The 115343-nt window shown below is 62.0% G+C and carries 96 protein-coding genes, 2 tRNA genes and 1 riboswitch (2 of these 99 running past the window's edge); of the genes, 67 read left to right on the top strand and 31 right to left on the bottom strand.

Annotation, left to right across the window (positions count from 1 at the left end; all coding sequences use genetic code 11):
• On the bottom strand, positions 1-639 hold the 5' portion of the coding sequence (locus tag ADJ95_RS04745) for an SNF2-related protein (protein WP_049333080.1). 3579 nt of this gene lie to the left of the window's left edge; 639 of the gene's 4218 nt are visible here — the first part of the coding sequence; it begins with the start codon at positions 637-639; its stop codon lies beyond the left edge, outside the window.
• Positions 640-896: 257 nt separating this feature from the next.
• Positions 897-1028: riboswitch (SAM riboswitch) on the top strand.
• A gap of 35 nt (positions 1029-1063) precedes the next feature.
• Between ADJ95_RS04745 and ADJ95_RS04740 the strand changes: the two genes are divergently transcribed.
• From ADJ95_RS04740 to ADJ95_RS04730, 3 genes are all read left to right on the top strand, one after another.
• The gene (locus ADJ95_RS04740; protein WP_049333079.1) at positions 1064-1291 is read left to right on the top strand and encodes a hypothetical protein; all 228 of its coding nucleotides are present in this window, start codon (positions 1064-1066) and stop codon (positions 1289-1291) included.
• 10 nt (positions 1292-1301) lie between these two features.
• Positions 1302-1736 (top strand): plasmid stabilization protein, encoded by a 435-nt coding sequence (locus ADJ95_RS04735; protein WP_049333077.1) that lies wholly within the window; start codon positions 1302-1304, stop codon positions 1734-1736.
• Positions 1737-1868: 132 nt separating this feature from the next.
• On the top strand, positions 1869-4208 hold the full coding sequence (locus ADJ95_RS04730; RefSeq protein ID WP_049333076.1) for a DUF6350 family protein: 2340 nt from the start codon (positions 1869-1871) through the stop codon (positions 4206-4208).
• Between the two features lie 72 nt (positions 4209-4280).
• On the opposite strand, the gene ADJ95_RS09120 is transcribed toward ADJ95_RS04730, so the two are convergent.
• Complete coding sequence (locus ADJ95_RS09120; protein WP_053088808.1) at positions 4281-4904, bottom strand: hypothetical protein; 624 nt, start codon at positions 4902-4904, stop codon at positions 4281-4283.
• Between the two features lie 215 nt (positions 4905-5119).
• On the opposite strand from ADJ95_RS09120, the gene purN reads away from it, so the two are divergent.
• From purN to ADJ95_RS04700, 5 genes are all read left to right on the top strand, one after another.
• Positions 5120-5677 (top strand): phosphoribosylglycinamide formyltransferase, encoded by a 558-nt coding sequence (gene purN, locus ADJ95_RS04720; protein WP_049333074.1) that lies wholly within the window; start codon positions 5120-5122, stop codon positions 5675-5677.
• Positions 5678-5889: 212 nt separating this feature from the next.
• The gene (gene purH / locus ADJ95_RS04715) at positions 5890-7500 is read left to right on the top strand and encodes a bifunctional phosphoribosylaminoimidazolecarboxamide formyltransferase/IMP cyclohydrolase (protein ID WP_049333072.1); all 1611 of its coding nucleotides are present in this window, start codon (positions 5890-5892) and stop codon (positions 7498-7500) included.
• 203 nt (positions 7501-7703) lie between these two features.
• Positions 7704-8285: a TetR/AcrR family transcriptional regulator gene (locus ADJ95_RS04710; RefSeq protein ID WP_049333070.1), complete on the top strand. Its 582-nt coding sequence runs from the start codon at positions 7704-7706 to the stop codon at positions 8283-8285.
• 255 nt (positions 8286-8540) lie between these two features.
• Positions 8541-9815 carry a serine hydroxymethyltransferase gene (gene glyA / locus ADJ95_RS04705; protein ID WP_049333068.1) on the top strand — a complete coding sequence of 425 codons (1275 nt, stop codon included), beginning with the start codon at positions 8541-8543 and terminating at the stop codon, positions 9813-9815.
• 178 nt (positions 9816-9993) lie between these two features.
• Positions 9994-10872, top strand: coding sequence for a bifunctional methylenetetrahydrofolate dehydrogenase/methenyltetrahydrofolate cyclohydrolase (locus ADJ95_RS04700; protein WP_049333066.1), 879 nt, complete (start codon positions 9994-9996; stop codon positions 10870-10872).
• Positions 10873-11003: 131 nt separating this feature from the next.
• Here the strand turns inward: ADJ95_RS04700 and ADJ95_RS04695 are convergent, their stop codons facing one another.
• Positions 11004-11846, bottom strand: a complete 843-nt coding sequence (locus ADJ95_RS04695) for a GntR family transcriptional regulator (RefSeq protein WP_239662789.1) — start codon at positions 11844-11846, stop codon at positions 11004-11006.
• Between the two features lie 82 nt (positions 11847-11928).
• Between ADJ95_RS04695 and ADJ95_RS04690 the strand changes: the two genes are divergently transcribed.
• The 3 genes from ADJ95_RS04690 to ADJ95_RS04680 all read left to right on the top strand — a co-directional run bounded on the left by ADJ95_RS04690 (position 11929) and on the right by ADJ95_RS04680 (position 14596).
• Entirely contained in the window at positions 11929-12804 is an 876-nt protein-coding gene (locus tag ADJ95_RS04690; protein WP_049333063.1) for an exodeoxyribonuclease III, read from the top strand.
• 93 nt (positions 12805-12897) lie between these two features.
• Positions 12898-13962, top strand: coding sequence for a tryptophan--tRNA ligase (gene trpS, locus ADJ95_RS04685; RefSeq protein WP_049333061.1), 1065 nt, complete (start codon positions 12898-12900; stop codon positions 13960-13962).
• A gap of 55 nt (positions 13963-14017) precedes the next feature.
• The gene (locus ADJ95_RS04680) at positions 14018-14596 is read left to right on the top strand and encodes a 2'-5' RNA ligase family protein (protein ID WP_049333060.1); all 579 of its coding nucleotides are present in this window, start codon (positions 14018-14020) and stop codon (positions 14594-14596) included.
• A 94-nt stretch (positions 14597-14690) separates the two neighbouring features.
• Here ADJ95_RS04680 and ADJ95_RS04675 read toward each other — a convergent pair whose 3' ends face one another.
• Entirely contained in the window at positions 14691-16112 is a 1422-nt protein-coding gene (locus ADJ95_RS04675; protein WP_239662777.1) for a hypothetical protein, read from the bottom strand.
• Between the two features lie 288 nt (positions 16113-16400).
• The gene (locus ADJ95_RS04670; RefSeq protein ID WP_080974952.1) at positions 16401-17510 is read right to left on the bottom strand and encodes a mannose-1-phosphate guanylyltransferase; all 1110 of its coding nucleotides are present in this window, start codon (positions 17508-17510) and stop codon (positions 16401-16403) included.
• A 347-nt stretch (positions 17511-17857) separates the two neighbouring features.
• On the opposite strand from ADJ95_RS04670, the gene sdhC reads away from it, so the two are divergent.
• The 14 genes from sdhC to ADJ95_RS04600 all read left to right on the top strand — a co-directional run bounded on the left by sdhC (position 17858) and on the right by ADJ95_RS04600 (position 35414).
• Positions 17858-18316, top strand: coding sequence for a succinate dehydrogenase, cytochrome b556 subunit (gene sdhC, locus ADJ95_RS04665; RefSeq protein ID WP_080974944.1), 459 nt, complete (start codon positions 17858-17860; stop codon positions 18314-18316).
• Between the two features lie 3 nt (positions 18317-18319).
• Positions 18320-18805: a succinate dehydrogenase hydrophobic membrane anchor subunit gene (locus ADJ95_RS04660; RefSeq protein WP_049333054.1), complete on the top strand. Its 486-nt coding sequence runs from the start codon at positions 18320-18322 to the stop codon at positions 18803-18805.
• A 53-nt stretch (positions 18806-18858) separates the two neighbouring features.
• Positions 18859-20622, top strand: coding sequence for a succinate dehydrogenase flavoprotein subunit (gene sdhA, locus ADJ95_RS04655; protein WP_049333051.1), 1764 nt, complete (start codon positions 18859-18861; stop codon positions 20620-20622).
• 1 nt (position 20623) lies between these two features.
• The gene (locus ADJ95_RS04650; protein WP_152691702.1) at positions 20624-21412 is read left to right on the top strand and encodes a succinate dehydrogenase iron-sulfur subunit; all 789 of its coding nucleotides are present in this window, start codon (positions 20624-20626) and stop codon (positions 21410-21412) included.
• A gap of 284 nt (positions 21413-21696) precedes the next feature.
• A complete protein-coding gene (locus tag ADJ95_RS04645) occupies positions 21697-22947 on the top strand; it encodes an amidohydrolase (protein WP_049333049.1) in 1251 nt (416 codons plus the stop codon).
• 239 nt (positions 22948-23186) lie between these two features.
• The gene (locus tag ADJ95_RS04640; RefSeq protein ID WP_049333047.1) at positions 23187-26369 is read left to right on the top strand and encodes a hypothetical protein; all 3183 of its coding nucleotides are present in this window, start codon (positions 23187-23189) and stop codon (positions 26367-26369) included.
• 80 nt (positions 26370-26449) lie between these two features.
• Positions 26450-27196 carry a MazG family protein gene (locus tag ADJ95_RS04635; protein ID WP_049333046.1) on the top strand — a complete coding sequence of 249 codons (747 nt, stop codon included), beginning with the start codon at positions 26450-26452 and terminating at the stop codon, positions 27194-27196.
• 268 nt (positions 27197-27464) lie between these two features.
• On the top strand, positions 27465-28745 hold the full coding sequence (eno, locus tag ADJ95_RS04630) for a phosphopyruvate hydratase (RefSeq protein ID WP_049333044.1): 1281 nt from the start codon (positions 27465-27467) through the stop codon (positions 28743-28745).
• A gap of 245 nt (positions 28746-28990) precedes the next feature.
• Entirely contained in the window at positions 28991-29644 is a 654-nt protein-coding gene (locus tag ADJ95_RS04625) for a septum formation initiator family protein (RefSeq protein ID WP_049333042.1), read from the top strand.
• Positions 29645-29758: 114 nt separating this feature from the next.
• Positions 29759-30358, top strand: coding sequence for a DUF501 domain-containing protein (locus tag ADJ95_RS04620; protein ID WP_049333041.1), 600 nt, complete (start codon positions 29759-29761; stop codon positions 30356-30358).
• Positions 30359-30512: 154 nt separating this feature from the next.
• Positions 30513-31466 (top strand): exopolyphosphatase, encoded by a 954-nt coding sequence (locus tag ADJ95_RS04615; protein WP_049333039.1) that lies wholly within the window; start codon positions 30513-30515, stop codon positions 31464-31466.
• 144 nt (positions 31467-31610) lie between these two features.
• On the top strand, positions 31611-33206 hold the full coding sequence (locus ADJ95_RS04610; protein ID WP_080974943.1) for a S8 family peptidase: 1596 nt from the start codon (positions 31611-31613) through the stop codon (positions 33204-33206).
• 502 nt (positions 33207-33708) lie between these two features.
• Positions 33709-35094, top strand: a complete 1386-nt coding sequence (locus ADJ95_RS04605) for an NAD(P)/FAD-dependent oxidoreductase (RefSeq protein WP_049333036.1) — start codon at positions 33709-33711, stop codon at positions 35092-35094.
• Between the two features lie 246 nt (positions 35095-35340).
• Positions 35341-35414, top strand: a tRNA-Leu gene (locus ADJ95_RS04600).
• A 321-nt stretch (positions 35415-35735) separates the two neighbouring features.
• Here ADJ95_RS04600 and ADJ95_RS04595 read toward each other — a convergent pair.
• Positions 35736-36146 carry a DoxX family protein gene (locus tag ADJ95_RS04595; protein WP_049333034.1) on the bottom strand — a complete coding sequence of 137 codons (411 nt, stop codon included), beginning with the start codon at positions 36144-36146 and terminating at the stop codon, positions 35736-35738.
• 264 nt (positions 36147-36410) lie between these two features.
• Between ADJ95_RS04595 and ADJ95_RS04590 the strand changes: the two genes are divergently transcribed.
• The 4 genes from ADJ95_RS04590 (at position 36411) to ilvA (ending at position 41274) form a co-directional block, all read left to right on the top strand.
• A complete protein-coding gene (locus ADJ95_RS04590) occupies positions 36411-37301 on the top strand; it encodes a Cof-type HAD-IIB family hydrolase (protein WP_049333032.1) in 891 nt (296 codons plus the stop codon).
• 154 nt (positions 37302-37455) lie between these two features.
• Positions 37456-38391 (top strand): Bax inhibitor-1/YccA family protein, encoded by a 936-nt coding sequence (locus tag ADJ95_RS04585; protein WP_049333031.1) that lies wholly within the window; start codon positions 37456-37458, stop codon positions 38389-38391.
• A gap of 121 nt (positions 38392-38512) precedes the next feature.
• Positions 38513-39787, top strand: coding sequence for an AI-2E family transporter (locus ADJ95_RS04580; protein ID WP_049333029.1), 1275 nt, complete (start codon positions 38513-38515; stop codon positions 39785-39787).
• A gap of 233 nt (positions 39788-40020) precedes the next feature.
• Positions 40021-41274, top strand: coding sequence for a threonine ammonia-lyase (gene ilvA, locus ADJ95_RS04575; RefSeq protein ID WP_049333027.1), 1254 nt, complete (start codon positions 40021-40023; stop codon positions 41272-41274).
• Between the two features lie 168 nt (positions 41275-41442).
• Here the strand turns inward: ilvA and greA are convergent, their stop codons facing one another.
• On the bottom strand, positions 41443-41940 hold the full coding sequence (gene greA, locus ADJ95_RS04570; RefSeq protein WP_049333025.1) for a transcription elongation factor GreA: 498 nt from the start codon (positions 41938-41940) through the stop codon (positions 41443-41445).
• Positions 41941-42359: 419 nt separating this feature from the next.
• On the opposite strand from greA, the gene mca reads away from it, so the two are divergent.
• The 5 genes from mca (at position 42360) to ADJ95_RS04545 (ending at position 47629) form a co-directional block, all read left to right on the top strand.
• A complete protein-coding gene (gene mca, locus ADJ95_RS04565; protein WP_012904060.1) occupies positions 42360-43331 on the top strand; it encodes a mycothiol conjugate amidase Mca in 972 nt (323 codons plus the stop codon).
• A 280-nt stretch (positions 43332-43611) separates the two neighbouring features.
• Positions 43612-44421 (top strand): polyprenyl diphosphate synthase, encoded by an 810-nt coding sequence (gene uppS / locus ADJ95_RS04560; RefSeq protein ID WP_049333023.1) that lies wholly within the window; start codon positions 43612-43614, stop codon positions 44419-44421.
• Between the two features lie 112 nt (positions 44422-44533).
• On the top strand, positions 44534-45061 hold the full coding sequence (locus ADJ95_RS04555; protein WP_049333021.1) for a prepilin peptidase: 528 nt from the start codon (positions 44534-44536) through the stop codon (positions 45059-45061).
• 127 nt (positions 45062-45188) lie between these two features.
• Entirely contained in the window at positions 45189-45695 is a 507-nt protein-coding gene (locus tag ADJ95_RS04550) for an NUDIX hydrolase (protein ID WP_049333019.1), read from the top strand.
• Positions 45696-45877: 182 nt separating this feature from the next.
• Positions 45878-47629: a pyruvate dehydrogenase gene (locus tag ADJ95_RS04545; RefSeq protein WP_049333017.1), complete on the top strand. Its 1752-nt coding sequence runs from the start codon at positions 45878-45880 to the stop codon at positions 47627-47629.
• 178 nt (positions 47630-47807) lie between these two features.
• On the opposite strand, the gene ADJ95_RS04540 is transcribed toward ADJ95_RS04545, so the two are convergent.
• Both ADJ95_RS04540 and ADJ95_RS04535 read right to left on the bottom strand, forming a co-directional pair.
• The gene (locus ADJ95_RS04540) at positions 47808-49214 is read right to left on the bottom strand and encodes a class II fumarate hydratase (RefSeq protein ID WP_049333016.1); all 1407 of its coding nucleotides are present in this window, start codon (positions 49212-49214) and stop codon (positions 47808-47810) included.
• 234 nt (positions 49215-49448) lie between these two features.
• The gene (locus tag ADJ95_RS04535) at positions 49449-50180 is read right to left on the bottom strand and encodes a carbonic anhydrase (RefSeq protein ID WP_049333013.1); all 732 of its coding nucleotides are present in this window, start codon (positions 50178-50180) and stop codon (positions 49449-49451) included.
• A 322-nt stretch (positions 50181-50502) separates the two neighbouring features.
• Between ADJ95_RS04535 and glpX the strand changes: the two genes are divergently transcribed.
• Positions 50503-51510, top strand: coding sequence for a class II fructose-bisphosphatase (glpX, locus tag ADJ95_RS04530; protein ID WP_049333011.1), 1008 nt, complete (start codon positions 50503-50505; stop codon positions 51508-51510).
• Between the two features lie 95 nt (positions 51511-51605).
• On the opposite strand, the gene ADJ95_RS04525 is transcribed toward glpX, so the two are convergent.
• The 3 genes from ADJ95_RS04525 to ADJ95_RS04515 all read right to left on the bottom strand — a co-directional run bounded on the left by ADJ95_RS04525 (position 51606) and on the right by ADJ95_RS04515 (position 54508).
• Complete coding sequence (locus ADJ95_RS04525; protein WP_049333010.1) at positions 51606-52607, bottom strand: lipid II:glycine glycyltransferase FemX; 1002 nt, start codon at positions 52605-52607, stop codon at positions 51606-51608.
• A gap of 19 nt (positions 52608-52626) precedes the next feature.
• The gene (purE, locus tag ADJ95_RS04520) at positions 52627-53265 is read right to left on the bottom strand and encodes a 5-(carboxyamino)imidazole ribonucleotide mutase (RefSeq protein ID WP_049333008.1); all 639 of its coding nucleotides are present in this window, start codon (positions 53263-53265) and stop codon (positions 52627-52629) included.
• Positions 53266-53377: 112 nt separating this feature from the next.
• Complete coding sequence (locus ADJ95_RS04515; protein WP_239662788.1) at positions 53378-54508, bottom strand: 5-(carboxyamino)imidazole ribonucleotide synthase; 1131 nt, start codon at positions 54506-54508, stop codon at positions 53378-53380.
• Between the two features lie 327 nt (positions 54509-54835).
• Between ADJ95_RS04515 and ADJ95_RS04510 the strand changes: the two genes are divergently transcribed.
• On the top strand, positions 54836-55441 hold the full coding sequence (locus ADJ95_RS04510; protein ID WP_049333005.1) for a GtrA family protein: 606 nt from the start codon (positions 54836-54838) through the stop codon (positions 55439-55441).
• A gap of 108 nt (positions 55442-55549) precedes the next feature.
• Here the strand turns inward: ADJ95_RS04510 and ADJ95_RS04505 are convergent, their stop codons facing one another.
• Positions 55550-56344 (bottom strand): TIGR03089 family protein, encoded by a 795-nt coding sequence (locus tag ADJ95_RS04505; protein WP_049333003.1) that lies wholly within the window; start codon positions 56342-56344, stop codon positions 55550-55552.
• A 685-nt stretch (positions 56345-57029) separates the two neighbouring features.
• Between ADJ95_RS04505 and ADJ95_RS09115 the strand changes: the two genes are divergently transcribed.
• From ADJ95_RS09115 to ADJ95_RS04490, 3 genes are all read left to right on the top strand, one after another.
• Positions 57030-57443 carry a WhiB family transcriptional regulator gene (locus tag ADJ95_RS09115; RefSeq protein WP_080974942.1) on the top strand — a complete coding sequence of 138 codons (414 nt, stop codon included), beginning with the start codon at positions 57030-57032 and terminating at the stop codon, positions 57441-57443.
• Positions 57444-57463: 20 nt separating this feature from the next.
• Positions 57464-57688: a DUF3499 family protein gene (locus ADJ95_RS04495; protein ID WP_049333002.1), complete on the top strand. Its 225-nt coding sequence runs from the start codon at positions 57464-57466 to the stop codon at positions 57686-57688.
• 135 nt (positions 57689-57823) lie between these two features.
• Positions 57824-59194, top strand: a complete 1371-nt coding sequence (locus ADJ95_RS04490; protein ID WP_049333000.1) for a TIGR01906 family membrane protein — start codon at positions 57824-57826, stop codon at positions 59192-59194.
• A gap of 120 nt (positions 59195-59314) precedes the next feature.
• Here ADJ95_RS04490 and ADJ95_RS04485 read toward each other — a convergent pair whose 3' ends face one another.
• On the bottom strand, positions 59315-60946 hold the full coding sequence (locus tag ADJ95_RS04485) for a dolichyl-phosphate-mannose--protein mannosyltransferase (RefSeq protein ID WP_049332997.1): 1632 nt from the start codon (positions 60944-60946) through the stop codon (positions 59315-59317).
• Between the two features lie 172 nt (positions 60947-61118).
• Between ADJ95_RS04485 and rsmI the strand changes: the two genes are divergently transcribed.
• From rsmI to ADJ95_RS04455, 6 genes are all read left to right on the top strand, one after another.
• A complete protein-coding gene (gene rsmI, locus ADJ95_RS04480) occupies positions 61119-62057 on the top strand; it encodes a 16S rRNA (cytidine(1402)-2'-O)-methyltransferase (protein ID WP_049332995.1) in 939 nt (312 codons plus the stop codon).
• A gap of 112 nt (positions 62058-62169) precedes the next feature.
• Positions 62170-63243: a TatD family hydrolase gene (locus ADJ95_RS04475; protein WP_049332993.1), complete on the top strand. Its 1074-nt coding sequence runs from the start codon at positions 62170-62172 to the stop codon at positions 63241-63243.
• A 303-nt stretch (positions 63244-63546) separates the two neighbouring features.
• Complete coding sequence (locus ADJ95_RS04470; RefSeq protein WP_049332992.1) at positions 63547-64368, top strand: glycosyltransferase family 25 protein; 822 nt, start codon at positions 63547-63549, stop codon at positions 64366-64368.
• Between the two features lie 402 nt (positions 64369-64770).
• The gene (locus ADJ95_RS04465) at positions 64771-65592 is read left to right on the top strand and encodes a glycosyltransferase family 25 protein (protein WP_049332990.1); all 822 of its coding nucleotides are present in this window, start codon (positions 64771-64773) and stop codon (positions 65590-65592) included.
• A 45-nt stretch (positions 65593-65637) separates the two neighbouring features.
• A complete protein-coding gene (gene rsmA / locus ADJ95_RS04460) occupies positions 65638-66510 on the top strand; it encodes a 16S rRNA (adenine(1518)-N(6)/adenine(1519)-N(6))-dimethyltransferase RsmA (protein ID WP_049332986.1) in 873 nt (290 codons plus the stop codon).
• A 68-nt stretch (positions 66511-66578) separates the two neighbouring features.
• Entirely contained in the window at positions 66579-67586 is a 1008-nt protein-coding gene (locus ADJ95_RS04455) for a 4-diphosphocytidyl-2C-methyl-D-erythritol kinase (protein ID WP_049332984.1), read from the top strand.
• A 67-nt stretch (positions 67587-67653) separates the two neighbouring features.
• On the opposite strand, the gene ADJ95_RS04450 is transcribed toward ADJ95_RS04455, so the two are convergent.
• Positions 67654-69498, bottom strand: a complete 1845-nt coding sequence (locus tag ADJ95_RS04450; protein ID WP_049332981.1) for an ABC-F family ATP-binding cassette domain-containing protein — start codon at positions 69496-69498, stop codon at positions 67654-67656.
• A gap of 253 nt (positions 69499-69751) precedes the next feature.
• Here ADJ95_RS04450 and ADJ95_RS04445 point away from each other — a divergent pair.
• The 3 genes from ADJ95_RS04445 (at position 69752) to ADJ95_RS04435 (ending at position 72366) form a co-directional block, all read left to right on the top strand.
• Positions 69752-69822, top strand: a tRNA-Gln gene (locus ADJ95_RS04445).
• Positions 69823-69910: 88 nt separating this feature from the next.
• Positions 69911-71365, top strand: coding sequence for a bifunctional UDP-N-acetylglucosamine diphosphorylase/glucosamine-1-phosphate N-acetyltransferase GlmU (glmU, locus tag ADJ95_RS04440; protein WP_049332980.1), 1455 nt, complete (start codon positions 69911-69913; stop codon positions 71363-71365).
• Between the two features lie 20 nt (positions 71366-71385).
• Positions 71386-72366 (top strand): ribose-phosphate diphosphokinase, encoded by a 981-nt coding sequence (locus ADJ95_RS04435; protein WP_012904032.1) that lies wholly within the window; start codon positions 71386-71388, stop codon positions 72364-72366.
• A gap of 106 nt (positions 72367-72472) precedes the next feature.
• Here the strand turns inward: ADJ95_RS04435 and ADJ95_RS04430 are convergent, their stop codons facing one another.
• Positions 72473-73639, bottom strand: a complete 1167-nt coding sequence (locus ADJ95_RS04430) for a low molecular weight phosphatase family protein (RefSeq protein ID WP_049332977.1) — start codon at positions 73637-73639, stop codon at positions 72473-72475.
• Between the two features lie 424 nt (positions 73640-74063).
• On the opposite strand from ADJ95_RS04430, the gene ADJ95_RS04425 reads away from it, so the two are divergent.
• The 12 genes from ADJ95_RS04425 (at position 74064) to ADJ95_RS04370 (ending at position 89109) form a co-directional block, all read left to right on the top strand.
• The gene (locus tag ADJ95_RS04425; RefSeq protein WP_239662776.1) at positions 74064-75779 is read left to right on the top strand and encodes an ABC transporter ATP-binding protein; all 1716 of its coding nucleotides are present in this window, start codon (positions 74064-74066) and stop codon (positions 75777-75779) included.
• A gap of 103 nt (positions 75780-75882) precedes the next feature.
• A complete protein-coding gene (locus tag ADJ95_RS04420) occupies positions 75883-76803 on the top strand; it encodes a glycosyltransferase family 2 protein (protein WP_049332975.1) in 921 nt (306 codons plus the stop codon).
• A 224-nt stretch (positions 76804-77027) separates the two neighbouring features.
• Positions 77028-78026 carry a CgeB family protein gene (locus ADJ95_RS04415; RefSeq protein ID WP_049332973.1) on the top strand — a complete coding sequence of 333 codons (999 nt, stop codon included), beginning with the start codon at positions 77028-77030 and terminating at the stop codon, positions 78024-78026.
• Complete coding sequence (locus tag ADJ95_RS04410; RefSeq protein ID WP_049332971.1) at positions 78017-79117, top strand: hypothetical protein; 1101 nt, start codon at positions 78017-78019, stop codon at positions 79115-79117. Before ADJ95_RS04415 ends, ADJ95_RS04410 begins: the two co-directional genes overlap by 10 nt.
• Positions 79117-79845 carry a cytidylyltransferase domain-containing protein gene (locus tag ADJ95_RS04405; RefSeq protein ID WP_049332969.1) on the top strand — a complete coding sequence of 243 codons (729 nt, stop codon included), beginning with the start codon at positions 79117-79119 and terminating at the stop codon, positions 79843-79845. Before ADJ95_RS04410 ends, ADJ95_RS04405 begins: the two co-directional genes overlap by 1 nt.
• Positions 79846-79932: 87 nt before the next feature.
• Positions 79933-82176, top strand: a complete 2244-nt coding sequence (locus ADJ95_RS04400; RefSeq protein ID WP_049332966.1) for an N-acetylneuraminate synthase family protein — start codon at positions 79933-79935, stop codon at positions 82174-82176.
• An 11-nt stretch (positions 82177-82187) separates the two neighbouring features.
• Positions 82188-83273, top strand: a complete 1086-nt coding sequence (locus ADJ95_RS04395; protein ID WP_049332964.1) for an acyltransferase family protein — start codon at positions 82188-82190, stop codon at positions 83271-83273.
• A complete protein-coding gene (locus tag ADJ95_RS04390) occupies positions 83270-84385 on the top strand; it encodes a glycosyltransferase family 4 protein (protein WP_049332962.1) in 1116 nt (371 codons plus the stop codon). The genes ADJ95_RS04395 and ADJ95_RS04390 overlap by 4 nt, the downstream gene beginning before the upstream one ends.
• Positions 84382-85785 (top strand): O-antigen ligase family protein, encoded by a 1404-nt coding sequence (locus ADJ95_RS04385; protein ID WP_049332960.1) that lies wholly within the window; start codon positions 84382-84384, stop codon positions 85783-85785. Before ADJ95_RS04390 ends, ADJ95_RS04385 begins: the two co-directional genes overlap by 4 nt.
• A gap of 2 nt (positions 85786-85787) precedes the next feature.
• Positions 85788-86828, top strand: a complete 1041-nt coding sequence (locus tag ADJ95_RS04380; protein ID WP_049332958.1) for a glycosyltransferase family 4 protein — start codon at positions 85788-85790, stop codon at positions 86826-86828.
• 72 nt (positions 86829-86900) lie between these two features.
• Complete coding sequence (locus tag ADJ95_RS04375; RefSeq protein ID WP_049332956.1) at positions 86901-87845, top strand: glycosyltransferase family 2 protein; 945 nt, start codon at positions 86901-86903, stop codon at positions 87843-87845.
• A 13-nt stretch (positions 87846-87858) separates the two neighbouring features.
• Positions 87859-89109: a glycosyltransferase gene (locus ADJ95_RS04370; protein WP_049332954.1), complete on the top strand. Its 1251-nt coding sequence runs from the start codon at positions 87859-87861 to the stop codon at positions 89107-89109.
• Positions 89110-89238: 129 nt separating this feature from the next.
• Here the strand turns inward: ADJ95_RS04370 and ADJ95_RS04365 are convergent, their stop codons facing one another.
• The 4 genes from ADJ95_RS04365 to rfbA form a co-directional block, all read right to left on the bottom strand.
• Positions 89239-89541, bottom strand: a complete 303-nt coding sequence (locus ADJ95_RS04365; RefSeq protein WP_049332953.1) for a PqqD family protein — start codon at positions 89539-89541, stop codon at positions 89239-89241.
• Positions 89538-90395: a nucleotidyltransferase family protein gene (locus tag ADJ95_RS04360; RefSeq protein ID WP_080974951.1), complete on the bottom strand. Its 858-nt coding sequence runs from the start codon at positions 90393-90395 to the stop codon at positions 89538-89540. Before ADJ95_RS04360 ends, ADJ95_RS04365 begins: the two co-directional genes overlap by 4 nt.
• Positions 90396-90503: 108 nt before the next feature.
• A complete protein-coding gene (locus ADJ95_RS04355; protein ID WP_049332950.1) occupies positions 90504-91988 on the bottom strand; it encodes a polysaccharide biosynthesis tyrosine autokinase in 1485 nt (494 codons plus the stop codon).
• Positions 91989-92096: 108 nt separating this feature from the next.
• A complete protein-coding gene (gene rfbA, locus ADJ95_RS04350; RefSeq protein WP_049332948.1) occupies positions 92097-92957 on the bottom strand; it encodes a glucose-1-phosphate thymidylyltransferase RfbA in 861 nt (286 codons plus the stop codon).
• Positions 92958-93031: 74 nt separating this feature from the next.
• Here rfbA and rfbB point away from each other — a divergent pair, with 74 nt between their 5' ends.
• From rfbB to ADJ95_RS04315, 7 genes are all read left to right on the top strand, one after another.
• Positions 93032-94030, top strand: a complete 999-nt coding sequence (gene rfbB, locus ADJ95_RS04345) for a dTDP-glucose 4,6-dehydratase (RefSeq protein ID WP_049332946.1) — start codon at positions 93032-93034, stop codon at positions 94028-94030.
• Complete coding sequence (gene rfbD, locus ADJ95_RS04340; protein ID WP_049332944.1) at positions 94030-95454, top strand: dTDP-4-dehydrorhamnose reductase; 1425 nt, start codon at positions 94030-94032, stop codon at positions 95452-95454. Before rfbB ends, rfbD begins: the two co-directional genes overlap by 1 nt.
• 244 nt (positions 95455-95698) lie before the next feature.
• Positions 95699-96358: a 50S ribosomal protein L25/general stress protein Ctc gene (locus ADJ95_RS04335; protein WP_012904012.1), complete on the top strand. Its 660-nt coding sequence runs from the start codon at positions 95699-95701 to the stop codon at positions 96356-96358.
• A gap of 146 nt (positions 96359-96504) precedes the next feature.
• Complete coding sequence (gene pth / locus ADJ95_RS04330; RefSeq protein WP_049332940.1) at positions 96505-97092, top strand: aminoacyl-tRNA hydrolase; 588 nt, start codon at positions 96505-96507, stop codon at positions 97090-97092.
• A 155-nt stretch (positions 97093-97247) separates the two neighbouring features.
• Entirely contained in the window at positions 97248-98546 is a 1299-nt protein-coding gene (locus ADJ95_RS04325; RefSeq protein ID WP_049332938.1) for a cysteine desulfurase, read from the top strand.
• Between the two features lie 91 nt (positions 98547-98637).
• Positions 98638-99108 carry a Fe-S cluster assembly sulfur transfer protein SufU gene (gene sufU / locus ADJ95_RS04320; protein WP_049332936.1) on the top strand — a complete coding sequence of 157 codons (471 nt, stop codon included), beginning with the start codon at positions 98638-98640 and terminating at the stop codon, positions 99106-99108.
• Positions 99109-99395: 287 nt separating this feature from the next.
• Positions 99396-99893 carry an adenylyltransferase/cytidyltransferase family protein gene (locus ADJ95_RS04315; protein ID WP_049332934.1) on the top strand — a complete coding sequence of 166 codons (498 nt, stop codon included), beginning with the start codon at positions 99396-99398 and terminating at the stop codon, positions 99891-99893.
• A 132-nt stretch (positions 99894-100025) separates the two neighbouring features.
• Here ADJ95_RS04315 and ADJ95_RS04310 read toward each other — a convergent pair whose 3' ends face one another.
• The 11 genes from ADJ95_RS04310 to ADJ95_RS04260 form a co-directional block, all read right to left on the bottom strand.
• Positions 100026-100523 carry a DUF2505 domain-containing protein gene (locus tag ADJ95_RS04310; protein WP_049332932.1) on the bottom strand — a complete coding sequence of 166 codons (498 nt, stop codon included), beginning with the start codon at positions 100521-100523 and terminating at the stop codon, positions 100026-100028.
• A 275-nt stretch (positions 100524-100798) separates the two neighbouring features.
• A complete protein-coding gene (locus ADJ95_RS04305) occupies positions 100799-101509 on the bottom strand; it encodes a glycosyltransferase (RefSeq protein WP_049332929.1) in 711 nt (236 codons plus the stop codon).
• 278 nt (positions 101510-101787) lie between these two features.
• The gene (pssD, locus tag ADJ95_RS04300) at positions 101788-102267 is read right to left on the bottom strand and encodes a PssD/Cps14F family polysaccharide biosynthesis glycosyltransferase (protein WP_049332927.1); all 480 of its coding nucleotides are present in this window, start codon (positions 102265-102267) and stop codon (positions 101788-101790) included.
• Positions 102268-102390: 123 nt separating this feature from the next.
• A complete protein-coding gene (locus ADJ95_RS04295) occupies positions 102391-103623 on the bottom strand; it encodes a chain-length determining protein (RefSeq protein ID WP_049332924.1) in 1233 nt (410 codons plus the stop codon).
• A gap of 54 nt (positions 103624-103677) precedes the next feature.
• The gene (locus ADJ95_RS04290; protein WP_049332922.1) at positions 103678-105552 is read right to left on the bottom strand and encodes an oligosaccharide flippase family protein; all 1875 of its coding nucleotides are present in this window, start codon (positions 105550-105552) and stop codon (positions 103678-103680) included.
• A complete protein-coding gene (locus ADJ95_RS04285) occupies positions 105549-106895 on the bottom strand; it encodes an O-antigen ligase family protein (RefSeq protein ID WP_049332919.1) in 1347 nt (448 codons plus the stop codon). The genes ADJ95_RS04290 and ADJ95_RS04285 overlap by 4 nt, the downstream gene beginning before the upstream one ends.
• Positions 106896-106913: 18 nt before the next feature.
• A complete protein-coding gene (locus ADJ95_RS04280) occupies positions 106914-107864 on the bottom strand; it encodes a glycosyltransferase family 2 protein (protein WP_049332917.1) in 951 nt (316 codons plus the stop codon).
• Between the two features lie 12 nt (positions 107865-107876).
• Positions 107877-108665 carry a CDP-alcohol phosphatidyltransferase family protein gene (locus ADJ95_RS04275; protein WP_049332915.1) on the bottom strand — a complete coding sequence of 263 codons (789 nt, stop codon included), beginning with the start codon at positions 108663-108665 and terminating at the stop codon, positions 107877-107879.
• Positions 108666-109146: 481 nt separating this feature from the next.
• Positions 109147-112611 carry a fibrinogen-like YCDxxxxGGGW domain-containing protein gene (locus ADJ95_RS04270; RefSeq protein ID WP_049332914.1) on the bottom strand — a complete coding sequence of 1155 codons (3465 nt, stop codon included), beginning with the start codon at positions 112609-112611 and terminating at the stop codon, positions 109147-109149.
• A 110-nt stretch (positions 112612-112721) separates the two neighbouring features.
• Positions 112722-113579, bottom strand: a complete 858-nt coding sequence (locus ADJ95_RS04265; RefSeq protein WP_049332912.1) for an IMS domain-containing protein — start codon at positions 113577-113579, stop codon at positions 112722-112724.
• 347 nt (positions 113580-113926) lie between these two features.
• On the bottom strand, positions 113927-115343 hold the 3' portion of the coding sequence (locus ADJ95_RS04260; RefSeq protein WP_049332910.1) for a fibrinogen-like YCDxxxxGGGW domain-containing protein. 1061 nt of this gene lie beyond the right edge of the window; the window shows 1417 of its 2478 coding nt (coding positions 1062-2478); its start codon lies off the right edge, out of view; the stop codon is at positions 113927-113929.

Here is a 115343-nt window from a genome sequence, read left to right as displayed (position 1 = left end):
CGGGGAGGCGCCTAGCTCGTTGAGCGCAAAGCTTCCCTGGCGGTTTTCGGGCTCGACAGCCGCTGCATCGGGTGCGGGCAGTTTCGCCGCGGTGGTGAGTGCACCGGAGGCGCGCAGTGCTGCGAGCGGGTCGGCGGATTTCTTCGCCTCCGCAACGTCCGCGCTCTTTGAACCTGCGAATCCCTTTGCATCTGTCGCCACCTTCGCAGCGGTAGCCTTCGTTACGGCACCGGGTGCGCCGACCGGTCCGGGGTGTTCGCTGAGTGCCTTTTTCGCTACGGAGGCGCGGTCCAGCGCGGTGAGCATGAGCGCCACGGCGTGCTTGCAATTGCTGACGACCGGGCAGGTGCATCGGGCCGCGAAGGCAGCCGAGCCGGCGCGCGGGGGGAAGAACCGAATCGTCACCTCGTAGGGCACGAGGGTGCTTCCGTTAACGAGTCCGGTGAGGGTGCGGTTGTCCTCGTCGTAGCTGTAGCGCACGACCTCGCGGTTGCGCTGGTAGGCGGCCCCGCGCTGGTAGGTGCGGTGGCCGACCTGTCGAATGATTTGGGGTACGGTGACGGGGATTTCGGGGAAAGGATTGTTGGGCACCTGCCCATTATCTCGCATTGGGTGAGGTACCGCCCGGCGGGCGGTCATTGCCTCTCGAGCGTGCGCGCTCCGAGGGTTTAACGAGGCGAATTGAACACGCTGAAAGCGGCCGCCGCGCCCCGCGCGGGATTGGTCTGCGTGCTCGCGGAGGGGTGAAAGCGAGGGGCTACCGAGGGTCAAATATTACGTGTCGAGACAGCCATGGAACGTTTATAAACGCTTTGATTAGTGAAAATACATGTGACATGAATCTTTTGTGAAGAACGCTTTACTTAAGGTGAGAACGTGCTGTAAGCTGGAGCCAGCTTCAAGAGTTTCGACTGATAAGCTCCGACTATGGTCGAACGCCAACCCCATGTTCACGGGTGGCTCGGATGACGAAGCGGTTTGTATTCACCACCCTCAGGGGTGGTAACCGGTACAGACAAGAGCAACGCGAAAGGATCGCGCCACTCACGGCGCAGGTTGTCACATGTACAACGGCTCTGCAACCGAAGCAGCAATCTCTCTGAACCCCTCCCGCTCCTACCAGGACAGCCTGCGTGCCGCAGCAGTTCCCGCTCGAGGCGGTTTCACCGCGGTCAGCATTGACGACTACTCCCGCATTTCTTCTAAGCGCGACGAGTTCCTGAACTTCCTTCTTCTGCCCAACCCCGAGGGTATTCCCGCCATCGAAATCGCCGGTCTGCGCGTAGCGTAGCATTAGGGGTATGAACTTTTCCGGTATGCTCCTGGACTCCGACGTTCTCGCGGAGATTCGTAAGGCGGATCCAGACCCCGCCGTGGTGGCGTTTCTGCGCCGCCGCTCGTTTCGCCACATGTACATTTCGGTGTTGAGCATTGGTGAGCTCAAAGGCCTCTACCCCTACCCCGAGACCGACCGTTGGATTACCGAGCTGCTCGAACGCTTCGGTGACCACGTCATTAACGTGGATGCGCGCGTGAGCCTCGAGTGGGCGGGCCGCCAGGCCCCGCGCGGTCAGCACGCGGTGGGGCGCGACGGCGCCGGACCCCTCCCCACGGCCGCCCTGGAGGGGCTGATGGCCGCGAGTGCAAGCGCCTACGATCTGGAGCTGGTCTCCTCGAAGGCGCAGGTGTACCGTTCCTGGGGCGTGAATGCATCCAACCCCTGGACCGATCACTAGGGGTGCCGTAAATATTCCCGCTGAGGGACTAACCCAAAACTGACGCGACGTGCAAAAACCTGTCTTCGAGGGCCATCACCGGCCCTTCCGGAGGCGGGTTTCGTCGTTAAAACGTGGCATCATGGAAGGACGATGAAAAGCACCTCACCTATCTCCCGCTATTCCATGCCCATGCCCCTGTGGCTTCAGGGCGTCGTTGAGCTGATTCTAACCGCCCTGATGTCCGGCGTCCTGGTGGTGGCCGCCATGGCTGCCGTGTGGGCGACGAACGGTTTTGGCGGCACGGAGTTCTCGTCGGTGGCCGCGATGTCGGCCCACCTGTGGCTCCTGATTCACGGCGTTCCCCTGGACCTCTCGGCTGTCTTTGGCGCCTCCGCGGGCACCATGACCCTGGTGCCGCTGGGCCTGAGTATTCTGCCGTTGCTATTTTGCTACCGTTCCGGTCGCAGGCTGGCGCGCGCCTCGTACGAGGGGGAGTTCCTCATTCCGGTACTCTCGGGCTCGGTGACCTACGCGCTGATTTGTTCGGCGGTGTACGGTTGGGCGAGCCCGAGCCCGAAGCCGCTGCAGGTGTTGAACGCTGCGCTGGTGCCGCTGGGTATCGTGGTGGTCGGCCTGATGTGGGGCGGCTACCGCGAGGCGCGTTCGCTTTCGCGCATGGTGGGTGTTGATACGGCGGAGCAGATTTCGCAGATGAGCCAGTACTCGCGCTGGGCCGGGTCCTACGCGTGGGCTGTGGTGCGCGCGGCGGTGGTTGCCGCGGTGGCCTTCGTGGGCCTGGGCGCGCTGCTACTGGCCCTGGGTATTCTGGGCGGTTGGTCGCAGGTGGTGGCCACCTACCAGGAGCTGCACGCGGGCCCGGTGGGTGATACCGCTGTGACGCTGCTGCAGCTGGGCTTCCTGCCCAACCTGGTGATTTACGCGATGGCCTGGTCGACCGGTGCCGGTTTCGCCTTTGGCGCGGGTACCTCGATCGGCCTGACGAGTAGCAATGCCGGGTCCCTGCCGATGCTGCCGATCCTGGGCGGGGTTCCTGAGTCCCTGGGAAGCGCCGGCCTGCTGGGTCTGCTGGTTCCGGTGGCCGCCGGCGCGATTGCCGGTTGGTGGTTCCTGCGTGAGGGTGAGGATCACCTGGACGAGTGGGTCGCCCTGAAGGTGCCGTTCCGTCCGCTTTCGGCCCTGCTGTCCTCGCTTGCGCTGGGCGTGCTGACCGGTTTGCTGACTTCTCTGGCCGCCCTGTGGCTGGGTTGGATTTCCTACGGCTCGTTGGGCGTCGGCCGCTTCACCGAGGTGGGTGCCGAGCCGCTGAGCTTTGCGGGCCACACGGCTCTGTGGGTGGGGCTCGGCGTGGCTCTGGGTAACCTGCTCAGCCGCGCCCTGGTGCCCGATAGCAGCCGCGATCTGCCGCGATTTGCCGATGAGCGCCCGAACCTGGGCGAGCGCCTGATGAGCCTTGGTGCTTCCGCGAAGGAGCGCCTGGCTCGGCGTCGCGCGGAGCGTGCGGCCGAGCGTGAGGAACGCCGAGCTGCCGAGGAAGCCGAGGCTGAGCGTCGCGAGGCGGAGGAAGCTGAGGAAGCCAAGCGCCGGGAGGAGGAAGCTCGCAAGGCAGAAGCCGAGCGCAAGGCCGCCGAAGATTCCCGAAAGAGCGAGCCGAGCTCCGAGGACTCTGAGAACGAGGACTCCGAGCACGAGGATTCGCAGGAGCCCTCCGAGGCGCACACGATTGTGGACGAGGTAGCCACCGGCCACGTGCCGGTGCACCCGCAGGAGCCCGTGCACGCCTACCCCCTGGAGGCTTCCGACCCCGTGGCCGAGCGCGCCCTGGCGGATGCGCTCGCCGAGGTCGTTCCCGACGAGGACCTGCCCGAGCCGGTGGAATCCGACCTCTCCATCCCCGAGTTTATGAACCCCGAGCCCGAGAACCCCGAGCCCGCTTCCGCCGCGTCCGAGGCCGGTTCGAAGAGCGAGAAGAAGGCGGCCCCGAAGTCCGCGGAAATCTCGAAGTCTTCCGCGAAGACCGCGGGGGAAGGCCCCGCCGAACCCGAGGACGCCTCCGAAAGCGCCGAGCCCGCTCGCCCGCGAGGCCGTGCCGGGCGCATCATGGCGTACTTCGGTTTCGGCGTTCAGCCCGCCGAAGGCTCCGAGGATGCCGCTCCCGACCGTTCGGAGCGCGAAGCCTCCGAGACCCCGGAGGCCGAGCCCTCCGCGGCGGAACAGCGCGCCCGCAAGCGCCGTGAGAAGAAGGCGGCCAAGAGCGAGCGCAAGGCGAAGAAGAAGGCCGGGGGAGAGCGTGACTTCATGGAACGCGAGCTGGAGGTGCTCTCCGCCGACCAGGCCATGAACCGTATCTTTGGCGTGCGCGCCCAGACCGGCATCCTGCCGCTTCTGACCGACGAGGCCTCCACCGTGGAGCTGCCCCCGCTGCCGACCGGGGAAGAGGTTACCGGATCGCAGGCCCCGAAGAAGAAATAGCTCGAAAAATAGCACGAAACCCGCGCGAGGATGACTCGCGCGGGTTTCGTGCTGTGTGCGCTCCGGCCGCCGCTAACGGGAGGAGGCCCCTGCCGTGCTGCCGGTGCCCGCGAAGCTGTCCATGCTGTTCTGGAGCATCTGGTCGCAGGTGTACATATCGGTGCCGGTCAGCGCGGCCGTGCGGCACTCGCGGTACTCCTGCATCCCCGGCATGACGGCCAGACCGATTCCGCCAATCACGGTCATGAGGCTGTAGAGGATGCTGAGGGAGGCGGCAACGTAGAAGATCCAGGGGCCGCGCGCGCTCGCGGTGCGCACGATGGCCCAGACGTTCAGCCCCATGCCCACCAGCGCAAAGAGGAAAAGGCCCAGGAAGTAGGGCATGGGGGAGAGCACGAAGGAAGACGCCCCGAAGATGAGTAGCACGGAGACCACGAGAACCATGGCCGCGCGGAGCAGGATGCGCTGGCGCTGTAGCGGGTCCATCGGTGGCTTGCCGGGGTTTCCGCCGCCGGGCTGATGCGCGCCCGGCGCGCTGGGGTACTGTGCGCCGGGGTGCTGTCCGCTGTACCTGCCGGGGGCCGGCGGCCCCTGGTGCTGTCCCTGCTGCGGGTTGGAGGCGGGGCTCTGCGGCTGAGCCTGCTGCTGAGGGTTGCGGGGCTGGTCGTTCGGGGTGTTCGGCGGGGGAGTAGACATAGCTTTAAGGGTACCGTCCCTTCGGGCGTGAGGCCCGCCGCGCCTCCGTTCGTTCGCCTTCCGCGTCCGGACTGCTGGAGCCCTCCGCTCTTCCGACCGTCCCGGCCTACCGAGCGCTGCCGCAATACCTTCTCCCGTTAACGCGGGCGACCCTCTCTCCGAGCTCCCGCAACGCATGTGAGATGGGCTATACTGGTTGGGTGCGAATTGTGGTTATGGTATCCGGATCCGGAACGAATCTTCAGTCCATTCTCGACGCCGTAGCGGCGGGCGAGCTTCCCCTCGACATTGCGGCTGTTGGCGCCGACAAGCCCTGCCTGGGTATCGAACGCGCCCAGGCCGCCGGCGTGCCCACTTTCCTGGTGCAGCCCGGCGACTACGCAGACCGCCCGGCGTGGAACCGCGCCCTCGAAGAGAAGATTGCCTCCTACGAGCCCGATTACATCGTGTTCGCCGGCTTCATGCGCATCGTGGATGCGCAGCTGGTCGAGCGCTTCAGCAACCGCATTATCAACACCCACCCCGCCCTGCTGCCATCCTTCCCGGGCGCACACGGCGTGCGTGACGCCCTGGCCCACGGCGTGAAGATTACCGGCCTGACCGTGCACTTCGTCGACGCCGGCGTTGATACCGGCCCCATCCTGGCGCAGGCCGCCGTGCCCGTGCTCGACGGCGATACCGAAGAAACTCTGCACGAACGCATCAAGGTGCAGGAGCGCCGCCTGCTCGTGCAGACCATCGCCGACCTCGCGCAGAAGCACTCTGCCGCATAAGTTTTTCATACGGCGGGTGGAGCGCACGCTCCGATTCCCCGCCCGTACAGACGTACCGTCGCGCCCCACTGCCCGAGTGGGGGCACCCCGTGCCCGGCGCGACGGCGGGGGTAAACCCCACCCGCACATCCCGCCCGCCGGGGCGGACTCACATCCATCCACCAGCCGTGCCGCCGCATGTGCCGGGCACGGTGCAAAGTATCGGAGTATTTGTGTCTCTTATTGAGCTCGATCGCGTGCCCCTGCGCCGCGCCCTCATTTCTGTCTACGACAAGACCGGCCTGGAGGATTTCGCCCGCGGTCTGCACGAGGCCGGCGTGGCCCTGGTGTCCACCGGTTCGACCGCGGCGACCATTGCGGCCGCAGGCGTTCCCGTCACCGAGGTGACCGAGGTGACCGGCTTCCCCGAGTGCCTCGAGGGCCGTGTGAAGACCCTGCACCCGCGCATTCACGCCGGTATTCTGGCTGACCGCCGCAAGCAGGAGCACATCGACACCCTCGGCGAGCTGGACGTTGAGCCCTTCGATCTGGTCGTCGTGAACCTGTACCCCTTCGTCGAGACCGTTGCTTCCGGTGCCGATCAGGACGCCATCATCGAGAAGATCGACATTGGTGGCCCCTCCATGGTTCGCGCTGCCGCGAAGAACCACGACGCCGTCGCAATTGTGGTGGACCCGGCCGACTACGAGCGCACGGTTGAGGCCGCTAAGAACGGTGGCTTCTCGCTGGAGGAGCGCCGCCGCCTGGCCGCTGGCGCATTCGCCCACACCGCCGCCTACGACACCGCCGTGGCTACCTGGACCGCATCCCAGTTCCTGCAGGACGAGGACGCCAACTTCTGGCCCCCGTACGCCGGCCTGGGCTTCGAGCGCAGCGAGACCCTGCGCTACGGCGAGAACCCGCACCAGCGCGCCGCCCTGTACGTTAACCCGGCGGCCGCCCCCGGCATTGCACAGGCCGAGCAGCTGCACGGCAAGGCCATGAGCTACAACAACTACGTTGACGCCGACGCCGCTCTGCGCGCCGCCTACGACTTCGACGAGCCGGCCGTTGCCGTCATCAAGCACAACAACCCCTGTGGTATCGCCGTGGCAACCCCCGGTGCCGCCGATCCGATTGCGGACGCTCACGCGAAGGCTCACGCCTGCGACCCGCTGTCCGCATACGGTGGCGTGATTGCCGCTAACCGCCCGGTGACCGCCGCTATGGCCCGTACCGTCAAGGGCATCTTCACCGAGGTTGTCGTGGCCCCCGGCTACGAGCCCGAGGCCCTGGAGATTCTGCGCGAGAAGAAGAACCTGCGCCTGCTGGTTCTGCCCGAGGGCTTTAGCCGCGATGCCATCGAGTACCGTCCCATCTCCGGCGGCGCGCTCTTCCAGGAGGCCGACCGCCTGCAGGCCGAGGGCGACGACCCGAAGAACTGGACCCTGGTTGCCGGCGAGCCCGCCGACGAGGCTACCCTGCGCGACCTCGAGTTCGCGTGGCGCGCACTGCGCTCGCCCAAGTCGAACGCCATTCTGTTGGCCGATAACGGCGCCGCAGTGGGCATCGGCATGGGCCAGGTGAACCGCGTGGACTCCTGCAAGCTGTCCGTTGAGCGTGCGAACACCCTCGGTGGCGAGGGTAACGAGCGTGCCCGCGGTGCGGTTGCCGCATCCGATGCGTTCTTCCCCTTCGCTGACGGCCTGCAGGTTCTGCTGGACGCCGGCGTGCGTGCCGTCGTGCACCCGGGCGGTTCGATCCGTGATGAGGAAGTTATCGAGGCCGCTAAGGCTGCCGGCGTGACCATGTACCTGACCGGTACCCGCCACTTCTTCCACTAAGATTTTGCGGCTACGCGTACCGCCGCGGCCGGTTACGGCCGGGCGGGCGTGAGCGCGTGAGTGAGGCGGGATGCCCCGGATTTTCGGGGCACCCCGCCTTTTTATGGAATTTTTATTCTATTTTTTGCGTTTTGGGGCTCCATGGCTCGGAAGGTGCGCCCGAAAGGCGCGCGGAGCGCCAAAAAATTCGCTAGGATTAGGTTGTGCCTAAAGTCAGCGAAGAATACAAAAAGAACAGGCGTTCTCAGATTGTAGAGACCGCCCGCGAGTGTTTCATCAAGCACGGCTATCAGAAGGCCTCGATGAGCGAGATTATCGCCGCCACCGGCCTGTCTGCTGGAGCCATCTACAATCACTTCTCCTCCAAGGATGAGATTATCCTCGCCGCCGCGCGCATGGACCTGGCTCCCTTCGACCGCATCCGCGCCGAGCAGCCCTGGGACTACGTGTTCGGGTGCCTGAAGGTGCTGGACACCCCCAAGGTGCGCCGTCACCTGCTTGTGACCTGGGGTGAGGCGGTCTCCATGCCGCAGCTGGGTGCCGTGGTTTCCGAGCAGCTAACCTACCTGCGCGATCAGGCCCTGGAGCGCTACCGCGCCTGGGGCGCCGCTGAACTGGACTTCACCGATGAGGAGCTCGAGGAATGGCTGACCGTCATCGGCGCGGCCGTGCTCTCTGTGCTGACCGGTTACGTGGTGCAGACCCAGCTGGTGGCCGGCGGTAAGAAGGATAGCGCCCGCGAGGCCTACCTGGAGTACGCCTCCGCCATCCTGCGCCAGGCTTAGGACTCACCGACCTGCGCCGCCTTGCCGATAGGCCCACCGGGGCGTGTCAAGCGTCCCGCACCGGTACCATACCGGCGCCGTAAAACTTCATCATGATGCATCCCAAAGCCCGTTTTCCTTCTCGAAGGAGAACGGGCTTTACGGTATTATGAGGTGTAGCTCATATTTTTTCATTCAGGGTTTTCAGCCGCAGACAGTGCCGCAACCCCGATGACGAGCCACCGAAGATACCGTAAAAACACTCCCAGGAGCGTAATGACCGAGCAGAAGATCCTCGAGATGCCCCTCGCCGACCTCGACCCCGAGGTAGCAGAAGCCATTGAGCTGGAGCGCAAGCGCCAGCAGAACACCCTCGAGATGATTGCATCCGAGAACTTTGTCCCCCGCGCTGTGATGCAGAGCCAGGGCTCGGTGCTGACCAACAAGTACGCTGAGGGATACCCCGGCCGCCGCTACTACGGCGGCTGCGAGTACGTCGATATCGTTGAGGACCTCGCCATTGCCCGTGTGAAGGAGCTCTTCGGCGCGGAGCACGCGAACGTACAGCCCCACTCCGGCGCGCAGGCGAACAATGCCGTCATGCACGCGCTGCTGAACCCCGGCGACACCATCATGGGTCTGTCCCTGGCGCACGGTGGCCACCTGACCCACGGTATGAAGCTGAACGTCTCCGGCAAGCTGTACAACGTTGTCGCCTACAGCGTGGACGAGAACGGCTACGTTGACATGGAGCAGGTGCGCGAGCTGGCCCTGGCCGAGCGCCCCAAGCTGATTATCGCCGGCTGGTCCGCGTACCCCCGCCAGCTGGACTTCGCCGCATTCCGCGCGATTGCCGACGAAATCGGCGCGTACCTGTGGGTGGACATGGCGCACTTCGCGGGCCTGGTGGCTGCGGGTCTGCACCCGAACCCCGTCCCGCACGCACACGTGGTGTCCTCCACCGTACACAAGACCCTGGGCGGCCCCCGCTCGGGCTTCATCCTCTGCACCGAGGAGCTGAAGAAGAAGATTGACTCGGCCGTGTTCCCCGGCCAGCAGGGCGGCCCGCTCATGCACGTGATCGCCGCGAAAGCTACCGCGTTCAAGATTGCCGCATCCGAGGGCTTCAAGGAGCGTCAGAAGCGCACCATTGAGGGCGCGCAGATCCTGGCGAAGCGCCTGCTGGAGCAGGACGTGAAGGACGCCGGCGTTTCGATTGCCTCCGGCGGCACCGACGTTCACCTGGTGCTTGTCGACCTGCGCCACCACGCGCTCAACGGCAAGGAAGCAGAAGACCTGCTGCACGACGCCGGCATCACCGTCAACCGTAATGCCGTTCCGAACGACCCGCGCCCGCCGATGGTGACCTCCGGTCTGCGCATCGGCACCTCCGCGCTGGCAACCCGCGGCTTCGACGCCGAGGGCTTCACCGAGGTGGCTGACATCATCGCCTCCGTGCTGCTGCCGAACCCGGACATCGCGGCCCTGCGCGCTCGCGTGGATGCGCTCTGCGCCAAGTACCCCCTCTACCAGGGCAGCGAGAACTGGTAGAACCGTGAATGACCCCGTTCGCTCATCCGCCCGTGTGGCCGATGCGCGGACGGGGTTATTTCGCCCTCCGCCCGCCGTCCCGGACCCGCTCTATCGGTGAGGCGCGGCGGGGCCCCAAGAACCCAACACATAGACCGTCCGTTTCGGCGAACCCGCCGTAATCTATGGAAGGAAAACAATGCCCCAGATTCTAGACGGTAACGCAACCGCTGCCGCCATCAAGGCGGAGCTGAAGGAGCGCGTCGAGGCGCTGAAGGCTAAGGGCATCACCCCCGGCCTGGGCACCGTCCTGGTCGGTGACGACCCGGCATCCCGCTCCTACGTGGGCGCTAAGCACCGCGACTGCGCGGAGATCGGTATTAACTCCATCCGCGTGGACCTGCCCGGCGATATCACCCAGGAGGAGCTCGACGCTGAGATTGACAAGCTGAACAACGATCCGGCCTGCACCAGCTACATTGTGCAGCTGCCCCTGCCCAAGCACCTGGACACCAACCGCGTGCTCGAGCGCATCGCCCCCGAGAAGGACGCCGACGGCCTGCACCCGACCAACCTCGGCAAGCTCGTGCTGAACGTTTCGGAGCCGCTGGATTCCCCGCTGCCCTGCACCCCGAACGGCGTGATTGAGCTCGTTAAGCGCCACGGCATCGACTGGAACGGCAAGAACGTGGTGGTGCTCGGCCGCGGCATTACCGTGGGCCGCCCGCTGGGTCTGCTGCTGACCCGCCGCGAGGTGAACGCCACCGCAACCCTGGCTCACACCGGCACCCAGAACCTCGATGAGGTGCTGCGCGAGGCCGACGTCATCGTCGCCGCTGTGGGCGTGCCCCACGTGCTGAAGGCTCACCAGGTCAAGGAGGGCGCAATCCTGCTGGACGTGGGTGTTTCCCGCGCCGAGGATCCCGAGACCGGCAAGAAGAAGCTCTTCGGTGACGTCTCGCCCGAGGCCGCCGAGAAGGCCTCGTGGGTGTCCCCGAACCCCGGTGGCGTGGGCCCGATGACCCGCGCCGAGCTGCTGGTGAACGTGGTGGAGACCGCGGAGCGTCAGGCCGCGTAGGTCCCCGCGACGTTCGCATAGACCCGTAACGAAAGACCCGTAGCGAAAGGGCGGTGCCCCGGTAGAGCAAATCTACCGGGGCACCGCCCTTTCGCGCGTCTCGTGCGGCCTCCTGTCTCAGGGGAGAGACGCTAGAGAAGCAGCTCGTAAAAGTAGTGGTCCGAGAGGTATAGGGTCTCAGCGTATTCGACCGGCGTTCCCTCCTTGGTGTAGCCGGTGACGCACACCTTGAAGGCGGCCTCGCCCACGGGAACCTGCTGGTTGAAGGCCTCGGTATCGGCGTCGGTGAAGAGGGCCGCGCTCGTGCGTACGCGGGCGTGCTTAATGGCGTTGGGGGTGTCGGCCAGCTGATCCAGGGAACTGGAGGAACCCGAGAGGCCGGCCATCATGGAGTCCAGGATGCTGCTGGCGGCTTCCTTGACAAAGTAGGAACGCTCGAAGCCGATGACCTCGTGGTTGGCCAGGCGCAGACGGCGTACGAAGAGGACCGACTCGCCCACGGGAACGGATAGTCGGGTCGAAATCTCCTCGGTGGCATCCACCCAGCGGGTCGCGATCATGCGGGTCGAGCCTTCGAACCCGCGGCGGCGCATATCGTCGGCGAAGGTGTCCACGCGCGGGATGTACGTGGCTTCGCTGCGTTCGGCCACGTAGGTGCCGGACCCCTGCACGTTGTAGAGCAGGCCGCGCTCGATGAGGACCTTCAGGGCGCTGCGTACCGTCTGGCGGCTCACGCCGAAGTTCTGCTGAATCGTGCGCTCGGTCGGGAGCTTATCGCCGGGCTTACCCGGAATGATGTAGCGCTGCTCGAGGTAGTGAATCACCTGCTCGTACTTGGGTCCCGGAATCGGCGGCAGCTCATAGGTCTGGCTACCGTTGGGGGAAGTACTCGGGGAGGCCTGATCTGCGGCCTGAGCATCGGTGGAGAGCGAGTGGGCGGTGGGTTCGGGGGTATGTGAGGAGTGTGAATTCATCACCCAACATTTTAACCATCTGTGAAAGAAAAATGAATCACGGTGAATTTTTACTTCCGCGCATGCTGGCATAATTAAGACTATGCATTCTTCGATTCCTCCCGTTCCGCGTGAGCCCGGTCTGCTCCGCGTGGCGAGCGTCAACGTCAACGGCATCCGCGCCGCCTACCGCAAGAACATGGCCGACTGGCTGGCCGAGCGAGACATCGACATCCTCTGCCTGCAGGAGGTTCGCGCGCCCGACGCCATCGTGCGTGAGCTCCTCGACGAGTCGCAGTGGAATATTCTGCACGCTGAGGCCGCCGCTAAGGGCCGCGCGGGCGTGCTGGTGGCTACCCGCCGCACCCCGAACTCGGCTGGTGAGGTGCTGAAGGATCAGCCCGTGGCAACCCGCTCCACCATCGGCGAGGAGTACTTCGACGACTCGGGACGCTGGGTTGAGGCCGACTACGTTCTGCCGAACGGTCAGACCCTGACCGTGGTGAGCGCGTACGTGCACTCCGGCGAGGTCGGCACCCAGAAGCAGGAGGATAAGTACCGCTTCCTGGAGCGTATGCTGGTGCGTATGCCCGAGCTGGCCGAGCACTCCGATCACGTGCTCATCGTGGGTGACCTGAACGTGGGCCACACCGAACTGGATATCAAGAATTGGAAGGCCAACCAGAAGCGTGCGGGTTTCCTGCCCGAGGAACGCGCCTATTTCGACTGCTTCTTTGGCGATATCGGTTACCGCGACGTGGCGCGCGATCTGGCCGGTCAGGTGCCCGGCCCCTACACCTGGTGGTCCTACCGCGGCAAGGCCTTCGATAACGACGCCGGCTGGCGCATCGACTACCAGATGGCGACCCCGGCCTGGGCCGAGCGCGCCGTGCAGGCGCAGGTTGATCGCGCCGCCACCTACGAGGAACGCTTTAGCGACCACGCGCCGCTGGTGGTGGACTACCGCATCGATGGCTAGAGCCTAGCGCCACCGCGCCCCGAACATAAGTTTTGAGATACACGCTGCACCGTTCGCAGCACCGCACAGGAAGTAACTGCACAGGAAATAACTATGGCAGACGAAAAGAAGCAGGATAAGTCCCTCATCCCGAACGCCTCCCAGCAGAAGACGCGTATCTTCTCTGGTGCCCAGCCCTCGGCCGATTCGATGCACCTGGGTAACTACATTGGCGCCGTGAACAACTGGGTGGCCCTGCAGAACGACCCGAATAACGAATGTCTGTTCTTTATTCCGGATATGCACGCCATCACCGTTCCGCAGGATCCCGAGGAGCTGCGCGAACGCACTCGCCTGACCGCGGCGCAGTACATCGCCTCCGGCATCGACCCGTCCCGTGCGCCCCTGTTCGTGCAGTCGCACGTGCCCGAGCACGCCCAGCTGGCCTGGGTTCTGAACTGCTTCACCGGCTTCGGCGAGGCCTCCCGCATGACCCAGTTCAAGGACAAGTCGCAGAAGCAGGGCGCCGATAAGGCCTCGGTTGGTCTGTTCACCTACCCGATTCTGATGGCTGCCGACATTCTGCTCTACCAGGCGGACGGCGTGCCCGTGGGCGAGGACCAGCGCCAGCACCTCGAACTGACCCGCAACCTGGCCCAGCGCTTCAACTCCCGCTTCGGCGAAACCTTCGTGGTGCCCGAGCCGGTCATCCTGAAGGAAACCGCGAAGATTTACGACCTGCAGGAACCTACCTCGAAGATGTCCAAGTCGGCGGCATCCGACAAGGGCCTCATCAAGCTGCTGGATACCCCCAAGGTTACCCAGAAGAAGATTAAGTCCGCCGTGACCGACGACGGCTCCGTCATCGCCTACGACCGCGAGGCCAAGCCCGGCGTGTCCAACCTGCTCTCCATCTACTCCGCCATGACCGGCGAGAGCATTGACGAGATTGTGGCACGCTACGAGGGCAAGATGTACGGCCACCTGAAGGTCGACCTGGCCGATATTGTGGTGGACCGCCTGGCTCCGGTGCGCGAGCGCACCCTCGAGCTAATGGACGACCCCGCCGAGCTGGACCGCCTGCTGGCCGTGGGCGCCTCCGCCGCCCGCGAGATCGCCACCGCCACGATCGAAAACGTCTACAAGAAGGTCGGCTTCCTGCCCTCGGTGAGCATCTAGCTACCGGGCGCTTATCAATTCCTCATCTTCAACGAACGCAAAGCGCACGACACCCATGACAGAACCCCGCGAGCAATCGAGTCCCTCTGAGGCCTCCGTATCACCCACCCTCAAGCCCGGTCGCCGCTACCTGAGCATTATTGCTCACGTGAGCGGTGAGAATGCTCAGCGCCTGGAGGAGTGGAAGCGGGAGACAACGGGGGTCCCGGCCGCGTCAATGAGCACCCACGTGACCGTGTACGTGGCGGAGCTGGATGACTCCCTGCTGGATACCGTGCGTTCCCCGCGGTTTTCCGAAGACCTGGGCGCCTCGCGTTTCGAGGCGCGCTGGGGGTCGGTGCACTCCTTCCGCCCGGTGACCGAGGTGGAGTACCTGAACCTGGAGGCGGGCAAGGCCGAATTCGAGCGGATTCACCGGGATCTTGTTCGGATGCTCGGTACGGGGGCGGCCCCCTTCCCGTACGTGCCGCACGTGACCCTGGGCCACGGTTTGAGCAAGGAACAGGTGGCCAGCGCCCGCGAGGCGTTTGACTCCCTGCCCGCGGAGCGGCGCACCTTCACGGTGGACCGCCTGCACTGCTACTCCTACGACGGGCAGAACTGGGAGGAAATCGGGGTTCTGCCGCTGCGGTAGTAGCCAGCCTAAAACGCTAAGAGAGATGCGACCGATAGACTATCGGTCGCATCTCTCTTTATGCTTTCACATGGTTTATCTCAGCGTGAGATCCCTAGTGGGAGTGGGACTCGCCAGACTCGTGTGCATCAGCGGAAGCCGAGGAAGAGGCAGAGCCGTGAGCTTCAGAACCGTGAGCCTCAGCCTCAACCGGCGCGGCGTTCGAGGAGGAGACGCCCAGGATCTCGTTGGGGGTCTTGGGCAGTTCCACGCTCATGAGCTCCTTCGGAGCCGCCGGGTTCGATAGGGACACTGCGATGAGCTTTTTGGTGGCCGGGTCGGTCACGTAGGCGGTCTTACCGTCCACCCACAGGGCCGGACGCTCGTCCTGCCAGGTCTCGGACTCGGTCCACGCCTCCATGAGCTGTACGGAGCCCAGCTCGGCGCCGGTTGCCGGGTCGAAGACGCGCAGCTTGCCGTCGGTGGTCAGCAGCAGTGCCTCACCCTGGGGGCCGCGAGCCAGCGATCGGAAGGTGTAGCTCACGCCAGAAGGCAGGGAGTAGACGGTGCGGGTTGCCGCGACGGTGTCGATGATGGAGAACTTCTCGGGGCGCTCCAGCTTGGCATCCTTGTCGGTCTTGTAGTCCGCCAGAACGTACTGGGAGTCAGCCTTGCCCGCCTGGTTACCGGAACGCGAGTACGGGTCCTCGGGGTTGGTGACCTTGGTGAACTTGCCGTCCTTGTAGATCAGCGCGCCGTCGGTGCAACCGATGGTGAACGCGCCGTCCTTGGCGATAGCTTCACCGTGCACGCCGGGGCATGCAGGGCTCTCGGTTACGGTCTTGCCCTGCGCGTCCACAACGGCGGCACCGGTGCGGGTCTTGGAGTCGCCGACCGCCACCAGGTACTGGTTATCGGGCAGGGGGATGGCGAAGCCGTGGTGCGGCTTCGGCAGGGTGACGGTGGTGGTCTCCAGGGAGGAGGCGGTGCGCTTATCGTGGGTCAGCTTCGCCGGGTCGTACACGGCGAAGGAGCCGGTGCCGTCAGCGAAGGCCGCAACCCTGCCGTTGTCCTTGATGACGTGGCCGGTGTGGTCGGCGGCGAGGCTCAGGGAGCTCAGGGAAGGCGCGGTGGTGTAGTAGTGCGAGTGATCGCCGTGCGCTGCGGACCACACGCCGGTGTCCAGGAAGGTGTAGCTGTTGCCGTCGGCCACGACGAGATGGCGGTTATCGCCGGCATCGGAGAGGCGCAGGAATCCTTCCTTGGGAATATCGGCCAGCAGTTTCATGTCCTTGGCGTCGTAGACGAGCACGCCGCCGTCGTAGGTGATGGCCACGCGGCTGGCAGCGCCCTTGCCTTCGGTGATGGGGGCGGGGGTTGCGCTCGCGGAAGTGGAAGCGCTGGGGTTGGTCTGTGTATTCTGGCCGTTCTGGCCGTTCTGGGCGTTCTGGGTGGCCTGGGAGCCACATGCGGTCAGGGTGAGGGCAGCCACGGCGCCGAGTGCGCCGACGCGGGTGAGGAAAAACTTACGGGTCATGTGCATGCACCAAGACTAACATGAGAATGATTCTCTATAGTGGTTGATCCTTGGCTCGTATCAGACTCTGGAAGTGCAACCTGCACGGGGTGCATAAGACATTCAGACCCCTGCCCAGCCGCAGGGAGCATCCTTCCACGCTCAACTAGGCAAAAGCCTTGAATCCACCCGCAAAATGACCCATTAGGGTAAAAGAAAACCGGTTCCCTTCTGACCAGAAGGGGACCGGTTTTCTTAGAGGTATCTTTTGCTCGAGTAGGGTTCATGCGCCTACTCAGGGCCAAAATTTTAGAGGAGGTTGTTCAGGCCTCGTGCCTTGATCTCACCCACGGCATCCTTGACAGCCTGTGCCTTGGAACGCGGTGCGACCAGCAGAGCATCGGGGGTGTCAACCACGACGATGTCGTTCAGGCCAATAATCGAAATCTTGCGATCGGTATTAGCCACAACAATGCCGGAGCAACCGTGGTTAATGACGTTATCCTTCTCGCCAAGGATGGTCAGCTGCTCGCCGCTCTTCTCGGAGTTGAGGCGTGCCACGGCGTCGAAGTCTCCAACATCATCCCAGCTGAAGGAGCCGGGGACCATGGCGACGTCGCCGGCGGCGGCGGCGGGCTCTGCCACCGCGTAGTCGATTGCGGTCTTGGGGAGGGTTTCCCACACCCGCTCCATGACGGCCTCGCGCTCGGGGGTGTCCCAGGCGTTGGCAATCTCCATGATGCCCGCGTACAGCTCGGGCTCGTTAGCCTCGAGGTGCTTGAGCATCAGGGCTGCCGGGGCCACGAACATACCGGCGTTCCAGGTGTATTCGCCTGAATCCAGGTACTTCTGTGCGGTGGCGGTGTCCGGCTTCTCCACGAAGGTGTCCACAGCGTGCGCGTTGGGCGCGTCCTCGATGCCCAGGGAAGCGCCGGCGTGAATGTAGCCGAAGGCGCTGGAGGGTTCGGTGGGGGTAATGCCGATGGTGACAATCTTGCCGGTAGCCGCGGTGATGACAGCCTCGGTCACCACGCGGTGGAACTCGTCCACGGGGCTGATGACGTGGTCGGCTGCGAAGGAGCCGATGATGGCGTCCGGTTCGCGGCGGTGGATGATGGCGCAAGCCAGGCCGATAGCTGCAGCCGAGTCCTTGGGGGAGGGCTCCAGCACCAGGTCAGCGGCACGCAGCTCAGGAATCTGCTGGGTGACCGCATTGGCGTGCGAGGTGCCGGTGACGACCATGACGGAACCGTTGCTGAGGTCGATGAGACGGTCGTAGGTGTCACGCAATAGGGAATTGCCCGACGAGGTGAGGTCGAGCAGGAACTTCGGGGCGTGCGCGCGGGACAGGGGCCACAAACGCGAGCCAACACCGCCGGCGGGAATCAGCGGGCGGAATCGAGTGAGTGCAGTATTCATCGCTTCAAGAATAACGGGTGAATTTGTCATATATCGAATTCTTTTAGGATTTGGCAGAAAATGTCAGGCGGCTCTCATTGGGGGGAGGGGTGCATTGTTAGGTTAAGGTTACTTCCGCATCAACCCGGGGTAAATCGTAATATCGCAAAAAAAATATAACCTAATTCACGTTTATAGGTTGGGAAAAATCTATAAACAGTGTGTCAATAAGCTGTGAATTTACCTGATATCTTGGAAGTAACAGACGAACAAAGCAGTCGGCGAGTACATAGTCGTGACCGGCTCGCAGGGAGGCGCCCGGTGCCCCTTTGCGCCCCGAGCCCGCCGTCTCAGCAGGAGGTTATTCAGTGTTGAATGGTTCTAAGGGAACCCTCTACCGCGGCCGTTGGGGCATGTGGTCCTGGGTTGCTCACCGCATTACCGGTATCGCGATTTTCTTCTTCCTTCTTGTCCACATCCTCGATACCGCCGTCGTGCGCATCTCTCCGGAGGCCTACAACGGTGTGCTGGGCCTGTACAAGAACCCCATCATGGGCCTGGGTGAGACCGCCCTGGTAGCAGCCATCGTCTACCACGCCTTCAACGGTATCCGCATTATCCTCATCGACTTCTGGGGTAAGGCAACCAACGCACACGTGGAGCACATCCAAGCGAAGAACAAGGACGGCAACGTCGAAATCAGCCAGAAGGCAACCTACGTTCACATCAAGATTCTGTGGGTTGTGCTGATTCTCTGGGCACTCACCGTTGCCGGCTTCGCCGCCCGCCACCTGCCCATCGTTTTCTCGCACATTGGAGGTCACTAAACCATGGCTACTCCGCTTAAGCCCCGCACCTACGTACCCCGCCTGCGTGATAACCGCATCGACGGTGTGAAGTACAACCGCTCCTCCTCCAAGCGCAACAACTTTGAGATGTTCGCCTGGTTGGGCATGCGCCTGTCCGGCGTCGTGCTTGTGATTCTTATCTTTGGCCACCTCTTCTCGAACCTGATGGTCGGCGACGGCATCCACGCCATCGACTTCGGCTTCGTGGGTGGCAAGTGGGCCAACCCCTTCTGGCAGGTCTGGGACCTGCTGCTGCTGTGGCTGGCCATGCTGCACGGCACCAACGGCATCCGCGTCATCATCGACGATTACGCCGAGAAGGACCGCCTGCGCGTGTGGCTGAAGGTTATCCTCTTCGCTGCCTCCGCATTTGTCCTGCTGGTTGGTACCCTCACCATCTTCGCGTTTGACCCCTGCCCCTCGGGCGCAGCGGCCAACCTGCTCCCCAGCTTCTGCGCGGCACACTAACGACGACGTAACCGGCAGACAAATTCAAACATCGAAAACACAGAAAGAACATCATGCAGGTACATAAGTACGATGTAGTGATCGTCGGCGCCGGCGGTGCCGGTATGCGTGCCGCTATTGAGGCAGGCCAGCGAGTCCGCACCGCGGTTTTGACCAAGCTTTACCCGACCCGTTCCCACACCGGTGCGGCGCAGGGCGGTATGTGTGCCGCTCTGGCCAACGTCGAGGAGGACAACTGGGAGTGGCACACCTTTGACACCGTCAAGGGTGGCGATTACCTGGTCGATCAGGACGCGGCAGAAATTATGGCTAAGGAAGCCATCGACGCCGTGCTCGACCTGGAGAAGATGGGTCTTCCCTTCAACCGAACCCCCGAGGGCCGCATCGACCAGCGCCGCTTCGGTGGCCACACCCGCGACCACGGTAAGGCTGCCGTGCGCCGCGCATGCTACGCAGCTGACCGTACCGGCCACATGATTCTGCAGACCCTGTACCAGAACTGCGTGCGTCACAACGTTGAGTTCTACAACGAGTTCTACGTGCTCGACCTGATTCTGGTCAAGGACGAAGAGGGTAAGCCCCGTCCCGCCGGCGTTGTCTCCTATGACCTGGCAACCGGCGAGGTACACGTCTTCCAGGCCAAGTCCGTAATCTTCGCATCCGGCGGTTGCGGCAAGATCTTCAAGACCACTTCCAACGCCCACACCCTCACCGGTGACGGCATGGCCATCGCACTGCGCGCCGGCCTGCCCCTGGAGGACATGGAGTTCGTTCAGTTCCACCCGACCGGCCTGGCAGGCCTGGGCATCCTCGTGACCGAGGGTGCTCGCGGTGAGGGCGGTATTCTCCGTAACGCTGACGGTGAGCGCTTCATGGAGCGCTACGCACCGACCATTAAGGACCTCGCACCCCGCGATATCGTGGCACGAGCCATGGCAAACGAGGTGCGCGAGGGCCGCGGCTGTGGCCCCCACAAGGACTACGTGCTGCTGGACCTGACCCACCTGGAGCCCTCGCACATCGACGAGAAGCTGCCGGATATCACCGAGTTCGCTCGTACCTACCTGGCCGTGGAACCGCACCACCAGCCCATCCCGGTGTTCCCCACCGCGCACTACGCAATGGGTGGTATTCCCACCAACAACGAGACCGAGGTGTACCGCAACAGCGAAGAGACCGTCCCCGGCCTCTACGCAGCCGGTGAGGTTGCCTGCGTGTCCGTGCACGGTGCAAACCGCCTGGGCACCAACTCCCTGCTCGACATCAACGTCTTCGGTAAGCGTGCCGGCCGTAAGGCCGCCGAGTACGCCGCATCCGCCGACTTCGTTCCCGTTCCGGACGACGCAGCAGATCGCGTTCTCAACATGCTCAACGGCATCCTCGAAGGCAAGGGCACCGAGAAGGTCGGCGCTATCCGCGCAGACCTGCAGAAGGCCATGGAGGCCGACATGCAGGTGTTCCGCACCGAGGAGACCATCCGCGCCGCGCTGGCCACCATCGAGAAGCTCGAAGAGCGTTACAAGAACATCTCGATTCAGGACAAGGGCAAGCGCTTCAACCTCGACCTGCTCGAGGCCGTCGAGCTGGGCTTCCTGCTCCAGCTGGCCAAGGTCATGTCCGTCGGTGCGCTGCACCGCAAGGAGTCCCGCGGCGGTCACTACCGCGAGGACTACCCCAAGCGCGATGACGTGAACTTCATGAAGCACTCTATGGTCTACCTCGACCCCGAATCCGAGTTTGAGGGTGTGAAGGGCCTGCGATTCGACACCAAGCCCGTCGTCTACACCCGTTACGAGCCGAAGGAGCGTAAGTACTAAAATGGCTGAAAACGAACTTCCCGAACCGGAATCCGTCAAGCTATTTGAGGGCATGACCGGCGGCGACTCCGACTCCATCCCCACGTACGATGTGGTCATTAAGATTCGCCGCTACAACCCGGAGTTTTCCTCCGAGGCGTACTGGGACGAGTTCCCGCTGACCATGTACCGTACCGACCGCGTGCTCGACGCCCTGCACAAGATTAAGTGGGAGCTGGACGGTTCCGTCTCCTTCCGCCGTTCTTGTGCACACGGCATCTGCGGCTCGGACGCGATGCGCATCAACGGCCGTAACCGCCTGGCCTGCAAGACCCTGCTCAAGGACCTTGACCTGTCCAAGCCCATTACCGTGGAGCCCCTGAAGGGTCTGCCCTGCGAGAAGGACCTCATCGTTGACATGGAGCCCTTCTTCCAGGCATACCGCGAAATCATGCCGTTCTTCATTAACGATTCGAACGAGCCTGAGCGTGAGCGCCTGCAGACCATTGAGGACCGTGCACGTTTCGATGACACCACCAAGTGCATCCTCTGTGCAGCATGTACCTCGTCCTGCCCGGTCTTCTGGACCGACGGTCAGTACTTCGGCCCCTCCGCTATCGTGAACGCTCACCGCTTCATCTTCGACTCGCGCGATGATGCAGGCGACCTGCGTCTGGAAATCCTGAACGACAAGGAAGGCGTGTGGCGCTGCCGCACCACCTTCAACTGCACCGAGGCATGCCCCCGTGGCATCCAGATCACCAAGGCTATTGCCGAGGTGAAGCAGGCCATCCTGAGCCGTTCGCTCTAGAACGTTCCTTCTCGGATTCTTGAAGGCCAAACGCCTTCTGCGACAAGCCGTCGCCCCTCACCGGGCGGCGGCTTGTCGCGTGTCCGGGGTAGGGGAGAGAAACCGGGGGAAGCCGGAGTGAGGGAGAGGCACGCCCCGGAACCCCGCAGCCCTCGCCGCCTGCACCTCCGACGAACCTCCGAGCGGTCTTCAAAATCCGTCACAAAGTCACAGACATTCTTAAAGGGCCGGTAACGGTCGGGATGGATAGGTAAACCGTCACCGGGAGGGTTATTCTACTGTGTATGGTTTTTGCTAATTCTCGCTACGATTTGTCCACCCCCGTCTTCGACGATTGGGTGGAGCGCATGATGGGCACCCTCGTGCAATTCCGCCGCGAAGTGCACGCCAACCCCGAGCTTTCCTTCCGCGAGGTCGTCACGACCGAGCGCCTCATGAACCGACTGCGAGAAGCCGGCATGAACCCCATCGCCTGCGAAGGCACCGGTTGCTATGTCGACATCGGAGACGGCCCCTTCGCCGCGGCTCTGCGCGCCGATATCGACGCACTGCCCATCGTCGAGCAGACCGAGCTGCCCTACTCCTCCACGGTTCCCGGCGTGATGCACGCCTGCGGCCACGATATTCATCAGACCGTCATGTTGGGCGTGGCGCTGGCGCTACACGAGCTCAACGAGAAGACCCCGTTGGGCCGTAGCATCCGTATCCTCTTCCAGCCCGCCGAGGAACAGCTACCCGGTGGTGCCGTACAGATGATTTCCCAGGGCCTGCTCAAGGACGTTCCGCGTGCTTTCGCCTTGCACTGTGACCCAAAGGTGGACCTCGGTCAAATCGGTACGCGCATCGGTGCGATTACCAGCGCCTCCGACACCGTGAAGATTCACCTGAGCGGCCACGGCGGCCATACCTCCCGACCCCACCTGACCGAGGACCTCATCTACGCGATGAGCCAGATTGCGGTGCAGGTTCCCGCCGTGCTGACCCGCCGTACCGACGTTCGTTCGGGCGTGCTGGTTGCTTGGGGCCAGGTCAGCGCCGGCGTCGCCCCCAACGCGATTCCCGCCGAGGGCTACCTGGCCGGCACTATGCGCTGCCTGGACGTTGAGGTGTGGCGCCAGGCGGGCAACCTGCTGGACGAGGTCATCGAACAGGTCGCCGTTCCCTTCGGCGTGGACGCCCGCGTGGAGCACATCCGCGGCGTGCCCCCGGTCGTGAACACCGACCTGGAAACCACCATGCTCGAGAACGCCGCCCGCGCCGAACTGGGCGAGGATTCCATCGTGCTCGTCGAGCAGTCCATGGGTGGCGAGGACTTCGCGTGGATGCTGCAGGAGGTGCCCGGCTCCATGTTCCGACTGGGTACCCGCGCCCCCGGCGACCCCACCTACGACCTGCACCAGGGCGACTACGCCCCGAGCGAGCAGGCCATCGGCATTGGCGTGCGCGTCATGGCCGCGACCGCCCTGCGCGCGGTGCGCTTCGAGCTGGCGAAGGCCGCGAAGGCCGCCAACCCGGTGCGCGACGAGGCCCGCTAGGCCCCGGGGTACCGAGCCGCTCATCCCGCGTTCTACCGGCGTGCGGGTGGCAAGTTGTGTCGTTTCATAGAGTTTCGCCTCGCTATCGGTCGGATAGCGAGGCGAAACTCTATGCACACGATAGAATTAAAGAGATTATGAGGACATCAGCGTTGTGCCCGTGAACCCGCGCGTGGTCGCGAGGGAGGTTCGGCGGGCACCGCGCGTATTCACGGCGCACGCCGAAGGAGGACGCCCAAATGAGCTTCTTTGGGATCGGTAAGAAGAAGTGGGATGAACAGGCGCGCGAGGCGGAGAGCACCGCGGCACAGGACGGGCACGAGGAAAGCAAGCCGTCCCGCGGCTCGGGGCTGAGCGACAAAATTATGGAGCAGCAGCAGTGGGAGGATTCCCTGCGCCGTTTCGTGAAGTCGGAGGGCACCCGCCAGAACCACGACGAGGAACGTTCCGAAGAGCATCGCGCCGTGGAAGATCTGAAGCGCGCGCTCCTGCACGATGACGAGGAGACCCCCTCGTTCACCGAGGGCTCCCTTTCGGATACCGGCAAGACCACCGACGAAGAGGAGCGTCGTAGCATCCTGGAAGCTCTGAACTCCTACCCGCACGAGGACTCCGAGGCCGCCGCGGCTCCCGAAGCCCACGAGGAGAGCAACGACTCCGAGGCCGTCGAGGACGCCCCGGCTGCTCCTGAAACCCCCGCTTTCCTGCGCGACGATGAGGATGAAACCTCCGAGAAGGCCGAGGGCGACTCCTCCGCGAAGGCAGAGCCCTCAACCGACACCGCCGAGGATGCTCGCTCCCAGTTTGAAGAGCACCTGCGCGCCGTCCGCGCGGAGAGCTCCGCGGAGGAAAGCCCGGCTACCTCCGACGTCGACGACACCGACCGTAACGCTGCCGCCGAGGAATACCTCTCGGCTGAGCAGATTCGCGAGGCGCGTACCCGCGCCGCCATCATTGAGGCAAAGAACGCCGGCCTGGACGACCTGGCCGCCGTCTACGCGGCTCGCCTGGGCCTGAATCCGGAGAACGAAGAGGACAGCTTCGAGAAGGTCGAGCAGGCCGAGGATTCCGAGGCCGTTGCCGCTAAGCAGCCTGCCGCAGAGCACTCCGCTTCCGAGCGTTCTACCGAGCCCGAACCCCTCAGCGCCGAGCCCACCCGCTCAGGCGAAAAGACCGAATCTGCGGCGGAGGTACTTGTGAGCGAGACGGTTGCGGTAGAGGAGCTTTCCGAGCCTGCCTCCGAGTCTGCATCCGAGTCTGCCGAGCCTTCTAGCGAGTCCGAGGAGAAGCCCGAGGTTGCCAAGGACGAGGTGAAGAAGGACGCCGAGGACCCCGCATCCGGGCCGGGATCCGACGAAGCCGCCTCCGGCGAGCAGAAGCTGAGCGCCGATGACGCCGAGCTTGTGGCCGAATCCATTGTGCTCACCGCCCCTGCAGAGGGTGCCGCGGACCTCCCCGTCCTCGGCGAGCAGCGCGCCCTCCACTCGCTGACCGAGCTCATGCGCACCCGCGGTTCGGGAACCCTGAGCCTGGAGCTGCGCCAGGTGGATGAGGACATGCACTACCGCCTGCTGCACCGCGGTCGCGAGGTCGAGAACGGCATCGTGCTGCCCGGCGTTGACTGGTTTGCGCCCGTCGCAGCCCTGTACACCGAGGCCCAGGAAGCCGGCGCGACCTGGAACCGCGCGGCTGTGACCCTGAACCCGCGCCTGGGCGAGGGCCTGGAGGTGCACGCCTCCTACCTGGGTGCCGTAGATGGGCAGACCACCCACGAGAGCTTCCTGCTCGAAACCCCCGCCCGCGAGGAGACCTCGGTTGTGGCTACCGCTGAGGCGGCTGAGGCAGCCGAAGCTCACCAGGCTGAAGCACCCGAGGCTGAGGCATCGGAGGCTGAGGCATCCGAGTCCGGCGATTCCCAGAAGGTTGAGCCCGAGACCCCCGTCGCTGAGGCACAGCCCTCCGAGGAAGTTCGCGAGGAGCAGGCTCCCGAGCAGGTCGAGCGCCAGAGCACTCCTGCGGGCCTCGCCGTTGCCGGCGCTACCGTTGCCGGCGCCGCCGCACTCGCCGCCTCGGCCTCCGAATCGGGCGAAGCCTCGACGGCTGAGGTTGCCGAGTACGAGCACGACTACGATAACGACCCGATTTTCGGTACCGCCAACTCGCAGGACGCCGAGGCTACTTCCGCACAGCCGGAGCAGCCCGAGGTTTCCGAGGCTGACGAGGACACCGAGCCTGCGCACGCCCAGCCCGATGCTGCTGAGGCTGAGGACGCTGAGGCCGAGGCCGTCGACCACGGCGAAGAGATGGAAGCCGCCCTGGCCGCTATCGTCGCCAACGCCCAGAAGAAGCTGGACGAGCCGCAGGAGCCCGAGGAAACCTCCACCGAGGCCGCCGCGTTCGTCTCCGTCGAGGAGCCCGCGGCACCGGTCGAGGCTCCTGCCGCTGAGGCCTCCGGCGCTGAGGCTTCCAACGCTGAGTCTTCCGCCGCGGAATCCTCCGCTCACGAGGCTCCCGCCGAGAAGGGTGAAAAGACCGCTGAGGAGGTAGCATCCACCGAGGCTGAGCCCGAACTGCCCACCTTCCTGAACGACCGCGAGTTGGTGCCCGCCGACGAAGCAGAGGAACCCTCGAAGACCGCGAAGGCAGAGGAACCCGAACCCGCCCAGGCCCGTTCCGAGGAACCTGCAAAGGCGGAGGCACCGGCGCCGGCCGTCACCGGTGCGCTCGCCGCGGCAGCAGCCGTGGCCGCCGGTGGCGCCGCAGCATCCGCTGCTCCCGTTGCTTCTTCGGCAGCATCCGCTGCTCCCGTTGCTTCTTCGGCAGCATCCTCGGCGGTGCCCTCGGCACCCTCGACCCCGGTCCTGAGCGAGTTCAACGAGCTGCCCACCGTCGCCGACGAGCCGGATACCCCCGCATCCCAGCCGGTGAGCCCGCTGGTTCCTTCCGAAACTCAGCTGGCCGAGGGCAACCTCGTGCTGACCGAGGCCCAGGTCGCCCAGCGTCTGGCCCCGGTCGTCGAGCACCTCTTCGGCGAGAATGGCACCGCGAAGGACGCCACGACCGTGCTGATTCGCGTGCGTGCGCTCGGTTCGTACTACGACGCCCTGACCCACGTGCGCCGCAACGGCTTCTGGGAGCAGGCACGCACCTTCGAGCTGATTCCCGAAACCCTGCTCGATATTCCCGCCCTGAAGACCGACTCGTACAGCGAGGGTGAGGGCTCGCCGCTGGCCATGAGCCTCACCTTCACCCCCGGCGTGCCGGTACAGGCTGCGTTTGACTATGCGAACGAGCAGGCCTTCGTCAGCTACCCGCGCCCGCTGGATGCTGAGCGTTACGTTGAGGAGCTGCGCATGTTCCCGCGTCTGGGTTCGAAGATCCCGGCGCACATGACGAGCGCCCTGTCGCACTGGAACCTCTAAAACCATTTGAGCCGCGCCGGCTCCCCGTGTGGGGGTCGGCGCGGCGCGCTGTATTCACACTTTCGATGAGAAAGACCGCTATGACTGATACCCCCATCACTCCCGATTTGCCCGCCACCCGGAGCAGCGAAGACACCGCCCGTCGAGCCGGAGGGGCCTTCGAGACGCTCGTTGAGACGATGGCCCGCCTGCGCGCTCCCGGAGGCTGCCCCTGGGACGCCGAGCAGACCCACGCCTCCCTGATTCGCTACCTGGTGGAGGAAGCTTACGAGGTTGTCGAGGCGGTAGAAACCGGCGGCGAGCCGAATATGCCGCTGCTGCGTGAGGAGCTGGGCGACGTGCTGCTGCAGGTCGTGTTCCATTCCGATATTGCTGCGGCGAACCCGCAGGGCTTCGACATCGTGCAGGTGGTTGAGGGTCTTGTGCAGAAGCTTCGTGCGCGCCACCCCGACGTGTTCGCGGCTGAGTCTGAGGGCTCTTCGGAGGCACCCCGCACCGCCGCCGAACAGCAGGCGGCGTGGGACGAGCTGAAGAAGAAGGAAAAGAGCGACCGTGGCGCGCTGGACGGTATTCCGCCGCATCTGCCGGCGCTCGCCATGGCTGAAAAGGCCGCTTCGAAGGCTCGGAAGGCCGGCATCATTCTGCCCCCGGAGCCCACGAGCATGGACGACGACCTGCGTTATATGCACAACGAGGAGGATTTCGGCGAGCTTTTGTTCGCGCTGGTCTGCCGCGCTCAGCGCAACGGCCTGGACGCCGAACGCGCCCTGCGTTCGTACATCCGTCGCTATGTTGCGCAGCATACGAATGACGAGCCGCGCTATTAACCGTGGGTGACGCCCCGCCGGTTGGGGTCGTGTTGTGCTTTGGGATACATCCCACACGCGCGGTCGGCGGGGGAGTGGGGGCTCTCTGCGCGTCGATTGCCGCGTCCTGTAGGGCTACTAAGGGTTCCATACACCTTCACTAAGGGGTCTAAAAAAGCGGTGGCTACTAGTGTGTTTGTGTGGGAATTTTGCTAGAATTTAGGGGACGCGACGCGCCACGATCGGGTGCGTCGTTCACATCCTTGACGTCTCATAAGGAGAACAATCCATGGCTGTTATTACCGCAGTTCACGCACGCCAGATCCTGGATTCCCGCGGCAACCCGACCGTTGAGGTCGAGGTTCTGCTCGAAGACGGTGCATTCGCTCGCGCAGCTGTGCCCTCGGGCGCATCCACCGGTGAGTGGGAGGCTGTTGAGCGCCGCGATGGCGACAAGTCCGTATACCTGGGCAAGGGTGTTCTGGGCGCAGTGAAGTCTGTTATCGAAGAAATCGCTGAAGAGGTCATCGGCATCGAGGCTTCCGACCAGCGCGCTGTTGACGCAGCCATGATTGCTCTGGACGGCACCAACAACAAGGGCAAGCTGGGCGCCAACGCTATCCTGGGCGTCTCCCTGGCCGTGGCCAAGGCTGCTGCTGAGTCTGCAGACCTGCCCCTGTACAAGTACCTCGGCGGCCCGAACGCCCACGTTCTGCCCGTCCCCATGATGAACATCCTCAACGGTGGTTCTCACGCAGACTCCAACGTTGACATCCAGGAGTTCATGATTGCTCCCATCGGCTTCGAGACCTACTCCGAGGCTCTGCGCGCAGGTGTTGAGGTTTACCACTCCCTGAAGTCCGTGCTGCACGACCGTGGCCTGGCAACCGGCCTGGGCGACGAGGGCGGCTTCGCACCCAACCTGGAGTCCAACGCAGCTGCACTGGACCTGATTGTTGAGGCAATCGAGAAGGCCGGCTACAAGCCGGGCGAGCAGGTTGCACTGGCTCTGGACGTTGCATCCTCTGAGTTCTACAACGACGGCGCATACGACTTCGAGGGTCAGAAGAAGTCCGCAGCCGAGATGAGCGCATACTACGCTGACCTGGTTGCTAAGTACCCGCTGGTTTCCATCGAGGACCCGCTGGACGAGAACGACTGGGAGGGCTACAAGACCCTGACCGAGCAGATCGGTGACAAGGTCCAGATCGTCGGTGACGACCTGTTCGTGACCAACCCCGAGCGCCTGGCTCGCGGCATCAAGGAGGGCGCTGCTAACGCTCTGCTGGTGAAGGTGAACCAGATCGGTTCGCTGACCGAGACCCTGGACGCAATGGAGCTGGCTCAGCGCCACGAGTACCGTTGCATGGTTTCTCACCGTTCCGGTGAGACCGAGGACGTCACCATCGCCGACCTGGCTGTTGCAACCAACGCAGGCCAGATTAAGACCGGTGCTCCCGCACGTTCCGAGCGCGTTGCTAAGTACAACCAGCTGCTGCGCATCGAGGAAGAGCTGGGCGAGGCAGCTGTCTACGCTGGCAAGTCCGCATTCCCCCGCTTCAAGGCATAAGTTGCTGAAGCATATGACCGCGTAAGCGGTTAGACCTCAAGGAGGCGGCGCTACCCCAATCGGGGTGGCGCCGCCTCCGGCTGTACCCGGGAGAGCACCCGTTACCCGGGTAGCGCAGAAAGCCCTGGAGCCCCTCGAAATAGGCCAGGAAACAGTCCCGGAAGGAACGCTCAGGCAGGTACACAAACCCGGGTAGAATAGGTAGAAGCGCACCGCTGTAGGAACAACGATGGGGGAGAGAACTAATGAGCCAGCGAGCAGACGAGCAGACCCGGCGTAACGCAACGGGTCGCACCTCGGCTGAGGACCGCGGCACCGCTCAAACCTCCACCGATTCCCAGAAGCCCTCGGCGGCCCGCCAGGCCGGCACCTCCCTGTTGAAGAAGGCCAGCGCGCTCTTCTTTGGCGTGGGCCTCAACCGCCGTCACCCCGAACGCGAACGCGCGGAGCAGGCCCGCCGGCAGGAACGCGCGCGGCGCCGTGCCCGTCGGCAGAACGGTGAAGATGAAGGCTACGCCACGCCCGTGGCCGCCCACATGTTTTCCGGGCGAAGCTTCCTGATGACCGTTATGGTTGGCGTGATTGCCCTTGGCACCGCATACCCGGTGCTGACCTACATGGATCAGGACCGGGAAATGAACCGAATCCACACCCACATCTCGCAGCTGCAGCAGGAGAACGCCCAGCTGAAGGCCGAACAGACCTGGTGGAACGACGATAACTACGTGCGCCAGCAGGCCCGCAGCCGCCTCTACTATGTAAACCCCGGCGACACTCCCTACGTGGTCACCGGCATTACCGAGGACTCCACGAAGGCGGACGGTACTTCTGCGAACGCGAAGAACGCCCCCGAGGAAGCCTGGACCACCAAGATCTGGGACTCCCTCGAAAAGAACTAAAACCGCGCCGAGCGGCTGACCGAGAGGCTCGCCGCGCAGACCGGCGACCCGCCACGAACCCACGACCCTAACGTTCCCGGACCGCACGAGCGGACGGGACAGGAATAAAGGACTATGAGCACCGAAAACACCATTGAGGACCTGAAGAACCGTACCCCCGGCGGTTTCGGCGTGACCGTTGAAACCCTGAAGCCCACCGAGCAGGACATCCGTGTTCTCTCCGCACAGCTGGGCCGCAAGGTGCGCGACGTGGTCGAGATTCCCGCCCGCTGCGTGTGCGGCAACCCGCTGGTCGCCGCCACCGCACCCCGCCTGAGCAACGGCACCCCCTTCCCGACCGTGTTCTACCTGGCGCACCCGGTCATCACCGCCGCCGCATCCCGCCTGGAGGCTGGCGGCCTCATGTACGAGATGACCGACGCCCTCGCCGAGGATGCCGAACTGGCCGCTGCCTACGCCGCAGCCCACGAGAATTACCTGGCCGAGCGTGAGCGCATCCGCCTGATCAGCGGTACCGACGAGGTTCCCGAGATTGACGGCATCTCGGCCGGCGGCATGCCCACCCGCGTGAAGTGCCTGCACGCCGTCATCGGCCACACCCTCTCGGTGGGACGCGGCGTGAACCCCATGGGTGACCGCGGCCTGGACGCTATCGCAGAATGGTGGACCCCCGAGGCATGCTCCTGCGACCCCACCTGGCGCGAGGAAGCCTAAATACTGATTTCGATGCGCCCGCACCGTCGCCCGTGACGGCGCGGGCGCATAATAGATAGAAAGAGCGCCGAGAAGCGAAAACAGCTTCGCCTGCGGCGCTCGCGTTGCCTTGGGCAGCGAACGATGATGACGATAGTCCTGAAAGGAACCCACCGTGCGCGTTGGAGCGATTGACTGCGGTACGAACTCTATCCGTCTGCTGATTGCCGATTCCACCACTGAGGTGGTGGACGGGGTCGAGAAGACCGTCCTGAAGGACGTTGTGCGCGAGATGCGCATCGTGCGTCTGGGCCAGGGCGTGGATGCGACCGGCTGGCTGGCACAGGAGGCCCTGGACCGCACCTTCGCGGCGGCTCGCGAGTACGCCGTACTGCTGCGTGACCACGACGTGGACTCGGTGCGTTTCGTGGCGACCAGCGCAACCCGCGATGCGGGCAACCGCAACGTCTTCGTGAACGGCATCCGCGACATCCTGGGCATTGAGCCCGAGGTGATTAGCGGCGACGAGGAAGCCGCGCTCTCCTTCGCGGGTGCCGTGCGCGCCGTGGGTGCGGGCGACGGCGACACCCTGGTGTTCGACCTGGGCGGTGGCTCCACCGAATTCGTGCTGGGGGATGAGTCGGGCGTGAAGGCTTCCCGCAGCGTCAACATCGGTTGCGTGCGCCTGACCGAGCGTCACATGGTGAACGCGCCGGCGACCGAATCGCAGATTGCCCGCGTTGAGGCAGACACCGACGAAGCTCTTGACGTGGCCCGCAAGACCGTCCGCCTGCAGAACGCCCGCCGCGTGGTGGCCGTGGCCGGTACCGCGACGACGATTGCGGCGGCCGCCCTGGGCCTGGACCGCTACGATTCCGAGGCCATTAACGCGCAGACCTTCTCCATCGAGACCGTTCAGAAGACTTCCCGCTGGCTGGCTTCCCTGAACCGTGCCGAGCGCGAGGCCCTGGGCTACATGCATCCGGGCCGGGTGGACGTGATTGGTGCCGGTGCAACGATTTACGCCCGCATCCTGACTCGCCTGAACGAGCTGACTGACGGCGCGGTGGATTCGGTGACGGTGAGCGAGCACGACATCCTGGACGGCATCGCGCTGTCCCAGCTGTAGCCCGTTACCTTGGCAAAAATCCGTCCCGATGTCGGGCCGGAAATCCTAACGGCCGACCCGCGCGGTGCGGGTCGGCCGGCCTGTATTGTCTAGTTGAGCTTGCCTCACCATGTGAGTTTGCGTCGTTCAGTTGAGGAGAAACGAATGGATCGGTTTGCGCGTGCCGCGCGGTGCATCCGCCGCCCCCTGGGTGTTCTGCGTTCGGCGGGCTCGAACCCGGTGCGCTCGCGTGCGGCCGGGTCGCTGGCCTCTGCCGCCCTGCTGGCCCTGTTGCCGCTGGGGCCGGCCTCGTGGCTGACCGCGGCCAACGCGACCGATCCCAGCTCCTCTGCCACGGCCTCTCCGAGCCCGAAGAGGGAGGTGACGGCCACCCCCTCGCCGTCGGGCACGGCGGTGCCGAAGAGCACGGCCGCCCCGAGCCAGGGTGCGGATACCGCCAACGGCGACGATGTGCGCCACCGCGAGTACTGGCTGAACGAGTACGGCATTACCTCGCTGTGGTCGCAGGCCACGGGTAAGGGCGTGACGGTTGCCGTGATTGACACGGGTGTGGACGGGAACCACCCGGATTTGGCGGGCAACGTGCTGCGCGGTACCGACGTCTCGGGCGTGGGCAGCGAGGACGGCTGGCAGGGCCTGGGCGCGGAGCCGATGCACGGCACGGAGGTCGCCTCGCTGATTGCCGGCCACGGCCACGATACTCAGGGGTACTCCGCGATTGCGGGTCAGCCGGGTAAGCCGACCGGCATGATTGGCGTGGCCCCGGATGCGAAGATCCTGCCGATTTCGCTGAATATGGGTACGACCGGCGGTAAGAGCATCGACGAGCAGATTCCTGCCGCGGTGCGCTACGCGGTCGACCACGGCGCACAGATTATCAACATGTCGATTGGCTCGAATAAGACGAGCTGGCCGCAGAGCTGGGATGACGCTTTCGCCTACGCCGAGCAGAAGGGCGTGCTGATTGTGGCGGCGGCGGGTAACCGCGGTAGCGGCCTGACTCAGGTGGGTGCTCCCGCGACGATTCCGGGCGTGCTGACGGTCGGCGGCGTGGACCGAAAGAAGCAGGTTTCTGAAGGCTCGTCGACGCAGGGTATTTCGATTGCCGTGGTTGCTCCGAGCACCGACATGATTGCGGCGGCCCCGGGCAACGGGTACATGCTGTGGTCGGGCTCTTCTGCGGCGGCCCCCCTGGTGACGGGCGTGGCGGCGCTGTTGAAGCAGAAGTACCCGCAGGAGTCTGCGGCTCAGCTGGCCCAGCGTTTGATTGCCTCAGCCGATGACGAGGGCGCTACGGGTCGTGACCCGCTGTACGGGTACGGCGTGTTCAACCCGCAGGACGCTATGGCTCTGCCCTCGCCCACGGTGACGGCAAATCCGCTGGGTTCGATGTCGGAGTGGATTGCGGTGCACCGCAAGCACCAGGTGAGTGCACCGTCGCCCAGCGATGCCGCGCCCGTGCACGAAGAGGGCGAGAACATCGTGAAGCAGGCCGCCCCGGACGCGAGCCGCCCGCCGGAGGACCGCGGCTGGTTGCCGCCGGTCATTGTGGGTGCGCTCCTGGTGTGGGTCACGATTATTACCGCCGGTGCGGTGCATCGTCTGCACCGGATGCACGTGCGGGCAGGCGACGCGGCCCGTCAGGTGGGGACCGCTGTGCGCGAGCAGGCGCATCACGCGGCGGAGCACATGCCGCATCCGCATCACCAGACTCACCGGCGCGGCGGTTCGTCGTCGTAGCGAGGGACGGCCCCGCGGGATTGCACTTTTTGCGGGGCGGGAGAGCGGCTAATGCCGGTCCGTTATATTTCTTGCCTTAGCTCGTTCGCGAACGGCTGAGTTTTTGCTGGCCGCGGTGATTCTCTCTCATGGCGGTACCTGATGGGTTCAAACGCACCCAATCGTAACGAAAAATTCGAACGTTGAACGAAAAAATGGAAAGGGTTCTCCTAACCGTAAGTGCCTTATCTTGTGTGAACCTCGTTCAAGCCTCGAAACTTTTGGCTTAGGTGCGCCTTCAAGGGGGCATAAATGCGATTTCACCTAAACAAAAGGCGTAAAATATATGGTGAACCGGGTATGTATCAGACAGGCTCGTGCCGCTAGCCACTTCGCGTTGCGTAAGGACTTCCAGGGCGAGCCGCTTTGTTTGTTAGGGAAGCTTTCGGAACGAGCCGGAGGCTGCGCATACCCCCCTACCGGGATGAGAACTCCCGGTACCTGAGACTAGGAAGTAACTAACATGGCATTCACTAAGGTGGCACAGGACCGTCCCCGCGTCCTGATTGTCGGTGGTGGCTACGTCGGCTTCACCGTTGCTAAGAAGATTCAGAAGGCTATCAAGGAGACCGGTGGCGTCGTCACCATCGTCGAGCCGAACCCCTATATGACCTACCAGCCCTTCCTCCCCGAGGTTGCGGCAGGTTCCATGGAAGGCCGTAACGCAACCGTGCCGCTGCGTCAGCACCTGCGCGACACCGAGCTGATCCCCGGCCGTGTTGTCTCCATCGACCACGCAAACCGCACCGCCGTCGTTGAGCCCACCGATAATGGCGAGCCCTTCGAGCTGAAGTACGACGAGATCGTGCTGGGCGCCGGTGCCGTGACCCGTGCCTTCCCGATTCCGGGTCTGGCAGACGTCGCCATCGGCATGAAGACCATCGAAGAGGCCGTCTCGGTTCGTAACTGGGTTCTGGACCGCATCGAGGTCGCATCCCTGCTGACCGACGCTGAGGCTCGTCGTCGCGCCCTGACCTTCGTGGTCGTGGGCGGTGGCTTCGCCGGTATCGAGACCATCTCCGAGCTCGAGGACATGGCACGCGTGGCTGTCGAGCGTAACGAGCGCCTGTCTGTCTCCGATCTGCACTTCGTGCTGATTGAGGCCGCACCGCGCATCATGCCCGAGGTCCCCGCAGACCGCGCCGAGAAGGTTGTCGCAGAGCTGCGCGCCCGCGGTATCGAGGTTCTGCTCAACACCTCCCTGGCTGACGCAACCGACGGCAACCTGCAGCTAATCAACATGGCTGACAAGTCCCCCGCCGGCGAGATCTCCACCGACACCCTGGTCTGGACCGCAGGTGTGGCAGCATCCCCGATGCTGAAGAACACCGACTTCCCGATTGACGAGCGCGGCCGCGTGCGCGTGAGCGCCGACCTGCGCGTCACCGGTGATGACGGCGTGGTTGAGGGCGCATGGGCTGCAGGCGATAACGCTGCTGTTCCGGACCTCTCCGGCGGCGGCGTGGGTGGCTTCTGCGTCCCCAACGCTCAGCACGCTTCCCGCCAGGCTGTTGTTCTGGCTAAGAACCTGCTGGCTGCTCGCCGCGGCGAGCCCCTGACCGACTACTACCACGAGACCATCGGTGTTGTGGCAGGTCTGGGCCTGTGGAAGGGCGTTGCAAACTTCAAGGGCAAGACCATTGGCGGCCCGCTGGCATGGATCATGCACCGCGGCTACCACGGCTCTGCAATCCCCACCACCGAGCGTACCGTTCGCGTTATGACCACCTGGGCTCTGAACCAGATCTTCGGTCGCGACACCTCCTCGATTCGCCACCAGCGCTCCCCGCGCCTGGCATTCCAGGAAGCAACCGGTACCGCTCCCGCACCGCACAAGGCAAAGCTCTAAACCGAGCTGGCCGATAGCCGGTGAGGCCGCTTAGGCCTTGGACGTGAAACGGGCGGCGCCGAGGACTTCGGTCTTCGGCGCCGCCCTTCGCTGTATTCACGGTGTTTCCCAGGGGTGGCATTTCGTCATCCAACCTGCCCCGCCTCGGGCGAGAGCCGGTGCGGGCTATTGGGTACCGAGGAGCGGATATGCGTTACCCGGGATTCGTGGAATAATGGTGTTCTATGTTTGGTGTGCACCAAACGAGCCCCCATAGTCCAATTGGCAGAGACAGAGGACTTAAAATCCTTGTGTTCTGGGTTCGAGTCCCAGTGGGGGCACTCGTCGGCCGTCAAACGGTGACGCATACAGGGCGGCGGTCCATTCCCCGAGGGGAAATGGACCGCCGCCCTTCGCCGTAGCACTGCCGCTATAGCCTCGATGCGGAGGCAGAACAACGTTCCGGATAAAGAGACGATGCCCCCGACCCATACTATCGGGGGCATCGTCGAGCACGCGGCGGTGCTCTCTTCACCGCGGGTAGATAAGGGCCGCGCGCTGCCGGAATCAGCGCGGCCCGGCGGTGAAGCCTGGTTCGACTACCGGTGATTGGTTGCCCGTGCGGGGCACCGAGTCGGAGGTCGAAAGTCTATCTGTGGACGCTACTTGCGGCGTGCAAAGAGCGCGTCGATGGAGAACTTGCCGGCGCCGGTGAAGAAGAAGGCTGCTGCGATTGCGGCAAGGGTGAGAACGTATTCGTAGCCGCCCTTGGAAGCGGAGAAACCTGCCGCGAGGTGGACGAAAATGAGGGCGCCGCTCATGGATACTGCGGATGCTGCTGCCGCGATGCGGGTGCCCGCACCCAGGATAATCATGGTGCCGCCGAGTAGTTCGGTTGCCATGGCGAAGTATGCCGCTGCGGCTGCCATGGGGATGCCCATCTGCTCGAAGGACGCGACGGTACCCGCGGGGGTCCATTCGAATGCCTTCTGGATGCCGTGCATAATCATGACGAAGCCGAAGACGAGGCGGAGGATAAGTAGGCCGGCGGATTTCATGGTGTCGTTGTTCATGCCTTTAAGCTTGACAAGTAAAGTTTTACACTTCAAGTAAATTCAGTTCATAGCGGAAAAGGGTGCAAAAAGTGGTGAAAAATAGGGCTAAAAAGTGACCCACATCCCAAAAAGAGGGGTTTTAGATGACGTTTTGTGACGGCGCTCAATACATAAAACCTCCTCTCGGCGGCTTCCGGAACCCCAAAAACATGAGACCCTTAAAGGGGCACAGCCGTAGGCGCACCCGCCCTGAACGGGATAGCAGAGCCAGAAAGGCATAACATGCAGACTCAGCCCTCTCTCATCGCCGTCGATATGGATGGCACCTTCCTCACCGACGCGAAGACCTTCGATACCGAACGCTTCTCCGCGATTCTCGATCGCCTGGTTGCGCGCGGTATTCGATTCGTGGTGGCCAGCGGCAACACCTACGCCAAGCTGCAGGATTACATGCGCGGCTTTGAGAACCGAGGCCTCATCTACATTGCCGAGAACGGCGCTTACCTGGCAGACGATAGCGGCCAGCTGGCGGTGCACCCCTTCCGAGAGGAAGACGTTCCCGCCATCTACGAAGTGCTGGATGGGCTAAAGCAGATTGGCTTACTCGTATGCACCACCGAAGGAATCTTCCTACCGAAGGATCGCCGCGAACAGATTGTGCACGTCATCCGTAATTACTTTGAGGACACGGGCCAGAGTATTCCCGATACCCTGACCCTGGAGGACTTCGCGGGGTTCTTCTTTCCCGGTGCGATTCTGGTTGACTCCATTGAGGAGGCTCGCGGGGCACCCATCAAGTTCCCGCTGCTGACCCCCCCGGCGCAGACCCAAAGCATTAACGCGCACCTGCGCGAGGTGCTGCCCGAGGGTGTGACCCCGCTGGTTAGCGGCTTCGGGGCAATCGACCTGGTTCGCACGGGCGTGAATAAGGCGACGGGTCTGCAGGATCTCTGTGAGCGATTCGGCTACAGCCCCGAAGGAATCCTCGCCTTCGGCGACGGCGAGAATGATAGCCGGATGCTTAGCTTCGCCGGACACGGTGTGGCCACGGGGAATGCCGCGCCGAGTGTGAAGGAGCTGGCCGATGAGGTGATTGGCACGAACGAGGAGCAGGCCGTTCTGAGCTATCTGGAAGACTTGCTGGATGCGCTGGATGTGCGTGACGCCTCCTAGCATCTCTCGCCGGCCTCTTACGAAAGTCTGGTGTCTGCGCGGAGTCGCGCTATGTGAGACTATGCCGTGCTCAGAACGAACAGAAGCGTGAGCTGGGCAACCATCGGTTATAATTAAACGCATTAGTAGTACTTATCTATTCAAGGAGAGAAAGATGGCGGGAAACCCGCTTATTAATTCAATGACGAAGAAGCAGGGGCAGGGCGATCCTCGCTTCGGTCGCTTCGGCGCCGGTGGCCAGGCTCAGCAGAGCCAGCAGCAGGCTTACGGTCAGCCGCAGTACGGCCAGCAGTCTTACGGTCAGCAGAGCCAGCCCCAGTACGGCCAGGCTCAGTATGGCCAGCAGGGCTACGGTCAGCCGCAGTACACCGATTACAGTGCTCCGACCTACTCCGAGCCGACCTACTCCGAGCCGATTCCGGCCGGTGAGCGTCTGACCATGAACGACGTGCTGGTCAAGACCGCCATTAACCTGGGCCTGGTCGTGGTGGGCGCCGTGGTCGCATGGTACGTGCCCGTGCTGATGCTCCTGGGTCTGCTGGGCGGCCTGGTGCTGGGCCTCGTGAACTCCTTCAAGCAGAAGGTTTCCCCGGTTTTGGTCATGGCCTACGCGCTCATGGAGGGCATGATGCTGGGCGGTCTGTCCGCCATCGTCAACCTGCGCTACCCGGGCACCGCCATCCAGGCGGTTCTGGCAACCATCGTGGTTGCGGGTGTGACCCTGGCTCTCTTCGCCAACGGCAAGATTCGCACCACCCCCAAGCTGAATAAGATTTTCATGATTGGTGCGCTCAGCTACCTGGGTTACGGCCTGGTGTCCATGCTGACCGCGGGCCTCTTCGGTTTCTCGCTGAACAGCATGAGCATCGGTGGTATCCCGCTGGGTCTGCCGATTGCTCTGATCGCGGTTGCGATGGCAACCTACTCGCTGCTGATTGACTACACCACGACCGCCGAGGCTGTGGATGCGGGTCTGCCGCAGAGCGAGTCCTGGCGCCTGGCTTTCGGCCTGACCGCATCGCTGGTGTGGCTGTACGTTGAGATTCTGCGCGTACTCATGTACCTGGCAAGCATCTTCAGCAACGACTAAAAATTCGTACGAAGCGGCGGTACCGTAGCGGTGCCGCCGCTTTCGCGGCTTTGGCGGGGTTTAGCGCCCCACGAATACCGGCTCGCCCAGCAACCTGGCGGGCTTGAGAAAGAGAGACAGCGTGAAGCATACATCGAGTGCCGAAGAACGTCGGGCGGGGGAGGGCTACCGGGTTCCCTTCGCCGTGGACGTGGCCGGCGCGTGGTCCTGGCGCCTCATCGTGATTGCCGGCGCGGGCTGGGTCGTGTGGAAGGGCTTGGGGCACGTCTCCCTGCTGGTCATCGCGATGATGGTGGCCATGCTCCTGGCGGCTCTGCTGAGCCCGACCGTCATGCTCCTGCGGAAGAAGGGCGTGCGGGCCGGCGGCGCGGCTGCTATCGCCGAGCTGGGTCTGCTGCTGCTTCTCGCTGTGATTATTTCGCTGACCGGTCAGCAGCTGGTGCGCGGTTTCGCCACGATGGCTAATAAGGCGGTGCAGGGCTATCAGCAGCTCGTGGACTGGTGGCTGAAGAGCCTCGGGTACGATTTGGGTGCTGACCAGCTGAACCAGCTCCTGCACCAGATTGAGAACACTTTTAAGGACAATCCGAACACCGTGCTGAACGGCGTGTCTCGGGTCGGTTCGACCGCTGCCGATGTCGCAACCGGTGTGCTCCTAACCCTGTTCACGCTGCTTTTCTTCCTGATGGAGGGCGAACGCATCTGGCTGTTCGTCGTTGGTCTCTTCCCCAAGGATGCGCGCGAGGCCGTGAACGGTGCGGGCCGCGCGGGCTGGAAGTCCCTGGGCGCCTACGTCCGCGTGCAGATTCTGGTGGCCGCGATTGATGCCATCGGTATCGGCCTGGGCGCCGCCATCCTGGGTGTGCCCCTGGCAATTCCGCTGGGCGTGCTGGTGTTCCTGGGTTCCTTTATCCCGGTGATTGGTGCGCTGTTCTCCGGTGCCGTGGCGGTGCTTCTGGCGCTCGTGGCCCTGGGGCCGGTGCAGGCGCTGATTATGCTGGGCATCGTGCTACTGGTGCAGCAGGTGGAGTCGCATATTCTGCAGCCGCTCATCATGGGTAAGGCTGTGTCCCTGCACCCGCTGGCCGTGATTTTCTCGGTGGCCGGCGGCTCCATGATTTTCGGTGCCGTGGGCGCGCTGTTCGCGGTGCCGACGCTGGCCGTGGTGAACTCGGTGGTGCGCTACCTGGCGGATCGCGGTTGGGAACACGACCCCAGCCTGCGCGATGAGGAGTTCCTCTTCCCGCACGAGGTGGCTCGCCGCGAGCATGCTGAGGAGAAGGCCCAGGAACGGCAGGAGAGCGTCAAGAAGCTGGCCTCCCGAGTGCCGCGCCATCAGAAGGCTGAGGAGCCTGAGAATCGGGCTTCCGAGGTTTCGGACTCCTCCGAAGACTAGGGGCCTGCATCGAGCGGGAGGTTTTGGCGTATGGCACCCCGCCATCCTCGATAACGCTCCGCTATCTCCTCCCGGCGATACCGCCGGCCGCGATGCCGTCTACGGCGGTGTCTCGCTAGGGGGCTACTCGCGACCGAGTAGCCCCCTTCACTGTACCCATCCTCTAAAATGGGATGAGCAATACATCACCGCCCCGCGCCCGCGGGGCAACGCACTGTCAGAATGGAAAACCTGTGAGCGTAGATCTCGACTCCCTGCCCGTGACCATTACCGATATTGAACGTGCCGCAGAGCTGCTCGAAGGCGTTATTGAACGCACCCCGGTCGCCCATTCGCGTGCCCTGAGCCAGCGCCTGGGTTCCGAGGTGTTCTTCAAGTGTGAGAACCTGCAACGCGCCGGTTCGTTCAAGGTGCGCGGCGCGTATGTGCGCATGGCAAAGCTCTCCGAGGAGGAGGAGAAGCGCGGCGTGGTGGCCGCGAGCGCGGGTAACCACGCGCAGGGTGTGGCCCTGGCGGCTGACCGCCTGGGCATTAAGGCCCGCATCTACATGCCGCTGGGCGCGGCGCTGCCGAAGATTACCGCAACCCGCGATCACGGTGCCGAGGTTGAGCTGTACGGCGTGACCGTGGACGAGGCCCTGGCGGAGGCGAAGCGCTACGCCGAAGAGACCGGCGCGGTCTTCGTGCACCCCTTCGATAACGAAGACATTATCGCGGGCCAGGGCACGATTGGCCTGGAGATTCTGGAGCAGGTGCCCGATGTGGATACCGTCATCGTGGGCGTTGGCGGCGGCGGCCTGCTGGCCGGCCTGTCCGCGGCGATTCGCGCGAAGGAGCAGGAGCTCGGCAAGAAGATCAAGATTATCGGTGTTCAGGCTGAGCACGCCGCGGCCTACCCGCTGTCGCTGGCTGCAGATGCTCTGGTGCCCCTGAAGAAGGTCTCCACCATTGCCGACGGTATCGCCGTGGGTCGCCCCGGCCAGATGCCCTTCTCCATCATCAAGGAGCTGGTGGATGACGTGGCGACCGTGAGCGAAGACGATATCGCCCGCGCCCTAATCTTTCTGATGGAACGTAACAAGCTTGTGGTGGAGCCTGCCGGTTCGGTGCCCGTGGCGGCGCTGATGAACGGCAAGCTGAAGGAAGAGTACGGCGACCTGGGTACGGTCGTGTGTGTGCTCTCTGGCGGCAATATTGACCCGATGCTCATGCTGAAGGTGATTCAGCGCGGTCTTTCCGCTGCCGGCCGTTACATGACCATTAAGATGATGCTCTCTGACCGCCCGGGTGAGTTGGCGACCATCTCCCGTATTATTTCCGAGAACGACGCGAACGTTACCGGTGTGGATCACACCCGCGTGGGTGGCTCGCTCTCCATGGGCGATGTGTCCATCACCATCGACATGGAAACCAAGGGTGTGGAGCACTGCCGCCAGGTCATTTCTGCCTTGGAGGACGAGGGCTTCAAGCCGATTATCGTCTACTAAGCCGACCTTACATTTTGTGGGTTGCCGCTCGCTCGTGAATCTTCACGCGGTGAAGCGGAAGACATAAAAAGTGCGGGGTGCCGATTCCGAAGAATCGGCACCCCGCACTTTTAGCGTGTTGGCGCTGGGGCCGTGGACCTCGACAGCCGCAAATCTATGAGCCTCGACTTAGGCGTGGTAGGGGGTCACAGAGACAATCTTGGCGCTCAGTTCCTTGCCGTTCGGCGCCTCGTAGGTGACGGTGTCACCCTGCTTGGCGCCCAGGATTGCGGCACCCAGCGGAGACTTCTCCGAGAAGACCTTCAGATCGGTACCGGCGGGGAGGGTGTCCTCAATCTCGCGGGAACCAAGCAGGAACTTCAGGTGGCGGCCCGCCACCTCGGCCTCAATGACCATACCCAGGGCCACAACGCCGTCGTCGACGGGAGCGTCGCCAATGTGGGCGGTCTCCAGCAGGTGCTTGAGCTGCTTGATGCGTGCCTCGTTCTTGGCCTGCTCGTCGCGGGCGGCGTGGTAGCCGCCGTTCTCACGGAGGTCGCCCTCGTCGCGTGCCTGCGCGATGCGGTCGACGATTTCCTGACGGTACGGGCCGGAGAGGTACTCCAGCTCCTGGGTGAGACGGTCGAAGGCGTCCTGAGTGAGCCATGCACCGTTGTTGTCAGCCATGCGTATCCTTTGCTTATGCGCCGGCGTTGCCGGTGCGAAACGAATAAACCCGCTACCGTGTGCCGCGTTCAATGCGCGGCGGCGCCGGTAACGGAATGAATCAACAGACCTATTTTAGAGCACCGGAGGGTTTTCGGCTGGTAGCTCGGTCGCTTCTTCCCCTCTGAGCGCACCTTCGTCGGTACGCACGCCGGTAGCTGAACACTCCGCCAGTATCAGACTGTTTCATGCCCGTGAATCTGCTGATATGACGGCACGTTTCACGATGTCACACGGCGTCATCTGCGCTAGTGCACCGGCGCTATCCTTGGGTATCATACGAGAAGCTACAACCGTAAAATTTCTGCCGTGTAGCGCTCGCATTTGCGAGTCACAGACACATCATCGACCCCCTGGCGCATCACCTAAAGGAGACCACCGTGAGCGAAGCCATCGAACAGCTGAAGGCGAACCTGCCGACTCACCCTCCCGTCGAGGCTATTAAGCCGCTGGAGGAGGACTACACCGGTCTGCGCATCCTGGCCGTGCACGCACACCCGGACGACGAGTCCTCCAAGGGCGCCGGTACCGCCTCGGCGTATATTGCCCGTGGTGCCCGCTTCATGGTGGCGACGATGACCGGCGGCGAGCGCGGTGACATCCTGAATGAGGAGATCGATAAAAGCCCGCGTGCGCACCGCGACCTACCGGGTCTGCGCCGCGCTGAGATGGCGGCTGCCCGCGAGATTATGGGTATTGAACACCGCTGGATTGGCTTCTTCGACTCTGGTCTGCCCGAGGGCGACCCCATGCCGCCGCTTCCCTTCGGTAGCTTCGGCACCATGCCCCTGGATCGTGCCGCCGCGCCGCTCGTGCGTCTGGTGCGTGAGTACCGCCCGCACATCATCATCACCTATGACGAGATTGGCGGCTACCCGCACCCCGACCACATCATGACCCACAAGGTTGCCGTGGAAGCATTCGAGAAGGCAGGCGACCCGGAAGCCTACGTGGGTGAGGGCGAGCCCTGGACCCCGCTGAAGCTCTATTACGACCGCGCATTCAACCCCGAACGCACCCTCGCCCTGCACGAGCATCTGCTCGATACGCACGGTGAGAGCCTGCTGAGCGGCTGGATTGAGAACCTCGCGCACCGCGCCTCCTCGGGGGAGGCGCCTCGCCACGAGACTACGACCCGCATCCTGGTGACCGACCACTTTGAGCAGCGCGATCAGGCTTTGCGCGCGCACGCCTCGCAGGTGGACCCGAACGGCGTGTTCTTCGCCGTTCCCAGCGAACAGCTGAAGGATATTTGGCCTTGGGAGGACTACACGCTGGCCGCCTCGCACGCTGAGGTTCAGCTGCCCGAATCTAGCCTGGACGAGGGCCTGAGCGACTACTACGTCATCTAGGCTGGGGCGCAACGCCCCACGTTAGCCAATGATGCCCTTCACCCACGATATGAGTCGTAGGTGAAGGGCATCATCCATTCTTAGGCACATCATGTGTGCAGCCTCTGCACACAACCCCGAATGCCGCCACCAGATGCCACAAATTTTGAGCCGATTCTCAGCCCTTCCGCACCCGCGGGGAGCCCCGCGGCGCGCGCCCGGGGCGTAGAATTAGAGCTTGGGCTCTCACACCGTAGAGCCCGTGATGCATCCGCTTCGACAGCCGAATGAGGTACGAGCCATGAGCGCTAACGCCCTGCCCGTGATTACCGTGCACGGTCATGCCAGCAACCCCGGTACTGTCACGGAGCTGACCGTCTACGAGCGGGCCCTGGAGCGCTCGCTGAGCCCTGAAATCCTGCCCGCCCACATTGGAGTGCTGGTGGACGGTAACCGCCGCTGGGCGGCTCAGCGCGGCTTGAGCACCCGTGAGGGCCACGCCGCCGGTGCGGAGCGAATTATTGATTTTCTGGCCTGGTGCACCGAGCTGTCGATTCCGCAGGTGAGCCTGTACATGCTCTCGGTTGAGAACCTCAAGCGCCCCGAGAAGGAACTGACCGGCCTGGTGGCGGTCATCGATAACTTCCTGGTACGGCTGGTGGAGTCTGCGTGCGGTCCGGTGCGCGCTATCGGCAATATTGACCTGATTCCTCGGCAGCTGCACGAGCGCCTGGACTGGGCGATTGAGCAGACTGCGCACCTATCCGGCGTGCGGGTGAACATTGCGGTCGGTTACGGCGGCCGCCAGGAGATTGTGGATGCGGTCCGCTCGGTTCTGCTCGAAGCCGCCGCGAAGGGAACCTCTCTCGAGGATATGGCTGACCTGCTGAACGTTGAGGATATTTCCTCGCACCTGTACACCGCCGATATGCCTGACCCGGACCTGCTGATTCGCACTTCGGGTGAGCAGCGCCTGTCCGGTTTTATGACCTGGCAGAGCGCGTATTCCGAGTTTTATTTCTGCCGTGCCCTGTGGCCGGATTTCACGCGCGTTGATTTTCTGCGTGCCCTGCGGGACTACGCGAACCGTTCCCGCCGTTTCGGTTCCTAGAAGCTTCCTAGAGGCTAAGGGTCTAGCGCCGTTGGCTCGTGTTTCTTGGCAGGCTGTTCCTAACTAGTAGCCTCCGGTAGTACACCCTCCAGCATTACAGAATGGACGTTCTATGCTCGCTGAGCTTTCCCGCCTCTACAACGCTGGAGGCGCCTCCGTTATTGCCGCTCTGGTGCTCGGCAGCTACCTGCTGTATTTCCTGTGGTGCGCTCTGCGGCTGTGGCGTATTGACGTGCGGGAGCACCGCCTGCCGCACCGCATCCTGATTCCTTTGGCTATTGCCACTTATACGGCGCTGCCTGTATCTTTGCTTTTTGCGGGCCGCCCCGCCGATATTTGGCGCGTGATTGGTGCCGGTCTGGCGCTCTGGTTCTGCTACCTGCTTCTGCGTATTCTGTCCTTCGGCGCGCTGGGCCGCGGGGATGTGAAGCTCGCCGGTATCCTGGGCGGCGTGCTCGGGTACCTGTCCTGGGCGAACCTGGGCTGGGCGTCGCTGGTAACGTTCCTTGCCGGTGGTCTGGTGTCTTTGGCTCTAGTGCTGTTCACGAAGGCGCGCGGTAGCACCCGCATTGCGTTCGGCCCGTTTATGCTTCTGGGTGCGCTGGTGGCGTTGGTGGCTCCGGCGTATTCTCTGTGGTAGATTCCGAAGTAGGGTGACCGTCCGGCTAAGCGGCGGGCTTGTTCTTCGTGCGGCTCGCGGCTGTTCGCTCTGCTCCCTAGCACCTATTTCTCGGCAGAACTGCCGGGGCTTTTGAAAGGTTGATGTTATGCCTACTCCTCCCTATATCCGTAAGCTACGTGAGCGGATTGGTTCGGATTACCTGTGGCTGTCCGGTGCGACGGCTGTGGTGTACCGTGAGCAGGATGCTAAGGTGCTGCTGGTGCGCCGTAGCGATAACGGGGCGTGGACCCCGATCACGGGCATTGTGGACCCGGGCGAGAGCCCCGCACTGACCTGCCTGCGTGAGGCACAGGAGGAAGCGAACGTGCAGATTGAGGTGCTGGAGCTGGCACAGGTGAAGGCTGACCCGCCGATGCAGTTCGGCAATGGTGACCGCTGCCAGTTCTTGGATCATACGTTCTTGTGCCGCTGGGTTTCTGGTGAGGCGAAGGTGAACGACGAGGAGTCTTCGCAGGTGCGTTGGGTGGATGTGTCTGACCCGGCGGAGCGTGCGTTGCTTTCTGAGCGGATGCTGGACCGTATTGATGCAGCGCTGAACTATGACGGCCACTGCCGTTTTGGTTTGGAGTCGGTGCCGCCGGAAGAGGACTAGCCAAGCGAGGGTTGCCCTCCGCCCTGCGCGAACGAGACCCGACTTTATGCCAAGTTGATACACCCTAAGTGTTTTAAAAGCAAGACCTTCTTTGACGAGGAAAGAGTGCTAGTCTGAGGGGATACACAGCGTTCCCCACCGGGCCGTTGCACCCCGTGGAACGCCAACGAAAGAGGGTAATTATGAACTTGGCAGAACAGATTGTCGCACAGCTCGTCGAGGCCGGTGTCACGCGTATCTACGGCGTGGTGGGCGACTCCCTGAACCCCATCGTGGACGCAGTGCGCGCCTCCGGCGGCTCGAAGAACGGCGGTATCGACTGGATTCACGTGCGCCACGAGGAAGCCGCGGCCTTTGCCGCAAGCGCCGAGGCCCAGGTGACCGGTAAGCTGGCCGTGTGCGCCGGCTCATGCGGTCCGGGCAACACCCACCTCATCAACGGTCTCTACGATGCCAACCGCTCCCACGCTCCGGTGCTGGCGATTGCTTCCCACATCCCCTCCGGCCAGATTGGTAGCGGATACTTCCAGGAAACCCACCCCGAGCGCATCTTCGAGGATTGCTCGGTCTACAACGAGATGGCAGTCTCTGGCCACCAGACCCTGCGCATCATCAACTCCGGTATGCGTCACGCTATCGCCCGCCGCGGTGTGGCCGTCGTATCGATTCCCGGCGATATTGCCATCCAGGATGCCGTTGACCACGTGCCCGCATGGGGCGACTACCGCCCCGGCACTATCGTTCCCGATGAGACCACCGTGCGCGACCTGGCCGATCGCATCAACGCGGCCAAGAAGATTTCGATTTTCGCTGGTGCCGGTGTGGCCGGTGCACATGATGAAGTCGTTCAGCTGGCCGACCGTGTCGCGGCTCCCGTGGGCCACACGATGCGCGGTAAGGAGTACATCCAGTACGACAACCCCTTCGATGTGGGAATGACCGGTCTTCTGGGCTACGGTGAGGCCGCAGAGGGTATGAAGGACTCCGACCTGATGCTCCTGCTGGGTACCGACTTCCCCTACGACCAGTTCCTGCCCAACGTGCAGACCGTTCAGATTGACCGTGCCGGCGAGGTGTTGGGCCGCCGTACCAACGTCGACCTGCTGATTGAGGCTGACGTTGCCGCAACCCTGAAGGCCGTTCTGCCCCTCGTGCAGCGCAAGAGCGACCGCTCGTTCCTGGAGAAGCTCCTGAAGAAGAACGAGAAGATCATGACCAAGGTCGTCGGCGCCTACACCCACAACCCCACCAAGGGCAAGATTCACCCCGAGTACGCCGCATCCGTGCTGGATGAGCTGGCCTCCGATGACGCCATCTTCACCGCGGACACCGGCATGTGCAACGTGTGGACCGCCCGCTACATCACCCCCAACGGCAAGCGCCGTCTGCTGGGTTCCTTCCTCCACGGCTCCATGGCGAACGCCATGCCTATGGCCCTGGGCGCCCAGATTGCCGAGCCTAACCGCCAGGTCATCTCGGTCTCGGGTGACGGTGGCCTGTCCATGATGCTGGGTGATATTCTGACCGCGGTCATGTACGATCTGCCGCTGACCATCGTGGTGTTCAACAACTCCACCCTGGGCATGGTGAAGCTTGAGCAGCTGGTTCAGGGCTTCGAGGACTTCGGCGTGGATGTGCCGCTCGTCAACTACGCCGACATCGCAACCGCCGCTGGTTTCCAAGCTCAGCGTGTTGAGAAGGCCGAGGACCTGGAAGGTGCGCTGCGCACCGCCCTGGCTCACCGCGGCCCCTCCCTGGTCGAGATCATTACCGACCCCAACGCTCTGTCGATGCCGCCCGAGGTCGAGGCCAAGCAGATTGTTGGCTTCGCCACCTCGCTCTCCAAGATTGCGCTGAACCGCGGCGCAGCGGAGGCCGTGGCAATGGCTCGCTCGAACCTGCGTAACATGTCCGCGTGGAGGCAGTTCAGCTAGTCCGTAAGGGATGCTTAACGCTCCCGGAGGGGCCCGTCGAAAGGCGGGCCCCTCCGTCGTATCTACTACCTTTGCGCACGTGGGAGGCAAGACGAACATAAGAAATCGGGTGTGACGATACCGTAGGAACAGTAGCGCCACACCCGATTCTGTATGCGGTGTGATCAGACGATTTGGATTAGAAGTTGCCCAGCATCTTGGTGACGTCCAGAGCCGCATCCAGCTGCTCCTCGGTCACTTCGCCGCGCTCCACGTAGCCCAGAGCCACAACTGCCTCACGGACAGTCACCTTGTGAGCCACCGAGTACTTAGCGATCTTCGCAGCAGCCTCGTAACCAATCAGCTTGTTCAGCGGGGTCACGGTCGAGGGCGAAGCCTCAGCCAGGAAGCGGCAACGCTCAACGTTAGCGGTCAGACCGTCAACCATCTTCTCGGCGGCAACGCGAGAGACGTTAGCGAGCAGGCGGATCGACTGCAGCAGGTTAGCGGCCATCACCGGAATACCCACGTTCAGCTCAAACGCGCCGTTAGTGGAAGACAGAGCAATGGTTGCGTCGTTACCGATAACCTGAGCGGCAACCTGAATGGTAGCCTCACAAATCACGGGGTTGACCTTACCGGGCATAATCGAGGAGCCGGGCTGCAGGTCGGGGATGTGCAGCTCGCCCAGGCCGGTGTTCGGGCCCGAACCCATCCAGCGGATGTCGTTGCTGATCTTCATCAGGCCGTATGCCAGGGTGCGCAGCTGACCGGAAACCTCAATCAGGCCGTCACGGTTAGCCTGAGCCTCGAAGTGGTTGCGAGCCTCGGTCAGGGGCAGGCCGGTCTCCTCAGCGAGCAGCTCAATCACGCGAGCGGAGAAACCAGCCGGGGTGTTAATGCCGGTACCCACAGCGGTACCGCCCAGGGGAACCTCAGCCACGCGGGGCAGGGAAGCGTTCACACGCTCAATGCCGTAACGCACGGTTGCGGCGTAGCCGGAGAACTCCTGACCCAGGGTGATGGGGGTTGCGTCCATCAGGTGGGTACGGCCCGACTTCACAACGTCCTTGAACTCTGCAGACTTGCGCTCCAGGGACTCAGCGAGCACCTCCAGAGCGGGAATCAGGTCCTTCACCAGAGCCTCGGTCACAGCAACGTGCACGGAGGTGGGGAAGACGTCGTTGGAGGACTGGGAAGCGTTCACGTGGTCGTTGGGGTGAACCTCAATGCCCTTGGACTCCAGGGAACGGGTTGCCAGGGTTGCCAGGACCTCGTTTGCGTTCATGTTCGAGGAGGTACCGGAACCGGTCTGGAAGACGTCAATGGGGAAGTGGGCGTCGTACTTACCGGTTGCTACCAGATCCGCTGCGTCGCGGATAGCCTGGGCGCGCTCAGCGTCGAGCACCTTGAGTTCCTCATTGGCGGTCGCGGCTGCCTTCTTCACGAGGGCAAGCGCACGAATATGGGCGGATTCGAGAGTCTGACCCGAAATCGGGAAGTTCTCGACTGCGCGCTGGGTCTGTGCACGGTAGAGTGCATCAGCCGGAACGCGAACTTCGCCCATGGTGTCATGTTCAATGCGGTATTCAATGTTTTCAGCCATATCTCTAGCATAGGCGTTCAAAGTGGCCCCCGTCGCCAAAATCCGGTGCCAGAAAAGGAAAAACGCTCATAAATTTTGCAGGATTCAGAGCACGGAAAAAGCCCCACCCCCGCGAATGTGGGAACACACCGTAGGGGAGGGGCTTACCCATGAAAAAACATGGTCTTGCGTGTGAACGAGTGGGTTCTCGCGGTGGGCCGTTTTATCGTCCCTCCGGAGAAATAAATCCGGGCTCTAGTCCAGGTTCTCGGCAATCACGACGCGCGGGGGAGTCTTCACGACCACGGGGAGCGTCTGGGTCGGCGGGTTCTGTTCATCGTTCTTCTCCTCCTGCAGAGCGAGGTCCTGCGAGCTGAACACGAGCTCGGCCTTACCCTCCTTCAGGTGGTAGAAGACGCCGATCACGGCGACCTTACCCGCAAGCACCGCATCCGAAATGATGTGGGACTGCTCGATAATGCGGATAGCGGTCTGGCGGGTGTGCTCACGAACCATATCGTTGACGACCGGGTTTTCGGGTAGCTTCGGGGACATCACCGAGGGCAGGATGTGCTCGACCAGGTTACGGATGAAGCCGTGCGGCATCTCGCCGGACTCCAGGGACTTGCTGGCCGCGGTCACGGCGCCGCAGGAGTCGTGGCCAAGAACCATCACGATGGGGGTCTCAAACTCCTCAACCGCGTACTCCAGCGAACCGAGCGCGGCGTTCTCCAGCACGTGGCCGGCGGTGCGCACCACGAAGGCATCGCCCAGGCCCAGGTCAAAAATAATTTCCGCCGCCAGGCGGGAGTCACCGCAACCAAAGATGGAGGCGAAGGGGAACTGGCCCGCAGCCAGGTCGGTGCGGCGGATGGTGTCCTGGTTGGGGTGCTCGTTGCTACCCTCAACGAAACGTCGGTTGCCGTCCTTCAGACGCTTCCATGCCTCTGCGGGGGTCGGCTGAACCTGGTTGGGCTTCTTAGCCATGGTGTCTTCTCCTTGATACCTGGGCGCAGGGGATGCGGTTTCGGCGACCCGAGCGGCCTCAATGGAGAGGTCCCTCACCAACGCCCAAAAGAACTTAACTCAAATATGCCCTAACGATGCAAAAAATAGCTAATGCGACGCGCCCTCGCGGAGTGAGAGGAGCGCATCCTTTCACTGAATGACCAACACGCCCGAAAACCCGTTCATAACAAGAAAAGGGGTGCGTAAGCGCGCTATCCTGAAAAGAGCACTGATCGCCGGTGATTTCGTGCTGGAAAGGTCCAGCCAACCGGCGCTGTCAAGAATTCTCGAAGGTGAGTCTATGACTACGAACAATAACCACGGCGACCGTAACCTGGCAATGGAACTGGTGCGCGCTACCGAAGCCGCAGCCATCGCAGCGGGTCCCTGGGTTGGCGCGGGCGAAAAGAATCTTGCGGACGGCGCAGCTGTCGACGCTATGCGCTACCGCCTCTCCACCGTCAACTTCAACGGTACCGTGGTCATCGGCGAGGGCGAGAAGGACAAGGCCCCCATGCTGTACAACGGCGAGAACGTCGGCGACGGCTCCGGCCCCTCCCTCGACGTCGCGGTTGATCCCATCGACGGCACCCGCCTGACCGCGCTCGGCATGGACAACGCCCTCTCCGTGATTGCCGTGGCAGACGGCGGCACCATGTTCGACCCCTCCGCCGTGTTCTACATGGAGAAGCTGGTCACCGGCCCCGAGGCCGCCGAATTCGTGGACCTGCGCCTGCCCGTTAAGCAGAACCTGCACCTGGTCGCTAAGGCTAAGGGCAAGAAGGTCAGCGAGCTGACCGTCTGCGTGCTGGACCGCCCCCGCCACGCCAAGCTGATCCAGGAGATTCGTGATGCAGGTGCCCGTACCCGCATCATCCTCGACGGTGACGTCGCCGGCGCTATCGCGGCCTGCCGCGAGAACACCGGCGTGGACCTGATGCTCGGCACCGGTGGCACCCCCGAGGGCGTCGTCGCGGCATGCGCCATTAAGGCAACCGGCGGCGTGATTCAGGGCCGCCTGGCACCGACCGACGAGGCAGAGCGCGAGAAGGCACTGGCCGCGGGCCACGACCTGGACCGCGTGCTGACCACCAACGACCTGGTCACCAGCGACAACTGCTTCTTCGCCGCAACCGGTATTACCGACGGCAAGTTGCTGCGCGGCGTGCGCTACAACAAGAACGTTGTGACCACCCAGTCGCTGGTCATGCGTTCCTCCTCCGGTACCGTGCGCACCGTTGAGGCTGAGCACCGCCTCTCCCGCCTGCGCGAGATTCTCTCGCACACCAAGAGCCCCGGCGAAGCATAAGCCTTTGAGGTAGCCCCCAAGCATAAGGAGCCGCCCCCGACCGAGTGATTCGGTCGGGGGCGGCTCCTTATGCTTATCGCCGTTACCGGCACACGTTAGCGCGAACGCAGGGAACGCAACTTATCCTTGGCCTTAGATACCGCATCGCGAACCGCCGGACGAGCCTTGTACGCCAGGGTATAGGCGCGGTAACCCAGCGAGGTGACCGGCACATCCCAGGTACCCGGGTACTCTACGGACTCGCCGCCGAAGGACTTCTTGAACTTCGTGAAACCGGCCCACTCGTGATCCGGCTGATCCTCCGGCGCGATGCCGAACAGGTCAACGTACTTCAGGCCCTTACGCTTAGCGTCCAGGATGAAGTTTGTCACCACCGGAATGCCCGCTGACAGGCGGCGATGCTTGAATGAAGCCGCCGCGTGCGCGTAGGTGCGGGTATCGTCCGAATCGTACACGAACGCCGCCGCAATCGGGGTGCTCTCACCGTTCTCGCCCGCCAGCTTCGCAATGTACAGCGATGCCGCACCGGCGGGCATCAGCACGCGAGCCACCTGCATCAGGTAGTCGTCCTGCTGACGGTTGAAGCCGTTACGCTCTGCGGTCTCCTCGAGGAAGCCGAAGAGAATCGACATATCCGAAGGATCGGTCGAGACCTCGACGGTCACGCCCTTCTTGTGGATATTGCGGTGCAGATTGCGGTTATTGGACTTCATGCCCTTGAGGATTTCATCCTCGGTGCCCGAGAGGTCAATAATCTGCGTGTGCGAGGGCTGCACCTGGCGAGGAGCCAGCACCGCGCCGCGACGAGCCAAGAATGCAGCGGCATCCTGGTCACCCCAGATTGCCGATTCTGTAGGCTCGATACGCGCGAACAGACAACGGTGCTTCGCGGCCTCTTCCTTCAACGACGCGAGAGCCTCGTCGAAGGCCACAGCGCTCGAAGCAACCGGTCCGTACGGGCTGTACAGGTAGCGGCCGGTGGCGCCGCCCTCAACGGTCGCAAGGTACGACCAGCCGTTACCGCTCTTGCGGATTACGGTGTGACCATTAGATTCCTGAAAACGTGCCCAAATATCGGACTGAAGAATATTGCTCATTCCTCTAGTGTATCCGAGCTTAGGGAACGTAAGCCTGCGGCTCCGAGGAGGCCTCGGGGGAGGAATTCGGGCGGGTAGATGAGACGTTCTCCTCAGCCTCGCGCTCGGCCGCTGCCTTGGCCTTCGCCTCGGCCACGCGGGTGCGCAGAGCCGCACCCTTGTCGATAGCCGACTGGCGCAGGTTAGCCGAGAACTCGTGCAGGTCGTCGTGCACCTGGCGGGCGAAAGCATCGGTGCCCGAACCCAGGATGCGCAGGGCCAGCAGACCCGCATTGCGTGCACCGTTGATGGATACGGTAGCTACCGGAACGCCGGCGGGCATCTGGACGATCGACAGCAGCGAATCCATGCCTTCGAGGTTCTTCAGGCGCACCGGAACACCAATCACCGGCAGAGCGGTGACCGAGGCGAGCATGCCCGGCAGGTGAGCGGCACCGCCGGCACCGGCGATAATAACGCGGATGCCGCGGCTGTGAGCCTTCTTGCCGTACTCAATCATGTCCTCGGGCATGCGGTGCGCCGAGACGACGTCAGCCTCGTAGGGGATGCCGAACTCTTCCAGCACCTCGGCGGCGGCCTCCATGACCGACCAGTCCGAATCGGAACCCATCACAATGCCGACGATGGGCTGGGAGGAATCATAGGGAGACTGAGACATAATCCTCATATCCTTTCACAATGCGGTGGAATACCACCATCACTAGGGGCGTCGAGCGCGGGTTCTCAGCGGAGAGAACCCGCGCTCGACCTATATTTGAGTGGCCCGTCGCCTACAGGGGGCGGCCATCGCGCAAAATGGATGCGGCGTTGGCGGCGCTGTGGCGCAGGTTCTCAAGCTCATCGACCCGGCCCGAAATGTTCACGTGGCCAATCTTGCGGCCGGGTCGGGTTTCCTTACCGTAGAAGTGAATCTTGGCGCGAGGCTCGGCCGAGAGGGCCAGCGGGTAGACGCCGAAGATGTCCTCGTTCTCGCCGCCCAGGTAGTTCTTCATGACGGCGACCTCGTCCAGCACGGAGGTATCGCCCAGCGGCAGATCCAGCACGGCCCGCAGGTGCTGCTCGAACTGGCTGGTCACCGAACCGTTCTGGGTCCAGTGGCCGGTGTTGTGCGGGCGCATGGCTAGCTCGTTGATGTAGAAGCCTGCGGGGGAGCCGGGCACCTCGAAGAGCTCGGCGGCCATCACGCCGGTCACGCCCAGCTCGGAGGCGATGGTCACGGCTGCGGCCGCGGCGGCCTCGGCAATCTCGGGGGCCAGGTTCTGCGCGGGGGCAATCACCTCGTCACAGATGGAGTTCACCTGGATGGTCTCAACGACCGGCCAGGGGCGCACCTCGCCGCTCTCACGACGAGCCACCAGTGCGGAAAGCTCGCGGGTGAAGGGAACCTTCTCCTCGGCCAGCAGGGCGGAGAAATCGGTGCGCGAGGGCAGCTGCTCGAACCATTCGGAGCTACGCTCGCGGGCCTCGGCGGGGGAATCCAGCACAAGCACGCCCTTGCCGTCGTAGCCGCCGCGCGGGGTCTTCAACACCACGGGCCAGCCAATCTCATCGCCGAAGGCAAGAAGCTCGTCCAGGGTAGAAACCTTAGCCCAGCGAGGGTTCGGCAGACCCAGGCGCTCGACGGCCTGGCGCATCAGGAGCTTATCCTGCGCGTACTGCAGGGCGTCGGGCTGAGGCTGCACGTTCACACCCTCGGCCATGAGGGTGCGCAAAAATTCGGTGGGCACGTGCTCGTGATCGAAGGTGATGACATCCTTGCCGCGGGCAAACTCGCGGAGGGTATCGAGATCCTTGTAATCGCCAACGGGGGCGGTGCGTACCGCCGCCACGGCGCCGACGGTGGGCGCCTCCGCGAGAATCTGCAGGTTGAGGCCAAGGTTAGTTGCTGCGGGGGCCATCATGCGGGCCAGCTGGCCTCCGCCGATGACGCCAATTACGGGTCCAGTCACAGGGTAAGTCACATCACCTAAGTGTACTCGCTTCGGGGCGTACACGTTAGATGAACCGTATCGTGAACTGTGGGCGGGCGGTTGCCTGTGGCGGGGGAAAAACTGCCGCTACCGGCTGGGTATTGACTGAAAAATCTGGCGCGGCTAGGGATAACCCGGCCGGTCTGTACTACCATATGAAGAGCTTGAAAAGTCCCCGGCGCCCGGTCTCTGCCTCGCGGCCCCGCTCTGGCGGACCCGGAAGCTATCCACCGACACCACCTGTTAGATAGGCCCCGCATGAGCGCACAGACTAAACCCACCATGACCGAACGACTGAAATCCCTGTGGGACAGCTACGGCATCGAGGTGCTTAAGTTCGGAACCGTCGGTGGCGCTGCGTTTGTGGTGAATTCCATTACCGTGTGGGTTCTCATGATGACCGTCATGTCGCAGTCCCACACGAAGGCAAAGGTCGTCGCAAGTATCGTGGCCACCATCTTCTCGTGGCTTATGAACCGCCTGTGGACCTTCCGCGAATCCCGCTCCGAAAACTGGAAGCGCGAGGCCGTCGAATTCGGCATCGTCAACCTGCTGGGCATCATGGTTGAGGCCGGCTGCGTGGCCTTTAGCACCTACGTGCTGAACCTGCGCACCGCGGAGGCCTCGTTCATCTCCGGTACGATCATCGGTACCATCCTGGGCACCATCCTGCGTTACTTCCTCTACCGCTTCTGGGTGTACGGCTCGCACCGTAACCAGGTCTCCAAGGGTGAGGGCACCGACCATGAGGAACTCGGCCACATGTTTGATGACGCGGCCGCCATCCTGGACGGCGAAGCCTCGGAAGGCTCCAAGGCTCAGGACGGCGGGGCGAACGCGTCCGGTGCCGAGCGCGGCCGCTAAACGGCACCGCTCAGAGCCCACCAGCCCTATAAAAGACAAAGCACCGGCCCCGATACTTCGTGTATCGGGGCCGGTGCTTTATCTTCACGCTCTTATCGTATCGGGGGCCTAACTACAGGGCAGTTCCTTGGCGCGTTCGGCCTCCAGGAGGGATGCAAGCCGCTCTTCGCTCCACTCAACGGCCGGATCGGCCAGGAACACGGCGCGCCCCGAAGCCATGATGGCCAAGGCCTGCATCAGGGTGCTCAGCGTCGCCTCCGAGGAATCAAAACCGTAGCTGGGGCTCAGCATGAGGGCCAACGCCCGCTGACCGCCGGAAAGCGTCTCGCCACGGTACGAGTCCGCTAGCTGGCGAATCTGCGCGTAGGCCTCGGAGTAGGTGAAGCCCTCGACCACTTCGGCAGACTCGTCGGGCAGCAGACCCTCGTAGTGGTCACCCATGCTGGGCACCAGGGCACAGAAATCGAGCACTTCATCGGCGTAGGTTTGCAGAGCAGTCAAATCCCCAGAGTAGGCGAGGGCCAGGGGAGCGCGGTCTACCGCCAGAAGATAGGCTGGGCCGTTGACGAAGCGCGCGTCCTGCTCGGTGCATACCGCGGCGGCCAGGGGCTCGTCCAGGTCGAGAGTTGCGCCCACGCGCAGGGCGGCTAGGCCGACCACCAGAGGACGCCAGTGCAGGGGCGCCTGCAGATCGAAGGCCTCTTCAGTGGCGAGGTCACATTCCTCGATGAGCAGGTTGGCGGTCTTGTTGACCCAGTTCATGAGGACGCGCCCGGAGAGCTCGATGCGCTCGCCGTTGTCGGAGTACCAGATGAGTGCGGGGGTCTGCACGGAGCTGAGGGCCTCAAAGAATCGGTTGAGGGAGGCGGGAACCGCGGGACCGGTGGGGGATAGGGTAACCATGGTTTCACTCTACCGCACCGCAGGCATTGCGCCGGGCACGGGGGGGGGAGGAGAGAGCCGGGGGTTATCTCGGCCACGCGGCCGAGGGGAGAGATCGTCATAGAACGGTAAGGAGAAAATTTTCAGGGAACGAGAAGAAAAAAACACGCGGCGCGGAGCGATATTTTCAAATAGTGCTTGTCATAAAACCGCTTAATGTAAAGTTTTCTTGTTACGGGTGTGAAATTTTTGTCCGTAAGGGCCTATATGCACAACTGCATAAATTGGGAAACGTGCGGACGAAAAATAGCTGAGGTATGGCTACTCTTAATTTATTGGCGGGTTTCTAAAATTAGGGCCGGAGCCCCGAAATGTAGCCGATTGCCCGGAACCGCCCCGGAAACCAGGTACGTGATGACGAACCCGACGAGGGGTTTCGTGCCGTTCGCGAGACGATATTTTTGTTCCCAAACCAAATAAAAGTCGCAATTACAATAAATAATCGTCGCACTATATACATCTAAATAATCATTAAGTCTAGTTTGACGAAACGGCGTGTCGCACGTCTAATAGATATATAAGCGTGTTTGCTTTGGGGGACCGTAGAGGCTGAAGCGAACCATGCCACACCATACACACTAAGATTCCGTCCACGACGGATCCGCAGACTCATTATCCTCACAATGAGAACACGGAAGGAAAACCCATGGGCTCCTACCTAGCCGCTGACCGCATGACCGCGGCACGCACCTCAGGCGCTCAGCACCGTAGCATGAACCCTGCACCATCACTCGAACAGGCCGCCGATGCCTTTCTAACCGACGCCGAGCGGCGACAGTCCGCCCCCGTCGATATTTGGGCTGCCGCCGCTGGACTCTACGGAACCGAAGGAGACGACGGAGAGCTCGCCTGGCAAGCCGAAGCGCTCTGCGCCCAGACCGACCCCGAGGCCTTCTTCCCCGAAAAGGGCGGCTCCACCCGGGACGCCAAAAGGGTGTGCGGTGTATGCCCCGTACGCGAAGAGTGTCTACAATATGCAATGGACAATGACGAGCGCTTCGGCATCTGGGGCGGTCTGTCAGAACGAGAACGCCGCCGACTACGCAAGCAGGCGAGCTAAGCCAGGAAGGTACAACCCACATGCAGACTGCGCGACTGTGCTCCCGCCAAACCTGCCGACGAGAGGCGACCGTCACCCTCCACTACTCTTACGCGGACTCCACCGCAACCATCGATGAGCTCTCGGAGTTTCGTGACCCTCACGCCTACGACCTCTGCGACGAGCACGCCGCCCGACTCACCGCACCGCAGGGCTGGCACGTGGTCTACAAGGTACCTGTCCAGGCTGTTGACACCGAAAGCTAAGCTTTAAAGCACTAGAATGTAAAGAACCTTCCGCGAATTGCCGCGGAAGGTTCTTTGCGTGTGAGAAACTGGCAGGTAGTATTCACCCGCCCGAACACACTCAACGGACACTCACTCACGATAGAACGCGAGACCATGACCAAAGAAACACCTCGAGGCATGTGGGGAGCCCTGCGCCCGGCCATCCGTCGAACCAACGCAGAGGAGCTCCTGCAGGCCCGCCAAGCCGAACGACAGACCAACCGTCAGGCCGTTGAACCGGCACCGAACACCGGCGCCTTCGGACGCATCGCCGCCGACGTTCCGAACGTTGCCGAAGAACCCGACCTGCCCACCGGTTCCGTTCCCGTCGTTCCGGCCCGCAGCAAGTTGCGCGAGCAGGGTGTTGGTTCGCGCGTGCGCACCCGAACCAACGTTTCCACCGGTTTCGTGCCCCTGGTCCGTGACTCTCAGAGCACCCCCAAGAACCCCACGCTCAGCGATCTCAACCGTGAGACCATGCAGCGTGCCGCCGAAGCTGAAGCGACAGCTACAACCCCCGCGAGCGCCTCCAGCGCACCCGCCGCGGATGCACCCGCCCAGGCGGCGAGCGTCGCCACCGCCGAGGCCGCAACCACCACGGGTAGCAGCCGCAAGTACCGCACCGAAACCACCCGCACGGGCCAGAACCGGACCGTCGCCGACCCCAACGCGCCGCTCTCTTCGCTCGCCTCCTCACCCGAGGCTGCGGAACGCGCCGCGGCACGCCAGGACGCCATGCAGGATCAGCCGCGCCTGCTGAGGCTGCGTTCCACGCTCATCGCCCTCGCCGTGCCGCTGAGCGTGCTGATGATTGCGATTCGCGTCGTCGCCTCCGCGCCCTTCCTCTGGTTCGAGTACCACCGTCCCGGGTTCCCCGAGGATAGCTACGGCTACTACCTCATCGAACGCATGCGCCTGGGTTCCTACGGCCTGGACTACATCAACAACTTTGCCCCGCGAGAGTACCTCGCGCGCATCACCACCGGTGCCGACAACGCTCTTGCCTTCACCGACGCAGAGGTCAACCACATGCACGATGTGAAGTGGGTTCTGCTAATCGCCACGATGGCCGTCGCCGTATTTGTGCTAATCACGCTCTTCAGCAGCCTCTCGCTGCGCGAGCGCGCCCCCGGGGTGATTCGCCGTAGCCTCTTCACCGGCACCTGGATTACCCTCGGCCTCATCGTGGTGTTGGGCGTCGTGGGAGCCTTCGGCTGGGAATGGCTCTTCACGACCTTCCACCAGGTGTTCTTCCCGCAGGGTAACTGGGAATTCTCGGTGCGAAGCACCCTGATTCGCCTCTACCCGCCGCAATTCTGGATTGACGCGGCCATCGCCGTGGCGGTTATCGTGGCCGTGCAGATCGTGATTCTGCTGGTGGGCACCTGGCCCACGACCTATCGCAAGCTCAAGGCGGAGCGTCGCCGCCAGGAACGCCAGGAACTGCGCGTCAAGCTGGCCTCGGCCCGCGTGGGCGAGAACTAGCATCGCGCACCAGAACGCATAGCGAGGGGGCCGGAACTATAAGTTCCGGCCCCCTCGCGTATTTGGGGCGTCGGCAGACTAAGCCCCGCAGACTAAGCCTCGTGGACTAAGCCCGAGATTCTAAATCCAAGACTTAAACCACATGTGCGAGTACCACTGCTCGTAGGGGATGACCTGAGCTGTCCACAGCGGCATGAAGTATGCGCTCAGCACGAGCACACCCACCAGGTACAGCACAACCACTGTCACGCCGACGCGCGCCCTCACCACCGAACCGCGAGCCCCCGAGAGGCACAGGCCCAGGGCACCGGCCAGCAACAGAATCAGGAACGGCTCGAAGGACAGCGCGTAGAAGTAGAACATCGTGCGGGTCGGGTACATAAACCACGGGAAATAGCCGGCACCGAACACCAGCAGCAGCGCGCCGAAACGCCAGTCCCGCTTGAGCAGGAACACGAATAGGCCCACCAAGATCGCGGGAATAAACGCCCACCAGATTGCCGGGTTACCAATGTTCAAGATGGCCTCGGAGCATGACTTTACCGTGCATCCGGCAGAACCCAGCTTCGGCGACTCGTAGAAGTACGAGGTCGGGCGGCCCAGAATCAGCCACTGCCATGCCTGCGAGGAATAGGTGTGCGGGGTGCTCAGACCCGAGTGGAACTTGAAAGCGGAGGCGTGGTACTCCCACAGGGAACGCAAATCCTCCGGGAGCCACAAAAGGCCCTTGCCCGGGTTCTCCTGAGCCCAGTGACGGAAGTACGCATTCGAAGACTGGAACCAGCCGGCCCAGGTGCTCAGGTACACCAGCAGACCCACGCCAATCATCTGCACGAAGGCCGGGATGCCATCGCGCACCAGAGCGATCAGCCCCCACTTCGGCAGGCCAACGATGCGGCGGGCATTCATATCCCAGAAAACCGTCAGCAGACCCATCGCGGCAATAAAAAAGAGAGAGTTCCACTTCACGCCCACGGCGGCACCGGCGCACACACCGGCCGCCACACGCCACAGCCGCAGGCCCATACCCGGACCCCAAGACATCGGAGGGAGCTCCCCCTGGTACTGCCGGGCAGCCTCCGCAATATTGCGGGCCAATACGCGCCGGGCGTGGATGCGGTCCAAGAGCAGGCACACGAAGGTCGCCAGAATCCAGAACATCTGGAAGATATCGAGTAGCGCCAGGCGCGACTCAACCAGCATGAGGCCGTCCACAGCGGCCAGCAGCGCCGCGATGGTCGAAACCGTTACGGAACGGAAGAGCAACCACGCTGCGTAGGCAATCAGCGCCACCGAAAGCGTACCGATGACGGCCGCCGAGACGCGCCAACCGAAGGGATTATTATCGCCAAAAATCGCCATGCCGGCGGCAATCATCCATTTGCCCAGCGGCGGATGCACCACGTACTCCGGCGAGTCCGGCAGGATACCCGAGGGGTGCCCCGCCACGAAGGAGGCGTTCGCGTCCTTCGTCCAGCTCAGTTCGTAGCCGTAGTGAACGTAGGAGTAGGCATCCTTCGCGTAGTAGGTTTCGTCGAAGACGATGGCGTTCGGGTGGGCCAAGTTGTAGAAGCGCAGCACACCGGCCAGCAACACAATCAGCGTGGGAGCCACCCAGCCCCAGCGTGGGGCTCGGATGTAGGCGACAGCGAGGGCATCGAGCAGGGAATCCAGGCCGTAGCGTCCTGCGCGGACGGCGGCCTGGCTCGACTCGGTCGAGGCCTCGGGGGAGGAGAGCTTAGGTATCTTCACCCATCCATCCTAAATGGTTAGACAGTACGATGCACCATTTCCGCCCGGTGACGAGGGTATATGACGCCTGGAGCACCCGCCGCGGGGAAAGCGTTACCCTCACCCGCCGCCCAAAAAACGAGCGTTACACTTAGGTGGTAAGCGAAGACCAGACACAGACACGAGGCCTGCCATGACCGCACCCGCCGCCGAATACCCCGAAGAATCCGCCGAGCTCTCCGAACCCTCAACGGCCGATGCGCCCAACTCCGACGTGCCCGTCACCTCCGAGGAAGGCGGCGTGCTCATCCTCGGCGGCACCCCCATCGGTAACCTGGCCGACGCCTCCGACCGCCTGCGCTCGGCCCTCGCCACCGCAGACCTCATTGCCGTTGAGGACACCCGCAAGCTGCGGACCCTCGCCTCCGGGCTCGGTGTGCGCACCCGCGGTCGCGTCATCGTCAACCATGACCACAACGAAGAAGAACGCAGCGCAACCATCGTGCAGGCGGTGCAGGATGGCCAGCGCGTGTTGCTTCTCTCGGACGCGGGCATGCCAACCATCTCCGACCCCGGCTACGTGGCTGCGGCCGCGGTTGCCGAGGCGGACCTGCCCGTCACCGTGGTGCCCGGCCCCTCCGCCGCGCTGACCGCGCTCGCGCTCTCCGGCCTGCCCACCGGCCGCTTCACCTTCGAAGGGTTCCTGGCCCGAAAGGGCTCCGAGCGTTCGCGTCGCCTCGCCTCGCTGGCGGGGGAAGAACGCACCATGATCTTCTACGAGTCCCCGCACCGCACCGCCGCGACCCTTGCTGACTTTGTGCAGACCTTCGGCGCGGACCGTCGAGGCACCGTCAGCCGTGAGCTGACCAAGCTCCACGAGGAGGTTCGCCGCGGCACCCTGGCCGAGCTCGCCGAGTGGGCTGAGTCAGAACGTATTCGCGGCGAGATCGTCATTATCGTCGAGGGCGCGCAGGCCCCCGAAACCCCCGAAGCGCAGGACGTCGTGCGGCTGGTCCTCGACCGTGTGGCCGCCGGCGAGCGACTCAAGGCCGCCTGTGCCGCCGTGGCCGCCGAGACCGGCACCTCCAAGCGCGAGCTGTACGAGGCAGCCCTGGCCGCCCGCTCGGAATAATGAACCGCCCGGAATAGTTATTACTGTGACGCCGTGACCCCGCGGGGCGTGCCCCCCGGGTTGTCCTGCGCGGACTATCCCGCGGTATCGCAAACACACAGAAGGATTCCCCATGTGCCAGAACCACACCGGTAACACCATCACCCAGGAGGACCTGAACGCCCTCGCCTCCCTGGCGGGGTACACCCTGCCCACCCCCGCGCAGCTGGAGGGAACCGTGCTGCCGCAGGGCTGGAGTGTCGTGCCCGGCGAAATCCCAGCCCCCTACGAGGCGGAGCTCTACGCGGGCATTAGCGACGCCAAGGGAGGGGAGGGCACCCGCCGCCGCTCCACGACCGGTGAGAACGGACGCAGTCGCAACCTGCTTTTTCCGCCTGCCCCCGAGCCGCTGCCCTACCCCATCGTGGACAACCACACTCACATGGACCTGCTCGACGGCGAGGTAGAAATTAGCGCCCGCGATGCGCTCGACACCGGTGAGAAGCTCGGCATCGGCGCCATCGTACAGGTCGGATGCGATATTCCCTCCTCCCTCTACGCCGTAGCCGCCGCCCAGGCCGATGAGCGTGTGCTCGCCGCCATTGCGATTCACCCCAACACCGCGCCCGAGCTGGCGCAGGCAGGAACCCTCGACGAGGCGCTGGCAACCCTGGACCGCCTGGCCGCTACCGACCGCGTGCGCGCCATCGGTGAGACCGGCCTGGACTATTTCCGCACCGGAGATGAGGGTAAGGAGGCGCAGCACTACAGCTTCCGCGAGCATATCCGCCTGGCGAAGAAGCACAACCTGGCACTGCAGATTCACGACCGTGACGCCCACGAGGACGTCGTGCGCATCCTGGATGAAGAGGGCGCGCCGGAACGTACCGTGTTCCACTGCTACTCGGGTGGCCCGGAGCTTGCCGCGATCTGCAATGAGCGCGGCTGGTACATGAGCTTTGCCGGCACGGTGACGTTCAAGAATTCGAAGGGTATTCAGGAATCGTTGGCGATGGCTCGCCCTGAGCTGATGCTGGCTGAGACGGATGCGCCGTTCTTGACCCCGCATCCGTTCCGTGGCCGTCCGAATGCGTCCTACATGACGAATTACACGGTGCGGTTCATGGCGGCTCACCGCGGTGAGGAGCTGGAGGCGCTTTGCCGCCGTATCCGTGAGAATTCGGAGCGGGTTTACGGTCAGTGGTAGGCGCGTACACCCTGTAGCGGGTAGCTACTCTGAATCGCTTCGCGGCGCGTGCTATATCGCGTCTTAACCTGCGGACACCTGAGATTGGCGCATGGTAAATGATAGAATTCTTTCTACGTTGCACTACAGTGTGCGTATTTATCACATACTCAATATTCAGACTCCCTGCCATCTATGTACTGATTTTTAAGATTGACGAACCCTTCTGTTGTGCAGGTGGTCTGATGTTCTGAAAACTCATCATTAACCAATTGCAATCTTCTATTGCTTAGGTTTTCTGGATGAGCTATTGAAGGGAAAAACATGGCAAAAATTCTGAAATACGTTCTGGGACTGGACGGCGCTAACCGGTTTGATTCTTTCTTCTCGGTGGGGGCACCCGCTCAAGGTTTTCAGCGTTATTCTGCGGTGGATAACCGTGATGATCACGTCACTGATGCACAATTCGATAGCAAGCTGTTCTTGACTCGTTACGGTAAAGAGCCGAGGCCTGCCGAAAAGGGTTGCGCTTTGAGCCACTACCACATGTGGAAGGACTTCCTCGCTTCAGATGCCGACTGGGCTTTGCTAGCAGAGGACGATGTCCTCATTTCCCCTGACCTGCAGCCTGTAGTGGAGAGGATTATCGAAAAGTATCCTCACGTGCAGATGGTTAACCTGGGCGATATCTACGCTTCTGAAGCTGGCAAGCTCAACCCGCAGGTTGATTACCCCCGTCTTTCGTTGCTTGCTCCTTTTGTGTACGGCAAGTACCGTATGGGTCGTGCCTATGGTTCAAAGCCTCTGTACGGTGCAGCCTTGTATCTTCTTTCGCGTTCTGGAGCTGAACGACTCGTAGAATGTTATGGCGAGACGGTTCCCGGCGTTGTTGCTGATGATTATTCTCTCTACCGAGAATGGGGAGTGGACATATATTTGGTGCAGCCCGGCCTGTGCGGTTGGGAAGGCACCAGCCTCATTCAAACTTCTGGCGTTCGTCACCTGGAAAGTCTCAAGAGCACGCAGCATGGCACCGGTTTTATCGACCGGTTGCGCATCGCCCTGGCGCCGAAGAAGCGTATTGCGAACGCGAAGAACATTCTGGATGCCACTCTCGAAGATGTGAAGCAGCGTCTAGGACGATAATCCAGAGGCGGTAACCCACAGATGGATTGGGGTACTGTCATCACATAAAAATGTGAATACGTGGATCTTCTGCCCTGTCATTTATCCTCTCCCTATCGTGTATATGCGGTAGGGAGGGGATTCTTTTGTTGTACACCGGTACGGCGCGTGCTATACCGCGTCTTAACCTGCGGGCACCTGAGATTGGTGCATGGTGAATGATAGAATTTTTTCTACGTTGCACAGTAGTGTGCGTATTTATCACACGCTCAATATTCAGACTTCATGCCATTAACGCACCGATTTTTAAGATGGATGAACTTTCCTGTCGTGCAGGGGGTCTGATGTTCTGAAAGCTCGCCAATAACCGACGCAATCTTCTATTGCTTAGGCTTTCTGGATGAGCTATTGAAAGGAAAAAATATGGCAAAGATTCTGAAGTATGTTCTGGGCCTGGATGGCGCGAACCGTTTCGATTCGTTTTATTCTGTGGGTGCGCCCGCGAAGGATTTTGTGCCTTATTCTGCGGTGGATAACCGCGATAATCACGTCGCTGATGAAGAATTTGACGTTGAGTTTTTCCGTAGCCGTTGGCATCGTGACCCTAGCCCTGCGGAGAAGGGTTGCATGCTCAGCCATGTGAATATGTGGCGTGACTTTGTTGCGTCGGATGCTGATTGGGCGCTGATTGCCGAAGACGACATCCTTCTTTCTCCGGATGCTGAGGCGGTGGTGAATGCAATCATCACGAAGTACCCGCAGGTGCAGCTGGTGAACCTTAGCGATTCTTTTGCGAATGATGCCGGCAAGCTGAACCCGCAGGTGGAATACATCCGCCTGTCTCTGCTGTCTCCTTTTGTGCACGGTAAGTACCGTATGGGTAAGCCGTACGGTACGTGGCCTTTGATTTGCACTGGCTTGTATTTGATTTCCCGTTCGGGTGCTGAGCTGCTGCTTAAGCAGTTTGAGGATAAGGTGCCGGGTACTGTGGCTGATGATTACAAGCTGTACCAGCAGTGGGGTGTGGATGTGCGTTTTGTGCAGCCGGGCCTGTGCGGCTGGGAGGGTAGTAGCGTCATCTTGGAGTCCGGTAAGCGTCATCTGGATAAGGTGAATAGTCTCCAGCACGGTACTGGTCCTCTGGATCGAGTGCGTATTGCGTTGGCTCCGAAGAAGCGTATTACGAACGCTAAGAACGCTCTGGAAGCCACTCTTGATGAGGTAAAGCAGCGTTTCTCGCGGTAATCTAAACTGTAACCTCCCCACCATCCACCTATGTGAAGGAACGCTGTGAACGATCTGCCCCTGCTCGGCCCTGCTGAGATTCGCGAGCTTGCCGAGATGCTCGGTATTCGTCCGACGAAGACTCTTGGGCAGAACTTTGTGATTGACCCCAATACGATCCGTCGTATTGTCAACGCGGCAGAGATTTCACCGGAGGAGACGGTGCTGGAGGTCGGCCCGGGCCTGGGCTCGTTGACCCTCGGCATCCTGGATGCTGCGAAGGATATGGTGGCGGTTGAGATTGACCCGCCGCTGGCGCAGCAGCTTCCGCACACGATTGAGAAGTTCCGCCCCGAGAAGGCAGGCGATATTGACGTGGTGCTCATGGACGCCCTGAAGGTCACCGAGCTGCCTCGCACTCCGGATGCTCTGGTGGCGAACCTGCCCTATAACGTGGCGGTTCCGGTGCTTCTGCACCTGTTTGCGCAGTTCCCGAGTATCCGTCACGCCCTGGTGATGGTTCAGGACGAGGTTGCCGACCGTCTTTCGGCCACCCCGGGTTCGAAGATCTACGGTGTGCCCTCGGTGAAGGCTAATTGGTATGCCGAGGTTTATAAGGCGGGCGTGATTGGCAAGAACGTGTTCTGGCCTGCACCGAAGATTAACTCGGGCCTGGTGGGTTTCCGTATGCGCGAGGAGCCTCTCTCGACCGTTGACCGTGACCTGGTGTTCACGATTGTGGACGCGGCCTTCGCTCAGCGCCGTAAGACTCTGCGCGCTGCGTTGAGCTCCTGGGCGGGCTCGGGTGCGCGTGCGGAGCAGATTCTGGTAGCGGCCGGTATTGCTCCGACGGAGCGCGGCGAGAAGCTGGATATTCACGGTTTTATCCGCATTGCGGAGGCTTCGCTGACTGTCCCGGCTGAGCCTGTAGCGGAGTAGCTTCTTCCCGCTCTAAATTTTTCACTGACGTTCTCACGCGAGTTCCCGCGCGAAAGGTGTATGCGCTGATGAGTACCGCCTCCCAGACCGCTATTTCGGTTGATGCTCCCGGCAAGGTCAATCTGTACCTTGCCGTGGGGGATGTCCGTCCGGACGGCTACCACCCGCTGACTACGCTTTTTGCGGCGGTCTCTCTGACGGAGACCATTACGGTCTCTGAGGGGCAGACGCCGGGGCTGAGCCTGAGCATGGACATTATGCCCGGCTCCCTGGTGGATCAGCAGATGCAGGCGGGGCAGTTCGACCCAGCCGATGTGCCGATGGATGAGCGGAACCTCGTGTACCGTGCCGCGAAGCTAATCCTTGCGGAGCACGGTATTGGCTCTGTCCCGGCGTTACACATGCACATTGCAAAGGCCGTGCCCGTGGCCGGCGGCATGGCGGGCGGCTCAGCAGACGCCGCAGCGGCACTGATTGCCACGGACCGCTACCTGCACGCAACCGGCCGCACCGGTGCGCTCCTGACCCAGACGGATTATGAACGTCTTGCCGCGCAGCTGGGCGCCGATATCCCCTTCAGCGTGCGTGCCGCGCTGGGGCAGACCCTCGCCCTGGGGCAGGGGACAGGCACCGAGCTTCAGAACGTTGCGGCGCCTCGGGAACCCCTGCACCTGGTGGTTGTTGCCGCGCAGTTTGGCCTCTCAACCCCCAGCGTGTTCAAGCAGCTGGATGCGGGCCGTGCCGCCGGTGAGTATCCCGCCTCCGGCGAGCTGGTGGAACCCGTAGAGCTTCTGGAAGCTCTGAACTCTTATGACGGTTCGGAGGCGGCGCTCGCCTCCTTGGCACCGCTGCTACGTAATGACCTGCAGACACCCGCACTTTCGTGCGCCCCGCAGCTGGAGCAGACTCTGAACCTGCGCGAGAGCGAGGGCGTGTACGCCTCCCTGGTATCTGGTTCCGGTCCGACGGTGCTTCTGCTGACTTCTTCGCAGGCCCGGGCGGAGGCTCTTGCATCTGCTCTTCGTGCTACGGGCAACCACGCGGTGAGCGCGGTCAGTGCGATTCTGTATCATTGAGCTGAATACATGAAGAATGCCGGTTCTAGATTGAATCTAGAACCGGCATTCCTTATATCAGTAGGCGTTAGCCCAGCAGCTCGGAGAGTTCGAGCCAGCGCATCTCCAGCTCGTCAATCTCATCCTGAAGTGCCTGCTGCTGCTCGCCGAGCGCCGCCAAACCGGCGTAGTCGGAGGCATCGTGCGCGCTCATCTGCTCGGAGAGCTTCTCCTGCTCTGTAGCGAGCTTGGCGAGGCGACGCTCAATCGCACCGGATTCCTTCTGCGCCGCACGCAGCTCGGCACCGGAAACCTTTGGCTTAGCGGATGCCTCAGCCTCCTGCGTCGAAGCCTTCTGGGTCGGGGCGGCGGCACGTGCCTGCGCGCTACCTGCCGCAGAGCCGCCAGCACCGGCCGCCGAGAGTGCCAAATACTCGTCCACGCCGCCGGGCAGGTGGCGGAACGAACCGTCAATCACGGCGTACTGCTGATCGGTCACGCGTTCCATGAGGTAGCGGTCGTGGCTGACCACCAGCAGGGTGCCCGGCCAGGTATCCAGCAGGTCCTCCATCGCCGCGAGCATATCGGTGTCCAGGTCGTTGGAGGGCTCGTCGAGAATCAGCACGTTCGGCTCGTCCAGCAGAATCAGCATGAGCTGCAGGCGACGCTTCTGACCACCCGAAAGGTCCTTGACGGGGGTGGAGAGCTGAGCGCTGGTGAAGCCTAGACGCTCGAGCATCTGCGAGGGGGAGAGCTCCTTGCCGTCGGCAATGTAGCTGCGCTTCTTACGGCCGATCACGTCGGAGACGCGGTCGTTCTCGACCTCCTTCAGCTCGTCCAGCTGCTGGGTGAGGGTCGCAATCTTCACGGTCTTGCCGTGCTTGACGCGTCCCTCGGTCGGCTTCAGGTCGCCGGTCACCAGCGAAAGCAGGGTGGACTTGCCCGCACCGTTCACGCCCAGGATACCGGTGCGCTCACCGGGGGCAATACGCCAGGTGACCTTCTTCAGAACGGGGCGCTTGCCGCCGGGTAGGGAGGGGTCGTCGTAGGTGACCGAGACGTTCTCGAGGTCCACCACGTCCTTGCCGAGGCGGGAGACCGCCATCTTCTTCAGCTCCACGGTGTCGCGCACGGGCGGAACGTCCGCAATGAGGGCGTTGGCCGCGTCGATGCGGAACTTCGGCTTGGAGGTACGCGCGGGCGCACCGCGGCGCAACCACGCGAGCTCCTTGCGCATCAGGTTCTGGCGCTTAGCCTCAGCCGCGGCTGCCTGACGGTCACGCTCAACGCGCTGCAGGATGTACGCAGCGTAGCCGCCCTCGAAGGGCTCGACGATGCGGTCGTGCACCTCCCAGGTGTCGGTGCAGATTTCATCGAGGAACCAGCGGTCGTGGGTAACGACCATGAGGCCGCCCGCGTTCTTGGGCCAGCGGGACTTCAGGTGGCCGGCGAGCCAGGTGATGGCCTCGACGTCCAGATGGTTGGTGGGCTCGTCGAGCATGAGCACGTCCCACTCCTGCGCGAGCAGGGAGGCGAGCGCTACGCGTCGGCGCTGACCGCCGGAGAGGGACGAGACCTGCGCATCCCAGGGCAGGTCGGAGACCAGGCCCGAGATGACGTCGCGGATGCGAGCCTGCGAGGCCCACTCGTATTCGGGGGTGTCGCCCACAATCGCGTAGCCGACGGTGTGGTCGTCGTCGAGAACATCGGACTGATCCAGGTAGCCGATGCGGGTGCCGCCGCGCACGGTGACGCGGCCGGAGTCCGGTTCGAGCCGGCCGGCCAGAATCTTCATGAGGGTGGATTTGCCGTCGCCGTTACGGCCGACAATGCCGATGCGGTCGCCCTCGTTCAGGCCGACCGTGATGCCCTCGAAAATGGTTCGGGTAGGAAACTCAAGATGCAGCGATTCGCCGCCTAGTAAATGTGCCACGCCTTCTAGGGTACAGGGTGAGGGTATTTTCAGGTGCCGGTGAGGTAATCGATGGGGGAACGGTTGAAGGTTTGAAAAGATAGCTGAAGTACCCGTCGAAAGCCCGCGTTTGCGCCGTGCGTGGGGCGAGCCCACGGCGGATATTTGATAAACTGAGGGAAGCATTTCCTGCACGGCGCTGTTCTCTGCCCAAAATTAGGGTAGTGAATGGCGACTGCCACCAGAGGCGGTACCCGCACCGGCACGGGAATAATCCGCCATGGTGTAATGGCAGCACAGCGGCCTTTGGAGCCGTTTGTCTAGGTTCGAGTCCTAGTGGCGGAGCGTAAGCACTCAACGGAATCGTTGAATGAGAGTCGGCGGTTCCGCGCTCACCTCTCACTCTTACAACCTCGTATAAGGAGTCTTCTCAGTGAACACTGAACTGGCACCCTCCGCGGTGATTGTTCTCGCCGCCGGCGCTGGCACGCGCATGAAGTCCGCAACCCCCAAGGTCATGCACGGCATTGGTGGTCGATCCATGATTGAGCACGCTGTCGCTGCTGCGCGCGATCTGAACCCCGAGCGCCTCGCTGTTGTGGTACGCCACCAGCGCGATAAGGTTGCTGAGCATGTGCTTGCGTTTGACCCTGAGGTAACCATCGTTGATCAGGATGAGATTCCGGGTACTGGTCGTGCGGTTGAGGTCGGTCTGAATGCCTTGGATGCGCAGGCCCCCGTCTCGGGTACCGTGCTGGTGACCTACGGCGATGTTCCTCTGCTGCGCCCCGAGACTCTGCGCGAACTGATTGCCTTCCACGAGGAAGACAAGAACTCCGTAACTGTCCTGACCACCCACATTGATGAGCCCGGCTCCTACGGCCGTATCGTGCGTAACCAGGCTGGCGAGGTGACCGCCATCGTCGAGGCGAAGGACGCCTCCCCCGAAGAGCTCGAGATTACCGAGATCAACTCCGGTATCTACGCCTTTGACGCTGCCGTGCTGCGCGAAGCCCTGCTTGAGGTGACCACCGATAACGCTCAGGGCGAGAAGTACATTACCGATGTGCTGTCCATCGCCCGTTCGAAGGGCCACCGTACCTCCGCCCTGGCCATTGAGGACCGCTGGGAGGTTGAGGGTGCCAACGACCGTGTGCAGCTGGCTCAGTTGGGCCGTATGCTCAACAACCGCATCCTCGAGGCTCACATGCGTAGCGGCGTGACCATCGTCGATCCGCAGAACACCTGGATTGACGTGACCGTGCGCATCGAGAATGACGTGACCCTCCTGCCCGGCGTGCAGCTGCACGGCTCCACCACCGTTGCCACCGGCGCAACCATTGGCCCCGACACCACCCTGACCGATATGACCGTTGAGGCAGACGCTACCGTCATCCGCGCTCACGGCTTCGGCGCCGTGATTGGCGAGGGCGCAACCGTCGGCCCCTTCGCCTACCTGCGCCCCGGTACGACCCTAGGTAAGGGCTCGAAGCTCGGCACCTTCTGCGAGGCCAAGAACTCGCAGATTGGTGACGGTGCGAAGGTTCCGCACCTGTCCTACGTTGGCGACGCCACCATCGGTGAGGGCGCCAACATTGGTGCGGGTTCCATTTTCGCCAACTACAACGGCCTGGTGAAGAACCGTTCTGTTATTGGCGCACATGCCCGCATGGGATCCGCGGGCATCTACGTTGCACCGGTCACCGTGGGTGACGGTGCCTACTCCGGCGCGGGCGCGCTGATCCGCAAGGATGTTCCTGCGGGCGCCCTCGCCTACTCTGAGACTTCCCAGCGCACCATCGAGGGCTGGGTTCTGAAGAACCGTGCCGGTACCGAACCCGCTGAGGCTGCAAAGGCCGCGGGCGCACAGGAACCGGCAGAATCCTAATCCGAGGAAAGAACAACACCATGAGTAGCGAGATTACCAACCCCGGTGAGCGCAAGCTTGTAGTGGTCTCCGGTCGAGCACACCCCAAGCTCGCCGAGGAGATTGCGCAGGCCCTTGACCACGACCTGTTGCCCACCTCCGCATATACCTTCGCCAACGGCGAGACCTACGTCCGTTTTGAGGAGTCTGTGCGCGGTGCGGACGCATTCGTGATTCAGTCGCACCCGGCACCGATTAACGAGTGGCTCATGGAGCAGCTCATCATGATTGATGCGCTCAAGCGTGCCTCCGCTCGCTCCATTACCGTGGTGTCCCCGTTCTACCCCTACGCTCGTCAGGACAAGAAGCACAAGGGTCGCGAACCCATCTCGGCTCGCCTGATTTCTGACCTGTACAAGACCGCCGGCGCGGATCGCCTGATGTGCGTCGATCTGCACACCTCGCAGATTCAGGGCTTCTTCGACGGCCCGCTGGACCACCTCTTCGCAATTCCGGTGCTGGCTAAGCACATCCGCGAGCGCGTTGAGGACCTGTCGAACGTGACCGTGGTGTCCCCGGACACCGGTCGTGTGCGCGTGGCCGAGCACTGGGCCACCCTGCTGAACGGCGCACCCCTGGCCTTCGTGCACAAGACCCGAGACATCAACGTTCCGAACCACGCGGTCTCCAAGACCGTTGTGGGTAACGTTGAGGGCCGCACCTGCGTGCTGATTGACGACATGATTGACACCGGCGGAACCATCGCCGGCGCCGTGAAGGTCCTCATGGATAAGGGCGCGAAGGAAGTTATCATCGCGGCAACCCACCCGGTTCTCTCCGATCCCGCCGTTGAGCGTCTGTCCGAGTGCGGCGCGGTCGAGGTCGTGGTGACCAACACCCTGCCCGTCCCGGAGGAAAAGCGCTTCGAGAACCTGACCGTTCTCTCCATCGCGCCCCTCATCGCTCGCGCTATTCGCGAGGTCTTTGACGAGGGCTCCGTGACCGAGATTTTCGATCACTAGGGCTTGAATAGGCTATAGAAAATCCCCCGCTACCACGGTTGTGGTAGCGGGGGATTTTCTACGTTTCTGAAGGGACAGGCCCCTGCAGATTCTGTATTGCGGAGATTTAGCGGTGGGCTCGCGCCAGCCACGGCAGAATCACGCGTAGCGACTCTTCAACCTCGTCTACGGCCTTCTTCGCGGCCGCCGGGCCTCGACGGTAGGGGTCCTCGAGCTTATCGCTCGCGAGGGGAGTGCCACCGTAGGAGTAGAGGTAAGAGAGCGGCTCGGCACGGCGCGCTTCCTCACGAAGGCGAGCAGCCTGCTTGAGCAGCACGATCTTGGAGTGGTACTGGGGCCACTCGCGCACGATCCAGTCGGCGTGCACCTTCTCCGCGACCAGGATGATGGTCGCGTTCTTAATGATCTCCTCGGTCAGCTGACGGGAGGCGAAACCCTCGGGGTTGTAGCCACGCTCGATGAGCTCGTTGGCGATGAGCTCGTACACGCCCTGACCGACCAGCGCGCCGGTACCGGCGCTGGCGAAGGTCCACTTGTCCTCCAGCCCGTACTCTGCGGCCAGGTGCTTGGAAATAACCTCGCCGGAGGCGCTGCGGGCAATGTTGCCGGTGCACACGAAGAGCGCCTGGAAGGGGCCGTCGGTGTCGTGGGCGCCGCTACGGGTGAAGGTGCCGGGGGAGAGCTTGAACAGCGGGGTGCGTTCGCGTTCCCCCTGCGGGGCACTTGCGGTCTCCTCACGTGCCGCGAGGGCTGTCGGAGCAGGCTCTTCTGCGGTGTCGGCCAGAACACCCGAAGCGACGGTGGGTGCGTGGTGTTCCTCGACGTGAACGGAGCGTGAGGAGGAGCCCTCTGCAGACGGTTCGTCCAGGGGGAGGATATCGGCGGCGGTACCCGAGGTTTCGGTGAGGTTCAGCAGCTGCGCATCAATGGTGACGGTGCCGTCCTCAGAGATTTCTTCGGCGCGGGAAGGCTCGGATGCCTTGGGAAGGGGCGTCTGAGCGGCGACCTCGGCGGGGGAGTGAGCCTCATACTCGCCCATGACTTCGCGGAGCGAACCCGAAGGGACCATGGAGCGCTGGGCGGCCCCGCGGCGGTTCTTGCCTGCCAGGTCGGGGTTGTTCTGGATCAGCGAGCGGACCCCTTCCGCAATGGAGGGGGCGGATGCCGGCGCAGTAGTCGCGGTGGTTTCGGGGGCCTTGGAGGAGTCGGTGATCTCCTCTGCGGAGCCCCGGGTGTACTTGTCCTTCAAGGACTTGATGTTGAAGATGCCCATCAAAAGCCTTTTCTCTTGACGTACCCAACGGTGAACAGGGAAGCCGGAAGTGTCGGGTGAAGTTGAACGAATAGTATCTATCATACCGAGTTGCTTGACTCTTCAAAGGTCTCTGAATCTCGAGTGTGGCGAATTCCCTAATGCCTCGTCCGATACATCTTCAATGTAGGTCGCTCTGAAAGCTTCAACTTGGGGACGTGATGATGACCTAAAGTACAAACTTTATAGCGAAAGGGTTTAGAGGTCACATGCTAGAATTGGCGTGAAATGCTGGGCTTCTTCTCACTCGGAAGCCAGTGCAAACACTCACCAACGAGGACCAATGAAGAGTATTTACACTAAGCTTCGTATCTTTTTCCCAGGACGGAGCTTTACGCTACTAATTGTGAATCTAATCGGCCTATTCCTTCTTTCGCTAATGGAAATGGTCGGTGTTGCTGCTGTTCTTCCCATCATGAATATTGCGATGGGCGCTGAAATTACCGGCTACCTGGCTGTAATTTCTGATATCTTCGGCAACCCTCCGCGTTCTGATTTGGTGCTCTACTTGGGTATTGTCCTGGTGCTCGCCTTTGTGATTAAGGGTATCGCTGCGCTCCTCTTTAAGCGCTGGAGCCTGAAATTTACGGGTTACCAGCAGTTGGCGACGTCGACGACAATCCTCAATCATTACATGAAGGATAGCTACTTCAACCACAAGAAGTCTCAGCCTGAAGAAACCGCATACCTGATTAGCACCTACGTGGTGTTTGCGTACCGCGGTTTTGTGGGATCAATTATTAACTTTGTGGGCGATTTCCTGTCTATCATCGTGCTGCTCATCATGATTCTGTGCGTCATGCCGATTCCTGCGCTGGTTGCTTTCGCATACTTCGGCATCACCATCGCTATCATGCAGCTCTTCTTGCGCCGCGGTAACGCGAAGTATGGTGAGATAACGGCACGTGCCGGTCGAGACGCTTTGCGCTTCCTGCTGGACGACATCAGGGGTTTCCGCGAAATTCGTATTACGAATGCACACAAGGCTGCTATCGAGCAGTACCGCGAGCCCGCAGTACGAAGCGTTAAAAGCGATGTTAACCTCTCGTTCCTGAACGACTTCCCCAAGTATTCGCTTGAAATTATTTTCATCGTGGGTATCGCTGGTCTGCTGGCTTTGGTGACTTCGACTCAGGGTGCTGATGGTCTTCCCTCCCTGATGCTTTTCGCAACCGCATGTATCCGCATCCTTCCGAACGCGACCCGTATGATTGCCTCCCTGGGCGGTATCCGTGCGAACGAGTTCGCTAGTGAAGAGGTTGCTAAGGTTATCCGCTCGATGAGCCCCGAAGAGCAGCGCCTGCAGATGGTTGAGTTCAAGGATGAAATTGATCCGGCAACCATCATCAACTCGGGAATTGACCCCGTGGATGTTCAAATTGACGACCTGGTCTACCGTTACCCGGATGGTGATAAGGACGTTCTCAAAGACATTCAGCTGGATGTGCCGGCTGGTACCTCGGTTGCTTTCGTGGGTGGCTCCGGTTCGGGTAAGACTACTCTGGTTGACTTGATTCTTGGTCTGCTGACCCCGACGAGCGGCACGATTTCTAGCCAGGGTAAGGACATCCACGCTGACCTGCATGCTTGGTACCAGAAGATTGGTTATGTTCCTCAGGATCCGTACCTGGGTAACGGTACTCTGCGTGAGGCTGTCGCCTTCGGCATTCCCAAGCAGTACATCGATGATGAGCGAGTGCTCTACTGCCTTGAGCTGGCGGAGCTGATGCCCGTTGTCGAGACCTTGGAAGATGGCATCAACACTCCGATTGGTGAGAACGGTAACCGCCTCTCTGGTGGTCAGCGTCAGCGTGTGGGTATTGCGCGTGCAATGTACCGCAACCCGAGCCTGCTGGTTATGGACGAGGCAACCAGTGCGCTGGACAATGAGACTGAGCACAAGATTACTCAGACCATTAACCGCATCTCCAAGGAGATTACCGTGATTATCGTGGCTCACCGTCTTTCCACGGTGCGTAACGTTGATCAGCTGGTGTACCTCTCCCAGGGCCGCATCGCCAATAAGGGAACTTTCAAGGAAGTTCAGGCGGCCAACGAAGAATTTGCGAACCTCGTTCGCCTGGGCCAGCTGCCCGACTAATTGAAAATATGGGGGTGATCGTATAGAGATATAGATACGGTCGCCCCCATATTTAACCTTCTATCGCTTGTGATTTTCAGGCGCCTCACTCAAAGGATATATTGTGACTCATACTCCCCGTGTATCTGCGGTTATTCCTTTCTACGGCGAGCCGGAACCCGTGCTCGCCATTATTGACACCCTCCGCGCGCAGAAGGGGATTGACCCCTCCGATGTCGAGATCCTCGTTTCGGACGACGTCTCGCCCGTTCCCTTCCCCGAGGTTGAGGGCGTGACCGTCGTGCGCCGTGCCGTCAACGGCGGCTTCGGTAAGGCCGTGAACTCCGGCGTCGCTGCCGCGACCGGCGAGTGGGTGTTCATCCTCAACAGCGACCTGGAGCTGGATGACACCTTCATCTCCCGCATGCTCGCCGCAGCCGAGGCACACGGCCAGGTTCTGGCCAGCCCGCAGGTCATCGGCCACGACGGCCAGCAGCAGTGGGTGGCCCGCAAGTTTCCCACCGCCGGACATATCGCCTGGGAATGGTTCACCCCGCTGGCTCGCTTCAAGCCGACGAAGTGGTGGCACCGCGGCGTTGGACACGATGTTGAGGCATGCACCGGAACCTCCGACGCGAAGGTCGACTGGGTTATGGGTGCCTGCATGGTCGTGCCTCGCGCCGTATTCAACCGCCTCGGCGGCATGGACGAGCGCTTCTACATGAATAGCGAAGAGGTGGACTTCCAGTACCGCCTTTCGCAGGCCGGCGTGGACCGCTACCTGATTCCCTCGGTGACCGTTACCCACGAGGGCGGCGGATCTTCCCCCTCGGAGCGTCGCATCCAGTGGCTGACCACCGCACGCTTCATCTACGCCGACAAGTGGGGCTGGGAAAAGAAGCTGGCCGTAGCCCTGCGTGCGACCAGCTACGCGAACTTCCTCGTGAACTCTGTGCGTGCGCTGCGCAATAAGGATGTAGACGCTCGCGGGTTCCTCGCCGCCGACCTGGAGCGCATCGCCAAGGCCGAGCGCCGCGAAAACTAGCTCTAGTGTCCGCACCCGGTGCGGAGCGCCCCATAGCTAAACGTTGGAGGTGACACACTGCGTAAGCATGTGTCATCTTCTGCTTTCGTTGTAAAATTTTAGTAGGTATGTTTGAGCGCAAGCTCTGCTTGAAACGTGCCTCTCTGCTTCACTCCAACACATAGCACCGCACGGTTTTGCCCTGCGGGTTCTTATAGCAAACGCCGACAGGATCCATTCCTCATATGACTCAGCCCAAACTTCTACTACTCTCACCCGCATTCCACGGGTACTGGAAGGCGATTCAAGCATCCCTGGAAGTGCACGGATACGATGTGCGCACCCACATCTACGATGCCCCCGGTACTCTGTCCGAGCGCATCCTCAACAAGCTCGCCCACGAGCTACCCGAGAAGTACCGCCCCGAAAGCTTCGCGGCTCAGGCAACCCGTAAGGCTATCGATGCTTTCAACGAGTTCCGTCCCGATATTGTGCTGGTCATTAAGGGCGATATGCTCTCCCGCGAATGGTGGGACCTGCTGGAGACCTCCGGCGTTCGCTACGGCACCTGGCTCTACGACGAGATGCGCCGCATGAGCTACACCGAAGAGGACCTGCACCACCTGGGCTCGCTGGCAAGCTACAGCCCGCTGGACGCGCAGCACCTGCGTGAGCAGGGCTTCGAGGTGCTCGACATGCCCAACGCCTACGACACCCACTGCCCGATTGTTCCTGTCCGCGAGGACTCCATTAACTTTGTGGGCGCCAAGTACCCCAACCGTGAGGAGACCCTGCAGGCCCTCGTCGCCGCCGGTCTGCCGGTGCGTGCCTACGGCCGTGCCTGGTCGCGTCACCCCTACGATATTCTGCGCACCAAGCAGTTCAAGGACTCCGGCGTTCCCGCCGGCCGCGACATCGACCGCTCCGAGGCCTACGGCATCATGGCGTCCTCCCCGGCCACCCTGAACATCCACAACAACCAGGACGGCTTCACCATGCGTACCTTCGAGGCGCCCGGCGTTGGCGCCCTGCAGGTGATTGATCGCCCCGACGTGGACCGCTACTACATTCCGGGTGAAGAGGTTCTGGTGTACGAGAGCATCGATGAGCTCATCGAGATTTGTACCCGCATTTTCCGTGACCCGAAGTGGGCGCGAAAGATTCGTGAAGCCGGTCAGAAGCGAACCCTGGCCGAGCACACCTTTGATCAGCGCGTCAAGATTTTGGAGCAGCTATGGGCCTAACCTACCCCCTCGACATTGATGCATGGGCCGCCTGGCAGAAGCGCCAGAACACCCTGCGCTGGGCTAAGGGCGAGGCCCGCAGCCTTATCGGACGTCTGCGCGGGGGCGCGGCGGAACAGGAAGCCCCTGTTGGCGGTGTTCTCTATACCCGAGGCGCCGTACCCCGCGTGCTCATTGTGCTCGATTCTTTCTCTCCGACGAGCCGTAACTCCCTTCTGGAGCCGCTCAAGTACCTCGAGAACGTGGGCGTGGCCCTGTGGGTCCCCGAGGATGCCTCGGAGTACCTCAACGGCCAGTACGCCACCGAGCGTTACGGCCGTGATGCCTGGACCGAACAGGAAGTGACGGGCGACCAGCTGCAGGGGCTCCTGCCCGGTGTGCGCGTGGTCCTTTCCCTCGGCCACTACCTGGCCCGCGGCGCGGCCGCCTACGAGTACTCTCGCGCGATTGGTGCTGAGTACTGGGTCGTACAGCACGGTCTGCTCGTGCCGCAGGCACCGCCCCTGCCGGTTGGCGCAACTCTGTTGGCGTTCAGCGAAGCCGACGCAGAGTTCTGGGCGTCGGGTCGCCGCGACGTGACCACCCACGCGGTGGGTTCCCAGCTGCTCTACCTGGCCGCTCAGAAAGCCGCCGGCGCCGAGGCGCAGAAGCAGAACGATCTGGAACCAATCTTCTTGGGCCAGATGCACGGCGCCGAGCTACCGCGAGCATCCTTCGCTTTCGCTGCGCACTCCTTCCTGAAGAAGTACGGCGGTATCTACCGCCCGCACCCGAGCGAGAAGGACAAGCTGTCGGTGCTGACCCACAAGCTGTGGGAGAAGGAAGGCATCCGCATCGATCGTTCCGGAACCCCTCTGAACGAGGTACCGAACCCCGTCGTGTCGATTTTCTCCACCGGTGTGCTGGAGGCGGCTATCCGCGGCATCCCGGCCTGGGTGTACCACCCGGCACCGCCGGCATGGCTTGTGGAATTCTGGGACCGCTACGGCATGAACCGGTGGGGGAGCGAACCCACCCCCGCCCCGGTTCAGCCCGAGAAGGAACCGGCACGCCGCATCGCTGAACTCATCATCGAAACTCTGGAGGCATAATGCGTATTCTCTGCGTCATTCCCGTACGCGGTGGCTCAAAGGGCATTCCGCGTAAGAACCTGCGCCCCATCGCGGGTAAGCCGCTGGTCGCGTGGACCATCGAGCAGGCCCTGGCCGCGAAGGAAGAGCTTGCCGGTGAGCACGAGCTGCGCGTTGTCGTCTCCACCGATGATGCCGAGCTGGCTGATATCGCCCGCGAGTACGGTGCCGAGGTGCCGTTCATCCGCCCGGCCCACCTGGCGGAGGACACCACCGCAACCGAGCCGGTCGTCGAGCACGCCATCGAGTTCTACACCGAGAACGGCTGGGCACCCGAAGCCGTCATGCTGCTGCAGGCAACCAGCCCTGTGCGTCTGCCCGGTACCCTGGCACGCGCGGTCCGCCAGTTCGTCGAGAACGACAAGGACTCCATGGTCGGCGTGATCCCGATCGGTCCGTTCATTTGGACCTGGCACGCCGATGGGGAACCCACCGCAGCCTTCGAGATTATGCACCGTCCGCGCCGTCAGGAGCTGACTAAGGAAACCTTCCGCTACCGCGAGAACGGCTCCATGTACATCACGAAGACTCCTGTGTACACTGAGCGCCACAACCGCCTGGCCGGCTACCCCGGCGGTACGATTGACTTGTTCATGCTCAACGAGGTTGAGGGCGTCGACATCGACGCGCCGATTGACTTCTCCGTGGCGGAACATCAGCTCACTCAGATTCTGAACGAGAGCAAGTAACCCTCGTCCCGGCGACATTCTCGTCGCCGTCCCGGATTGACCGGCACTCAGTCATTCAATAGAACACTCACGAAAAGGTTCAAACCTATGATTATTGAACGTAATATCGCCCCGTATGTGGTCTTCGCTGAAGACCCGATTCTTACCGCACTGCAGAAGATTTCTGCCAACGGCCAGCGCATCATCTTCCTGGTCAACGAGTCCGGTATTCTGCGCGGTTCTCTCTCCGACGGCGATTTCCGCCGCTGGCTGATTGCCAACCCGACCGCATCCCTGGAGACCAGCGCCCTGGATGCTGCTAACACCAACCCGCAGACCGCTCCGGCAGATGCCGACCCCGAGACCCTGCGCGCATACTTTGCCAAGGGCATCAACCACGTTCCGCTGACCGACGAGCGCGGCCACCTCGTGGCGCTCGCCATGGACGAGCAGGACGTCCTGCGCATCGGTAAGCACACCATCAGCGAGGACTCCCCGGCCTTCATCATCGCCGAGATCGGCAACAACCACCAGGGTAGCGTTGATTTCGCTAAGGAACTGGTGGACCTGGCCGTTGAGTCCGGTGCCGACGCCGTGAAGTTCCAGCTGCGTGACATGGACGCCCTCTACCGTCAGCGCGGTGCCGCCACCGCGGGCGAGGACCTGGGCGTGCAGTACACCCTGGACCTGCTCTCCCGCTTCTCCCTGAGCGTGGACCAGATGTACGAGGTCTTCGACCACGTCAAGCAGCACAACATGGATATCATGTGCACCCCCTGGGATGCCCCCTCGGTGCAGGCACTGGTCGACTACGGTATTCAGGGCATGAAGATTGCTTCTGCCGACCTGACCAACCACGAGCTGCTGCGCGACGTCGCATCCCGCGGTCTGCCCATGCTGGTTTCCACCGGTATGAGCCGCGAGGAAGAGATTCGCGAGTCCGTGGCCCTGCTGCGTAACGCCGGCGCATCCTACGCCCTGCTGCAGTGCCAGTCGGCCTACCCCGCACCCTTCAAGGACGTGAACCTGGCCTACATGGACCGCCTGGCCGAGATTGGCCAGTGCCTGGTCGGTTACTCGGGCCACGAGCGTGGCTACCACGTGCCGATTGCCGCCGTTGCTCGCGGTGCAAAGATCATCGAGAAGCACTTCACCACCGACAAGACCCTCGAGGGTAACGACCACACCGTCTCTCTGCTGCCCGAGGAATTCAAGGCCATGGTCCAGCAGATTCGCGAGGTTGAGGCAGCTATCGGTTCTGCCGCTCCCCGCGAGGTGTCCACCGGTGAGCTGATGAACCGCGTGAACCTGGCCAAGTCCCTGGTCGCTACCCGCCACATCGCTAAGGGCGAGGTCGTGACCGAGGCCGACGTGGCCGTGAAGTCCCCCGGCCGCGGCCTGCAGCCGAACCACCTGTCGCAGCTGGTCGGCCGTACCATGCAGCGCGACGTTGAAGAAGGCTCGTTCTTCTTCGAGGGCGACCTGAAGGATGACCTGGTCACCCGCCGCGACTTCAAGTTCGATCGCCCCTGGGGTCTGCCCGTCCGCTACCACGACTACAAGCCGCTGATTGAAGAGGCTAAGCCGGACTTCCTGGAGTTCCACTTCTCCTACAAGGACCTGGATATCAACATCGACGATGTCTTCGACTCCAAGCTGGACATGGGCTTCACCACCCACCTGCCCGACCTCTTCGCCGGCGACTTCCTCGTGGACCTCGCCTCGAAGGACCCCGAGGTGTGGGAACGCTCCATCGCCGAGGTGCAGCGCACCATCGACATCACCCGTGACCTGACCCGCTACTTCACCGTGGACGAGGACCCGATCATGGTTGTGACCATGGGTGGCTTCACCAAGGACAAGCACATCCCCGTCTCCGAGCGTGCCGAAAAGTACGAGCGTATCGGCGAGGCCCTGAAGCACCTGGACGCATCCGGCGTGCGCCTGGCCGCTCAGACCCTGCCCCCGTACCCCTGGCTGATGGGTGGTCAGCAGTACCACAACCTGTTCCTGGATCCGAAGGACACCGCGGAGTTCTCGCGTGCCTACGACACCGCGCTCTGCCTGGATATCTCCCACACCATGCTGGCTTCTAACTTCCTGAACATTCCGCTGTCGGAGGCTGTTGAGCAGCTGGCACCGCTGTCGATTCACCTGCACCTGGTGGACGGCGTTGGTGTTGACGGTGAGGGCGTTCAGGTTGGCGAAGGCGACGTGGACTGGGCCGCACTGGGCAAGCAGCTGCGTGAGCTGGCCCCGAAGGCATCCTTCATCCCTGAGATCTGGCAGGGCCACATCAACAACGGTGAAGGCTTCTTCACCGCCCTGGACCGCCTCGAGAAGTGGCTGTAGGACCGGCATCTATGGCCAAGTCTCAGACCGTAAAAGCTCGGGAGGGTGACGTCCTTGATCAGGACTTCATCACTCCCGGGCGTTTCCGGGAGCTGGACGGGTTCCGCGGCCTGGCTGCTATTACCGTGGTGATTTATCACCTGGGTGTTCCCGCTACGGAGAACTATCCGCGGACTGCTCCTTCGCCCTATGACATTCCTCTGGGCGAGTTGGGTGTTCAGCTCTTCTTCATCATTTCCGGTTTCGTGATTCTGCTCAGCGCCATCAAGAGTGGGTCGGCACTGAAGTTCGCGGTTTCGCGTTTTTCTCGTATCTACCCGACCTATTGGTTTGCGCTGGCGGTATCGGCTCTGGTGTATTTCATCTACGGAAACCCCGGACGCCATATTACGATTCCGCAGACCCTGATTAACACGACGATGCTGCAACGCTTCCTGCGTGTGGATAACGTGGATCAGGTGTACTGGACGCTGGCAGTGGAACTGCAGTTCTACGTGATGGTTGCCCTGTACCTGATTATCCGGAAGGGAAAGATTTACCGTGGGGAGCTGACTACGATTCTGCTCACCTGGTCGGTTATCGGTACGGCTCTGTGTCTGCTTTTCCACCCGGAGGCTTCTCTCGGTGGAGCACCGAAGATGATTGTGTGGGCCGCGGTTGCGGAACATTCTTCACTCTTTAGCTTGGGCATGGTGTTCTTCATGTACAGCCATGATCGAAAGTTCACCTGGCATATTCCGTACTTTGCGATTCTGGCTTCCCTCAACGCGGCGCTGATGCATGATCTTGCTCATGGAATCGGTGTGGCACTGATTAGTCTGGTGTTCTTCATCGTTGTATACCTGAAGAACGTTCCGGTACTTTCGAGGGGTCCGCTGAATTTCTTGGGACGCATTTCCTATCCCCTTTACTTGGGCCACGCTATGGTCGGTTATATGCTTGTTGATATGTTCTACCCGGTGGCTGGTCCCTGGGGGGCACGTATTATTGCATTGGTTTTGGTGATCTGCTTCGCTTACCTGGTGCATATTTCCATTGAAACTAAGGTTTCTGCATCCTTCCGTTCTTTCCTCACTCGAAAGTTGACTAAGGCATGACCTCTACACCAACGGCTCTATGGGTCGTTCCGGTTCCCGATTTTGGTGGAGTAGCTCGGCACGTTGTCGATATGGCACGTGCCGGGCTCCCCGGCTTTAACCTGGTGGTTCTCGCGCCCGAGGGTAAGCTCACGAGCCGCCTCGAGGAACTGGGCGTCACCGTCATCAAGGCTGAGTTCGGCCCCGACTACGGTTTTAAGACTTCCTTTGTTTCTTTGCAGAAGGCTGTTGAGCAGCTCCGCCCGGATATTGTGCACAGCCACCTGGCGTATGCGGACGTTGTAGCGACCGCTGTGGTCAACGCACTACGCATCCGTAGCGTCATCAAGCGCGGTACCTGCGTACCGAAGCTTCTGACCACTGAGCACGGTATTGCCGGTAATGACTCGGTGTACCACGGTAGCTCCTGGCGTTCTAAGCTCATGGAGACCGTGCATCGTGTGCGCCTGTGGGGCACCGATCAGGCGATTGCTGTTTCTCGTTCTACCGCTGATCAGATGCGTGCCAAGTGGGGCGCTCGTGGCGTGGAGCTGGTGTACAACGGCGTGGATATCCCCGAGGTGCACGCGGCTGTTGAGCAACAGCGTGTTCCCGCAGAGGGAGGTCCGCGTATTCTCTCGCTGTCCCGTCTGTCCCCTGAGAAGGGTATTGACGTGCTGCTGGCTGCTTTTGCGCAGCTTCGTGTTGATTACCCGCAGGCGCATCTTGAGATTGCGGGCTCTGGTGATTTGGCGTCCGAGTTGCAGTCTCAGGCTCAGCGTCTGAACCTGGGTGATTCGGTGACCTTCAGCGGCTTCGTTAACCCGATTGAGGCGATGGGCCGTAGCGACATGATTGTTCAGCTGTCGGTGTGGGAGAACTGCTCCTACACTCTGCTGGACGCTAAGGCAGCTGGTCTGAAGACGGTCGCTACCGCTGTGGGCGGCAACCCGGAGATTTTGGGCGCCGACGAGCTGGTAGACCGTCAAAGTGCAACCTTGACTCAGGATGTTCTGCAGGCTATGCGTGCGCAGCTGCAGAAGAGTGAGGCTGAGCCTTTCACCTGGATTTCGAATGAGCAGATGGCTGCTCAGACGGTTGATATTTACACTCGCACATTGGAGAAGAAATGACCGTGTCTTTCTCGCAAAGTACAGAGACCGCAGCTTCTCAGCAGGATAAAAATCCTAATTCTCTCCAGGCATATCGCATTGGGCAGGCCACCGCGGGTGAAGTAAAGTACCTTGTCGGTAGCGTCTCAAGACTGTCAATGCTTGATTTTTGGGCTGGTTTTGGTCTGATCTTCATCGGCGTCCCTACGCCCATTGTGACCATGCCTGTGGGTACCGTTGTTGTGATGTTGTTTGTCTTGTACAAGCTGACAAAACCTGCCACCTTGGAGACACGGTATAACTCCTTGTTCTTCTCAATCATCTTGTTTGCTGTTGGCTGGGCTTTGTTTGAAAGTCTAGCTTTTAACGGCATTTCTGTTGATGAAGCGATTCGCCGTGCAATCCGCATGGCTGTGGTCCTTCTTCTGGCGTTGCAGATTGCTCAAAAGAGGATTGACATTCGTTCCCTCATCTTTGGCGTGGCTGCGGGCCTTATTTTCAACCTCATTGGATTTTATGCAGGTATTGCGCCCGATAACTACGGCGGTACGCTGACCGGCTGGCTGAACGATAAGAATCAGTCTGGTCTGTATTACGCAATTTTTGGCTTCCTTTTCGTGGCTATGGTCCGAAAGACAAGTCACCGTATCGTTGCTTTTGTTGTTACCTCCGGCATGCTGTGGCTGACCGGTTCCCGTACCTCTCTTGCCGCATATGCTTTTGCTGTCCTGTGGTTGTACTTCTCTCATCGCCTGAATTTGTTCGGTAAAGCAGTTCTTGCGTTGTTGTTTTACCAGGCTGTGAACTACCTGGAAGATAATTTTGCGCGTGCCGGTGCCTTCGCGGATCGACTCGGTAGTGACCTTCTGCGTGAACGAATCGATGAGACCATGTACCGCATGATTGATATGGTTCCTTGGTATGGTGGCGGTCTGGGTACCGCTCAGGTGCCACTTCAGAATCGTTACTTCTATTTCCACAATTCATATATGACGCTGGTCCAGGAGGCCGGATGGCTCTATATGATTGTGATTGTAGGCCTGATGATTTCTGCCGCATTCATCTGGAAGCAGCCGCGTGCTCAGCGCATTGTTATCGCCGAAGCCGCAATGGTGATTATCATTATTACCTCTCAGCGTCTTGGTGAGGTGATTCTGACTGTGCCTTGGGCTATCGTGGTGGGTCTTGCATTGCTGTACCTGAACCCGGATAAGGATCTGGACGCTTCGGATAGCGGACATCATGAACCAGGTGCTATGCAGAAGGCGCAGAGCAGCGACGAAAAACCTGCGCTGCAGAACGGCGAGCTTATTGAGAATGAAGCTCCTGCCCCTGTAACCCATCAAGAAACGCCCAAGAAGTCGACTACTTCTAAATCGTTTGACGTCAGTTCTATCCGTCAGCGGGCGAGGAAAGTATAACGATGAAAGAACTCTACATCGCTACCAATAACGGTGATATGGGCGGCGGTGAGGTCATGCTCCTGAACGTGGCCCGCGCGGCCCGGAGCCTTGGCTATAAGGTCACCATCGTCGGCCCCTCCGAGCCCAATCAGCTCGTGGAGGCGGCCGCCGATGAGGGCTTCGCCCGCGTCGTGCTTCCGGCGAAAAACCGAGCCCAGTACATGCTGGCACTGCGCGCCTGGCACGCTCGCCACAAGGACGTTCTGCTCTGGTGCAACGGCCTGGTTCCTGCAGCGGCCACTGGCGGTCGTAAGAACCGCATTGTGCACCTGCACCAGCTACCGGCCGGATTGAACGCCAAGCTGGTGCCTTTCGCCCGTCGCAAGGCTTCTGTGACTCTGGTTCCCAGCCGCTATGTGGAGCACTCCTGCCCCGGCAGCGAAGTCTTTGCAAACTGGGTGAGCGGCGTGTCCACCGCCCTGGACCACAGCGTGGGCGACCGCCGCCTGCGCGTGGGGTACCTGGGTCGTCTGACCCCCTCGAAGGGTATCGCGACCCTCTGCTCGGCCATGAGCGTCTTGAACTCTGATGAGGTCGCCTACGACCTGGTCATCGGCGGTGAACCCGTGTTCGCCTCGGATGAGGAGCGCACCGAGGTGGAGGAAGCGCTGAAGCAGGTGTCGTCTTTCAGCACCCGACTCGGCTGGACCACCCCGGACCAGCTTTTTGGTTCCATCGATATGCTGGTGGTTCCCTCCATCGCGCCCGAGTCCTTCGGCCTTGTGGTTGCTGAAGCGATGAGCGCCCGCATCCCCGTGATTGTGAGCGATGCCGGTGCCCTAGCCGAGGTCGTGGGCGGCGAATCCTACCCCTATATCGTCTCGGCCGGTCAGCCTCTGGATTTGGCCGCCGCCATCAAGAGCCTGGGGGAGGAACTGCGCGAGAACTCCTCCGACCTGGCGGAACGCACCTCCGAACTGTTCTGGCGTTGGCAGGAGAACTACTCTCCCGAGGCGGGCAAGGTTCGCGTGGGCGAGGTTCTGGAACGCTTCGCTCGCTAATCCCTACGTCTGATCCCTCCCCACGGGATACTTCACTCAAACTCTCATCTCACCTCAACCCGAAGGAAAAGCATGACGACTCACCGTTACAAGGCTGCGGTCATTATCCCCTCTCGCGGTGGCGCGGAGATTCTGCACTACCCGCTGGATGCGCTTGCCGAGCAGACGGAGAAGGACATCCAGGTCATCGTGGTCCTCGATGGCGATATCGATAACAGCGAGGCCGTGGTTGATCGCTACATCGCCGAGGGCAAGCTGAACCTGACCAAGATTGTCTTTGAGGAGAACCGCGGCCGAGTGGCGGCGCTGAACGCCGGCCACCGCGCGGCTGATGCCGATATCCTCATCCGTTGCGATGACGACCTGCAGCCGGCTCCCGATTACGTCGCTAACCAGATTCGTCTGCACCGCGACTACGACGGCGTGATTGGTACCCTCAAGAACGTGTACCCGGACACCCCGTACTCCCGTGTGTACGGTAACTTCCGCGATGCGCGCTTTAAGCAGGGCGCCTTGAGCGTGGCCGAAGAGGGACGCTGGCTGTACTGGAACGGAAACTCGTCGATTTCCGCTGAGTTCTACGAGCGTACCGGAGGCTATGATCCGGCTTACCGCCTCTACGGTTGGGAAGACGTAGACATGGGCAAGATGGTGCACGATGCCGGTGGCCGCATCATTATTTCTGACGAGGTTGAGGTCAAGCACTATGCTGAGGCCACCACCACCGCGGTGCGTGCCCTGCGCGCCCTTCACTCGGGATCTGCCCGCACGATTTTCGTCCGTAAGCACGGAGATGCTGCACATCCGGCCCCGAACCCGAGCGGCCCGTGGGGTTTCCTCGTAAAGACCCTGGCCCGGTTCACAACCGAGAAGACCATCAAGACCCTGGGCGATGCGAGCGATAAGATTCTGCTCAAACTGCCGGCGAAGCTGGCCGAGAAGCTGGTGGCTCTGCAGGTTGAGGCTGCATCCTACGCAGGTATTCACTATCCCGAACGCGCACAGAAAGTTTTCTAGGAGGGAAAAGAAAATGTCACTCGCTCAGCTCTTGACCTCCGCTCCGTTTACCGGGCCGAAGAATCCCGACGCGGTGCTGGCAGATATTCCGAAGGGCTTGAAGAAGGTGGCGCACCTGGTGCGTCGCTACGTACCCTTTGTGAAGCCGGAGGCAACAGAGGAAATCGCAATTGCTCACGACTACCTGACTCAGCGTGGAGGCGCCGAGCGCGTGGTCCTGGCTATGCATCGCGCGTTCCCTGACGCCCCGATTTACACGACCCTGTACGACCCGGAGGGAACGTTCCCCGAGTTCAAGGACGCGAAAATCATCACGAGTCCTCTGAACAAGATTGGCTACCTGCGCCGTAACCACCGCATGGCCCTGCCGATTCTTCCGCTGGCTTCCTCCCTTCTGAAGGTTCCCGCGGAGCGTGCCGTGGTATCGACGACGGGTTGGGCGCACGGCTTCAACTACGCGGGTCGCAAGTTTATCTACTGCCACTCGCCGGCTCGCTGGCTCTACCTGAGCGATCAGTACCTGGGCGAGAAGAGCACCGGTCCCGTGCCGCTGCTGCTGAAGACGCTACGTCCGGCGCTGATGCTGTGGGATCACTGGGCTGCGCACCGCTCGGCGGTTTACGTGGCGAACGCCAGCGTCATTAAGAAGCGCATCGAGAACGTGTACGGCAAGAAGGACGTTCCGATCTGCTTCCCCCCGCACTCGGTGGACCCTAAAGCTCCGACGGAGCCGATTCCGGGTCTTGAAGAGTTCATGAGCGGGGAGGATTACTTCCTGATTGTTTCGCGTCTGCTGCCCTACAAGAACGTGGACAAGGCCGTGGAAGCCTGCAATAACCTGGGCAAGAAACTGCTGGTGATTGGTCACGGTCCCGAGAAGGAACACCTGCAGCAGATTGCGGGTGACACGATTCGGATTGCCTCGGGTGTGACGGATGCGCAGCTGCGCTACGCCTACCGCCACTGCCTGGCGCTGCTGGCAATTTCCTACGAGGACTTCGGCATCACTCCGCTGGAGGCCGGAGCGAGCGGCAAGGCGGTCATCGCGTACCGCGCGGGTGGCTTCCTGGATACGATTCAGGAAGGTAAGACGGGCGTGTTCATCGAGCAGCCCACGGTGGAGCAGCTACAGGCAGCTCTGGAGGTCTTCAACCCGAAGGACTGGGACGCCGACTACATCCGTGAGCACGTTGACGGTTTCTCGGAGGCTCGTTTTATCAGCCGTTTGAAGACCTACGTGCAGGCGCTTCCCGAAGACCAGTAAAGGCGCTTCTCTCGCTTGTTCGTGCTCTTCGAGCGTTCATGGAGACAAAGAAGGCGGGGCGGTCAGACTAAAAGTCTGACCGCCCCGCCTTCTTTACGTTATACCCGCTTTTCAAGCTACAGAGAGGCCCTAGAGAGTCTCCAAGAGGTTCTTGGCGAGCAGCTCGGGAATGAAATCCTCAATCTGCGGCGCGATAACCTCTGCGGGCTGTTCGTAGAGCTCACAGATGGTCTCAATCGCTTCCTCCTCGCTCGTGGGTTCCTCGAAAAGACCCCAGATGATGGAGGCCGAGCCCTGCAGGATAGAGTGCTCCCCGGTGTCTAGATTCGCGATATACGTGGCGGTGGGGGAGTACTTGGCGAACTCCTCGGAATGTACGTAGGCGATATTTTCGGGGATACCATACACGGGCTGAGGGGATTCCGCGGTCATTTTTTCACCTCGATTCCGAAGCGTTCAAAGAACTTGGCACGCACCTCGGCACGCGTGGGGGTACGGCCAAGCTGCATGGCCAGGTGGTCCTTATTGACGAAGAAGATATTCTTCAGGGTGCGTAGCTTATCGCGCAGGGTGGTTGCCGACCGAAGCCGACCAATCCACTGAACGTAGTGGGGGACATCCTGCGAAACGGAAAGCCACAGCAGATAGTCGCGATCGCCTCGGTACTGTTCAAGCCCGCCCATGGCCGCGCTGTAGGCCAGGTTTGAATCGAGCTCGTTGGCACGTTCCTTAAGCCGCTGCCAGTCTGCGTAGGACATGCGGTTCACCAGATAGTTGATATCCGCGCTGTAACGGGACGCAGCGCGGGCACGGTGTAGCACCACGATAAGGCGCGCATCCAGGTCTGAGGGGACCGTACAGGGCCGGTGAGCGATGAATCGGGTACGGCGGGCTGCCCAAATACGGTCAAAGGTCTTCTCGTAGTCACCGTGGCGGCCGAGGCCGGGGAAGAATCGATGAATATCGGTCAGGCCCCAGGAGGCATGGTAGAGGGTCATGGCGTGCTCGAACACTGAGCCCGTCTCAAAGTGGGCCTGGATACGCCAGCCATCCGCCAGGAGAATCTGCACAAAGCGGTCCACCTGCGATGGACGGACCAACAGGTCAGCGTCGGAGCTGTACCTACCCTTGCGGTAAATTTCCTGCGAGAACGCATAGCCTTTGATATGCAGAACGTCGATGGAATGCTTATCGGCTATGTGCTGGAAGTAGGCGTGCGCAAGCCGAATCCGTGCCGCGAGCGGAGTGGTGAGCGGCTCCGGGGTATTGGTGGAGTGAGTGGTCACAATAACCTTTCGGTGCACCGGTCTATACCAAATAAGTATACGGCGGGAGGGACAGAAACACTGCCCTTCCCGCCGTATGTTGCTCCCCGTGGGGAGAGGGTCGAAAGGTTATGCCTTGGGGGCTGAGGACTTCGACTTCGAGGACTTCTTATCGCCGTCCTTACCGTAGCCGTAGTAGGTTGCGTAGCCCACGTAGGTGCTTGCGTAACCGAAGCCGTAGTAGGAGTTACCCAGGCCCTTACGGGGTGCACGGTTCAGAACAAGACCGAAGAGGTTCGCGTTGACCTTCTTCAGGATGCTGGAAGCCTCGGTCATCTGCTCGCGGTGGCTGCGGCCAATCGAACCGACCAGAATCACGCCGTCCACAGAGTGGGAGAGCAACGATGCATCGGTCACGGGCAGCAGCGGCGGAACGTCGACCACCACGATGAACTCTTCGGAGAGTTCCTTGATGAGCTGGCGCATCTTGTCCGAGCCCAGAAGCTCAGAGGGGTTCGGGGGGATGCGGCCCGCGGGAAGCACGAAAAGGTTCGAATCGCCCAGCTGGTGCACGGCGTTTGCAATCTCCACCTGACCGGCCAGAACCTGGGTCAGACCGACCTTGGCGTCGAGCTTCAGCTTCTTAGCCACGGTCGGGCGGCGGAGGTCGGCGTCAATGAGGATGACGGGTGAACCGGCGTCGGCCAGGGAACGAGCCAGCGAGAGCGACACGGTCGACTTACCTTCACCGGGCACAGCGGAGGTGACGATAAAGGAGCGCGGGGGAGTATCAACATTCACGAAGCGCAGGTTGGTACGCAGCTGACGAATCGATTCCTGAGCGATGTGGTCGTCGGTGTCACCGTTCACGATGTTCTCTTCGTTCAGGTCCTCACTGACGGGCAGCACACCCAGGATGCTTGCGCCGGTTGCCTTGGTGGCGTCGTCACGGGTGCGGATGCGCTGATCCAGTGCGCGGCGCAGGAAGATGGCGGTGTACACCACGACCAGGCCGATAACGGCGCCAATCAGAGTGTTCTGCTGGTAGTTCGGGGAAACCAGCGGCGGGTTGACGCTTGCGTTGTTCAGCGGAATCACGCGGACGGTATTGCTGCTTGCAGAGGGGGTTGCCGCAGCGTTGCTATCGCCGTTAACCAGGGCCTGAGCGTTACCGGGGTTCTGCTCAATTTCCTTGATGTAGTCAGCGGTAGCCTGCAGAGCGCTGTTGGCGAGCAGCTGTGCGTTCTTCGGGGAAGAAGCCTGGGCGCTCACGGTAATCAGCGCAGCATTGTCACCTGCGGTTGCGGTGAGGCTAGAACGAATCTGACCGGTGGTTAGGGAGAGCTCAGGGGTGTTCTGCTTAATCTTCTGTGCCACGGCCTCAGAGGAGACGATAGCTGCGTAGGAGCGAGCACGCTCCTTAGCGGCTGTAGAGCCCGAGAGAACATCCACCGTACCGGACTCGCCCACGGTCACGTAGCCCGAGGACGAGGCGGCGTACACCTTCGGCTGCAGGGATGCATAGCCGAAGCCCACCGCGGCACCAACGATGATGCCAATAATCAGCAACCAGAGGTTAGCCCTCGTGGTGCGGAAGAATTCCAAAATGGTCATAGTAGTGAGAATACTCCAGAAAGTTTGAGTTAGTGTGTGCCCGTGACGTGGAGTACTGCCGCGGGCGGTGAAGGGATACGGTATATCCCCTGGGTTGTGGTGTGAAGCTTAGCGGAGCAATCCGAGCAGGTAGCTACCGTAACCGCTCTTGGTAAGCGGGGTAGCAATCTCGCGGAGCTGCTCGTCGGAAAGCCAACCGTGACGCCACGCAATTTCCTCCGGGCAACCGACGGACAGACCCTGACGGCTCTGGACGGTGCGGATGAAGTTAGTGGCATCAGCGAGTGAATCAAAGGTTCCGGTATCGAGCCACGCGGTGCCGCGCGGCAAAACCTCAACCTTCAGTTTACCCTGTTCCAGGTAGACGCGGTTAAGGTCAGTGATTTCCAACTCACCGCGGGGCGAAGGCTTAATCTGTCGGGCGTACTCTACGACCTTCGAATCGTAGAAGTACAGACCCGGAATCGCGTAATCGCTCTTGGGGTTCTCGGGCTTCTCCTCAATAGAGAGGGCGTTGAAGTCCTCATCAAATTCCACCACACCGTAAGCGCGGGGATCAGCCACGCGATATGCAAAGACGGTCGCGCCGTCCTTCTGCTCGTAAGTGGCCAGCTGGGTGCCGAGACCGGGGCCGTAGAAAATATTGTCACCGAGCACGAGCGCTACGGGATCATTGCCAATAAAATCGGCGCCCAGAATAAATGCCTGAGCCAGGCCGTCCGGGGAAGGCTGAACTTTATATTCGAGATTAATACCAAAACGAGAACCGTCGCCGAGCAAACGCTTAAACTGCTCCTGATCGGCCGGAGTGGTAATAATCAAAATATCGCGAATACCCGCAAGCATCAGAGTGGACAGCGGGTAGTAAATCATCGGCTTGTCATAGACCGGAGTGAGCTGCTTGCTAATACCCTGAGTGATGGGGTGCAAACGACTACCGGTACCGCCGGCAAGAATAATTCCCTTCATAACTTCTTATTGTGTCATGTTTATCTCTTTGTTGAGGCGTAAAAATCGCTCTTTAGCCGGGTAAAATCTACCGTATGGCTCACATTCTTGTTACCGGCGGTGCCGGTTTTATTGGTTCGAACTTTGTTCACCACCTCATCGATAACACTGATCACACGATTACCGTGCTGGATAAGATGACCTACGCCGCAAACGCTGCGTCTTTGGAAGGTCTTCCCGAATCTCGTTTCAAGCTCGTCGTCGGCGACATCGCGGATCGCGAGCTGGCAGACGAACTGGTCGGCAAGGCTGACGCCGTTGTTCACTACGCAGCGGAGTCTCACAACGACAACTCGCTGGCCAACCCCGAACCCTTTATTCACACCAACCTGGTGGGTACCTTCAGCCTGCTGGAGGCGGTCCGTAAGCACGGCACCCGCTACCACCACATCTCCACCGACGAGGTCTTCGGCGACCTCGAGCTGGACGATCCCGCTAAGTTCACTGAAACCACCCCCTATAACCCCTCCTCCCCGTACTCCTCCACCAAGGCAGGCTCCGACCTGCTCGTACGCGCCTGGGTTCGTTCCTTCGGCATCGAGGCCACCATCTCGAACTGCTCGAACAACTACGGCCCCTACCAGCACATCGAGAAGTTCATTCCTCGCCAGATCACCAACATCCTCTCGGGCCTGACCCCGAAGCTGTACGGCGAGGGCCTGAACGTTCGTGACTGGATTCACGCATCCGACCACTCCTCGGCCGTGCTGCGCATCCTGGAGCAGGGTAAGATTGGCGAAACCTACCTCATCGGTGCGGACGGCGAAGAGAACAACATCACCGTTCTGCGCACCATCCTGCGCCTGATGGGCAAGGACGAGAACGACTTCGAGCACGTTGTCGACCGCCCCGGTCACGATCTGCGCTACGCAATCGACGGTAGCCGCCTGCGTGCAGAGCTCGGCTGGGAGCCGAAGTTCACCGACTTCGAGTCCGGCCTGGCAGACACCATCAAGTGGTACACCGACAACCGCGGCTGGTGGGAGCCCCTGAAGGCTGAGGTCGAGGCTAAGTACGCGAAGGCTGGTCAGTAATGACCAAGGAGCTGAAGGTTACCGAGACCGAGATTCCCGGCCTGCTCATCATCGACCTGCCGGTGCACGGCGATAACCGCGGCTGGTTCAAGGAGAACTGGCAGCGCGAAAAGATGGTCGCCGCCGGCCTGCCCGACTTCAACCCGGTGCAGAACAACATTTCGTTCAACGCTTCGGTGGGTACCACCCGCGGTATCCACGCCGAGCCCTGGGACAAGTACGTGTCGGTTGCGACCGGCCGCATCTTCGGCGCATGGGTTGACCTGCGTGCCGGCGAGTCCTTCGGCAAGGTCGTCACCGTTGAGCTGGGCCCGGACACCGCAATCTTCGTGCCCCGCGGCGTGGGCAACTCCTTCCAGACCCTGGAAGAGAACACCGCCTACACCTACCTGGTCAACGACCACTGGTCCGCGGATGCGGTATCCGGCTACAGCTTCCTGAACCTGGCCGATGAGACCGTCGCCATCGACTGGCCCATCGACCTGGCAAAGGCTGAGCTCTCCGAGAAGGACCGCAACCACCCGCGCCTGAACGAGATCAAGCCCCTCGAAGCCGACCCGATTCTGATTATTGGCGCGGGCGGTCAGCTCGGCACCGAGCTGGTTCGCCAGCTCACCGAGCAGAACGTACCCTTCCTGGCTGTGGATCGCGACCGCCTCGACCTGGGCAAGCCCGAGCAGTGGCGCGACGCATTCCGCTGGCGCTCCTTCCGCGCGGTCATCAACGCTGCAGCGTACACCGCAGTGGATCAGGCAGAAACCTCCGAGGGTCGCCGTGACGCCTGGGCAGCCAACGCCCTGGGCGTGAGCGCTCTTGCCTCCATCTGTGAAGAAGCTAACCTGCCGCTGGTTCACGTATCCACCGACTACGTCTTTGACGGTTCCCTGCCCCTGGGCGAGGAATACCCGGAGGATTACCCCCTGGCACCGCTGAGCGTCTACGGCGCATCCAAGGCTGCCGGTGAGGTTGCCGCTGCCGCATGGCGTAAGCACTACACCTTGCGCACCAGCTGGGTTGTTGGCGCCGGTAAGAACTTCGTGGGTACCATGGCATCCCTGGCAGAGCGCGGCATCGACCCGTCCGTGGTTGCCGACCAGTGGGGTCGCCCGACCTTCACCCAGGACCTGGCAGCTGCTGCTCTGCACCTGCTCTTCTCGGGCGCGGAATACGGCACCTACAACGTGTCGAACACCGGCGAGGTCATCAACTGGGCACAGTTCGCCCGCGCGGTGTACGAGGGTACCGGCCATGACCCGGCACGAGTCAGCGACACCACCACCGAGGAATACTTCGCCAACGCTGAGCTCTTCGCTCACCGTCCGACGAACTCGGCAATGGACCTGTCCAAGCTGATTGCTGCAGGCTTCACCCCGCGCGATCACCGCGAGGCGCTCGCCGCCTACCTTGCAGAAATGGGCTCCTAACCCTCTGAGGATTCGACCCTATATCTGCTGATAACAGCATAAAAGGCGTGAAAAGCGCCATATCACAGGTTCCCGGCCCTTGAAGAAGAGCCGGGAACCTGTACAATATTGTCTTGGCCAAGGCGGTGGAATACACGAAACGTGTAGGTCCGTAACTGACGGTGGCTGGTTGGAAAGAGATTTCTGGCGCCAGTCCCTATTCCACTTGGCGCATAACTTCTAACCAAGAAAGGGTGGACAACTCATGTCAGATACCATCAAAATTTCAGCTACCGTACGTAGCGACTTCGGCAAGGGCTACGCGCGCCGCATCCGCATGGCAGGCGACATCCCCGCCGTCATCTACGGCCACGGCGAAGAGCCCAAGCACGTAGTACTCCCCGGCCACGCAACCACCCTGGCTGCCCGCGTCCCCAACGCTATCCTCGACCTCGACATCGAAGGTGAATCACACCTCGCAATGATCAAGGACATCCAGCGTCACGCAATCCGCCCTGAACTGCAGCACATCGACCTGCTGACCGTTAAGCGCGGCGAGCGCGTTGAGATTGAGGTTCCTGTACACGTTGAAGGCGAGCCTGCTGTTGGCGCCGTTGCTAACCAGGAAGAAACCGTTCTTCTGGTTGAAGCTGACGCACTGAAGGCACCCGAAGCTTTGACCGTGAGCATCGAAGGCCGCGAAGCTGGCGCTCACGTTCTGGCATCAGACGTTGAACTGCCCTCAGGCGTAACCCTGGTTGCAGACGCTGAACTGCTGATCGTTAACGTTTCTGAGCCCGAGGAACTCGACGTTCCCGAGCCCGGTGAAGAAGGCGAAAACGCACCCGAGGGTGACATCGTTGAAGCTTCCGAGGAATCAGATCAGGCTGGCGAAGCTCACGACTCAGATAACTCAAAGCACTAGACCGCGCCCTGCGCCTAGCGCAACAATGATTTGTGGATGGCCCGCCGCTACCTCTCTTCTGAGGTGGTAGCGGGCCATACTCATAGAATGGTGTAGTCCATGAATTTTCTAAAAACCTTTTACAGCGCCGTGGAAAGGGCGAAGATATGTCTGATGCGTGGCTCATTGTTGGTCTGGGGAACCCGGGCCCGGAGTACGAGAAAACCCGCCACAATATCGGCCAGATGGTCCTGGACGAGCTCGCCAAGGAAGTTGGCGGCAGCTTCAAGAAACACTCCAAGGCATCCGCGGTCGTGGTGGAGGGGCGCCTCGGCTTCGGCGGCCCTAAGGTGGTGCTCATGAAGTCCCTCGGCTACATGAACACCTCGGGCGGCCCCGTTAGCGCCATCGCCAAGTTCTACGGTATTGACCCCGACCACATCATCGTCGTCCACGACGAGCTCGACATCCCCTTCGACACCATCAAGCTTAAGATTGGCGGGGGAGAGGGCGGCCATAACGGTCTGCGCGACATCACCAAGGCTCTGGGCACCAAGGACTACTACCGCGTGCGTACCGGCATCGGTCGTCCGCCCGGACGCATGGACACCGCGGACTTCGTGCTCAAGCCCTTCAGCAGCACCGAGGCGAAGGCTCTGCCGTTCCTCATCTCGAACGCCGCGGATGCAACCGTCATGCTCATCAAGGAGGGCCTACAGGCTACCCAGCAGCGCTACCACGGGGCCGCATCCTAGCCGATTGCCTCGCCGCTGTGCGCCCCGCGAACTAGGCTCTACCTAACTATGCAAGAGCCACTCAAGGGAATAAGCTAGAAAAGAATGACGTTATACGCTCCACGACGGGAAAATACCCGCCCCGTGGAGCGTATGAGCGAGAGAAGAAGGTACCCGTGGCTGAATACTCCACCCCCGCCAACATCCCCCTGAGCGACGACGTTGTGCGTCAGCTCCGCCAGGACTTCCCGATCCTCAACACCGAGGTCAACGGGCACCCCCTGGTCTACCTGGATTCCGGGGCTACGAGCCAGAAACCCCTGCAGGTTCTCGACGCAGAACGCGACTTCTACCTGCGCGCCAACTCCGCCGTACACCGCGGCGCGCACACCCTTGCCGTCGAGGCGACCGACCTCTTCGAGGACGCTCGCCGCATCGTGGCCGGCTTCGTGGGTGCCACGGAGGAGGAGCTGGTGTGGACCTCCAACGCCACCGAGGCGCTGAACCTCATCGCCTACAGCATCGGTAACGCCTCCCAGGGCATCGGCGGCAAGCCTGCCGAGCGTTTTGCGCTGGGCCCCGGCGACGAAATCGTCACCACCGAGATTGAGCACCACGCGAACCTGATTCCCTGGCAGATTCTTGCCCAGCGCACCGGCGCAACCCTGCGCCACATCCCCGCCACCGAAGACGGCCGCATCGACTACGAGGCCGCCGAGGGCATCGTCAATGAGAAGACCCGCATCCTGGCCTTCACCCATGTCTCCAACGTGACCGGCGCGATTACCGATGTGCCGCGCCTGGTGTCTCTGGCCCGCAAGTACGGCGCACTCGTCGTGCTGGACGCCTGCCAGTCCGTACCGCACATGCCCGTGGACTTCCACGCCCTGGACGTCGACTTTGCTGCCTTCTCCGGCCACAAGATGCTGGCTCCCACCGGCATCGGTGCCCTCTACGGCCGCGCGGAACTGCTGAATGCCCTGCCGCCCTTCCTGACCGGCGGCTCCATGATCACCCGCGTCGGGCTGCAGGACGCCGAGTACATGCCCGCCCCCATCAAGTTCGAGGCCGGTACCCAGCGCGTCTCGCAGGCGGTCGCCTTCGCCGCCGCCGTGCGCTACCTGCAGCACCTGGGCATGGAGAACGTTGAAGCGTGGGAACACGAGCTGGGCGCTCGCCTGGTTGAGGGCGTTCAGAAGATCGAGGGCGTGCGCCTGCTGGGCCCGACCGATCCCGACCAGCGCGCGGGCCTGGTGGCCCTCGCCATTGACGGTGTGCACCCGCACGACGTGGGCCAGCTGCTCGATACGCAGGGTATCGCCGTGCGCGTGGGTCACCACTGCGCGCAGCCGCTGCACCGCTGTGCCGGCGTGACCGCCTCGACCCGCGCTTCCACCTACATCTACAACACGACCGAGGACGTGGACGCGTTCCTGAAGGCTCTCGCCGAGGTGCGCCCCTACTTCGGCCTCTAATCTCTACGGCGCGCACGGCGGGCATACCCGGGCCGCCGTGCGCGGCCGCGTTATCCTCACTAGACGATTCAACACACGGAAGAAGACCAAAATGTCTCTCGAAGCTCTCTACCAGGACATCATCCTGGAACATTCTAAGGAGCGCATCGGCGAGCACCTCGTGGAGGTTCCCGCCGGCCATGCGAGCGCTGATAACCACCAGTACAACCCCACCTGCGGCGACGAGATCAACCTGCGCGTGGTGCTCTCTGACGAGCTGAAGGACGGGGAGAAGACCATTGAGTCGGTCTCCTGGGAGGGCGACGGCTGCTCCATCTCGATGGCGGCTGCTTCCGTGCTCTCGGATATGGCTCCGGGCATGACCCTCTCCGAGCTGCAGCTCCACGTGGATGCGTTCCGCGAGATGCTGCGTTCCCGCGGCCAGGTGACCCTGGACGAGGAGGAGTACGGCGATATGGCTGCCTTCGCGGGCGTTTCGAAGTTTGTGGCTCGCGTGAAGTGCGCGATGCTCTCCTGGGTAGCCGTCGAGGAGGCCGCCAAGGAAGCCGCTCTGGAGGACTAGCACAGCCCGCGCGGCTCCCACCAGCTCCTTGCTGGGCGGCTCAAAGATGATCGCGACGGAATGAGGCGGACGCTACAGCGCGTCCGCCTCATTCCGCGTTTTATCCGAGCCCCGCGGGAAAAGATGACTGGTAAAATAATAGGTGCGGTTCGCCTAACCAGCGCCCCGCGAGGAACCTTTTTCGGACCAGCCCCGCCCGCATGAACGGGGCGGATGCGTTCCTCACCCTCCGACTCCTTCGGGGCGCCGGAGTGACCATCGCCGCTACCAACCACAAGGAACCCCTCATGATTATTGGCTACGCCGCAGGTGCCTACGACCTCTTCCACTACGGTCACCTCGAGATTCTCCGCAAGGCCAAGGAGAACTGCGACTATCTGATCGCAGGCGTCGTGCACGACGACGTCCTCGAAGTCACCAAGGGCCGCCGCCCCGTCATCCCTATCGAGGAGCGCGCCGCCATCGTCAGCCACATCGATTACGTGGACGAAGTGCACATCGAAACCACCCCCGACAAGCTCGAAACCTGGAGGCAGAAGCCCTTTGACGTCTTCTTCAAGGGCGACGACTGGAAGGGCACCGAGAAGGGCCTCGCCCTCGAGGAACGCTTCGCCGAGGTGGGCGTGGAGGTGCACTACTTCCCCTACACCGAGCACACCTCCAGCACCAAGCTGCGCAAGGTCGTCGACCTGCTCGAGGCCGAGCACGACCTGCGCGCGGAGATGCACCGCTTCGCTGAGCTGCTGGGGGACCGCGAGTACTCCGAGGCGATTATCGCCTCCTAAAACCCTGCCGCTCTCGTGACCCCCAAGACGCATAAATCCCCGCCACCCAATCGGGTGGCGGGGATTTTTTAACCCTCGTGAGGACCAGCGGTACGCCGGCCTACTGGGCGGGGACGATTAGCGCTGAAACGATTAGCGCTGAGCAATCCACTTCTCGGCGGAGGTGCCCAGAACCTTCAGCACGCGGCCAACCTGCGGCTCGGCAGCGGCGGCAATCTTCTTGCCCACCAGCGGGATGGAGCAGGAAACCTCGCCGTTGACGTCCAGACGGGTCTTGTCGCCCTCGGGAATCAGGTGCTGGGTGGCGCTGGCCGAAACGGGGATACCGTTGACCTTCACCTCGGTTGCGACGGTGCGCGCACCGTCAGCCGCGGGGGCGCTCACGTTGTCCACCTGGGTCATGGAGACGCCGTTGCCCACGAACTTGCGGGCGATATCCGGAACGCGGTCGGCCGGGATGGTGCGCTCGGTGGTTGCGGTGAACTCGGCGGAGGTGTCACCGGAGACCGAGAAGCTACCGAACTCAACGCCCACCTCGGAGCAGACGAAGCGTGCGAAATCCTCGCTGGAGAAAGCCTCGACGACCTGGTCGACGCTAGCATTGATGACGGTCGATTCCTGAACTGCCATGAAATTTTCCTTTCGTAGTGCGCGATAAACCCCGCGCATCATTCCTCTCTAGGATACGGTGCGCGGGGTTTCGCAACCTAATAATACGATGCGAATTCGGTCGAGAATACGCCGTGGGCAGATAGCGGCGGCGGGCCTATACCCGCAGGTCACCGCGTTCTCGGCCGGGGTTCGCGTGCCGGTCTAAGATGCAAGACTCAGGGGCGTCTTGCACGAATAGGGGAGCGGACCGAAATATTCAGCCCGTGCTGCTAGGCGCCGGTACTGGGCGCTTGCTAGGCGCTGGGAGCCATGGCGTCGATGCGTGCCATCTCGGCCTTACCCGCACGGTGCGCGCGGACGGCCTGCTTGCAACGGCCCCAGAAGGAATCGCGGCGGTGAATCTTACCGGCCAGCAGGTCGTTCAGCTCCTCACCCAGCTGGGCCGCGGAGATTTCCGGAGTGGAGACGTAGGGCTCGGCGGTGCGGAAGAGAGAGGGGTTCGACAGCGCCAGATCCAGCTTGTGGAAGAGGTCCTCGCGGCTCTCCACCACAACGGCGTGGCCGCGCTTCTCCATCAGAGCGGTGAAGGGGACCTGATGGTTATCGACAACCTCGTCAAACTCCGCGCGGCGCGGAACGGCCAGGGGCAGGGCACCGGTGCGGCGCGCATCCTGGATGGAACCGGGGCCGCCCTGAACCAGCACAACGCTTGCGTTGGCGTAGTAGTCCAGCAGCTCGGCCGCGGGAAGAAGCTTCAGATTATCCGCGTGCTTAATGGGCGCGGTGTGGCCATGCTGCACGAGGCAGGTGACCTGCGGGTGAGCCTCAAGGTAAGCCTCGACCCAGCGCAGAAGACGGTCAAAAGTGTGAACGTCGGTGCCAAGAGAAACCACCAGATCGTACGTCTTCGTCGGGATGCGAACCGGTGCGACAGCGGGGGTAAATACGGGCAGATCGAACTTGGCGGTATCGACACTGACCTGGGGGAAGTTCTGAATAGACATCGCCTATTCCTCTCTATGTATTTATCGGTAGTAACCCCGCATACCCGATGCAAAAATCCGGAGGGCATCGTATGGATATACGTGGTGGCGTCGTGCCGGAGAGAATGGTGAGTAATCCCCGCATACGCTTCTCTGACGAGTGGTTAGTTCGTGTGGATGGTGAGTCCTCAGCGGAGCGCACGACCTTTATGTATCTGTATGTTTAATAAATACTATACCCCGAAAATAATACCCTCTATGCACTGGAAGGTATTATTTTCGGGATAGGTTAATCACTCTTAAAAAATGGGGTGAATTACGCGAGAATCGGGGAAATTCTTCTGCTGTTCATCGCTCTGAACAATGATGCGATCAGCAATGGTGTACAGCATTTTACCCGTCATCGTCGGCAGAGTCGGGCGGTCAAAACACTCGATGTACAGGGTCTTTACCCGGAAAAGCTTCGCCGCAATAAAGAACGGGACCGCGACACCCGCACCGGCGGAAACCACCGCATCCGGACGTTCCTTCGGAAAAATTCGAAACGCCAAGAAAAGGTTGCGAATAGCATTCTTAATATTGCGCGTCGTCGGATAGTACGCCCAATAAGTCTTCTCATCGGCCAGCGAGGATTCCACGTCGGGCTGCTTAAAGCTAACCCACACGCGATCGTAATCCTGCCAGGCGGCGGCGGTAGCCGTCAGGTGCTTCAAATGGCCACCGCTGCTGGAAACCAACAGGAGTTTGGGCCGGGCCTGGGCGGAGGTTGCCTCAGTCATAAGTATTCTCCTAATACCCCACAAAGGGAGAAACAAAAATGTGATGAGCGGTCGGGGCTCGACAAACCCGAATCGCCGAGCCCCGCACCATAGAGTGAATACCCGCGCGGGTGCGCCCCGACGCTACTCGCGGTCCAGGAAGACCGCCAGGGAGGTGACGCCCTCCAACTGCTCCAGCTGCTGGAACAGCTCACGCACCGACTTCAGCGAAGTAGCTGCGGTGACCGGAACCAGGGCCAAGCCGGCAGCCTGCACGAAACGCAACTGGGTGGACAGGGGAGTGGCGGTGCTCAGGCTGATGACCAGCGGAGCCTCGCTCTTGGTCACCATCGATTCGGGAGTGTAACGGGTCAGGTCCTCGCGTACCGAAGCGTAATCGGTGAAGCGTGCGTACTCGCTGGGCAGGACGCGCTTCAGCATCTGGTACAGGTGCTCCACGCCGCGGTCGGTGCCCGGCAGAATCACCACGCCGGAGGCGCCGGCGCTCTTGATATCACCATCGGGAGCACCCACAGTGCGCAACAGCATGAAGGCATCGTTCGCCTCCGAGGTCGAACCCAGCTCGTGCACGGGGATACCGGCATCCTGCAGGCGGTCAGCGTAGCCGACGTTGCGCATCATGCGGTCGCGGCCGTACGCCAGAACCAGGCCAATCAGCAGACCCGCCACGGCGCCGACAATACCCAGCTTCACCGGGCCAAGAGCCGAGGAAGAAGAAGGAACCTGAGCCTGGCTCATCACGCGGCCACCGGTAGTAGAAGTCAGCTGAATCTGAGCGCGACGCTCCTGCAGCTGGGATACCAGAGCGTTGCGGTTCGCGTCCCCCTCCGCGGCGGCAATCTGCTCATCCAGCTGCTTGGTTGCCGAGTCCACGCTGCTCTTGAGCGCATCGGAACGGACCTGCAGGTAAGAGTTTGCCATCGCGTTCGCGTAACGTGCGGCGTCGTCCGGGTTGGAGCGGGTGACCTCGATATCCAGCACCGAGGTCTGGGAGGTGCCGGTCACCTTCACGGAGTTCATGAGGCGGCTGGTCAGCTGCGCCTCGGAGAGAGTATCGCCCTCGCTAATCAGGGTCTTAGCAGCCTGGGTAGCCACCTCACGAGAGGAAGCCACGCGAGACTCGGTGGCAATGTCGACCTTGGCGGAGTTGGCGCTACCGGTACCGGCCGGGTCCACCACCATCGGGTAGACCACCAGGGAAGCCTTGGCGGTGTACTTGCCGTTGGTCATGTAGCCGTAGGCTGCACCGGCCAGGGCGAACACCACGACCGATACCAGGATCAGCACGGGATGACGAAGAATACGGCGAACCTGGCTACCCAGCGTCACCGAGGAAGTGTGAGAGGTGTTATCCATGAGGACATCCTTGGAAGAGAAAACGGACACTAATATCGGAGAAAGTTTGGAAGATTAGGAGGCGGCGGACTTCGCGCGGCGGGCCGACAGGAATCGCTCGATGCCCAGCGCCTTGCGGAAGCGGAAGAGCACACCGCCGTACACCGGCACCAGAAGCACCACGTACACAATCACGCCCAGCACGCTCTGCCCCAGCAGAAGCAGCGCCACCAGCGCACACGCCGTGGGTACCGCGGCCCCCAGGAACAGCGAGGGAGCCATCTCACGCCACGAGGCGCGGATACCCACCAGGCGGAACACCTGATAGCTGGCCAGGAACGTATCGATGAGCAGAGCCGAAGACCAGGCCGTTACCGCACCGTACAGCCCCCACACGGGAACCAGGGTGAAGTTCAGGACCACGGCCACAACCAGCGAGGACAGCTTATTCAGCAGCTGCCAGCGGCTCTTACCGCTCATTAGCAGCACCGACTGCACGCCACCGGCACTCATCGAGAGCATCGCCGCCGGGCAAATTACCCAGAGGATGCCCGCGCCGGACTCGAAGCCCTTACCGAAGAAATGCAAGAGCACGGGTCCGAAGAACGCCAGGGACAGGTAGAAGGGCCACGACAGAGCCGTCAGCACACGAGTGGTGGACAGGAAGATATCCCGAGCTCGATCCAGCTGGCGGGTCGCCAGCGCCGCGCTAATCGACGGACCGGTCACCACGCGACCGGTGTGCTCAATCATGGTGCCCACGCGGACGCAACGGTTGACCGCGCCGTAGACGCCGCCGGCGGCCGCACCCAGGAAGGCCGTCACCACCAGCACGTCAATCCACTCCAGGATTGTTTCGACTACGGTGGCCACGCCTCGGGCTGAGCTGAAGCTCCAGAAAGAACGGAAAGTCTCCTCCGGGGAATCCTCGGAAGGCAAGACCTCCACGTGTTCCTCATTCGGGAAGGCACGCTCCAACAGCCACAACGCCACAATAGCGGTAATCGCCACCGGAACGGTCCAGGCATACACCAGGTCCATCAGCTGACCCGAGAAGAGCACCACCAGTCCCACCGCGCCAAAGCGCAGCGTCGGCAGCAACACGTTCTGGAGCATCGTAAAGGTCACCACGCGGTGCAGACCGCGCAACGCCCCGAAGAAAACCGTCATGAGCGCCGCAACCAGTACAAAGGCCGAACTGACGCGCATGGCCGCTTGATACTCGGGAGCCATCGGCACCAGGGACGAGTACACGTACACGCCCACAACGAGGAAAACCGACGTCACCAGCGAGGGCACGAGGCCGTAGCGGATGAGCTGCGGGAGCAGCCCGTAGCGCCCCAGGGCACGCTGCGCCGAGATGGTGCGCACCAGACCGGTATCCGCACCGAAGGTCACGAGCGAAATCGCGATGGCGAAGAGAGCCATAAGACGGAAAAACTCGCCCGAACCCGCCGCGCCAATACCGTTGGAAACCACCATCGTGGTCACGAACGCGATGCCGGCACCGTAGATTACGCACAGCGAAGCTAGCGAACCGCTCTTGGCGAGGCTGGGCTGCTTCTTGCCCTGTGCCGGCTTTGCCGTCTGAACCGCGCTCGCGGGGGTAGCCTCGCTTGTGGTGCCCTCCTGCACCATGCGGCGAGGCCCGCCGCGATGTGCACCACCCGGGCGCGCATCTGCGGATGCGGCCGAAGCAACGGCGGGGGAGGACCCGAGGAGAACCGAATCGTCCCCGGCAGGCGCGAAGCCCTGAGCGGGAGGCACAATCGACAGGGCCGTAGTGGCCGGGAAACGACCCGAACGGATATCGTCCACGGTGGGGGCGAAATCGTACCCGTACTCTTCGGCTAGCGCGACCTCCTCGGCCTGGGTTTCCGCCTCCTCACGCAGGCGGGCCCGGCGGCGGGGGTGCCCGCCTCCCGAGGTTATCTCAGCGGGATTCGTCACAGGCCCTCACCCTCCCGAATCGAGCGGAGGCAAGCCATCGAGGCGAGCAGCAGGATACTCAACTGCGCGATATCGAAGCTGTAGAAGATGAAGACGACGCAACTAGCCACCGGCAGACTGTGCAGCCAGTACCCCGCTGCGGTCTTCACTCGCGCCCCCGCCACCACCGTGCTCAAGATGAAGAGCAGGAACAGCGCCAGACCCACAAAACCGAAGCAGAACATGAGGGTCCACAGGTAGCCCTGGGTACCCATCGACACGCCGATGCTCGGCTCCATGCGAGGGGTTCCATAACCGATGATGGGGGACTCGAGCGTAGCCTTCCACGTGGCCCGGTATAGGGCAGCACGTCCACCCGTCGAATCGGAGTAATCCTGTCGACCCAGAATGTGGTCCACAGTACCGGAGGCGAAGAGAGCCACCACCACAGCCATAATCGCCGCAACACCGATACCCACGGCGCGCCAATTGGCGGCCAGGAACTGACGTAGCAGCACGTAGGCGGCGCTGATGCCCAGGCCAATGAACATGCCTCGGTTACTGGTAGCAATCGCGGGGACCGTGGAGAGGGCCATCGCGATGAGCAGCGCGATACGCGTCCAGATGGAGCGCAGACGCAACAGGCAAGCGAGCATCACCGGGGTGAGTAGCGTGTAGGCCAGACCCCAACTATTGGCGTAGGGGAAAGGCGCGGAGGGGCGCACATACGCTTCGGGGGCACCCCAGGGGCGCTGCACCTCCGCCAGGGGAGGCAGCATGTAGTCGCGCACGAGCGGGTTCTGCATGAAGCCCGAGGGCATGATGAAGCTCATGGGGGTGCGCAGACGGAAGTCGGGGAAGAACACGCCGCCGTAACCGAGCACAATGAGCGTGCCCCATAGGGTCGCCAGGCCGCCCAGCAGCTTGTTGAGGCTGATGGAAGACCGAGCGTTGTAGTAGTAGAGGGCGTAGACTCCGGCGCTGAGGATGTTCACGAAGCGCAGACCCCAGCCGATAATGTCGGTGGAACGGGTCAGTGCGAGCGCCGCAACCACGACCCACAGGCTAAATGCGGCCCACACCCACATCGGGCCGGGCACCCGCACATTACCTCGGATGATGAGGTAAAAGAGCATGACGGCGGCCAGCACAATCGGAGCGATCTGCAGGACGCCCAGCGCCCACAGCGCGGGGAAGCCGTAGAGCAGCGTCATGAGCGGCCAAGCCGGCAGCTTCTTCTGCGCGACCGGCTCGGGACGCAGCCGCACCCGGGCGCGCGCAATCGCGCTGGGAAGCCCCGTCGAGGAGTCCTTCAGCGCGAGTGGCGAGGCACCCGGGTAGGAGGGAACGGATGAAGTAACCATGTCTGTGCGGTATCCGGGTTAGAGGCCTCGGCCAGTCTTCTGGACGAGCTCGAGCAGGGTCGCGGGCTTAATAATGCCGGTGGAGACCACGTAGGCGGCCCAGGCTCGTAGCTGCTTGGGGTCGCGGCGCAGCGCGGCGCGTGCGTAGGCGCGCGCCTCCTTATTGTTGCCCAGGGACGCCTGAGCGTACGCGACCTGACCGGCAATGCGGGCAAGGCCCTTGGGATCCTGCTCGAACTCGGGGAACTTACGCAGGATGTAGGTCAGCCCGTCCACCATGGACTGCCACTTGCCCGAGAAGAAGGAGGGACGATCCCAGAGCACCAGAATCAGCGGCTCGGGCACGCTCAGGATATCGCCGGTGCGGGTCGCGCGCAGCAGCAGGTCGTAGTCCTCGCCGTAGGCGGCGGGCAGTTCCTCATCGACCAGGCCGATGCGGGCGGGTTCACCGTCGACACCGAGCAGATCCTCGCGGGAGTACAGCATGGCGGAGGGGTGAATCTCGGTGATGCGAGAGCGCAGGAAATCCGCGAAGGTTGCGCGCTCGGGTGCCAGGCGCACGATGTCCTGGCCGCCGGAGCGCACGGTGATGCCCGAGGAGATACCCGCGGCCTCGGGGTTTTCGCGCCAGAGGGCAACCTGCTGGGTGAGCTTGGAAGGCATCCAGTAGTCGTCATCGTCACAGAAGCCAATCATGGCGCCGGTCGAGGCGAGGATGCCGCTGTTGCGGCCGCCGGCCAGGCCGCCGGTGCGGGTGTTGGAGACGATCTTCAGGGCACGGTTTTCGCCGACCTCGATGTCTTCGAGGCGGTCGGGCTCAACGCGGTCGAACACGACGATGACCTCGACGAAGCCGCGGTAGCTCTGGTCCAGGATGGAGCGCACGGCCACGCGCAGCAGCTCGGGGCGCTTGCCGTTGGTCGCGATGACTGCGGAGACGGCGGGGTTGCGAGAGGTGAAGTGCATCATTGGTCTTTCTCCTTACTCGGCGGGGGTGGACAGGCTGACGTACTTGCGGCGCATAGACACCAGAATCGTGGCGGCGTTGGCGAGCAGCAGCAGGGCGTACACGACCACGAAGAGCGGACCAAAGCCGAGGAAGATGTAAATCCAGCAGAGGGTTCCGGCGTCCATGTGCAGGTTGACGAAGGAACGCAGGGGGCCACCGGTCGGGGGAGCGGCGGTCTTGCGGTTATTGCGCAGCTGCTCGGCAAGAATCTGGCTCATGAAGTGGCCCGCGGTGAGAGCGGTGAAAATCATGGGCATGGCGATGAGCCAGCCGTTGAAGGCGTGGGACCCGCTGAAGGAGTAGTGCGCGGGGTACAGGAAGAAGGAGAGCAGGGTGGCCATGTGCACGGAGGGCACTCGAATCGAGTCAACCACGTGGTCGAGCCATTCGCCGGCGGGGGAGGATGCGCCGGTCACGCGGGCTACCTGGCCGTCGGCGGAGTCCAGGCCGTAACCGAGCGCGAAGAGCAGGGCTACGCAGATGCCCACACCCACGGAGGGCGGGCAGACGATGAGCACGATAAGACCGGCTGCGGAGCAGGCGGCGGAGATGGCGGTGACTCCGTTGGGAGTGATGCCCAGGGCCACGGCGGCGGCAGCAAAGTAGCGGGCGACGCGACGGTTGACCCAGCGGGTGTAGGCGGGCACGCCAATACCGGGCTTTTGAGCGGCCTCCAGGGAACGCAGGGTGCTGGAGAAGGTGGCGGCAAATCCCGATGAGGGGGTTGAATTCGGGGTGTGAGGTGCCTCGGAGGTGGACATGCACAATTCCTTTGAATCGGTGAGAGGAGTGAAGGAGAGCGAATTACTCCCTTTCGGGATGGGCGCGAGAAAGTCCGGAAGTCTCGCCTAAGAAATGAGTGGTTAGCTCCTTTTCTCAGTACACCACTATATCGATATTTTACAACGAGATAAAGCGGAAACCTTCTCGCGGGATAGGTGTCTAGCAATATGTCTTAAAACTCACTGACTAAGCCCTTTGGTGTATTTTCCCTTGTGTGAAGAGGGATATGCGCCGGTCTATTTGAGCGGTACGAATCCCGTTCTGGAGTGCGACTAACACCCCCGGTATATCGCTGGGGCTCAAATAATTAGATGCCTCTAATCATTTGAGAATAATTCACTCTCACGAACACGAAAAAGTATTTTATTCGCACAAATGGGGTTTGATTTTCCGAAATCATTCGGAAAATCAAACCCCATGGCGGAATCCGCAGAATGTGCCCCGCGCTAGACGGAGTGCTTAGCCTCGGCGTGCGGAAAGAGGAACGTGGGTGCCCACGCCCTCACGCACGGTGCGGACGCTACGGCCCTGCTGAGCATTCTCAGCGGTGGCGGCTCGCTCACCGTTCTCATTGTTCTGGGCGGCAGGCTTTTCCTGGTTCTGCGCGGCCGCGGTGACGATGGCCTGCAGATCGAAGCTGACACCCGTGCGGGTAAACCAACCGCCTCGAGCGCCGTGCACCTCAACGGCGATGAGGTTCGTACCCGCCTTCAGCTGAGAAGCCGGAACCGTGAAGGTCACCGGGGTCTTCTGGGCCTGCTCGGCAGACACGCTGCGCGTCGCAACGGCGGTGTTCCAGAGGGGCAGCTTGGTACCGAAACCTGCGCGACCCACTTCCTGACCGTTGACCGCCACCGCAACGGCATCGTCCGCGTAGGTGGTCAGCTTCAGGTCGCGGCTTGCCTGATCGCGGGTGAGGTTAATCGTGGTGTAGGCGTAGATGTTGTTGTACACGCGGCTGTAACGAATCGGAACGCGGGTGTTGAAGTTGCCCGCGCCCAGGCCGATGGGGGCGCGGCCCTTGTTCCAGCTGGTGGTGGCCAGATCCTCGAGAGAGAAGTGGAAGTTGTACTTCCACGCCTTCGCGCGGTTCGGTGTCCTATCGGATACAACGTAATTCCAGGTGGAGCCGTAGGGCAGGACAACCTGCTCCTTGGGCGCCGGGTCAGGCTGCGGCTCCTCGGTCTTCGGGTTCTCAACCGTGGGGCTTGCCGTGGGAGTCTCCGCGGGGCTCTCCGAGGCGGTGGCCTTAGCGGTGGGGCTCTCGGCCGGGCTCTCCGAAGGGCTGGCGGTGGGAGTCTCGATGGGGCTCTCCGAGGGGGTGGCCTCGGGGGTCGGGCGGACGGGCGAAATCTGGACTCCGGTCGAAGCCGAGAAGTTGTTCGAGGCATCCACGGCACGCACAAAGTAGTGCGCGCCATCGCGGTGCTCCACCTCGTAGGAGGTGCCCGAGACGGTAGCAATCGGACGGTCGTCGCGCAGAACCTGGTAGCGCACGGTGCCGCTATCGGCCACGGAATCCCAGGTCAGAGCGTCCTTATCGTCCTTGAGCTCCACCTTCAGGTTCTGAGGCGTAGCCGGCGGAGTCACGTCACGCTGCTCGAAACGCGCAAAACCAACGGTGTTCTGGACACCGTTGACGCCCAGGGTGCGGTGAATATCGCCACCGACCCACAGGGTGCCGGTGGAGTCCACGAAGGACTCCCAGATGCCGAAGCCGTGATCGCCCTTAATGGCGGGGGCGAATTCGGGCAGCATCTTACCGGTCTCCGGGTCGAAGGCAGCCACAAGCTTCACCGAATGAATCACGGTGGACTCGGTGAGCGGCGCACGCTTGGTGTGCGAATTCTGATACAGGAAATCGCCGCAGTGGCAAGCACCGTAGAGGGTGTTACGCTCCTTATCCAGGTGCAGATCCTGGAAGTCGCCACCTGTAAGGGTAATCGCGGTGTAGGTAGGACGCATATCGCTCTTGTCGTAGCGAGAGATGAGGTGCTCCGTACCGCCAACCCAGACTCCGGATCCGGCGTCTTGAACGTCGAACTGGAAGCCCCAGACCTTCGTTTCGTGCAGCAGGTCGTTCACGTTCGCACCGGCGGGAATCTCGGAGTTCTGGTAAGCCCAGTTACCGCCCTTCTGGAGGTTCTCGGTAATATCTGCCACGCGGTACGCCAGGGCGCCGTTCAGCCAGGTAAAGTAACCGGCCACGTACACGTGCGAGTTATCCTCGGAGGCGCTGATACCGTTCACTGTGCCGTTAAACACCTGGCGCCAGTCGCGGTCGATGCTCACGATACCGGGCACACCATTGGAGGGGGCGCCCAACTTAAAGCGCGCGATATTGCGGGAGTATGCGACGCCCGAGTTATCGCTCTCCTTGACGTGGGTGAAGGAGCCACCGATGTACACGTAGTCGCCTTGGCGGTGAATGGTCTTCACCACGAGCTCATTGCCCTTAATGCGGTTGGAGATGCTCACGTTTTCCCACTCGGGGGCAACCTCACCGGTGGAGGCGTCCACGACCACGAAACCCGAGAAGGGGCGGCCGTTTACCGTGGTGAAGTAGCCGCCGATTGCCAGACGGTTATTCGGCAGGGCCTCAACCGCCTTGACCTGGCCGTTGAGCGTCAGGTGGAAGTCACGGCGCAGCTCGCCGGTCTTCGGATCGAAGCCCGCGATGTTGGACTGGTTCACGACCTCGCCCCTGGAAGACTCCAGGTACTTGAAATCACCGCCGATGAACACGGTGGAGGAGTTCTCGTCGTGCTTGACCTCGGTGATGGCCTCAACGTAGGTGTGCATCTCGTCGGTCTTGCCGCTGGAAGTCGCGGAACTCGTGCGCCAGCGCCAGGTAGCCGAACGGCTATTGGGCAGCTTACGACGCTGGCTGGCCTCGGTACCCTTCACGCCAATTTGGGTCAGCTTCAGGTCGCTCTGGGTCAGCTTGGGGCGCAGGAACATCTGGGTGTAGCCCAAAGCGCTCTGGGTCGTACCCTCTTTGGTGTAGATGTAGGAGTTGCGCGAATCGCTCATGGAGGGTTCGGAACCGTCCTGAGAGATGGGGGAATTCTTACCGTAGCGGAAGCCAATGCGGTAATCCTGCTTGGGCATCTCCTCAAAGAGCAGAGCCTTGAAACCGTTATCCTGTCCGCGCAACAGGTGATCCTGCCAGGTGCCGTCGGCCCAATCGCGGCGACCGTTCTCGTTATACGCGGAGAACTCGTCGGGGTTCTGGACCACGGCGTTGGACCAGATAGCGTCGGCACGCAGGGCCCAGGTCCACTCGGAGGTCTGACGGCGCTGCACGGTTACCTCCTGCCACTTGGTGCCGGAGGTGTTCAGCACGCGGCGGAAGCGGTAACCATCGGTGAGATCCTGCGGAGAGGTGCCGTTGAGCAGCTCGCTAATGGTGGTGCCCGAAAGCTGCACCGGGGTCGTGGCCGCGGGCAGCGAAGAGTAGGGACGAACCTGATCCTGGTTGAGCGTCAGGCCGGAGGATGCGGGCGCCGCGGAGCTATACAGCTGAGCCGGGTCGCCCTGACCCTCGTAGCCTTCGGTCCAGCCGTCGCGGCCCTCAGCAATCTTGACCCAGCCGCCACCGTCGGTCTCCTGATCGCAGTAGAACTGGGTCGGTGCGCTCATGGCCGGGGTGTACAGCCAGTAGGCGCCGCTCTTTGCCTCGGGGTTGGCCTGCTTAGCCTCCCAACAGCTGGCAGCGGCACGCTCGGAGGTGGTGCCGTTGTAGAAGGACGAATTTTTCTGAACGTTCGTCTGCTCGGCGGTCTTCTCGACCGCGGCACCCGGTGTCAGTGTGGGAAGAGCGGCGGGCATTGCCAGCGCGGTTGCAATGCTGAGGCACAGAGTCGAACGAGTTATTGCGGAACGAGAAAAACCGGACCCCGCTATCCCAAAAAGGGCTTTCATAATATCTCCAGGTGAATGCCAAAAATTGTACGAAAACGCAGCATCATTAATGCGTTGTGGGTGAGACCGGCCTGAGCTAAAACCGCGCAGACCGGCACCTCAATTAGTCCCTAGCAATCAGGGTTATTCGGGAAATCGTGGGTTGCAATCTTCCACTGACCGTTAACCTGAACGAGGGTATAGATATTGAGTGAACGCTTGGGAGAACTATCATCCTTGACGGGCTGATTGTTCTCATCGTAAATCTTGACCGAGGAAGAGTCCATGCACACTTCCAGCAGGCGTGCGGGCTGACCCTTGTACTCGGTATCGGCCATGCGGGGCGTGCCCACCACGGTGGAGGAACCCTCATAGTGCCAACCGGCCAAAGCGTATTCGGAGGCCTGCACCGCAAACTCGGAGGCGGCGGAATCCACGGCAATGTTTTCGATGGCACGAATCGTGTCCTCATCGAGGACCGCGCGAGCCTTCTCCGTGTTCTGCGCCTGAGCGTCTTCATCGCTGGTGGGCTCGCTAGTTGCCTCCTGCGAAGCCGCGGCGGAGGGAGCCGGCTTAACCTTGGAGAGGATGTCCTCGTAGGAGTTTACGAGCTCGGTGGTCTTCTTGACCTCGGCATTATCGGTGGGCACCGGAGAGGCCTTCTTCATGTCTTCAGAGCCGGTGTAAATCTCCTCCAGCTTCTGGCCGTCAGAGGAGGTGGCCTCAGTGCTTGCGGAGGGGTTAGCCTCCGAGGAACCCTGATCGGGGATGCGGCTGGACGAGGCCGAAGCCTGCGCGTCGGTAGCCGAGGAAGACGAAGCTGCGGAGGCGCTGGTGGAAGCGCTCGCCGAGGGCGTGGCCGACGAAGAGCTCTGCGCGGTGGAGTTCTCGGAAGCGCAGGCGCTGAGCAGAAGCGCAGACACCGCGAGGGTGCTCAGAGCGCCGAGGCGACGGGCTTTTGAAGAACCCGCAGAGAAAAGGTTGGACATGGGAAGCCTCTTAGGTGGTTGGAGTGAGACGGTCAATATTCCGGAAGGATAATACCGCGCCCGAAGGATCGGCCCCTAAAGGCTATCACGCCAAGCTGGGAAAATACCCGGACTTTAAAGATTGCATTTTCATAACATTTGAGAATAAAGAACAGGTATTGCTGGGCATAAACCTGCATATGAAGGAAATGTATATCTTTAGGTGAGAAAACTATGATGCATCCGAGGGAAATGCATACACTATGTGCAAAATGCCCCGGGTGAGTTGTATAACTAACCCGGGGCATTAGGGCGAATATCACGTTGAATTAAACGTTATATTACTCGATATCCGCTCTGAAAAGGGGTTATGCTGCCCGCACGGCCTGGGTACTCGCGGAATAATTGCCCGAGGTATCCACCGCACGCACGTAATACTTGGCGCCATCGCGATGATCAACCGAGTAGTGCGTGTCCGTCACCGTCGCAATCGGACGGTCATCGCGCAACACCTGGTAGGTCACTCGCTTCTCCGGCACGGCGGACCAGCTCAGCTGATCCTTCGCACCGTTATGCTTCACCTGCAGGTTCTGCGGGGTCTCCGGGGGAGTCACGTCGCGAGCAGCGTAGCGAGCGAAGCCCACGGTTTCCTGCACGCCGTTAGCACCCAGAGACTTGCTGATGTCGCCGCCGACCCACAGGGTACCGGTCGAATCCACGAAGGACTCCCACACGCCGTAGCCGTGCGCGCCGTTCATAATCGGGGCCCACTCCGGCAGCACCTGGCCGGTGTCCTTATCGAAGGCCGCGACCAGACGAATCGTCTGGGCATCCGTGGCGTTCTTCCACTCCGCATCAATCTTGGTTGCGCCCTGGTAGATGAAGTCACCGCAGTGGCAGGCACCGTAGATAGTCTTACCGCTCAGGTGCAGATCCTGGAAGTCGCCACCCTCGCGAGTAATCGCGCTGTAGGTACGCTGCATGCTCGACTTATCGTAGCGGCTAATCATGTGCTCGGTACCGCCCAGCCAGACGGAGGAGCCGGCGTCCTGAACGTCGAACTGGAAGCCCCACATCCTACGCTCGTTCTTCAGATCCCAGGTCTGGGCGCTGGAAGGAACGTACGAGGGCTCGTGGGTCCAGTCGCCGCCGCTCTGGCGGGGATTGGTGATGTTGGCGATGCGGAAAGCCTCACCGCCGTTAAGCTGCGTAAAATAGCCGGCCACGTACACGTGGCTGTTGCCCTCGGAAGCGTTCACACCGTTCACCGTGCCGTTGAAGACCGGACGCCAGTTCCAGTCCACCTCGCCGTTGCTCAGTTTGATGCGGGCCAGGTTCCTGGAGTAGGCGTACGTGGGGGAGGTGTTACCCTTCAGGTGCGTGAAGGAGCCACCGAGGTACAGGTACCCGTCGCGGACGTGCAGGGTCTTCACCTGCACCGGCAGGGAAGAGATGCGGCTCTGAACGTGAATATCCCACTGCTTCGCCACCTGACCGGTCTTCGGATCCAGCAGCACGAAGCCGTTGTGGTTCTCACCGTTCACCGTGTCGAAGGTGCCGCCCACAGCCAACAGGCCGTTCGGAAGCGCCTCAACCGACTTCACCTGACCGTTGATGCTCGGGCGGAAGGAACGGCGCAACTCGCCGGTACCCACCTCGTAAGCCGCGAGGAAAGCCTGGTCGACCTTCTCGCCGCTAGCCGATTCGACGTAGGCAAAGTCGCCGCCGGTGAAGACCGCGCCGCCCACCTCGGTAATGGCCTCCACCTGGGTGTTCATCTCACCG

The organism is Rothia mucilaginosa (assembly GCF_001061665.1).
In the GTDB taxonomy this organism is placed as follows: Bacteria; Actinomycetota; Actinomycetes; order Actinomycetales; family Micrococcaceae; genus Rothia; species Rothia mucilaginosa_A.
The sequence above is the reverse complement of the archived record's forward strand: the minus strand, read 5'-3'. Positions and strand labels throughout refer to the sequence as shown.

Excerpts from the sequence above, each read along its gene's own strand:
- ADJ95_RS04610 (WP_080974943.1), top strand. The coding sequence starts at position 31,611 with ATGGATCGGTTTGCGCGTGCCGCGCGGTGCATCCGCCGCCCCCTGGGT.
- ADJ95_RS04455 (WP_049332984.1), top strand. The coding sequence starts at position 66,579 with ATGAGTACCGCCTCCCAGACCGCTATTTCGGTTGATGCTCCCGGCAAG.
- rsmI (WP_049332995.1), top strand. The coding sequence starts at position 61,119 with ATGACCGCACCCGCCGCCGAATACCCCGAAGAATCCGCCGAGCTCTCC.
- ADJ95_RS04730 (WP_049333076.1), top strand. The coding sequence starts at position 1,869 with ATGAAAAGCACCTCACCTATCTCCCGCTATTCCATGCCCATGCCCCTG.
- greA (WP_049333025.1), bottom strand. The coding sequence starts at position 41,940 with ATGGCTGACAACAACGGTGCATGGCTCACTCAGGACGCCTTCGACCGT.
- ADJ95_RS04590 (WP_049333032.1), top strand. The coding sequence starts at position 36,411 with ATGCAGACTCAGCCCTCTCTCATCGCCGTCGATATGGATGGCACCTTC.
- ADJ95_RS04410 (WP_049332971.1), top strand. The coding sequence starts at position 78,017 with ATGGGCCTAACCTACCCCCTCGACATTGATGCATGGGCCGCCTGGCAG.
- ADJ95_RS04315 (WP_049332934.1), top strand. The coding sequence starts at position 99,396 with ATGATTATTGGCTACGCCGCAGGTGCCTACGACCTCTTCCACTACGGT.
- ADJ95_RS04425 (WP_239662776.1), top strand. The coding sequence starts at position 74,064 with ATGGTCGGTGTTGCTGCTGTTCTTCCCATCATGAATATTGCGATGGGC.
- ADJ95_RS04270 (WP_049332914.1), bottom strand. The coding sequence starts at position 112,611 with ATGAAAGCCCTTTTTGGGATAGCGGGGTCCGGTTTTTCTCGTTCCGCA.
- ADJ95_RS04510 (WP_049333005.1), top strand. The coding sequence starts at position 54,836 with ATGAGCGCACAGACTAAACCCACCATGACCGAACGACTGAAATCCCTG.
- ADJ95_RS04640 (WP_049333047.1), top strand. The coding sequence starts at position 23,187 with ATGAGCTTCTTTGGGATCGGTAAGAAGAAGTGGGATGAACAGGCGCGC.
- ADJ95_RS04395 (WP_049332964.1), top strand. The coding sequence starts at position 82,188 with ATGGCCAAGTCTCAGACCGTAAAAGCTCGGGAGGGTGACGTCCTTGAT.
- ADJ95_RS04430 (WP_049332977.1), bottom strand. The coding sequence starts at position 73,639 with ATGGGCATCTTCAACATCAAGTCCTTGAAGGACAAGTACACCCGGGGC.
- ADJ95_RS04380 (WP_049332958.1), top strand. The coding sequence starts at position 85,788 with ATGAAAGAACTCTACATCGCTACCAATAACGGTGATATGGGCGGCGGT.
- ADJ95_RS04375 (WP_049332956.1), top strand. The coding sequence starts at position 86,901 with ATGACGACTCACCGTTACAAGGCTGCGGTCATTATCCCCTCTCGCGGT.
- ADJ95_RS04435 (WP_012904032.1), top strand. The coding sequence starts at position 71,386 with ATGAGTAGCGAGATTACCAACCCCGGTGAGCGCAAGCTTGTAGTGGTC.
- rfbA (WP_049332948.1), bottom strand. The coding sequence starts at position 92,957 with ATGAAGGGAATTATTCTTGCCGGCGGTACCGGTAGTCGTTTGCACCCC.
- ADJ95_RS04490 (WP_049333000.1), top strand. The coding sequence starts at position 57,824 with ATGACCAAAGAAACACCTCGAGGCATGTGGGGAGCCCTGCGCCCGGCC.
- rfbD (WP_049332944.1), top strand. The coding sequence starts at position 94,030 with ATGACCAAGGAGCTGAAGGTTACCGAGACCGAGATTCCCGGCCTGCTC.
- ADJ95_RS04670 (WP_080974952.1), bottom strand. The coding sequence starts at position 17,510 with ATGAATACTGCACTCACTCGATTCCGCCCGCTGATTCCCGCCGGCGGT.
- ADJ95_RS04735 (WP_049333077.1), top strand. The coding sequence starts at position 1,302 with ATGAACTTTTCCGGTATGCTCCTGGACTCCGACGTTCTCGCGGAGATT.
- trpS (WP_049333061.1), top strand. The coding sequence starts at position 12,898 with ATGGCAGACGAAAAGAAGCAGGATAAGTCCCTCATCCCGAACGCCTCC.
- ADJ95_RS04625 (WP_049333042.1), top strand. The coding sequence starts at position 28,991 with ATGAGCCAGCGAGCAGACGAGCAGACCCGGCGTAACGCAACGGGTCGC.
- ADJ95_RS04605 (WP_049333036.1), top strand. The coding sequence starts at position 33,709 with ATGGCATTCACTAAGGTGGCACAGGACCGTCCCCGCGTCCTGATTGTC.
- ADJ95_RS04295 (WP_049332924.1), bottom strand. The coding sequence starts at position 103,623 with ATGGATAACACCTCTCACACTTCCTCGGTGACGCTGGGTAGCCAGGTT.
- ADJ95_RS04515 (WP_239662788.1), bottom strand. The coding sequence starts at position 54,508 with ATGATGGCCCCCGCAGCAACTAACCTTGGCCTCAACCTGCAGATTCTC.
- ADJ95_RS04660 (WP_049333054.1), top strand. The coding sequence starts at position 18,320 with ATGGCTACTCCGCTTAAGCCCCGCACCTACGTACCCCGCCTGCGTGAT.
- ADJ95_RS04690 (WP_049333063.1), top strand. The coding sequence starts at position 11,929 with ATGCATTCTTCGATTCCTCCCGTTCCGCGTGAGCCCGGTCTGCTCCGC.
- purE (WP_049333008.1), bottom strand. The coding sequence starts at position 53,265 with ATGTCTCAGTCTCCCTATGATTCCTCCCAGCCCATCGTCGGCATTGTG.
- glpX (WP_049333011.1), top strand. The coding sequence starts at position 50,503 with ATGACTACGAACAATAACCACGGCGACCGTAACCTGGCAATGGAACTG.
- ADJ95_RS04635 (WP_049333046.1), top strand. The coding sequence starts at position 26,450 with ATGACTGATACCCCCATCACTCCCGATTTGCCCGCCACCCGGAGCAGC.
- ADJ95_RS04505 (WP_049333003.1), bottom strand. The coding sequence starts at position 56,344 with ATGGTTACCCTATCCCCCACCGGTCCCGCGGTTCCCGCCTCCCTCAAC.
- ADJ95_RS04405 (WP_049332969.1), top strand. The coding sequence starts at position 79,117 with ATGCGTATTCTCTGCGTCATTCCCGTACGCGGTGGCTCAAAGGGCATT.
- ADJ95_RS04650 (WP_152691702.1), top strand. The coding sequence starts at position 20,624 with ATGGCTGAAAACGAACTTCCCGAACCGGAATCCGTCAAGCTATTTGAG.
- ADJ95_RS04680 (WP_049333060.1), top strand. The coding sequence starts at position 14,018 with ATGACAGAACCCCGCGAGCAATCGAGTCCCTCTGAGGCCTCCGTATCA.
- ADJ95_RS04355 (WP_049332950.1), bottom strand. The coding sequence starts at position 91,988 with ATGACCATTTTGGAATTCTTCCGCACCACGAGGGCTAACCTCTGGTTG.
- eno (WP_049333044.1), top strand. The coding sequence starts at position 27,465 with ATGGCTGTTATTACCGCAGTTCACGCACGCCAGATCCTGGATTCCCGC.
- ADJ95_RS04415 (WP_049332973.1), top strand. The coding sequence starts at position 77,028 with ATGACTCAGCCCAAACTTCTACTACTCTCACCCGCATTCCACGGGTAC.
- ADJ95_RS04540 (WP_049333016.1), bottom strand. The coding sequence starts at position 49,214 with ATGGCTGAAAACATTGAATACCGCATTGAACATGACACCATGGGCGAA.
- ADJ95_RS04495 (WP_049333002.1), top strand. The coding sequence starts at position 57,464 with ATGCAGACTGCGCGACTGTGCTCCCGCCAAACCTGCCGACGAGAGGCG.
- pth (WP_049332940.1), top strand. The coding sequence starts at position 96,505 with ATGTCTGATGCGTGGCTCATTGTTGGTCTGGGGAACCCGGGCCCGGAG.
- glyA (WP_049333068.1), top strand. The coding sequence starts at position 8,541 with ATGACCGAGCAGAAGATCCTCGAGATGCCCCTCGCCGACCTCGACCCC.
- rfbB (WP_049332946.1), top strand. The coding sequence starts at position 93,032 with ATGGCTCACATTCTTGTTACCGGCGGTGCCGGTTTTATTGGTTCGAAC.
- ADJ95_RS04385 (WP_049332960.1), top strand. The coding sequence starts at position 84,382 with ATGACCGTGTCTTTCTCGCAAAGTACAGAGACCGCAGCTTCTCAGCAG.
- ADJ95_RS04675 (WP_239662777.1), bottom strand. The coding sequence starts at position 16,112 with ATGACCCGTAAGTTTTTCCTCACCCGCGTCGGCGCACTCGGCGCCGTG.
- ADJ95_RS04305 (WP_049332929.1), bottom strand. The coding sequence starts at position 101,509 with ATGTCTATTCAGAACTTCCCCCAGGTCAGTGTCGATACCGCCAAGTTC.
- ADJ95_RS04390 (WP_049332962.1), top strand. The coding sequence starts at position 83,270 with ATGACCTCTACACCAACGGCTCTATGGGTCGTTCCGGTTCCCGATTTT.
- pssD (WP_049332927.1), bottom strand. The coding sequence starts at position 102,267 with ATGACTGAGGCAACCTCCGCCCAGGCCCGGCCCAAACTCCTGTTGGTT.
- ADJ95_RS04595 (WP_049333034.1), bottom strand. The coding sequence starts at position 36,146 with ATGAACAACGACACCATGAAATCCGCCGGCCTACTTATCCTCCGCCTC.
- ADJ95_RS04475 (WP_049332993.1), top strand. The coding sequence starts at position 62,170 with ATGTGCCAGAACCACACCGGTAACACCATCACCCAGGAGGACCTGAAC.
- ADJ95_RS04645 (WP_049333049.1), top strand. The coding sequence starts at position 21,697 with ATGGTTTTTGCTAATTCTCGCTACGATTTGTCCACCCCCGTCTTCGAC.
- ADJ95_RS04695 (WP_239662789.1), bottom strand. The coding sequence starts at position 11,846 with ATGAATTCACACTCCTCACATACCCCCGAACCCACCGCCCACTCGCTC.
- ADJ95_RS04335 (WP_012904012.1), top strand. The coding sequence starts at position 95,699 with ATGTCAGATACCATCAAAATTTCAGCTACCGTACGTAGCGACTTCGGC.
- ADJ95_RS04285 (WP_049332919.1), bottom strand. The coding sequence starts at position 106,895 with ATGGTTACTTCATCCGTTCCCTCCTACCCGGGTGCCTCGCCACTCGCG.
- ADJ95_RS09120 (WP_053088808.1), bottom strand. The coding sequence starts at position 4,904 with ATGTCTACTCCCCCGCCGAACACCCCGAACGACCAGCCCCGCAACCCT.
- ADJ95_RS04545 (WP_049333017.1), top strand. The coding sequence starts at position 45,878 with ATGAACTTGGCAGAACAGATTGTCGCACAGCTCGTCGAGGCCGGTGTC.
- ADJ95_RS04265 (WP_049332912.1), bottom strand. The coding sequence starts at position 113,579 with ATGTCCAACCTTTTCTCTGCGGGTTCTTCAAAAGCCCGTCGCCTCGGC.
- purN (WP_049333074.1), top strand. The coding sequence starts at position 5,120 with ATGGTATCCGGATCCGGAACGAATCTTCAGTCCATTCTCGACGCCGTA.
- ADJ95_RS04700 (WP_049333066.1), top strand. The coding sequence starts at position 9,994 with ATGCCCCAGATTCTAGACGGTAACGCAACCGCTGCCGCCATCAAGGCG.
- ADJ95_RS04365 (WP_049332953.1), bottom strand. The coding sequence starts at position 89,541 with ATGACCGCGGAATCCCCTCAGCCCGTGTATGGTATCCCCGAAAATATC.
- sufU (WP_049332936.1), top strand. The coding sequence starts at position 98,638 with ATGTCTCTCGAAGCTCTCTACCAGGACATCATCCTGGAACATTCTAAG.
- uppS (WP_049333023.1), top strand. The coding sequence starts at position 43,612 with ATGAGCGCTAACGCCCTGCCCGTGATTACCGTGCACGGTCATGCCAGC.
- ADJ95_RS04370 (WP_049332954.1), top strand. The coding sequence starts at position 87,859 with ATGTCACTCGCTCAGCTCTTGACCTCCGCTCCGTTTACCGGGCCGAAG.
- ADJ95_RS04400 (WP_049332966.1), top strand. The coding sequence starts at position 79,933 with ATGATTATTGAACGTAATATCGCCCCGTATGTGGTCTTCGCTGAAGAC.
- ADJ95_RS04555 (WP_049333021.1), top strand. The coding sequence starts at position 44,534 with ATGCTCGCTGAGCTTTCCCGCCTCTACAACGCTGGAGGCGCCTCCGTT.
- ADJ95_RS04585 (WP_049333031.1), top strand. The coding sequence starts at position 37,456 with ATGGCGGGAAACCCGCTTATTAATTCAATGACGAAGAAGCAGGGGCAG.
- ADJ95_RS04740 (WP_049333079.1), top strand. The coding sequence starts at position 1,064 with ATGTACAACGGCTCTGCAACCGAAGCAGCAATCTCTCTGAACCCCTCC.
- ADJ95_RS04275 (WP_049332915.1), bottom strand. The coding sequence starts at position 108,665 with ATGTCCACCTCCGAGGCACCTCACACCCCGAATTCAACCCCCTCATCG.
- ADJ95_RS04310 (WP_049332932.1), bottom strand. The coding sequence starts at position 100,523 with ATGGCAGTTCAGGAATCGACCGTCATCAATGCTAGCGTCGACCAGGTC.
- ADJ95_RS09115 (WP_080974942.1), top strand. The coding sequence starts at position 57,030 with ATGGGCTCCTACCTAGCCGCTGACCGCATGACCGCGGCACGCACCTCA.
- ADJ95_RS04550 (WP_049333019.1), top strand. The coding sequence starts at position 45,189 with ATGCCTACTCCTCCCTATATCCGTAAGCTACGTGAGCGGATTGGTTCG.
- ADJ95_RS04535 (WP_049333013.1), bottom strand. The coding sequence starts at position 50,180 with ATGGCTAAGAAGCCCAACCAGGTTCAGCCGACCCCCGCAGAGGCATGG.
- ADJ95_RS04280 (WP_049332917.1), bottom strand. The coding sequence starts at position 107,864 with ATGATGCACTTCACCTCTCGCAACCCCGCCGTCTCCGCAGTCATCGCG.
- ADJ95_RS04470 (WP_049332992.1), top strand. The coding sequence starts at position 63,547 with ATGGCAAAAATTCTGAAATACGTTCTGGGACTGGACGGCGCTAACCGG.
- sdhA (WP_049333051.1), top strand. The coding sequence starts at position 18,859 with ATGCAGGTACATAAGTACGATGTAGTGATCGTCGGCGCCGGCGGTGCC.
- ADJ95_RS04525 (WP_049333010.1), bottom strand. The coding sequence starts at position 52,607 with ATGAGCAATATTCTTCAGTCCGATATTTGGGCACGTTTTCAGGAATCT.
- ADJ95_RS04620 (WP_049333041.1), top strand. The coding sequence starts at position 29,759 with ATGAGCACCGAAAACACCATTGAGGACCTGAAGAACCGTACCCCCGGC.
- ADJ95_RS04465 (WP_049332990.1), top strand. The coding sequence starts at position 64,771 with ATGGCAAAGATTCTGAAGTATGTTCTGGGCCTGGATGGCGCGAACCGT.